Annotated in this window: 93 protein-coding genes and 1 riboswitch; of the genes, 73 read left to right on the forward strand and 20 right to left on the reverse strand. The window is 57.1% G+C overall.

The window, feature by feature from the left end:
- The 13 genes from ACUNV4_RS27315 to ACUNV4_RS27375 all read left to right on the forward strand — a co-directional run.
- The coding region (locus ACUNV4_RS27315; RefSeq protein ID WP_223268883.1) for an EF-Tu C-terminal domain-related protein at positions 1-76 on the forward strand (76 nt) is incomplete at its 5' end.
- Between the two features lie 6 nt (positions 77-82).
- Positions 83-397 (forward strand): 30S ribosomal protein S10, encoded by a 315-nt coding sequence (gene rpsJ / locus ACUNV4_RS27320; protein ID WP_430881838.1) that lies wholly within the window; start codon positions 83-85, stop codon positions 395-397.
- Positions 398-496: 99 nt separating this feature from the next.
- Entirely contained in the window at positions 497-1,438 is a 942-nt protein-coding gene (cbiB, locus tag ACUNV4_RS27325; protein WP_430881839.1) for an adenosylcobinamide-phosphate synthase CbiB, read from the forward strand.
- A 125-nt stretch (positions 1,439-1,563) separates the two neighbouring features.
- Positions 1,564-1,794: riboswitch (cobalamin riboswitch) on the forward strand.
- A 178-nt stretch (positions 1,795-1,972) separates the two neighbouring features.
- The gene (gene cobO / locus ACUNV4_RS27330; RefSeq protein WP_430881840.1) at positions 1,973-2,584 is read left to right on the forward strand and encodes a cob(I)yrinic acid a,c-diamide adenosyltransferase; all 612 of its coding nucleotides are present in this window, start codon (positions 1,973-1,975) and stop codon (positions 2,582-2,584) included.
- A gap of 304 nt (positions 2,585-2,888) precedes the next feature.
- On the forward strand, positions 2,889-3,662 hold the full coding sequence (locus ACUNV4_RS27335) for an ABC transporter substrate-binding protein (RefSeq protein WP_430881841.1): 774 nt from the start codon (positions 2,889-2,891) through the stop codon (positions 3,660-3,662).
- The gene (locus ACUNV4_RS27340; RefSeq protein WP_430881842.1) at positions 3,659-4,702 is read left to right on the forward strand and encodes a FecCD family ABC transporter permease; all 1,044 of its coding nucleotides are present in this window, start codon (positions 3,659-3,661) and stop codon (positions 4,700-4,702) included. The genes ACUNV4_RS27335 and ACUNV4_RS27340 overlap by 4 nt, the downstream gene beginning before the upstream one ends.
- On the forward strand, positions 4,699-5,577 hold the full coding sequence (locus ACUNV4_RS27345; protein WP_430881843.1) for an ABC transporter ATP-binding protein: 879 nt from the start codon (positions 4,699-4,701) through the stop codon (positions 5,575-5,577). Before ACUNV4_RS27340 ends, ACUNV4_RS27345 begins: the two co-directional genes overlap by 4 nt.
- Positions 5,574-6,017 carry a DUF1636 family protein gene (locus ACUNV4_RS27350; protein ID WP_430881844.1) on the forward strand — a complete coding sequence of 148 codons (444 nt, stop codon included), beginning with the start codon at positions 5,574-5,576 and terminating at the stop codon, positions 6,015-6,017. The genes ACUNV4_RS27345 and ACUNV4_RS27350 overlap by 4 nt, the downstream gene beginning before the upstream one ends.
- The gene (cobW, locus tag ACUNV4_RS27355; protein ID WP_430881845.1) at positions 6,010-7,143 is read left to right on the forward strand and encodes a cobalamin biosynthesis protein CobW; all 1,134 of its coding nucleotides are present in this window, start codon (positions 6,010-6,012) and stop codon (positions 7,141-7,143) included. Before ACUNV4_RS27350 ends, cobW begins: the two co-directional genes overlap by 8 nt.
- Positions 7,143-11,027 carry a cobaltochelatase subunit CobN gene (gene cobN / locus ACUNV4_RS27360; RefSeq protein WP_430881846.1) on the forward strand — a complete coding sequence of 1,295 codons (3,885 nt, stop codon included), beginning with the start codon at positions 7,143-7,145 and terminating at the stop codon, positions 11,025-11,027. The genes cobW and cobN overlap by 1 nt, the downstream gene beginning before the upstream one ends.
- Complete coding sequence (locus ACUNV4_RS27365; protein ID WP_430881847.1) at positions 11,024-12,301, forward strand: ATP-binding protein; 1,278 nt, start codon at positions 11,024-11,026, stop codon at positions 12,299-12,301. The genes cobN and ACUNV4_RS27365 overlap by 4 nt, the downstream gene beginning before the upstream one ends.
- Positions 12,301-12,996 carry a vWA domain-containing protein gene (locus tag ACUNV4_RS27370; protein ID WP_430881925.1) on the forward strand — a complete coding sequence of 232 codons (696 nt, stop codon included), beginning with the start codon at positions 12,301-12,303 and terminating at the stop codon, positions 12,994-12,996. The genes ACUNV4_RS27365 and ACUNV4_RS27370 overlap by 1 nt, the downstream gene beginning before the upstream one ends.
- 20 nt (positions 12,997-13,016) lie before the next feature.
- Complete coding sequence (locus ACUNV4_RS27375) at positions 13,017-13,700, forward strand: energy-coupling factor ABC transporter permease (RefSeq protein WP_430881848.1); 684 nt, start codon at positions 13,017-13,019, stop codon at positions 13,698-13,700.
- Between the two features lie 28 nt (positions 13,701-13,728).
- Here the strand turns inward: ACUNV4_RS27375 and ACUNV4_RS27380 are convergent, their stop codons facing one another.
- Positions 13,729-14,202 (reverse strand): thioredoxin family protein, encoded by a 474-nt coding sequence (locus tag ACUNV4_RS27380; RefSeq protein ID WP_430881849.1) that lies wholly within the window; start codon positions 14,200-14,202, stop codon positions 13,729-13,731.
- 185 nt (positions 14,203-14,387) lie between these two features.
- Between ACUNV4_RS27380 and ACUNV4_RS27385 the strand changes: the two genes are divergently transcribed.
- From ACUNV4_RS27385 to ACUNV4_RS27410, 6 genes are all read left to right on the forward strand, one after another.
- Positions 14,388-15,470 carry a dipeptidase gene (locus tag ACUNV4_RS27385; protein ID WP_430881850.1) on the forward strand — a complete coding sequence of 361 codons (1,083 nt, stop codon included), beginning with the start codon at positions 14,388-14,390 and terminating at the stop codon, positions 15,468-15,470.
- 49 nt (positions 15,471-15,519) lie between these two features.
- Positions 15,520-17,145, forward strand: a complete 1,626-nt coding sequence (locus ACUNV4_RS27390) for an ABC transporter substrate-binding protein (RefSeq protein WP_430881851.1) — start codon at positions 15,520-15,522, stop codon at positions 17,143-17,145.
- A 58-nt stretch (positions 17,146-17,203) separates the two neighbouring features.
- A complete protein-coding gene (locus tag ACUNV4_RS27395) occupies positions 17,204-18,292 on the forward strand; it encodes an ABC transporter permease (RefSeq protein ID WP_430881852.1) in 1,089 nt (362 codons plus the stop codon).
- Positions 18,289-19,197, forward strand: a complete 909-nt coding sequence (locus ACUNV4_RS27400; protein WP_430881853.1) for an ABC transporter permease — start codon at positions 18,289-18,291, stop codon at positions 19,195-19,197. The genes ACUNV4_RS27395 and ACUNV4_RS27400 overlap by 4 nt, the downstream gene beginning before the upstream one ends.
- Positions 19,194-20,045: an ABC transporter ATP-binding protein gene (locus ACUNV4_RS27405; RefSeq protein ID WP_430881854.1), complete on the forward strand. Its 852-nt coding sequence runs from the start codon at positions 19,194-19,196 to the stop codon at positions 20,043-20,045. The genes ACUNV4_RS27400 and ACUNV4_RS27405 overlap by 4 nt, the downstream gene beginning before the upstream one ends.
- A 70-nt stretch (positions 20,046-20,115) precedes the next feature.
- Positions 20,116-20,892 carry an ABC transporter ATP-binding protein gene (locus tag ACUNV4_RS27410; RefSeq protein ID WP_430881855.1) on the forward strand — a complete coding sequence of 259 codons (777 nt, stop codon included), beginning with the start codon at positions 20,116-20,118 and terminating at the stop codon, positions 20,890-20,892.
- A 39-nt stretch (positions 20,893-20,931) separates the two neighbouring features.
- On the opposite strand, the gene ACUNV4_RS27415 is transcribed toward ACUNV4_RS27410, so the two are convergent.
- Positions 20,932-21,663, reverse strand: coding sequence for a DUF1499 domain-containing protein (locus ACUNV4_RS27415; RefSeq protein WP_430881856.1), 732 nt, complete (start codon positions 21,661-21,663; stop codon positions 20,932-20,934).
- A gap of 136 nt (positions 21,664-21,799) precedes the next feature.
- The gene (locus tag ACUNV4_RS27420) at positions 21,800-22,408 is read right to left on the reverse strand and encodes a DNA-3-methyladenine glycosylase I (RefSeq protein ID WP_430881857.1); all 609 of its coding nucleotides are present in this window, start codon (positions 22,406-22,408) and stop codon (positions 21,800-21,802) included.
- 479 nt (positions 22,409-22,887) lie between these two features.
- Here ACUNV4_RS27420 and rplC point away from each other — a divergent pair, with 479 nt between their 5' ends.
- The 34 genes from rplC (at position 22,888) to ACUNV4_RS27590 (ending at position 46,289) form a co-directional block, all read left to right on the forward strand.
- On the forward strand, positions 22,888-23,541 hold the full coding sequence (rplC, locus tag ACUNV4_RS27425) for a 50S ribosomal protein L3 (RefSeq protein ID WP_430881858.1): 654 nt from the start codon (positions 22,888-22,890) through the stop codon (positions 23,539-23,541).
- A 4-nt stretch (positions 23,542-23,545) separates the two neighbouring features.
- Positions 23,546-24,148 (forward strand): 50S ribosomal protein L4, encoded by a 603-nt coding sequence (gene rplD, locus ACUNV4_RS27430; protein WP_430881859.1) that lies wholly within the window; start codon positions 23,546-23,548, stop codon positions 24,146-24,148.
- Positions 24,145-24,444, forward strand: coding sequence for a 50S ribosomal protein L23 (gene rplW, locus ACUNV4_RS27435; RefSeq protein WP_430881860.1), 300 nt, complete (start codon positions 24,145-24,147; stop codon positions 24,442-24,444). Before rplD ends, rplW begins: the two co-directional genes overlap by 4 nt.
- Positions 24,445-24,447: 3 nt before the next feature.
- Positions 24,448-25,275, forward strand: a complete 828-nt coding sequence (gene rplB / locus ACUNV4_RS27440; RefSeq protein ID WP_430881861.1) for a 50S ribosomal protein L2 — start codon at positions 24,448-24,450, stop codon at positions 25,273-25,275.
- A gap of 13 nt (positions 25,276-25,288) precedes the next feature.
- On the forward strand, positions 25,289-25,561 hold the full coding sequence (gene rpsS / locus ACUNV4_RS27445; protein WP_088917228.1) for a 30S ribosomal protein S19: 273 nt from the start codon (positions 25,289-25,291) through the stop codon (positions 25,559-25,561).
- Between the two features lie 2 nt (positions 25,562-25,563).
- On the forward strand, positions 25,564-25,902 hold the full coding sequence (gene rplV / locus ACUNV4_RS27450) for a 50S ribosomal protein L22 (protein WP_430881862.1): 339 nt from the start codon (positions 25,564-25,566) through the stop codon (positions 25,900-25,902).
- A 3-nt stretch (positions 25,903-25,905) separates the two neighbouring features.
- Positions 25,906-26,589 carry a 30S ribosomal protein S3 gene (gene rpsC, locus ACUNV4_RS27455; protein ID WP_430881863.1) on the forward strand — a complete coding sequence of 228 codons (684 nt, stop codon included), beginning with the start codon at positions 25,906-25,908 and terminating at the stop codon, positions 26,587-26,589.
- Positions 26,590-26,690: 101 nt separating this feature from the next.
- A complete protein-coding gene (gene rplP, locus ACUNV4_RS27460; protein WP_430881864.1) occupies positions 26,691-27,104 on the forward strand; it encodes a 50S ribosomal protein L16 in 414 nt (137 codons plus the stop codon).
- On the forward strand, positions 27,104-27,310 hold the full coding sequence (gene rpmC, locus ACUNV4_RS27465; RefSeq protein ID WP_430881865.1) for a 50S ribosomal protein L29: 207 nt from the start codon (positions 27,104-27,106) through the stop codon (positions 27,308-27,310). The genes rplP and rpmC overlap by 1 nt, the downstream gene beginning before the upstream one ends.
- A 2-nt stretch (positions 27,311-27,312) precedes the next feature.
- Positions 27,313-27,594, forward strand: a complete 282-nt coding sequence (gene rpsQ, locus ACUNV4_RS27470; protein WP_430881866.1) for a 30S ribosomal protein S17 — start codon at positions 27,313-27,315, stop codon at positions 27,592-27,594.
- Positions 27,595-27,649: 55 nt separating this feature from the next.
- Positions 27,650-28,018 (forward strand): 50S ribosomal protein L14, encoded by a 369-nt coding sequence (rplN, locus tag ACUNV4_RS27475; RefSeq protein ID WP_430881867.1) that lies wholly within the window; start codon positions 27,650-27,652, stop codon positions 28,016-28,018.
- 34 nt (positions 28,019-28,052) lie between these two features.
- Positions 28,053-28,367: a 50S ribosomal protein L24 gene (gene rplX, locus ACUNV4_RS27480; RefSeq protein ID WP_430881868.1), complete on the forward strand. Its 315-nt coding sequence runs from the start codon at positions 28,053-28,055 to the stop codon at positions 28,365-28,367.
- Positions 28,368-28,372: 5 nt separating this feature from the next.
- The gene (rplE, locus tag ACUNV4_RS27485) at positions 28,373-28,912 is read left to right on the forward strand and encodes a 50S ribosomal protein L5 (RefSeq protein ID WP_430881869.1); all 540 of its coding nucleotides are present in this window, start codon (positions 28,373-28,375) and stop codon (positions 28,910-28,912) included.
- A gap of 13 nt (positions 28,913-28,925) precedes the next feature.
- Complete coding sequence (rpsN, locus tag ACUNV4_RS27490) at positions 28,926-29,231, forward strand: 30S ribosomal protein S14 (protein ID WP_430881870.1); 306 nt, start codon at positions 28,926-28,928, stop codon at positions 29,229-29,231.
- Between the two features lie 12 nt (positions 29,232-29,243).
- Entirely contained in the window at positions 29,244-29,639 is a 396-nt protein-coding gene (rpsH, locus tag ACUNV4_RS27495; protein ID WP_430881871.1) for a 30S ribosomal protein S8, read from the forward strand.
- 23 nt (positions 29,640-29,662) lie between these two features.
- Complete coding sequence (gene rplF, locus ACUNV4_RS27500; RefSeq protein WP_430881872.1) at positions 29,663-30,196, forward strand: 50S ribosomal protein L6; 534 nt, start codon at positions 29,663-29,665, stop codon at positions 30,194-30,196.
- 24 nt (positions 30,197-30,220) lie between these two features.
- Positions 30,221-30,574, forward strand: coding sequence for a 50S ribosomal protein L18 (rplR, locus tag ACUNV4_RS27505; protein WP_430881873.1), 354 nt, complete (start codon positions 30,221-30,223; stop codon positions 30,572-30,574).
- A gap of 65 nt (positions 30,575-30,639) precedes the next feature.
- Positions 30,640-31,149, forward strand: coding sequence for a 30S ribosomal protein S5 (rpsE, locus tag ACUNV4_RS27510; RefSeq protein WP_430881874.1), 510 nt, complete (start codon positions 30,640-30,642; stop codon positions 31,147-31,149).
- Between the two features lies 1 nt (position 31,150).
- Complete coding sequence (gene rpmD / locus ACUNV4_RS27515; RefSeq protein WP_430881875.1) at positions 31,151-31,339, forward strand: 50S ribosomal protein L30; 189 nt, start codon at positions 31,151-31,153, stop codon at positions 31,337-31,339.
- Positions 31,340-31,420: 81 nt separating this feature from the next.
- On the forward strand, positions 31,421-31,876 hold the full coding sequence (gene rplO, locus ACUNV4_RS27520) for a 50S ribosomal protein L15 (RefSeq protein WP_430881876.1): 456 nt from the start codon (positions 31,421-31,423) through the stop codon (positions 31,874-31,876).
- Between the two features lie 4 nt (positions 31,877-31,880).
- Entirely contained in the window at positions 31,881-33,221 is a 1,341-nt protein-coding gene (secY, locus tag ACUNV4_RS27525) for a preprotein translocase subunit SecY (protein ID WP_430881877.1), read from the forward strand.
- 60 nt (positions 33,222-33,281) lie between these two features.
- The gene (gene rpmJ, locus ACUNV4_RS27530) at positions 33,282-33,395 is read left to right on the forward strand and encodes a 50S ribosomal protein L36 (protein WP_430881878.1); all 114 of its coding nucleotides are present in this window, start codon (positions 33,282-33,284) and stop codon (positions 33,393-33,395) included.
- A 26-nt stretch (positions 33,396-33,421) separates the two neighbouring features.
- Positions 33,422-33,778, forward strand: a complete 357-nt coding sequence (gene rpsM / locus ACUNV4_RS27535) for a 30S ribosomal protein S13 (protein ID WP_430881879.1) — start codon at positions 33,422-33,424, stop codon at positions 33,776-33,778.
- An 11-nt stretch (positions 33,779-33,789) separates the two neighbouring features.
- Positions 33,790-34,173: a 30S ribosomal protein S11 gene (rpsK, locus tag ACUNV4_RS27540; RefSeq protein WP_088917247.1), complete on the forward strand. Its 384-nt coding sequence runs from the start codon at positions 33,790-33,792 to the stop codon at positions 34,171-34,173.
- Between the two features lie 53 nt (positions 34,174-34,226).
- Entirely contained in the window at positions 34,227-34,847 is a 621-nt protein-coding gene (rpsD, locus tag ACUNV4_RS27545; protein WP_430881880.1) for a 30S ribosomal protein S4, read from the forward strand.
- A gap of 90 nt (positions 34,848-34,937) precedes the next feature.
- Positions 34,938-35,930: a DNA-directed RNA polymerase subunit alpha gene (locus ACUNV4_RS27550; RefSeq protein WP_430881881.1), complete on the forward strand. Its 993-nt coding sequence runs from the start codon at positions 34,938-34,940 to the stop codon at positions 35,928-35,930.
- Between the two features lie 15 nt (positions 35,931-35,945).
- Complete coding sequence (gene rplQ / locus ACUNV4_RS27555; RefSeq protein WP_430881882.1) at positions 35,946-36,311, forward strand: 50S ribosomal protein L17; 366 nt, start codon at positions 35,946-35,948, stop codon at positions 36,309-36,311.
- Between the two features lie 179 nt (positions 36,312-36,490).
- Entirely contained in the window at positions 36,491-37,561 is a 1,071-nt protein-coding gene (locus ACUNV4_RS27560) for an NAD(P)H-dependent glycerol-3-phosphate dehydrogenase (protein WP_430881883.1), read from the forward strand.
- 229 nt (positions 37,562-37,790) lie between these two features.
- A complete protein-coding gene (locus ACUNV4_RS27565) occupies positions 37,791-39,221 on the forward strand; it encodes a mannitol dehydrogenase family protein (protein WP_430881884.1) in 1,431 nt (476 codons plus the stop codon).
- A 178-nt stretch (positions 39,222-39,399) separates the two neighbouring features.
- Positions 39,400-40,473: a cytochrome-c peroxidase gene (locus ACUNV4_RS27570; protein ID WP_430881885.1), complete on the forward strand. Its 1,074-nt coding sequence runs from the start codon at positions 39,400-39,402 to the stop codon at positions 40,471-40,473.
- A 26-nt stretch (positions 40,474-40,499) separates the two neighbouring features.
- Entirely contained in the window at positions 40,500-42,743 is a 2,244-nt protein-coding gene (locus tag ACUNV4_RS27575; protein WP_430881886.1) for a methyl-accepting chemotaxis protein, read from the forward strand.
- A gap of 132 nt (positions 42,744-42,875) precedes the next feature.
- Positions 42,876-43,877: a spondin domain-containing protein gene (locus ACUNV4_RS27580; protein WP_430881887.1), complete on the forward strand. Its 1,002-nt coding sequence runs from the start codon at positions 42,876-42,878 to the stop codon at positions 43,875-43,877.
- A gap of 144 nt (positions 43,878-44,021) precedes the next feature.
- Complete coding sequence (locus ACUNV4_RS27585; RefSeq protein WP_430881888.1) at positions 44,022-44,717, forward strand: response regulator transcription factor; 696 nt, start codon at positions 44,022-44,024, stop codon at positions 44,715-44,717.
- Positions 44,718-44,720: 3 nt separating this feature from the next.
- Positions 44,721-46,289 (forward strand): sensor histidine kinase, encoded by a 1,569-nt coding sequence (locus tag ACUNV4_RS27590; RefSeq protein ID WP_430881889.1) that lies wholly within the window; start codon positions 44,721-44,723, stop codon positions 46,287-46,289.
- 105 nt (positions 46,290-46,394) lie between these two features.
- Here the strand turns inward: ACUNV4_RS27590 and ACUNV4_RS27595 are convergent, their stop codons facing one another.
- Both ACUNV4_RS27595 and uvrA read right to left on the reverse strand, forming a co-directional pair.
- A complete protein-coding gene (locus ACUNV4_RS27595; protein WP_430881890.1) occupies positions 46,395-47,516 on the reverse strand; it encodes an App1 family protein in 1,122 nt (373 codons plus the stop codon).
- Positions 47,513-50,338, reverse strand: a complete 2,826-nt coding sequence (gene uvrA, locus ACUNV4_RS27600) for an excinuclease ABC subunit UvrA (RefSeq protein WP_430881891.1) — start codon at positions 50,336-50,338, stop codon at positions 47,513-47,515. Before uvrA ends, ACUNV4_RS27595 begins: the two co-directional genes overlap by 4 nt.
- A gap of 133 nt (positions 50,339-50,471) precedes the next feature.
- Here uvrA and ACUNV4_RS27605 point away from each other — a divergent pair, with 133 nt between their 5' ends.
- The gene (locus tag ACUNV4_RS27605) at positions 50,472-51,821 is read left to right on the forward strand and encodes an MFS transporter (RefSeq protein WP_430881926.1); all 1,350 of its coding nucleotides are present in this window, start codon (positions 50,472-50,474) and stop codon (positions 51,819-51,821) included.
- Between the two features lie 200 nt (positions 51,822-52,021).
- On the opposite strand, the gene ACUNV4_RS27610 is transcribed toward ACUNV4_RS27605, so the two are convergent.
- The 3 genes from ACUNV4_RS27610 to ACUNV4_RS27620 are packed head-to-tail and all read right to left on the reverse strand — an operon-like array spanning position 52,022 to position 55,628.
- Positions 52,022-53,035, reverse strand: a complete 1,014-nt coding sequence (locus ACUNV4_RS27610; RefSeq protein ID WP_430881892.1) for a substrate-binding domain-containing protein — start codon at positions 53,033-53,035, stop codon at positions 52,022-52,024.
- A 47-nt stretch (positions 53,036-53,082) separates the two neighbouring features.
- On the reverse strand, positions 53,083-54,111 hold the full coding sequence (locus tag ACUNV4_RS27615) for an ABC transporter permease (RefSeq protein WP_430881893.1): 1,029 nt from the start codon (positions 54,109-54,111) through the stop codon (positions 53,083-53,085).
- Positions 54,108-55,628: a sugar ABC transporter ATP-binding protein gene (locus ACUNV4_RS27620; RefSeq protein ID WP_430881894.1), complete on the reverse strand. Its 1,521-nt coding sequence runs from the start codon at positions 55,626-55,628 to the stop codon at positions 54,108-54,110. Before ACUNV4_RS27620 ends, ACUNV4_RS27615 begins: the two co-directional genes overlap by 4 nt.
- A 128-nt stretch (positions 55,629-55,756) precedes the next feature.
- Here ACUNV4_RS27620 and mtnK point away from each other — a divergent pair, with 128 nt between their 5' ends.
- The 3 genes from mtnK to ACUNV4_RS27635 are packed head-to-tail and all read left to right on the forward strand — an operon-like array spanning position 55,757 to position 59,115.
- Positions 55,757-57,016, forward strand: coding sequence for an S-methyl-5-thioribose kinase (gene mtnK, locus ACUNV4_RS27625; RefSeq protein WP_430881895.1), 1,260 nt, complete (start codon positions 55,757-55,759; stop codon positions 57,014-57,016).
- The gene (mtnA, locus tag ACUNV4_RS27630) at positions 57,013-58,113 is read left to right on the forward strand and encodes an S-methyl-5-thioribose-1-phosphate isomerase (RefSeq protein WP_430881896.1); all 1,101 of its coding nucleotides are present in this window, start codon (positions 57,013-57,015) and stop codon (positions 58,111-58,113) included. The genes mtnK and mtnA overlap by 4 nt, the downstream gene beginning before the upstream one ends.
- 6 nt (positions 58,114-58,119) lie before the next feature.
- Positions 58,120-59,115, forward strand: coding sequence for a sugar-binding transcriptional regulator (locus ACUNV4_RS27635; protein ID WP_430881897.1), 996 nt, complete (start codon positions 58,120-58,122; stop codon positions 59,113-59,115).
- Between the two features lie 70 nt (positions 59,116-59,185).
- On the opposite strand, the gene ACUNV4_RS27640 is transcribed toward ACUNV4_RS27635, so the two are convergent.
- Positions 59,186-59,860 (reverse strand): class II aldolase/adducin family protein, encoded by a 675-nt coding sequence (locus ACUNV4_RS27640; protein WP_430881927.1) that lies wholly within the window; start codon positions 59,858-59,860, stop codon positions 59,186-59,188.
- A gap of 784 nt (positions 59,861-60,644) precedes the next feature.
- Between ACUNV4_RS27640 and ACUNV4_RS27645 the strand changes: the two genes are divergently transcribed.
- Together ACUNV4_RS27645 and ACUNV4_RS27650 are read left to right on the forward strand one after the other, a co-directional pair.
- Positions 60,645-61,649 carry a polysaccharide biosynthesis protein gene (locus tag ACUNV4_RS27645; protein WP_430881898.1) on the forward strand — a complete coding sequence of 335 codons (1,005 nt, stop codon included), beginning with the start codon at positions 60,645-60,647 and terminating at the stop codon, positions 61,647-61,649.
- 23 nt (positions 61,650-61,672) lie between these two features.
- Positions 61,673-62,797, forward strand: a complete 1,125-nt coding sequence (locus tag ACUNV4_RS27650; RefSeq protein ID WP_430881899.1) for a glycosyltransferase family 2 protein — start codon at positions 61,673-61,675, stop codon at positions 62,795-62,797.
- A 232-nt stretch (positions 62,798-63,029) separates the two neighbouring features.
- Here ACUNV4_RS27650 and nhaC read toward each other — a convergent pair whose 3' ends face one another.
- From nhaC to ACUNV4_RS27675, 5 genes are all read right to left on the reverse strand, one after another.
- Positions 63,030-64,514 (reverse strand): Na+/H+ antiporter NhaC, encoded by a 1,485-nt coding sequence (nhaC, locus tag ACUNV4_RS27655; RefSeq protein WP_430881900.1) that lies wholly within the window; start codon positions 64,512-64,514, stop codon positions 63,030-63,032.
- Positions 64,515-64,927: 413 nt separating this feature from the next.
- On the reverse strand, positions 64,928-66,556 hold the full coding sequence (locus ACUNV4_RS27660) for a sensor histidine kinase (RefSeq protein ID WP_430881901.1): 1,629 nt from the start codon (positions 66,554-66,556) through the stop codon (positions 64,928-64,930).
- 24 nt (positions 66,557-66,580) lie between these two features.
- Entirely contained in the window at positions 66,581-67,417 is an 837-nt protein-coding gene (locus tag ACUNV4_RS27665) for a PhnD/SsuA/transferrin family substrate-binding protein (protein WP_430881902.1), read from the reverse strand.
- Between the two features lie 72 nt (positions 67,418-67,489).
- Positions 67,490-69,187, reverse strand: coding sequence for an EAL domain-containing response regulator (locus ACUNV4_RS27670; protein ID WP_430881903.1), 1,698 nt, complete (start codon positions 69,185-69,187; stop codon positions 67,490-67,492).
- 291 nt (positions 69,188-69,478) lie between these two features.
- A complete protein-coding gene (locus tag ACUNV4_RS27675) occupies positions 69,479-71,932 on the reverse strand; it encodes a G8 domain-containing protein (RefSeq protein WP_430881904.1) in 2,454 nt (817 codons plus the stop codon).
- A 288-nt stretch (positions 71,933-72,220) separates the two neighbouring features.
- Between ACUNV4_RS27675 and ACUNV4_RS27680 the strand changes: the two genes are divergently transcribed.
- The 5 genes from ACUNV4_RS27680 to ACUNV4_RS27700 all read left to right on the forward strand — a co-directional run bounded on the left by ACUNV4_RS27680 (position 72,221) and on the right by ACUNV4_RS27700 (position 80,525).
- Entirely contained in the window at positions 72,221-73,711 is a 1,491-nt protein-coding gene (locus ACUNV4_RS27680; RefSeq protein ID WP_430881905.1) for a DUF3375 domain-containing protein, read from the forward strand.
- The gene (locus ACUNV4_RS27685) at positions 73,712-74,746 is read left to right on the forward strand and encodes a DUF4194 domain-containing protein (RefSeq protein WP_430881906.1); all 1,035 of its coding nucleotides are present in this window, start codon (positions 73,712-73,714) and stop codon (positions 74,744-74,746) included. It begins immediately after the preceding gene.
- On the forward strand, positions 74,743-78,126 hold the full coding sequence (locus ACUNV4_RS27690) for an ATP-binding protein (RefSeq protein WP_430881907.1): 3,384 nt from the start codon (positions 74,743-74,745) through the stop codon (positions 78,124-78,126). Before ACUNV4_RS27685 ends, ACUNV4_RS27690 begins: the two co-directional genes overlap by 4 nt.
- Before the next feature lie 11 nt (positions 78,127-78,137).
- Positions 78,138-79,292, forward strand: coding sequence for a Wadjet anti-phage system protein JetD domain-containing protein (locus tag ACUNV4_RS27695; RefSeq protein WP_430881908.1), 1,155 nt, complete (start codon positions 78,138-78,140; stop codon positions 79,290-79,292).
- Positions 79,293-79,541: 249 nt separating this feature from the next.
- Positions 79,542-80,525, forward strand: a complete 984-nt coding sequence (locus tag ACUNV4_RS27700) for a hypothetical protein (RefSeq protein WP_430881909.1) — start codon at positions 79,542-79,544, stop codon at positions 80,523-80,525.
- Positions 80,526-80,595: 70 nt separating this feature from the next.
- On the opposite strand, the gene ACUNV4_RS27705 is transcribed toward ACUNV4_RS27700, so the two are convergent.
- On the reverse strand, positions 80,596-80,994 hold the full coding sequence (locus ACUNV4_RS27705) for a DM13 domain-containing protein (RefSeq protein ID WP_430881910.1): 399 nt from the start codon (positions 80,992-80,994) through the stop codon (positions 80,596-80,598).
- 467 nt (positions 80,995-81,461) lie between these two features.
- Between ACUNV4_RS27705 and ACUNV4_RS27710 the strand changes: the two genes are divergently transcribed.
- On the forward strand, positions 81,462-82,862 hold the full coding sequence (locus tag ACUNV4_RS27710; RefSeq protein WP_430881911.1) for a selenium-binding protein SBP56-related protein: 1,401 nt from the start codon (positions 81,462-81,464) through the stop codon (positions 82,860-82,862).
- A 19-nt stretch (positions 82,863-82,881) separates the two neighbouring features.
- A complete protein-coding gene (locus ACUNV4_RS27715; protein WP_430881912.1) occupies positions 82,882-83,547 on the forward strand; it encodes a hypothetical protein in 666 nt (221 codons plus the stop codon).
- A 138-nt stretch (positions 83,548-83,685) separates the two neighbouring features.
- On the opposite strand, the gene ACUNV4_RS27720 is transcribed toward ACUNV4_RS27715, so the two are convergent.
- On the reverse strand, positions 83,686-84,546 hold the full coding sequence (locus ACUNV4_RS27720; protein ID WP_430881913.1) for an AraC family transcriptional regulator: 861 nt from the start codon (positions 84,544-84,546) through the stop codon (positions 83,686-83,688).
- Between the two features lie 136 nt (positions 84,547-84,682).
- Between ACUNV4_RS27720 and grxC the strand changes: the two genes are divergently transcribed.
- From grxC to ACUNV4_RS27740, 4 genes are all read left to right on the forward strand, one after another.
- Positions 84,683-84,955 carry a glutaredoxin 3 gene (gene grxC / locus ACUNV4_RS27725; RefSeq protein ID WP_430881914.1) on the forward strand — a complete coding sequence of 91 codons (273 nt, stop codon included), beginning with the start codon at positions 84,683-84,685 and terminating at the stop codon, positions 84,953-84,955.
- Between the two features lie 43 nt (positions 84,956-84,998).
- Positions 84,999-85,508, forward strand: coding sequence for a YkgB family protein (locus ACUNV4_RS27730; protein ID WP_430881915.1), 510 nt, complete (start codon positions 84,999-85,001; stop codon positions 85,506-85,508).
- A gap of 61 nt (positions 85,509-85,569) precedes the next feature.
- On the forward strand, positions 85,570-86,736 hold the full coding sequence (locus ACUNV4_RS27735) for a lipid A deacylase LpxR family protein (RefSeq protein ID WP_430881916.1): 1,167 nt from the start codon (positions 85,570-85,572) through the stop codon (positions 86,734-86,736).
- A gap of 188 nt (positions 86,737-86,924) precedes the next feature.
- Positions 86,925-88,367: an aspartate/glutamate racemase family protein gene (locus ACUNV4_RS27740; RefSeq protein WP_430881917.1), complete on the forward strand. Its 1,443-nt coding sequence runs from the start codon at positions 86,925-86,927 to the stop codon at positions 88,365-88,367.
- Positions 88,368-88,528: 161 nt separating this feature from the next.
- Here ACUNV4_RS27740 and nhaA read toward each other — a convergent pair whose 3' ends face one another.
- The 3 genes from nhaA to ACUNV4_RS27755 all read right to left on the reverse strand — a co-directional run bounded on the left by nhaA (position 88,529) and on the right by ACUNV4_RS27755 (position 93,070).
- Positions 88,529-90,355 (reverse strand): Na+/H+ antiporter NhaA, encoded by a 1,827-nt coding sequence (gene nhaA, locus ACUNV4_RS27745; RefSeq protein ID WP_430881918.1) that lies wholly within the window; start codon positions 90,353-90,355, stop codon positions 88,529-88,531.
- Between the two features lie 87 nt (positions 90,356-90,442).
- On the reverse strand, positions 90,443-92,056 hold the full coding sequence (locus ACUNV4_RS27750; protein WP_430881919.1) for an FAD-dependent oxidoreductase: 1,614 nt from the start codon (positions 92,054-92,056) through the stop codon (positions 90,443-90,445).
- Positions 92,057-92,389: 333 nt separating this feature from the next.
- On the reverse strand, positions 92,390-93,070 hold the full coding sequence (locus tag ACUNV4_RS27755) for a GntR family transcriptional regulator (protein ID WP_430881920.1): 681 nt from the start codon (positions 93,068-93,070) through the stop codon (positions 92,390-92,392).
- 217 nt (positions 93,071-93,287) lie between these two features.
- Between ACUNV4_RS27755 and ACUNV4_RS27760 the strand changes: the two genes are divergently transcribed.
- The 3 genes from ACUNV4_RS27760 to ACUNV4_RS27770 all read left to right on the forward strand — a co-directional run bounded on the left by ACUNV4_RS27760 (position 93,288) and on the right by ACUNV4_RS27770 (position 98,225).
- Positions 93,288-94,256 carry a TAXI family TRAP transporter solute-binding subunit gene (locus ACUNV4_RS27760; RefSeq protein WP_430881921.1) on the forward strand — a complete coding sequence of 323 codons (969 nt, stop codon included), beginning with the start codon at positions 93,288-93,290 and terminating at the stop codon, positions 94,254-94,256.
- A gap of 101 nt (positions 94,257-94,357) precedes the next feature.
- Entirely contained in the window at positions 94,358-95,296 is a 939-nt protein-coding gene (locus ACUNV4_RS27765; RefSeq protein WP_430881922.1) for an aminotransferase class IV, read from the forward strand.
- 187 nt (positions 95,297-95,483) lie between these two features.
- On the forward strand, positions 95,484-98,225 hold the full coding sequence (locus ACUNV4_RS27770) for a TRAP transporter permease (protein ID WP_430881923.1): 2,742 nt from the start codon (positions 95,484-95,486) through the stop codon (positions 98,223-98,225).
- Positions 98,226-98,316: 91 nt separating this feature from the next.
- Here ACUNV4_RS27770 and ACUNV4_RS27775 read toward each other — a convergent pair whose 3' ends face one another.
- Entirely contained in the window at positions 98,317-100,908 is a 2,592-nt protein-coding gene (locus tag ACUNV4_RS27775) for an FG-GAP-like repeat-containing protein (RefSeq protein ID WP_430881924.1), read from the reverse strand.
- Between the last annotated feature and the right edge of the window lie 153 nt (positions 100,909-101,061).

The raw sequence follows: 101,061 nt of genomic DNA on the forward strand, positions 1-101,061 counted from the left end.
AGACGGCTTGCGTTTCGCGATCCGCGAAGGTGGACGTACGGTTGGTGCCGGCGTCGTAGCCAAAATCATCGAGTAATTCATTATGGCAGCCAGTCAAACAATCCGTATTCGTCTCAAGGCTTTCGATCATCGTTTGATCGACCGTTCTGCGAAGGAAATTCTTGAAACCGCCAAGCGTACCGGCGCCCGAGTTCTGGGTCCGATTCCTTTGCCAACCAAGAAAGAGCGCTTCACTATCCTGGTTTCTCCACACGTCAACAAGGACGCGCGAGACCAGTACGAGCTGCGTACTCACAAGCGTCTGATGGATATCGTTGATCCAACAGAAAAGACGGTAGACGCCCTGATGAAGCTGGACCTGGCCGCCGGTGTGGACGTTCAGATCAAGTTGAACTAATCAGTCGGTAGTAAGGTAGTACCTTCCGGAAAGGCTCGCTCAGGCGGGCCTTTCCTGTTTTCGTGGCTCCGGAATGATCTGATCAGGGAAAGCTGACCGATGTTGATGCTGGCAGCATTGCTGCTCGAGTTGCTGCTGGGCTGGCCACGCTGGCTGTTTGCTCGTGTTCGTCACCCGGTCGTCTGGTTGGGGGCACTGATCAGCTTGCTGGAGCAACGCTTCAACAAGCCTTCAGCCAGCGATCGCCAACGCTACATTGCCGGCGCCCTGGGTTCGTTGCTGCTCATCGGGCTCAGTGCTGCAGTTGCCGGCTTGCTGGTTCGCCTGTTGCCGGACAATCCGTTCGGTTTTCTGCTGGAGGCCATGCTGGCTTCCAGTCTGCTGGCGGCAAGGAGTCTGTACCAGCATGTCGCGGCAGTATTGGCGCCCTTGCGTTGCCAGGATGTACCGGCAGCCCGGCAGGCCGTATCGATGATCGTTGGCCGGGATACACGAGAGCTGGAAGAATCCGGCATCTGCTCGGCAGCATTGGAGAGTCTGGCCGAGAATGCCTCGGATGGGGTCATTGCCCCGCTATTCTGGGGCGTTCTGTTGGGCTTGCCGGGAATGGCTGCCTACAAGGCCATCAACACCCTCGACTCGATGATCGGGCACAGGAGTGAGCAATACAAGGATTACGGCAGATTTGCGGCACGCCTGGACGACGTGGCCAATTTTCTGCCTGCCAGAGTCTGCGCGGCTCTTTTCTGGCTGGCCGCTGCCGGTCGCATTTCGTTTGCCGCCGTTGCCCGACAGGCCGATCACCACCGGTCACCCAACGCCGGCTGGCCGGAATCGGCCATGGCATTTGCGCTGGATGTGCGTCTGTCCGGTCCGCGTGTCTATCAACACACGATCAGTGACGAGCCGTGGTTGAATCCGACGGGTGCGGCACCTGGAGTGTCTGCGTTGCAGCAGGGGCTGCGACTGTATGCGACGGCGGTGATGCTGAGCGCGGCATTGCTGCTTGCCGCCCTGTTGGGGATGATGCTGCTGCGTTGATGTTGCTTGCCATCATGCCGCAGTGACCGATGCGTCTGCGTATGGGTGTATCTCTGCATCGACCTGCGCTGCGCTGCTCTGCGTCGCTCGAGGCAATCGAACATTGACGTACCTGCACTGAAATGCAACCATATCGGTGTTCGGGTTCTCTGGCGGAGTGTTCCTTGCCAGGGTGAAAAGGGAAGTCCGGTGACAATCGTTCGCGAGAATCGATTCATTCCGGCGCAGCCCCCGCTGCTGTAAGCCAGACGGTTACGTCTCATGCCACTGAGGTTCGCGATAGCGACTTGACTCGGGAAGGTGACGCAAACCGGAAGATGGTAAGCCAGAAGACCTGCCTGACACTGTGTTTCATCTGGTATCTGCTCCGGGGTGAGAGCATGACCGACGATCCGCTTCAGGCGTCGGGATGGTTGAATGATCGATTCTGTTTCAGGCAGCAGCGTTCAACTCTCCAACAACGATATCTGAGCTCTTTGTCCGTCAGTTCGTTCTCTTCCCCATGCAGATCGTTTGCGTCAGCGGGAGTCGGGAATGGAAGAGCAAGGCAAACAGAAGCATGCGGAACGCATGCAGCGGAAGAAAGCCGTTGTCGATGCCGGGATCGAAAAGGCACAGATCGAGCGCGGTATCGTCATTCTGATCACCGGTAATGGCAAGGGCAAGACGACATCCGGGTTCGGCACTCTCTACCGTGCACTGGGACATGGACACCGCTGTGGAGTCGTGCAGTTCATCAAGGGCACGCAGTCAACCGGCGAGGTGATATTCCTGCAGCAGCGGCTGGGGCTGGACAGTGTGCAATACCACGCCATGGCCACAGGCTTTACCTGGAACACACAGAACTGGGATGCGGACAAGGCCGCAGCCGATGAAGCCTGGGCGCATGCGGAGAGGATGCTGCAGGATGACAGCCTGAACCTGGTACTGCTCGATGAACTGACGTACATGCTCAAGTACCGTTTTCTGGAAACGGACGCCGTCATCGCTGCCATTAAGGCGCGTCCGGCGCATCAGACGGTAGTCGTGACCGGGCGTGCTGCCAAGCCCGAGCTGCATGATGTGGCGGATACGGTCAGCGAGATTGCCGACAGGAAACACGCCTTCAAGGCAGGGGTCAAGGCACAGGCCGGTATCGATTTCTGACGAGCCGACAGACGTGTCGGAAACAGAGGGAGCGGACCGGCCGATGCCAGGCAGAGGCCTGTCGTTGAGGCAGGCTTCAGTCTATCTGCCTGTCCTTGCGCAGTCGGGTCGGGGGCGCAGTGGCGGCAATTCTTCCGGGTGCCCTGCTCATTGCCAGTTTGTTGCCGGAGTTGCATTGTTGTGCATCACTGCCTTTAGCTCGATGGTAGAGGCGGGGAACGATGCCGCTGAAGAGGATTCTTCAGCAGCTGTCCTCAACTCGAACCCGTCGCCTGCCACTTCCGGCCACGCATTACCGCGCGTCATGTCGACCAATCTGTGCGCCGACATGCTGCTGTTGGGCCTGGCCGATGAGTCACAGATCACGTCGGTGTCGCAACAGGCTCAGGATCCGAGGCGGTCGTCGTTTTCCGCTGCGGCCTTGCGCTATCCGGCAAACCGCGCCAGTGCCGAAGAAGTCATCATGCAACAGCCCGACGTGGTGCTGGCGTCACGGCGCTGGCAGGCACAACATCAGTCCGATCTGTTTGCCAGGTTCGGTATCCGCGTTGTGAATGTTCCGTATCCGAATGACTGGCCGGGAATCTTCAGCAGTCTTCTGCAGGTGGGGGAGCTGATCGGCCGGCGTGATCGGGCCGAAGAGATATTGCGGCAGACAAGGGCAAGATTGCAGCGGATCCCGTCACCGCAGTCAGCTCTCAGCGTTCTGTACTTGCGTGGCAATGGCGGAACGGCAGCTGGCGGCACCTATATCGATGCGTTGCTGCAGGGGCTGAACGTCAGCAACAAGGCGGAAGACTATGGTCTGACGGGGTGGAGCCATGTGTCGCTGGAATCGATACTGCTGTCACCCCCTGATGCCTTTCTTGTCAGTCAGACGCGACATGATGTCGCACCGGGTGGTTCAGCCGTCACGCGCCACCCTCTGTTACGCCAACTGCTGGAGGATCGCCCGGTTCTCACCCTCAGCAGTCTGGATAGTGGTTGCAGCAACTGGGGGCAAGTGGACACCGTCGAGCAGCTTGCCGTGCGACTGGAGAGCCGTTCGCAGGCCGTTCCGGCTAGAGGCAGGCCATGAAGTTGCGCCAGGATCTGTGGCTCAATACCATCCTGCTGCTCAGTCTGGCTGGTCTGATGGTTCTGTCCCTGACTGTCGGTCCTCTGCAACTGTCGACGCAGGAGGTGCTGGCAGCGCTGTTCCACGCGGACTCGGCCAGTTCCTTGCCGGAATCCCTGGCCGGCATCGACAGAGCGTCTCGCCTTCATCTGATCGTGACCGAAATTCGGCTACCGCGGGTTCTGCTGGCCATCATTGTCGGTGCATCCCTGGGTGTCTCGGGTGCTGCCTTGCAGGGTCTGCTGCGCAACCCTCTGGCTGAACCGGGTCTGCTTGGTGTCAGTGCCAGTGCCAGTCTGGGAGCGGTGCTGTGCCTGTATTTCGGTCTGGCCGGTATCAGCGCCTGGTTGCTGCCGCTGTCGGCGATGGCCTGTGCTGCCCTGTCGACACTGATACTGGCCCTGTTCGCCCGGCGGGCGGTCGGTAACCTGACCCTGATTCTGGCCGGTATCGGCCTGTCCTCACTGGCTGCGGCCCTGATCTCCCTGGCCATCAATCTGGCGCCGACTCCGGCTGATGTACAGGATATCGTGCTGTGGCTGATGGGCTCCATAGCCGATCGCAGCTTTGATGACATACGCCTGTGCCTGCCGTTCGTTCTGGCGGGTACCGGTCTGCTGTTCTCCTGCGGCAGGGAGCTGGATGCCTTGACGCTTGGCGAGGAGGAGGCGTGCAGTCTGGGCGTCAGCCCATCTCGGCTTCGCCTGAAGGTCATCATCGGGACAGCCTTGTGTGTGGGAGCCAGTGTTGCAGTTGCGGGTGCCATCGGATTCATTGGCCTGGTGGTTCCCCACATGTTGCGTCGCGCCACGGGCTATCATCCGGCTCGGCTGTTGCCGGCCAGCGCTCTGGGTGGTGCATTGCTGTTGCTGTCTGCCGATATTGTTCTGCGCCTGGTCAGTCAGGACTTCGAACTGATGCTCGGTGTGGTGACCGCACTGATCGGGGCACCCTTTTTCCTGTTGCTTGTCATGCGCAGCCAGACGGAGATGCTGCGATGATTGATCTTGACCTGCAGAACATGACGGTGCAACGCAATGGGCGCTGTCTGGTGAATGACGTCAGTCTGCTGATCCCCGGTGGCTCCCTGTGTGGATTGACAGGACCCAACGGTGCCGGCAAGAGCAGCCTGTTGCGAGCAGTGGCTCAGCTGCTGCCCCATACCGGGCATTGCCGGCTGGGGGCGCAGTGGCTGGAGCAGAGCTCTGCAGACTGGCGTGCCCGAAGCCTGGCCTATCTGGCGCAGACCGGAGAGCTTGCCTGGCCCATGGCTGTCAGGGACTTCGTCTCCCTGGGTCGCCTGCCGCATCGACGACGCGGTGTGTTGCTCAGGCGACAGGCGGTCGATGACAAGTCGGGTTCGAGTCAAGTTCGAACAGACACGGAGGCGGTTGCGCTGGCGCTGGACCAAACCGGTCTCACAGAGCTGGCCACACGACCGCTGAATCAGCTTTCCGGTGGCGAACTGGCACGAGTGCGGCTGGCACGTGCACTGGCAGTGGATGCCGATGTCTTGCTGGCGGATGAGCCCTGCGCTTCGCTTGATCCCCATCATCAGCTCAAGGTGATGGAGTTGTTGCACGCGCAGAGTCGTCGCGGGCGGGTCGTGCTGGTTGTATTGCACGACCTGACCCTGGCCAGCCGATTCTGCGATCAGTTGCTGCTGCTGCATGAAGGGGTCGAAGTGGCCAGTGGGGAGCCACGTCGCGTGCTGACCCCTGACAATCTGCAAAGCGTCTATCAGTTGCAGGCCATCCACGGCGAGTTTCGCAATCAGTCCTATATCGTGCCTTGGCAAAGCTCTCATGCGGCGCCGCATGCTCATTCCATGAACCAGTCAGGTTGCGGCCTGCAAGAAGAGGTTTCCGTTCGATGATAACCGTCGTTGTGTGTACGACCTGCGGGCAGCAGGAGGACAGTGTCGATGGCCTGCGTCCGGGTGAACACTTTGCCAATCGCGTCGAAGAGGCATTGAAACAACATGCCCTTGCCGATGTCGGCGCACCGGTCGTGCAGTTGCAACGCACACGCTGCCTGATGTCATGCAAGCGCTCCTGTTCGGCAGCCCTGCACCAGAGTGGGAAATACAGCTACGTGTTCGGTGAGTTCAGTCCCGATGTCGACAGTGCCGAGGCCCTGCTGGATTTCACAGCCGGGTATCGGGTATCGGAAACGGGACAAGTGCCATTCAAGCAGTGGCCGCAGGGGATCAAGGGGCATTTCGTTGCACGTATACCACCCTTGCAGTTCTCCGAGGTGGCAGATCGCAGGGAATCATCAGACACCAATGACAACACCGAGGTATCCCATGGCTGACGTACGGAAAATTCCTGCCACGATCGTTACCGGTTTTCTGGGCAGTGGCAAGACCACCCTTGTTCGCAACATGCTCGAATCGGCTGCGGGACTGCGAATTGCGGTGATCGTCAATGAATTCGGCGAACTCGGTATCGACGGCGACATTCTGGAGCGCTGCAGTCTGGGTTGCGAGGAGGACGTTGCAGGCATGGAGACTTCCGGCAACGTCTACGAGCTGGCCAATGGCTGCCTGTGCTGCACCGTGCAGGAGGAATTCTACCCGGTCATGCGCCAGTTGCTGGAACGCAGCGATCGGATAGATCATGTCGTGATCGAGACCTCCGGCCTGGCTCTGCCGAAGCCATTGGTACAGGCATTCAACTGGCCCGAGATACGCAATGCCTTTACCGTTGATGCGGTTGTGACCGTGGTCGACACACCGGCAACGGCTGCGGGTCAGTTCGCCAGCAATCCACAGGCGGTTCAGCAGCAACGCCTGGCCGATCCGAATCTGGATCATCAGTCGGCTCTGCACGAATTGTTCGAGGATCAGTTGCTGGCCGCCGATCTGGTGGTCCTCTCCAAGACGGATCTGGTGGGCGAGCCGCAATGCCGGCAGGTCGAGGAGGTGGTGAGGCAGGAGCTGCCGGCACAGGTCAAGATCATCCGAAGCGAACAAGGCAAGGTGTCCAACAGCCTGTTGCTGGGCCTGGGGAGTGCCAGTGAGGAGACGATCGATCAGCGCAGGGGTCATCACGAGCACGACGAGGGTCATGAGCATGACCATGATCACGATCAGTTCGATTCCATGGTCGTGACGCTGCCGGTAGTGGATCGCAGTCGTCTGATGGAGGTGCTGGACAGACTGGTAGAGGAGCACACCCTGTTCCGGATAAAGGGATTCGTGGCAATCGACGGCAAACCGATGAGACTGGTGGTGCAAGGCGTGGGACGGCGCTTCGACAGTTATTACGATCGTCGCTGGCGCGACGCTGAAACTCCCCATACCCAGCTGGTGCTGATCGGGCAGCAACTCGACGAGAAATTGTTGCAGGATGCCCTGATGACGGCCAGCGTTCAGGGCAGCGAAGTGTCTGCCGTGGTCAGTAGTGGTGGACATGCCGGACAGGCCGAGCTCATCTGATGCATCTGCTGTCCTCACAACCCGGTGCCTACGTCGACGATGCATCGGTCATCACCCGGATTGATCAGGATCCGGGTGAGCTGGTCATCCTCAGTGCCGCAGACACGACGCTGGCCTTGTTGTCGGCAGCCCATCCGAGCCTCGGTGCAGAGGCCTCCGCGAACGCCTACCCGACTGTGCGCCTGACCAATCAGATGCACTTGCGACAACCGGCGTCGGTGGATCTGTACATCGAACAGATCCTGCAACATGCCCGAGTCATCATCATTGATCTGCTTGGCGGTGAGAGCTATTGGCCCTATGCCGTGGATCGCATTGTCGAATTGTGCGAGGCGCGCGGCATTCATCTGGTCATGTTTTCCGGTGACAATGCCGAGGACGGCAATCTGCTGATGAAAAGCACTGTCGAGGCCGAAGTTTGTCGGCAACTGTGGCGCTATCTTCGTGAAGGCGGGATGCATAATGCCCGCAATTTCTACCGTTTGCTCGGCGACAGATTCTTCGGGCTGCCGGCGCAGCTGGATGAACCTGAGCCACTGCCCGCCTTGAGCATCCTGCCGCCGACTGCCGGTGAAGAGAGCGACTGGCCGAGTCGCTGGCTGCCGGGAGCCCCTTGCGTTGCCGTGATCTTCTACCGGGCGCACCTGCAATCGGGTAATACCTCGGTGTTTCTGCAACTGTGCGACGCACTGCAGACTCAGCAACTCAACCCCCTGCCTCTGGCGGTGGCCTCATTGAAGGATCCGCATTGCATGAGTGGCATCCAGCTACTGTGTGACCGACATGGTGTGGACCTGATACTCAATACCACTGCCTTTTCACAATCATCCATGGAAGATCCTGGCGATCATGCATTGATGGGGGATATTCCCGTGATGCAGGTGATTCTCTCCGGCAGCAATCAGGATAGCTGGGAGTCCGACACGCAGGGGCTGACCCCGAGTGATATTGCCATGCACGTGGCCTTGCCGGAGGTCGATGGCCGAATCATCAGTCGGGCGGTCAGCTTCAAGGGACTGCAAAGGCGCTGTGAGTTGACGCAATGCGATATCGTGGGATATCAGGCTCATGGCGAACGCCTGCGGTTCGTCGCCGAGTTGACTCGACGCTGGTGCCGGTTACGCTCAATGAACAACGGCGACAAGCGATTGGCTCTGATTCTCGCGAATTATCCGACCCGTGAGGGGCGACTGGGCAATGGCGTGGGCCTGGATACGCCGGCTTCAGTCATCAACATACTGCGACGACTGAGCGATGAAGGCTATCGCACGCAGGATATTCCTGACGATGGCAATGCCCTGATGAAGGCCCTCAGGGAAGGCATAACCAACGATCCCTCGCAATGGCTGTTGCGCCCGGCTCGCCAGAGTCTGGACCTGTCGGATTATCTGAATTTCTTCTCTCGCTTGCCGGCATCCGTTCGCTGCGCCCTGGATGAGCGCTGGGGACCGGCGGATACTGACCCGATGCTGCGGCAGGGGCGCTTCATGATCGCCGGCTTGCGATGCGGTCAGGTCTTCGTCGGCATACAGCCTGCGCGGGGTTACGAGCTGGATCTGATGGCCAGCTATCACGATCCGGACCTCATCCCGCCGCATCATTATCTGGCTTTCCATGTCTGGTTGCGTGAGCAATGGCAGTCGGATGCCGTCGTGCATGTGGGCAAACATGGCAATCTGGAGTGGCTGCCAGGCAAGAGTATTGCCCTGAGCGGGGAATGCTGGCCGGATCTGGTTCTGGGGCCCATGCCACATCTTTATCCGTTCATCGTCAATGACCCCGGAGAAGGTTCACAAGCCAAGCGTCGGGCCCAGGCGGTCATCATCGACCACCTGATGCCTCCATTGACTCGTGCTGACAGCCATGGACCGCTACGTGATCTGGAACGGCAGATCGATGAATACTACGAGGCTCTGCTGCTGGATCGTCGCCGTGCCGATGTGCTGCGCCAGCAGATTCTGGGACATATCGTCGAGCACGATCTGCATCGCGATGTCAATCTGCCTGCTCCTGCCGATGCCGAACAGGAGCAGGCTCTGCTCAACAGCATCGATGCCTATCTGTGTGAATTGAAGGAGAGCCAGATCCGGGACGGCTTGCATGTATTCGGTGAGTCCCCGACCGGACGTCTGCGACGCGATACGTTGTTGGCCTTGGCACGTCACCCGGTCGGTAGCGGTGAGGCATCGGACAACAGTCTGATACGGGCCCTGTCGCAGGATCTGCAACTGGGTGGCTTCGACCCGCTCGTGATGGACGACTGGAGTGCCGAGTGGTCGGGCAATCGACCGTTCCTATTGCAAGCCTGCTCGTCCGAACCATGGCGAAATGTGGCTGATACCCGGGAACGGCTCGAGATTCTGGCCTTGCAGCTGATCGATCCGGACACACCGGATCAGGGCGACTCGGTTCTGAGGGGGCTGGATCCCGAGGCCGTGCAGCAGCACCTGGTCCAATGGCCGAAGACGCAGGCAGTCATGTCGCGGTTGCGACTGCAGCTGCGTCCGAGTCTGGATGCCTGCGGGGAGCAGGAGTTGTATCAGTTGACTCGCGGCCTGTGCGGTCGATTCGTGCCGGCGGGCCCGAGTGGCGCGCCTTCGCGCGGGCGACCGGATGTGTTGCCGACCGGCAGGAATTTCTATTCGGTGGATACCCGTTCCATACCGACCATGACCAGCTACGGCCTGGGCTCGCGCTCGGCCGAGCAACTGCTGGTTCGCTACATGCAGGAACACGGTGATTACCCGAAAAGCATTGGCCTGTCGGTCTGGGGAACATCCACCATGCGTACCGGCGGTGATGATATTTCGCAGGCCCTCGCCCTGATGGGTGTTCGTCCTCGATGGGCTGATGGCAGCCATCGCGTCAGCGGTTTCGAGATTCTTCCCATGTCGGTGGTGGATCGGCCTCGTGTGGACGTGACCCTGCGTGTATCGGGCTTTTTCCGTGACGCCTTTGCCTCGGTGATGCGCCTGTTCGATGCAGCCGTGCAGGCGGTTGCAGAGCTTGATGAACCGGAATCGCTGAATCCGATACGCGCCCGCATTCAGCGGGATGCGCAGCGTCTGCAGGCACAGGGTCTGTCGACAGAGGAAGCGCGTCGTCTGGCCGGTCATCGCGTGTTCGGATCAGCTCCCGGCAGTTACGGTGCCGGTCTGCAAGGGCTCATCGATCAGAAGCACTGGACAGATGACGGGGATCTCGCCACAGCCTATCTGAACTGGGGAGGATATGCCTATGGTCAGCATGACCATGGCACGGAAGCAAGGGAGCAGTTTTCAACCCGGCTGCAGAATCTGGATCTGGTCATGCAGAACCAGGACAATCGAGAGCACGATCTGCTCGATTCGGATGACTACTATCAGTTTCAGGGCGGCATGACAGCCGCAGCAAGGCATCTCAGTGGCAGGCAACCGAGTGTCATGTTCGGTGATCACAGCAATACACTGGCGCCAGCCATTCGTACGCTGGAAGAGGAGATCAGTCGAGTGGTACGTTCTCGAGTCACCAATCCCAAGTGGATTGCAGGTGTCATGCGCCATGGCTACAAGGGGGCGTTCGAGATGGCCGCAACGGTCGACTACCTGTTTGCCTATGACGCAACGGCTCATGTGGTTCGTGATGATCAATACGCGCGAGTCACTGATGCCTACGTCGAGGACGATGAGGTCCGGCAATTCCTGAAGGAGCACAACCCGGATGCCTTGCGAGAGATCTGCGAGCGCTTGCTGGAGGCCATGCAGCGGGGCCTCTGGCAGGAGCCCGGAGACTACCAGGCACGTATCGAAGCACAACTGCTGGCCATTGAGGAGTCGCTGGAGGGTGTCTCGCTCGGCGCTGGCAGAGCGTCCAGTCAAGTCGACGACAGTGGAGTCCCTGCATGAACAAGTCGAACCGACAGTCTGCATCGCTGAATACTGTGCCGGTTTATCCGTTTTCCGCCTTGCAGGGGCAGCCCAGGCTGCAATTGGCCCTGAAACTGGTGGCTGTCGATCCGCGTCTGGGAGGCGTGCTGATCGAGGGCGCGCGCGGGACGGCGAAAACAACCAGCGCGCGAGCACTGGCCGATATTCTGCCGGAGGGCGAGTTCGTCAACCTGCCGCTGGGAGCCAGTGAAGAGCAGCTGGTGGGGACGCTGGATCTCGAGCTGGTCCTGCAAGAGGGCAAGACGGCGTTCCAGCCGGGGCTGTTGTCACGGGCGCACCGCGGTGTGCTGTATGTGGACGAGGTCAATCTGTTGGCAGACAGCCTGGTTGATCTGTTGCTGGATGTCTGCAGCAGTGGGGTCAACCGCATGGAACGGGATGGCATCTCTCATCAGCATGCGGCCGATATCGTGCTGATCGGAACCATGAATCCGGAGGAAGGCGAATTGAGACCTCAGCTGCTGGATCGTTTCGGTCTGTATGTGGCAGTCGAGGATACGATGGATCTGAATCTGCGACAGACGATCGTGCGTTCGAGGCTGGCCTTTGATGACGAGCCGCTGGCCTTTCTGCAAGCACATGCACAGCGTCAGCAGGATCTGCTTGAGCAGCTGTTGCAGGCCAGACAGCGCAAGTCAGGTATCGCGTTCACTGACCAGGCTCATGATCTGGTATCCCGGCGCTGCCATGACGCCGGCGTCGACGGGGTGAGGGCCGACCTGGTGATGCTACGAGCCAGTCGTGCCATGGCTGCATTGCAGGGACGCACATCGATAGAGCCCAGCGATATCGAGACAGTCGCCGAATTGGTGTTGGCGCACCGGCGTCGCGCGGAGTCGGCGAGCGCGGGTCCCCGGGGGGCTGCGGAATCCGGCCGATCGGATCGCGATGCACAGCCAGGTGACGAGGCGAATTCACAGAAACAAGGCGAGTCGTCGTCGGCATCTCAGGACTCTACCTCGAACCCGGCACAAGGCAGCAGACCATCGATGAATTCCTTGCCTGAGGGGCAGGGCGACGGGGTCGAACCGGGTTCGACAGCACCGCATGAAGCCACGCCGGGGCAGTCGTTGGAGACTGAAATCAGTCAGGAGATGTTGCAGGCTCTGGCGACTTCCTCGACATCGACAAGCAGGGATGCCGGCGACCGGCAGTGGGGTGCCTTGCCTGCGCAGCCTGTGCCGGTGCTGCCGCTTCGGCATGCGGGAGATGCAATGCGAAAAAAGCCGTGATGCGTTCGGTGGCTGACGCGGAGTCAGTTGCCGGGCGCACCGACAGGCTACGATGGCAGCGTCACCAGGTGGAAGCAGAGACCCGTCGTATCCACTGGCCGAACACGCTGAAAGCGCGCCGCAATGCCCGGTTGCTGCATGAGCATCTGCGATTCAAGGCGGTGCGCAAGAGTATTTCCGAGTTGCATTGTGTGCTGCTGGATTGCTCGGCTTCGATGATGACTGCCGGGCAGCTGGCAGCGGCCAAAGGCGTTCTGCTGGACCTTGGCCAGCAGGCCTATCGCCGGCGAGATGCCCTGGCTGTCATCAGTTTCGCTGGAAACAAGGTGCAGGTGTTGCACGACCCGCACAAGGCCGGCGCGCATGCCCGTGCCTGGATTGAACCTATCAGCGGTGGTGGAGGCAGTCCCGTCCACCTCGCCATACAACGTGCCGAGCAGTTGATGTTGCATCAGCAGAAACGCTTCCCGGATCGACGTCGGGTGCTGTGGCTGCTCAGTGATGGGCGATACGAGCCGCTGCCTGCCTTGCCCCGCCACGTGCATGAATGCCATGTGGTGGATTTCGAATCCGGCTTCCTGACCTTGGGACGTATCAGGCAGCTGGCTGAACTCTGGCAGGCGACCTATACGCCAGCCAGTCATTGGGTCGGTGTCAGGGACAAGCAGTCTCCCGGCAATCGTACCTTCCGCTAGCCTTTCAGGAGTCAGCAAACATGCATATGGAACCGGGTATTGTCGAAGGATCAAAGATCCTTCTGAGTCATGCAACAGCGGCCACCGCCCTGGTGCTGGGTGTCAGCCACGTCAGGGACGCAATCAGACAGGCAGGCGTCTTGCCACTGGCGATACGTTCGATGGTTGCCAGTGTGCTGGTATTCCTGTTTTTCGAGGTGTTTCCCCATGTCGCCGTAGGTATATCCGAAGTCCATCTCATACTGGGTACGACCTTGCTCCTGCTGTTTGGCGTAGCGCCAGCGGCTATCGGACTGATGCTGGGTCTGTTGTCGCAGGGACTGCTGTTTGCACCGGCGGATCTGCCGCAATACGGCATGAACGTGACGACTCTGTTGTTGCCCCTGTTTGCCACCCATGCCATTGCACAACGAATCATTCCGGCCAATACGGCCTATGTCGATATCGGTTATGCCCAGGCTTTCAAGTTGTCGCTGGCGTATCAGGGAGGCATCGTTCTATGGGTCGGCTTCTGGGCGATTTACGGCAATGGTATTGGCGCGGAGAACATGGCTCAGGTCACCACGTTCGGATTGGCGTACATGACGGTGGTTCTGATAGAACCACTGATCGACCTGGCCGTACTGGCGGGAGCCAGGATGTTCAGGGGACGCCTGGCAAGTTCGTTGTTGCATCATCGTTTGCACGCGCCGCTGGCTGAATAGGGACACCGCAGGACGCTACTCACCCCGCTCAGGCGGCTGGTGGGTAGTGTCTGGCAAACAGCCTTTCCAGGTTCTCGCGCGATTGCGCTCCAACGACCGTATCCAGCAGGTTCCCCCTGCCATCGAACAGCAGCAGAGTGGTTTTCTGAACCCCGTATTGCCTTTGCAAGGCCTGTCCTTCGCCGGTTGCGATATCGGCTATCCGGAACCGGATGTGCGGATGATCCGCGATGACCTTGGTCGTGATGGACTTGAGGCTCCGGCAGATGGGGCAACTGGTATCGTGTACCTGCACGACCACCGGTTCGCCGGCACCGACGCTGGTCAGATCATGCAATTCACGTTGTCTGCTGTCGTAATCCGAGATGGCTCCGGCACCGATTCCCAGAATACCGAGGCCCACCGCTGACTTGAGCAGCAATCGACGTTTTCTCTCGGCCGGCAATCGGGCAAAGCGTTCCAGGGTGTTGCCACTGTGGCTGTTCTGCTTTTTTCTCTTCATGAACGCTGGGTGTGTTCTCAGGGTGTCTGGACGTGAGGCTGCGGCGGCGAATCCTGAGCGCTCGCATCACCGGATGGACAGTCAGTTCGATCAATCGTTCACCGGGCGGCTGCCGCGGCCGTTGTCGAGTTACGGATGCTATGCTCGTCACCTGTCTGTCCGGCGAACAATAGCGAGTACGGTTGATGAATACAGAGAAGGCTGAAGGCAATGCACGAGGGCGGGTATTCGATGGACATAACGACATACTCACGCGATTGATGCAGGCAGGTGGAGCTTCGGCGGCAGAGTTGTTTCTGCAATCCGGTGATTTTCATATAGATCGGCTAAAGGCCAGAGCCGGAAATTTTGGCGGTGGATTCTTCGCCATGTGGGTGTCCTCGCCGTCCAGTGGTGACTACCAGACCATGATGACGCAGGCCGAGTACGATGTTCCGCTGCCCGAGCTGGTTGATCGACGAAGCGCACTGGATGTGGTCATGCGCGAGGCGGCCATTCTGATCAGGTTGCAGGAGATGGGCGTGGCCGAGATCTGCACCACTGTGCCTGCATTGAAAAAGTGTTTCTCCAGTGATCGGCTGGCGACCATTCTTCACCTGGAAGGGTGCGAAGCCATCGACCCCGAATTCCATGCGCTGGATGTGCTTTACGAGGCCGGTCTGCGCTCACTGGGGCCGGTGTGGAGTCGTCCGACCATCTTCGGAGAAGGGGTTCCGTTTCGCTTCCCGGCAACGCCCGACATCGGTGCAGGTCTGACTGATCTGGGATTGGAGCTGGTACGTCGCTGTAATGAGAAAGGCATCCTGATCGATTTGTCGCACCTCAACCAGAAGGGGTTTGACGACGTTGCCCGCCATAGCCGACACCCTCTGGTAGCGACGCATTCCAATGCTCATGCATTGTGCAATCATGCACGTAATCTGACCGATGCGCAGCTGGAGCAGGTCAAGGCAAGTCGTGGCATGGTCGGTCTCAATTTTGCCTCGGCCTTTCTGCGTAGTGACGGTCGCATGCTGACCGATGTGCCGGTCGAGCAGATGCTGCGACACCTGGATTACCTGATTGAGTTTTTGGGCGAGGACAGTGTAGGCTTGGGGTCGGATTTTGATGGTGCCGAGATTCCCGATTTCATTGGCGATGTCAGTGGCCTGCCTCGATTGGTAGCGGCCATGCAAAGCCATGGCTACGGTGAACAGCTGATCGACAAGCTGTGTCACGGTAACTGGTTTCGGGTACTGGAAGAAACCTGGCACAGCAACGATTCATGACACAGGTCGACCGTCGGTCGACGTTTTCGAACACAGGAGATCATTCAAGATGACAGGAAATTCGAGCCGTTCACTGAAGCGGCGAGTATTCTTCAAACGCTCATTGGCCTCCCTGGCATTGGGTGCCGCGATAGGTCTGGGTGGTCTGGCGGAAGCCAGGACACCGGACAACATGCTGGTCATTGCGCACCGCATCGATGACATCACCACGCTCGACCCGGCTCAGTCCTTCGAATTCGCCGGTAGTGACGTCATCATGAATGTCTACCGCAAGCTGGTCAATTTCGACCCGCTGAATCTTGAAGCCGGATTCCAGCCCGATCTTGCCGAGAGCTGGGAGGTATCCGAAGACGGACTGTCGATCACGTTCACCATGCGAGAAGGCGTGACCTTCCACTCAGGCAATCCGGTCACGGCGGAAGACGCAGCTTTCTCCCTGCAGCGCGCGGTCAAGCTCAACAAGACTCCCTCGTTCATCCTTACGCAATTCGGTTTCACTCCCGAGAACGTCGAGGAAACCATCGTGGCCGACGGCAACACGCTGACCATCACCACCGACAAGAAATACGCGACTTCCTTCATACTGAACTGTCTGACAGCCACGATCGGCGGTATCGTGGACAAGACGCTGGTCCTGGAAAACGAGCAGGATGGCGATCTGGGAAATGCCTGGCTGGCAACCAATTCGGCGGGCTCCGGAGCCTACGAGATCGTCAGCTGGAAGCCGTCCGAGTCCTATACCCTGGCTGCCAATCCTGATTTCTATCTGGGTGCGCCAAGCATGAAGCGCGTTATCGTCCAGCACATTCAGGAGTCGGCCACACAGCGCCTGCTGCTCGAGAAAGGGGACGTTGACATCGCTCGCAATCTGAATCCCGAAGATATCGCCGGACTGGAAGGGCAGGAGAATCTCGCCGTCGACACGGACCAGAAGGGAAACCTGATGTACGTCTCCTTCAATCAGAAGCACCCGCAACTGTCGAATCCCAAGGTGGTGGAAGCGCTGAAATACCTGATTGACTACAAGGGCATGGAAGGCAGTTTTCTGAAGGGTCAGTGGCGTGAACACCAGAGTTTTCTGCCGGCAGGTTATCTGGGCGCCATCGACGACAAGCCGTACAGTTACAACCTCGAGAAAGCGAAGGAGCTGCTGGCAGAGGCAGGTGTCGAGAATCTCGAGTTCGAAGCAGGTGTCCGCGAAGCGCAGGAACGAATCGAAATCGCCCAGTCATTGCAGAACACCTTTGCGCAGGCCGGTGTCACGATGAACATCACGATCGGTACGGGCAAGCAGATTCTGACCCGTTATCGGGCGCGCGAACTGGACATGTATCTGGGTGCCTGGGGACCGGACTATCCCGATCCACAGACCAATGCGGGTACGTTCGCGTTCAATCCCGACAACTCCGATGAAGCCCAGGCCACCGGTCTGCTGGCCTATCGAAATGCCTGGGATCCGGGCCCGCTGACGGCAGCTGTTGAAGCCGCTGTCATCGAGGGTGATACCGACAAGCGTCGCGAGATGTATGAACAGATGCAGCGTGACTTTCAGGCGGTGGCACCCTTCGGCATCATGTTCCAGAAAACGGAACAGACTGCACGGCAGGCCTCCGTCAAGGATTTCACCATCGGTGGGGCTGTGACGGCCACGGCGTACTGGCCGGTCACCAAGTAATATTGCTTATGTGGATCAACCGCAGGTTGTCGCATCGCGCGACGAGGACAACGCGCCGATGAGTCAACCGGCGGCCGATCCATCGGCAACGCTGGCACATCGTCCACCACGTTCCCTGTGGTGGGCGAAGGCCGGCATCAGTGTGCTGCGCACACTGGGCATGATCGTCGTGACCATGCTGGGCCTGCTGTTCGTCACCTTCATCATCGGCCGAGTGATGCCCATCGATCCGGTCATCTCGGTTGTGGGGGAGCGGGCCAGCAAGGAGGTATACGATGCCGCCTTCATCAGCATGGGCCTGGACAAGCCGCTGCTGGTTCAGTTTCTGGTCTATCTCGGCGATGTCATTCAGGGGGATTTCGGGCAATCGCTGCTCAACTCGCGACCCGTCATCGACGATATCAAGCGCGTCTTCCCGGCCACGCTGGAGCTGGCCACGCTGGGCACTCTGGTTGGCGTGTTCATCGGCGTGCCGCTGGGTGTGATCAGTGCGGTCAAGCGCGATTCCTGGATCGATCAGATCACTCGGGTCATTGCTCTCGTCGGCTATTCGATGCCCATCTTCTGGCTCGGACTGGTCGGTTTGCTGGTGTTCTATGGCGTGCTGGGCTGGGTGGGTGGTCCGGGCAGGGTAGGCATCTTCTACGTGGATGTCGTGCCGGTGGTGACCGGCATGATTCTGGTGGACAGTGCTCTGGATGGCCAATGGGACGTGTTTCGCGATGCGCTGAGCCATATCGTCCTGCCAGCCGGAATTCTGGGATATTACAGCCTTGCCTACATCAGTCGCATGACGCGTTCGTTCATGCTGGAACAGCTCGGATCCGAGTACATCACCACGGCGCGCGTCAAGGGACTTTCGGAGTGGACCGTCATCACCCGGCATGCCTTCGGCAACATCAAGGTGCAGCTGATCACGGTGATAGCCCTGAGTTACGCCAGTCTGCTGGAAGGCTCGGTTCTCACCGAGATCATCTTTGCCTGGCCGGGCATCGGCAGTTACATCACGACAGCACTGTTGTCAGCTGACATGAACGCGGTTCTGGGCGGCACGGTCGTCATCGGTCTGGTCTTCGTCTGTCTCAATGTCTTTTCCGATTTGCTGTATGCCTTCTTTGATCCTCGGGCCCGGGACAATGCCTCGTGAGTAGTCTCAGAACGTGGCTCAACAGCGAAAGCCCCGAGTCGAGAATGCAGGCTCGGGCAGCAGCCATCTACCATGGCTGGCTGGAGTTTCGTACCAACCGATTGGCGCTGCTGGGCCTGTGGATTCTGATTCTTCTGGTACTCATTGCCATCTTCGCGCCGTGGCTCAGCCCGCATGACCCCTTCGAACAGAATCTTGCCAATCGCTTGCTGCCGCTGGGCACCGAGGGTCATCTGCTGGGCACCGATTCACTGGGTCGGGATATTCTCAGCCGCCTGATTCATGGTTCACGCATCACGCTGTACATCGTGGGACTGGTGGCCTTGATCGCGCCGGTGCTGGGTCTGTTCATCGGTACCGTGGCCGGTTATCTCGGTGGATGGACAGACACCGTGCTGATGCGCTTCACCGATATCTTTCTGGCCTTTCCCAGACTGGTTCTGGCGCTGGCATTCGTGGCGGCTCTGGGTGCTGGTATCGAAAATGCCGTACTCGCCATCGCACTGACTGCCTGGCCACCTTATGCACGCATTGCGCGTGCCGAGACATTGAGCATTCGACGCTCCGACTACATCAGCGCAGTGAAACTGCAAGGCGCGGGCGCCTTGCGGATCATCACCCGACATATCTGGCCGCTGTGCATTGCATCGCTGGTGGTACGGATCACACTGGACATGGCGGGCATCATTCTGGCAGCAGCCGGTCTCGGATTTCTTGGACTGGGCGCTCGCCCCCCATCACCGGAGTGGGGCGCCATGATCGCCGAGGGCCGACGCTTCATACTCGACTACTGGTGGGTGGCCACGATCCCCGGCATTGCCATCTTCATCGTCAGTCTGGCGTTCAATCTGCTGGGCGACGGCTTGCGTGATCTGCTGGATCCCAAGAGTGGTGGTAGCTCATGAATCTGCTGGAAGTGGAAGATCTGAAGGTCTCATTCCCGACGCGGACCGGCGTGTTCGAGGCCGTCCGGGGCGTGTCGTTCTCGCTGGGACAGGAACGGCTCGGCATTGTAGGTGAGTCCGGTTCCGGAAAGTCCCTGACCGGACGCGCCATCCTGCGCCTCATACGACCACCGGGTCGGGTTTCCGCCGGGCGCATGGCACTGGGTGACGAGGATCTGCTGGCAAAGAGCGACAGGCAGATGCGCGAAGTTCGTGGACAGCGTATTTCCATGGTGATGCAGGACCCGAAGTTCTCGCTGAACCCGGTCATGACGGTCGGGGAACAGATCATGGAAGCCTATGCGCAGAGCCGCCGTGGCAATCGACGGGAGCGTCGGCAGAAGACCATCGAGATGCTGGAAGCGGTTGCGATCCGTGACCCGGAGCGCGTGTTCAAGGCCTATCCGCATGAACTGTCGGGCGGCATGGGGCAGCGCATCATGATCGCCATGATGCTGATTCCGAACCCGAGCATTCTCATTGCCGATGAGCCGACCTCGGCGCTGGACGTAACCGTGCAGATGCAAGTCCTCAACATCATGGACAAGCTCGTATCCGAACGCGGCATGGGTCTGATCTTCATCAGTCATGATCTGAACCTCGTGTCATCGTTTTGCGATCGTGTTCTGATCATGTATGCCGGACGTGTTGTGGAATCGTGTCGTGCCGACGAGTTGTATCAGGCAAGGCATCCCTACACTCAAGGTCTGCTCGAGTCCATGCCCCGGCTGGATGCGCCCAGTGAGCGTTTGTCGGTGCTCGAACGGGATCCGGCGTGGCGAGAGACTGATCCGGATCAAGGCTCATGACTGATCTTTCCAACCCGGTACCGTCCGGGCTTTCCCTGGAGGCGTTTACCGTGCCGACGGCTTTCATTTCATGAAGCAGGGTATCGTTGTCGAAGGGCTTGACGTCTGGTTCGGTGAACATGCCGATCGAGTTCAGGCCGTCAGGGATGTCAGTCTTCAAGTGCCGGCCGGAGAGTCCGTGGGTCTGGTGGGGGAGAGTGGTTCGGGCAAGTCCACGATTCTGCGAGCATTGACAGGACTGGTCAGCTCCTGGTCCGGTCACATGGAAGTGGATGGCGAAACGCTCGGCAAGCGCCGAACCCGCGCCTTCTACGACAAGGTGCAGATGGTCTTTCAGGACCCCTATGCCTCATTGCATCCACGTCATTCCGTTGATCAGGTTCTCAGCGAGACACTGGCCCTGCACAAGCTCGGTGATGTCGATCGGCGTATCGTCAACCTGCTCGAGGATGTCGGTCTGGGTCGGCAGTTCCGCTTTCGCTACCCGCATCAGCTGTCCGGGGGGCAGCGACAACGAGTGGCGATAGCCAGGGCGCTGGCGGCAGAGCCGGCCATTCTGCTGCTGGACGAGCCGACGTCGGCGCTGGATGTCTCGGTACAGGCGGAGATTCTCAATCTGTTGAGTGATCTGCGAGAGCAGCGTCAACTGACGTATCTGATGGTGTCGCACAATCTGGCCGTCGTGGCCCACCTGTGCGAGTCGATTGCCGTCATGCAGAACGGGCGTCTGGTGGAAAACCTGAGTGTGCAGGATCTGCGTGCGATGCGGGCCAGCGAGCCGTATACGCAGCAACTGCTGAAGAGTTCACTGGGCTATGTCCGTTCAGACACCCCGGCTGACGACTGAGAGCCGATGTCAGCCGGGTTGCTGTCAAGCCCGGCTAGTTCAGAATGCCTCGATGAAGGCTCTGATACGCGCTGCATTGACGCCTCTGTCACTGCGCCCGATGCGTGACACGCTGCGTATGTCGACCCGGCTTGCGCCATCTTCAGGTGTCACGACGACAACGACATCGTCGGCGAATTGGAATACCGGGGTGCGTGCGGTCGCTTCGAATCGCAGATTGTCGTCATCCTGTGACACGATTTCCCATTTCATGGAGTGCGCAACGTCAAGCGCTCGGGCGAACGCGGCCTCGGCGGTTGATTGCGATTGTATGGGGGCGATATCCGGATAGGCGGATTGCTGTTGTGCTGCTATCTCCGGTCCGCCATGGACAAGGGTGTTGCGCGCGCCTTCTCGGCTGTCATCCAGTACCAGGAACCGGGGCGGGTTGTCGGTATCGGTCGTGATGTCATGGATGGGAGGTACAGGCGCCGGTGGTGAGATGCGGTCTTTCAACGTCGGGTAGAGCAAGGCCAGACCGAGAATGCACGCCAGACCGGTCTTGACGATACCCGCAGAGTTTCGTTTTACCAGCATGAAGAGCAGGCCGGCCAGGCTCAGTCCGCTGACTGCATAGGCCAGCGGAGCGGCATACTCGCGGTAGTAGCCGAAGCCGACAATGGGCTCCCAGAGACCCAGACGTGCTCCGAACATCATGATGGCGGTAGCCAGTGCGGCACATACGGCAATTATCAGTAGCAGGGTAGCTGTACGGGAAGATCTGGTGCTCATGGTCTGGTGTCCGGGATTGAGTCGGGATTGAGTCGGGATTGAGTCGGGATTGAGTCGGGATTGAGTCGCATTCTGCGACAGATGGATACCGCTGAGGTTCGACGTTCGGCGGCACAGTCATGATTGTCGGCAGTTGTCAGGTGCCGGGTCGAGTGAAAGCCTGACGAGCGCGTTGCACGGTCAGGCGTGCAGAGCAGCCGCTGACGTGGTCGTTGACCAGCCCCAACGCCTGCATCAGTGCGTACATGTTGGTCGGGCCAACGTAGGTCCAGCCGCGCTTTTTCAAGGCCCCGGCAAGTGCGCTTGACTCCGGCGTTGTCGGGTTGTCATTCAGCCAGCTGCAAGACATGCTGGCGGGTCGTGTGGCAGGGGCGGGCTCGTATTGCCAGAAGAAGGCAGCCAGACTGCCGTAGTCACGTTGCAGCTCCAGGGCACGGCGGGCATTGTTGATGGCCGAGCAGATCTTGCGCCGATTGCGAATGATGCCGGCATCCTGCATCAGTCTGTCGATATCAACGTCATCGAAGTCGGCAACGGCAGGAATATCGAAATCGGCAAAGGCGCGGCGCAGGGCAGCACGGCGATGCAGAATCGTGCGCCAGCTGAGCCCGGATTGAAATCCTTCAAGGCAGACCTTCTCATAGAAGGTCTGGTCGGAGTCTGTCGGAATGCCCCATTCGGTGTCGTGATAGGCCTTGTACAGGGCATCATCAGCAGGTATGGGGCAACGGTCGGTCTCGCACATGAGCCGATGTCTCTGAAGTGAGCTGATCGAGCAGTGATATCATCCAGTATGGCGCATCCGTCAGTGATTGCCGAATTGAAACCTGTGTTCGAATTTCACAAGTTACGTGGTCAAGCTCAAGTTTATCGACTGCATGGCCGAAAGAAGCCGGTCTGACTGCGGTTTGTCTGGTGTTTTCGCTGTGGTCAGAAGCGCCATGTACGACATTTCGTGACACCCGAATGAACAAAAACCCGTCGAAGGGGTAGCAATCGCAAGATTTGGGTGTTATTATGGTGCGCTAACCAACCCGGCGTGGATACCCCGTCGGGTTTTGTTTATTTCGGTTTTATTACTTCGTTCCGAGCTGCACTGCTCGGCTGCAAATCAACCTCCGATAAACAGTTCGCCGCCAAGCGTTCTGCACCACATGGGGGGATGGCAAGCGGTCCCACTGTGCGTGCTGTTCTGGGCGTGATTAGAGTGTGTGGGAGAAAACGATGACTCTTGGTGTAGTTGGCCGCAAACTGGGCATGACGCGCGTATTCGATGACGCGGGCGTTTCAACGCCTGTTACGGTTATCGAAGTAGCAAAGAACCGAATCACTGCCAGGAAGACCGTCGAACGTGACGGCTATGTCAGCGTCCAGGTCACAACTGGTGACAAGAAAACCAATCAATTGAGCAAGGCAGAGGCCGGGCATTTCGCCAAGGCGGGTGTCGGTGCTGGTCGTGGTCTGTGGGAATTCCGCCTCGAAGGTGAAGAAGGCAGCGATCTCGAGGTTGGTGGTGAATTCGGTATGGAAATGTTTGAAGCCGGCCAGAAGGTCGATGTCACCGGTACCAGTATCGGTAAGGGCTTCGCAGGTGGCGTGAAGCGTCACAACTTCCAGATGCAGGACGCGACTCACGGTAACTCTCTGTCCCACCGTGCGCCAGGTTCCATTGGTCAGAACCAGACGCCGGGACGAGTGTTCAAAGGCAAGAAAATGGCAGGTCACATGGGTGCTGTGAAGCGCACTACCCAGAACCTCCAGGTAGTTCGAATCGATGAGGGTCGCGAGGTCATTCTCATCAAGGGTGCAGTGCCCGGCGCCGATGGCAGCGACGTCATCATCAAGCCGGCCGTCAAGCAGAAGAACGCGAAGAGCTAAGACGATGGATTTGAAAACACACAGCGGCGGATCGGTATCCGTTGCAGATTCCGTATTCGGAGTCACTTATAACGAAGGTCTGGTTCACCAGATCGTGACTGCCTATCTGGCGGCGGCTCGTGCCGGTACTTCAGCGCAGAAGACGCGTTCGGAAGTGCGCGGTGGCGGTGCCAAGCCATGGCGGCAGAAAGGTACGGGCCGTGCGCGTGCCGGTACTTCACGCAGTCCAATCTGGACTGGTGGTGGTGTGACATTCGCTGCCAAGACTCGTGACTACTCACAGAAGGTCAACAAGAAGATGTACCGCGGAGCCATCCGTTCCATCCTGTCTCACGCAGCGGCCGAAGGTCGTCTGATCGTGGTTGACAGCCTGGAGCTGGACGCCCCCAAGACCAAGCTGATGAAGGCGAAGATGGCCGAGCTGGGTGTCGAGAAGGTGCTGTTCCTGATGGACGATGTCACCGAGTCTGTCTATCTGGCCAGCCGCAACATCCCTTACGTCCAGGTGCTGGATGTCGAAGGTGTTGATCCTGTCAGTCTGGTGCGATTTCCGCACATCGTCGCCACGGCTGCTGCCGTGAAGCAACTGGAGGAGCGCTTCGCATGAATGACCAACGTCTCTATCAGGTGATTCTGGCACCTCATATTTCCGAGAAGACTGCCACAGCCTCTGAAATGGAAGGTCGTCACACATTCCGTGTTGCCAATAACGCAACAAAGCTGGAAGTGCGCAAGGCGGTTGAAAAGCTGTTCGACGTTACCGTTCGCAGCGTGCAGATCGTCAACGTTCACGGCAAGACCAAGCGTTTCGGTCAGAGTGAAGGTAAGCGTTCCGATTGGAAAAAGGCCATCGTCCGCCTGGCTGAAGGGCAGGACATCGACTTCATGGGTATGGAGGGTTAGATCATGGCTCTGGTAAAGTCAAAACCGACATCGCCCGGAAAGCGATTTCAGGTCCGCGTAGTCAACAAGGAGCTTTCAAAGGAAGGCCCTTACGAGCCATTGGTCGAAAGCCTGTCCAAGTCCGGTGGTCGTAACAACAAGGGTCGCATCACGACTCGCCACGTAGGTGGTGGTCACAAGCGACGCTATCGTGTCATCGACTTCAAGCGCAACAAGGACGGCATTCCTGCCGTTGTCGAGCGCGTCGAATACGATCCGAACCGCACGGCACACATCGCACTGCTGAAATATGCAGACGGTGAGCGTCGTTACATCCTGGCGCCCAAGGGTGTCGCAGCCGGCGCTGCGTTGATGTCCGGTCGCGAATCGGCCATCAAGCCCGGCAACTGCCTGCCACTGGCCAACATTCCGGTGGGTTCGACAGTACACGCCATCGAGCTGAAGCCTGGTCGTGGTGCTCAGGTTGCACGAAGTGCCGGTGCTGCGGTACAGCTGGTTGCCCGTGAAGGCATGTATGCAACCCTGCGTCTGCGCTCTGGCGAGATGCGTCGGGTACAGAGCGATTGCCGCGCCACCATCGGTGAAGTCGGTAACGGTGAGCATTCCCTGCAGAAGCTCGGCAAGGCTGGTGCGAAGCGCTGGCGCGGTGTTCGTCCTACCGTTCGCGGTGTGGCCATGAACCCGGTCGATCATCCGCACGGTGGTGGTGAAGGTCGTACGTCGGGTGGTCGTCATCCGGTCAGTCCATGGGGTACCCCTACCAAGGGTTACAAGACTCGTTCAAACAAGCGCACCGATAACATGATCGTGCGTCGTCGCAGCAAGAAATAGGAGGTAGAGACTCGTGCCACGTTCCCTGAAAAAAGGCCCGTTCGTCGACTATCACCTCGTCAAGAAGGTCGATGAAGCTCGCGCCGCAAATAGCAAGCGTCCAATCAAGACATGGTCGCGTCGTTCAATGATCCTGCCGGACATGGTAGGTCTGACCATCGCCGTGCACAACGGTCGTGTACATGTGCCGGTGCTGGTTTCCGAAAACATGGTAGGGCACAAGCTGGGTGAGTTCGCGGCAACGCGTACTTACAAAGGCCACGTCGCTGACAAGAAATCGAGATAGTCATGCAAGTCGAATCAACATTGAAGATGGCCCGCATCTCTCCGCAGAAAGCGCGCCTGGTGGCTGATCAGATCCGTGGTCTGCCGGTTGAAGGTGCGCTGGAAGTCCTCACGTTCAGTGAGAAGAAAGCGGGTGCACTCATCAAGAAGCTGGTTGACAGTGCGATTGCCAACGCCGAGCACAATGAAGGCGCTGATATCGACGAGCTGAAGGTGTCGGCCGTTCAGGTCAATGCAGGACCGGTCATGAAGCGTCTGCGAGCCAGAGCCAAGGGCCGAGCCAACCGAATTCTCAAGCGTACAAGTCATATTACCGTGACCGTTTCGGACGGCAGGAGCTAAACGATGGGTCAAAAAGTACATCCGATTGGTATTCGTCTGGGTATCTCCCAGGACTGGAATTCAACCTGGTATGCCGGCAACGAAGACTATGCCGATTACCTGAATGACGATATCAAGATCCGTCAGTTCCTGAAGAAGGAGCTGTCTCACGCATCTGTCAGTCGTATCCAGATCCAGCGACCTGCCAAGTCCATCATCATCACGATTCACTCTGCACGTCCTGGTATCGTCATCGGCAAGAAGGGTGAAGATGTCGAGCGTCTGCGTCGCGCTCTGGCACCCATGCTGGGCATCAATATCAACAATGTGAAGATCAACATTGCCGAGATCCGCAAGCCGGAACTCGATGCTCAACTGGTCGCTGAAGGCGTTGCACAGCAGCTCGAGCGTCGTGTCATGTTCCGTCGTGCCATGAAGCGCGTGTTGACCAACACCATGCGTCTGGGCGCTCAGGGCGTGAAGATTGCGGTATCCGGTCGTCTCAATGGTGCAGAGATTGCCCGTCGCGAGTGGTACCACGACGGTCGTGTGCCATTGCACACCCTGCGTGCCGACATCGACTACGGTGTTGCCGAAGCTCATACAACCTACGGTGTCATCGGCATCAAGGTCTGGATCTGCCACGGCGAAGTGTTCGACCTCGAAGAAAAACGCTCCAAAAGCGTTGCTAACACCGCCAGCAAGTAAGGCTGACGAATTCAATCAAGAGACCTGGCTGAGATCGCATCCTCTGAAGGATGCGGGCTCTGCAAAACAACGAGTCTCGGCAGTAATCAGAGCAACGAGAAATGCTTCAACCAAAACGAACGAAATTCAGGAAACAGCACACGGGGCGTAACCGTGGTCTGGCCCAGAACGGCAACAAGGTGAGCTTCGGCGAGTACGGCCTGAAGGCAACCGGACGTGGCCGTCTGACTGCTCGCCAGATCGAATCCGCGCGTCGTGCCATGACACGTCACATCAAGCGTGGCGGCAAGATCTGGATCCGCATCTTCCCCGATACACCGGTCACCAAGAAGCCTATCGAAGTACGTATGGGTAAGGGTAAGGGTAATGTCGAGTACTGGGTAGCCAAGATCCAGCCCGGCAAGATGCTCTACGAGATGGAAGGTGTGACCGAAGAGATTGCGCGCGAAGCATTTGCTCTCGCTGCTGCCAAGTTGCCGATTGCCACTAGTTTTGTTGTGAGGACTGCAGCGTAATGGCTGATTCAAAAGCATCAGAGCTCAAGACCAAGTCGGTCGATGAGCTGAACACCGAGCTCAGCGGACTGTTCCGTGAACAATTCAACCTGCGTATGCAGCGTGGATCCGGCCAGGACGTGAAGCCACATAATTTCAAGCGTGTACGTCGCCAGATTGCGCGTATCAAGACCATCATCCACCAGAAGCAGTCTGCAGAGGCCTGATCATGAGTGAGCAGAACGAATCAGCCGCAGTAGGCACAAGTACACGTACCGTTACCGGTCGTGTTACCAGCAACAAGATGGAACAGACTGCAACTGTGCAGGTCGAGCGTCGCATCAAGCACCCCATCTACGGCAAGTACATGCGTCGTAGCAAGAAGTACCATGTGCATGATGAAAAGAACGAACTGAACGTTGGCGATACGGTTCAGATCAAGGAGTGCCGCCCGATGTCCAAGACCAAATCCTGGACTCTGGACAAGGTACTCGTCGAAGCGGCTGAATAAGGCCGTTGTCGACAATGAACATTAACAAGCGTGGCTGGAAAAAGAGTAGCGTCCGATGATTCAAATGCAAACTGTCCTGAATGTGGCAGATAACAGTGGCGCGCGCCGAGTACAGTGCATCAAGGTACTGGGCGGCTCGCACCGTCGATACGCTCGAGTAGGCGATGTCATCAAGGTCAGCGTGAAAGACGCGATTCCTCGAGGCAAGGTAAAGAAAGGCGAGGTCTACAACGCAGTGGTTGTTCGTACTGCCAAGGCCATTCGTCGCGGTGATGGTTCTGCCATTCGTTTCGACGCCAATGCGGCGGTCATTCTGAATGCAAAACTGGAGCCGGTAGGCACACGTATCTTTGGCCCCGTGACGCGTGAACTTCGCAACGAGAAGTTCATGAAGATCGTCTCCCTCGCACCAGAAGTGCTGTAGGGACCGGATAGCCAATCGGCGAATAGGCAAGAATATGCAACGTATCAAGCAAGGCGACGACGTCATCGTACTCGTCGGTAAAGACAAGGGTCGACGCGGCAAGGTGGAAACCGTGCTGGAAGATCGTGTGATTGTTGACGGTATCAACCTGGTCAAGAAGCACGCCAAGGGCAACCCTCAGATGGGCGATCCGGGCGGCATCCAGGAAAAGGAACTGTCGATTCACATTTCGAATGTTGCGCTGTTCAACCCGGCTAGCAAGAAGGGTGAGCGCATCGGTTTTCGCACAAACGACGAAGGTCAGAAGGAACGTTTTTTCCGTTCTGACGCTTCTTCAGTGGACGGTTGAAGGTCATGGCCAGGCTAATAGCAGAGTATCGCGAGAAAATCGTTCCTCAGATGATGGAGGAGCACAAGTACCAGAGCGTCATGCAGGTACCTCGCATCGAGAAGATCACCATCAACATGGGTCTCGGTGAGGCCATTGGTGACAAGAAGGTGCTGGAGCACGCTGTCAACGACATGACCGCCATCAGTGGTCAGAAGCCTGTCGTGACGGTTGCACGCAAGTCGATTGCGGGCTTCAAGATCCGTGACGGCTACCCGATCGGTGCCAAGGTGACACTGCGTCGCGAGCGCATGTACGAATTCCTGGATCGTCTCGTTGCGGTATCCATTCCGCGTATCCGTGACTTCCGTGGTATCAACGCTCGTTCATTCGACGGCCGTGGCAACTACAGCATGGGTGTGAAAGAACAGATCATCTTCCCGGAAATCGATTACGACAAGATCGACGCCGTGCGCGGTATGGACATCACCATCACCACCTCAGCGAAGACGGACGCAGAAGCCTTGTCACTGTTGAAGAAATTCAACTTTCCTTTCCGCCAATAGGAGCGCGACATTCATGGCAAAGAAATCAATGATTGCTCGCGAGACAAAGCGCAGCAAACTGGTAAAGCGACACGCTGACAAGCGTGCGGCACTGAAGAAGACCATTGCTTCGGAAGAAGTGGGCTTCGACGAGAAAATGGAAGCGGTCACCGCTTTGCAGAAACTGCCGCGTGATTCTTCACCGGCTCGTCAGCGTAACCGCTGCCGTATCACTGGTAGGCCTCATGGCTATTACCGTAAATTTGGCCTGAGCCGTAACAAGCTTCGTGAAGCAGCCATGCGCGGAGATGTTCCGGGCCTGGTCAAGGCGAGCTGGTAGGAGATCTAACACATGAGTATGTCTGACCCCATAGCCGACATGCTGACCCGTATTCGTAACGGTCAGCAGGCACGTAAGGTATCGGTATCCATGCCCGCAGCGAAGCTGAAGTCCAGCGTCGCGCAGGTATTGCAGGACGAAGGCTATATATCCGGCTTCAATACTGAAGTCGTCGATGGCAAGCCCACTCTGACCGTTACATTGAAGTATTTCGATGGCAAGCCCGTTATCGACAAGATCAAGCGCATCAGTCGCCCCGGTCTGCGTCAGTATTCGGGTGCCAACTCTATCCCTGAAGTACTCGGTGGGCTGGGTATTGCGGTGGTTTCCACGTCCCATGGTGTGATGACTGGCAAGCAGGCCAGTGCTCAGGGCTTTGGTGGCGAAATCATCTGCACCGTCAGTTAATCGGCGAGCCGGAGAATAAAACAATGTCACGCGTAGCAAAACAACCGATCGAGGTGCCCAAGGGCGTCGAGGTCACAATCAATGGTCAGGCGGTCAGTGCCAAGGGACCCAAGGGGCAAGAGTCACTGACTCTGCACGAGGACGTTACCGCTTCTCTGGAAGACGGTGTCCTGGGTGTCAAGTCCACCCGTACCGACCAGAAGTCCGTTGCCATGACCGGCACCATGCGTTCATTGCTGAACAACCTGGTAACAGGCGTCAGCACGGGTTTCCAGAAGAAGCTCGAATTGCGTGGAGTGGGTTATCGTGCGCAGGCTCAGGGCAGCAATCTGAACCTGACACTCGGTTTTTCACACCCGGTTGTTCACAAGGTGCCAGCCGGCATCACTGTTGAAACACCAAGTCAGACCGAGATCGTGGTCAGTGGTACCAACAAGCAGGTCGTTGGTCAGGTCGCCGCTGACATTCGTGGTTATCGTCCACCAGAGCCTTACAAGGGCAAGGGTGTGCGGTATGTCGACGAATACGTCGCCATGAAAGAAGCCAAGAAGAAGTAGAGCAGCGCAGAAGAGCAATCGAGAATGGATAAGAAAACTAGTCGTCTGCGTCGTGCCAAGCGCACACGCGCCAAGATCCGCGAGCTCAGCGTGCCTCGCCTGACGGTTCATCGCACACCTCGGCATATCTACGCCCAGGTCATCGATGCCGATGGCGGACGCGTACTGGCTTCTGCTTCATCAGTCGGCAAGGACCTGCGTGGTTCTCTGTCGAACGGTGGAAATGTCGATGCCGCAGTCACTGTCGGCAAGAGCATCGCCGAGAAAGCGACAGCAGCTGGCGTCAGCCAGGTCGCCTTCGACCGCGCTGGCTTCAAATACCATGGTCGTGTGAAAGCGCTGGCCGATGCAGCCCGTGAAAACGGTCTGAAATTCTGATTACGGCGCAGATTGCGGCAAGGCTGCCCTGGTGCAGCCAGAACCCCGGGACTCGGTAAAAAAGTATGGCACAGAACGATTACAATCAAAGCAGTGACGGCTACATCGAAAAGCTGGTCACCATCAACCGCGTGGCGAAGGTCGTCAAGGGCGGTCGTCAGTTCGGTTTCACCGCACTGACAGTTGTCGGCGACGGCAATGGAAGAGTCGGGCTTGGCTACGGCAAGGCACGAGAAGTACCTTTGGCTATCCAGAAGGCCATGGAGAAGGCCCGTCGTGACATGAAGACGGTTTCTCTGAACGACGGCACTCTGCAGTACCCCCTGAAAGGCCGACACGGCGCTGCCCGGGTTTACATGCAACCAGCTTCTGAAGGTACCGGAATCATCGCTGGCGGCGCCATGCGCGCCGTTTTCGAAGCGGTCGGTGTGCGTAATGTTCTGGCAAAGATCATCGGCACCAACAATCCGATCAACGTTGTTCGCGCCACCATCAATGGCCTGAGCACCATGCAAAGCCCTGAGACTGTTGCTGCAAAGCGTGGCAAGACAGTCGCAGAGATCAAGGGAGAGTAAGATGAGCGGCAAAACTCTCAAGGTCACGCTGGTCAAGAGCATGAACGGCCGCCTGAAGAATCATCAGGCAAGCGTTCGTGGTCTGGGACTGCGCCGTATGCACCAGACGGTCGAGGTCATCGATACGCCTGAAAACCGCGGCATGATCAACAAGGCGTACTACATGTTGCGCGTCGAAGAAACTGCATAAGGCAGTTCTTCATATCAATTTTCCGGCGGGGCGACCTGACGTCGCCTGGCCTTATCGAAATGACAGACAAGAGCTTACGTCATGAGTCTCAATAATCTGAAACCAGCGGCTGGCAGCCGCAAGGTCGGTAACCGTGTAGGTCGCGGCATCGGATCTGGAAGCGGCAAGACCTGTGGCCGTGGCCACAAGGGTCAGAAGTCACGTTCCGGCGGCTGGCACAAGGTCGGTTTTGAAGGTGGACAGATGCCTATCCAGCGTCGTCTGCCGAAGTTCGGCTTCACGTCTCGCATGGCTCGGCATTACGCCGAAGTTCGCCTGCACGAGCTCGACGGTATCGAAGGCGGCAACGTCAACGTCGAGACACTGATCGCCGCTGGCCTGGTGCCACAGCAGACCAAGACGGTAAAGATCATCCTGTCTGGTCAGGTCAACTCGGCTTGCACAGTGACTGGCTGCCGTGTAACGAAGGGTGCCAAGGCAGCAATCGAAGCTGCTGGCGGATCCGTCACGGAACCTGCTGCATCGGCTGCCAGCTAAGATCATGGCCGCTGACAAGAACAAGCCTGCGTTGTCCGGTCTCGGCGGTACTGCCGAACTGCGCTCGCGCCTGTTGTTCGTCCTGTTTGCGATGATTATCTTTCGCACTGGCTCGCACATCACCATTCCCGGTGTTGACCCGCGAGTCATGGCGGATCTGTTTGATCAGCAGAGTGGTGGCATTCTGGGCATGTTGAACATGTTCGGAGGTGGCGCCCTGTCGCGAATGTCATTGTTCGCGCTGGGTGTCATGCCCTACATCTCTGCCTCGATCATCATGCAATTGATGACTCATGTCATTCCCCAGCTGGAGCAGCTGCGCAAGGAAGGCGAGAGTGGTCGACGTGTCATTACCAAGTACACGCGTTACGGCACACTCGTGCTGGCATCCGTACAGGCGGTGGGAATCGCCATTGCCTTGCAGAACCAGGGAGCCAATGGTCAGAGTGTGGTATTCCTGACAGGACCCGGCTTTGTACTGACAGCTGCCATCACGCTGGTCACCGGCACCATGTTCCTGATGTGGCTGGGCGAGCAGATCACCGAGCGAGGCATTGGTAACGGAATATCCATCATCATCTTTACAGGCATTGTTGCAGGATTGCCGGCTGCCATTGGCGGAACCCTGCAGCTGGCCCGTACCGGTGAGCTGGGTTATTTCGTCGTCATCCTGTTGTTCACGATGGTCGTTGCAGTCACGGCATTCGTGGTGTTTGTCGAACGTGGACAGCGGCGCATCACTGTCAACTACGCCAAGCGACAGCAGGGTCGCAAGATGTTTGCAGCCCAGACAAGTCATCTGCCATTGAAATTGAACATGGCTGGGGTCATTCCTCCCATCTTTGCCTCGAGCATCATTCTGTTCCCGGCAACTCTGGGAGACATCGCCACCAGCAATTCGAATTCATTTCTCAACACCATCGTGTCGACGCTGCAGCCCGGTCAGCCGGTCTATATACTCTTGTATGCATCGGCAATAATCTTTTTCTGTTTTTTCTATACCGCCCTGGTGTTCAACGCCAAGGAAACAGCGGATAATCTGAAGAAATCGGGTGCGTTCATTCCCGGTATCCGCCCAGGCGAAAAAACAGCCCGATACATCGATGGTGTGCTGACAAGGTTGACCTTTTACGGTGCGTTGTATATAACGCTCGTTTGCCTGTTGCCCGAGTTCCTGATCCTGTTCTGGAATGTTCCCTTCTACTTTGGTGGGACGTCCTTGCTGATCATTGTCGTGGTGGTCATGGATTTTGTCGGGCAGGCACAAGCACACATGATGAGCCATCAGTACGAAGGCTTGATGAAGAAGCAAGGTACCAAGGGAGTTCCGAAAGGAGCACGCTGAGGCAGGCGTGCCCCTGTCAGCGTTATTCGGTCGGCATTTCCTTATCTGGAGAGAAGCACAATGAAAGTCAGAGCATCAGTGAAGAAGATCTGTCGCAACTGCAAGGTTGTCAAGCGCAAGGGCGTGATTCGCGTCATTTGCACTGACACCCGGCACAAGCAGCGTCAGGGTTAGTTAAAAATACTTAGGCGGAGATAAGCATGGCACGTATTGCCGGCATTAACATTCCGGTCCAGAAGCACACCTGGATCGCATTGACATCGATTTACGGTATCGGAAGAACACGAGCACGCCAGATCTGTGAGGCAGCGAGTGTGGCACCGGATGTCAAGGTTCGGAATCTCTCGGAAGTCGAGATCGAGAACCTGCGAACGGAAGTAGGAAAATTTACAGTCGAAGGCGACTTGCGTCGCGATGTTTCGATGAACATAAAGCGTCTGATGGACCTCGGTTGTTACCGTGGAATTCGCCATCGTCGGGGCTTACCCCTTCGCGGTCAACGTACGAAGACCAATGCGCGCACGCGCAAAGGTCCGCGTCGGCCGCTCAAGCGTTAATAGAGAAAGTTATGGCAGCTAGTAGCACCAAGAAGAAGGTTCGCCGTACCGTCACTGACGGTATCGCCCATATTCATGCATCGTTCAACAACACGATTGTCATGATCACCGATCGACAGGGCAACGCCCTGTCATGGGCCACTGCTGGTGGTTCAGGTTTTCGTGGTTCCCGCAAGAGCACACCCTTTGCCGCCCAGGTGGCAGCAGAGCGTGCTGGTGAAGCAGCCAAGGAATACGGTCTGAAGAACATCGACGTCCACGTCAAGGGCCCCGGTCCTGGTCGTGATTCAGCGGTTCGTTCGCTGAACAATGTCGGCTTCAAGATCAGCAGCATCCTTGATGTCACGCCAATCCCACACAACGGTTGCCGTCCGCCGAAAAAGCGCCGTGTGTGAGATGACTCGCGTAATCAACCGACAAGACTTGAAGAAATCCAGGAGTGTGAACCGTGGCTAGATATATAGGCCCCAAGTGCAAACTGAGCCGCCGAGAAGGCACCGACCTGTATTTGAAGTCGGGCATTCGTCCGCTTGAGTCCAAGTGCAACCTGGAGACTCCTCCAGGCATGCAAGGCGCCAAGCGTGGCCGTCCTTCAGACTACGCGATCCAGCTGCGTGAAAAGCAGAAAGTACGTCGCATGTATGGTGTGCTGGAAAAGCAATTCCGCAACTACTACAAATCTGCTGCAGCACGCAAGGGATCAACCGGTGAAAACCTGTTGTCACTGCTGGAACAGAGACTGGACAACGTCGTATACCGCATGGGTTTCGGTTCTACACGTGCTGAAGCTCGTCAGCTGGTGTCGCACAAGTCAGTCCTGGTAGACGGCAAGATCGTCAACATTGCTTCTTACCAGGTTCAACCGAATCAGGTTATCACGATCCGCGAGAAAGCCCGAAAGCAAGCCCGTATCGCCGATGCACTGCAACTGGCTCAGCAGCGAGGTCTGCCTGGCTGGATTGAAGTCGACGCGAAGAAATTCGAAGGCATGTTCAAGGCAGTCCCTGATCGTGCTGATCTGCCAGCCGAGATCAACGAATCTCTGGTTGTGGAGCTGTACTCGAAGTAAGCGATTGTCTGCTTGCTTGTTACAGCTTTAGGGTGGAGCAGCGATCTGGCTGCTCCACTAACATATAGGGGTTGAATTACGTTGAATGCCATGCAAACTGAATTCTTGAAGCCACGTATCGTCGATGTGTCGGCGTCCAACGCTAATCATGCGAAGGTCACGCTCGAGCCATTGGAACGTGGGTTCGGCCATACGCTGGGTAATGCGTTGCGCCGTATCCTGTTGTCATCCATGCCCGGTGCTGCCTTCTACGAGGCGGAAATCGAAGGTGTACTGCATGAGTACACCACCATGGAAGGCGTTCAGGAAGATGTACTCGATATCCTGCTGAACCTGAAAGGTGTATCCATCGTGATGCATGCCAAGGATGAAGCAAATCTGAAGTTGGTCAAGCAGGGACCTTGCGTGGTTACTGCTGGCGATATCACTCTGGATCACGACATCGAAATCATCAACCCGGATCACGTTATCTGTCATCTGACAGGTGATGTCAATCTGAACATGACACTTCGTGCGCGCGTCGGACGAGGCTATGAGCCCGCTTCACATCGTACTCTGGAGGAAGGCGAGAGCCGTCCCATCGGTACCTTGCAGATCGATTCCTCATTCAGCCCTGTTCACCGTGTTGCCTACAACGTGGAAAGTGCCCGTGTAGAGCAACGCACCGATCTGGACAAACTGATTGTCGATCTGGAAACCAACGGTACCATCGATCCTGAAGAAGCCATCCGCAAGGCGGCGACCATTCTGCAGGAGCAGCTTTCTGTCTTCGTTGACCTGAAAGCCGAGACCCAGACTCCGGAAGAGGAGCAGGCGTCGGATATCGATCCGATTCTGCTGCGTCCTGTAGACGATCTGGAACTGACCGTACGTTCAGCCAATTGCCTGAAGGCAGAAAACATCTATTACATAGGTGATCTGATTCAGCGCACTGAAGTTGAACTGTTGAAAACGCCAAATCTGGGCAAGAAATCCCTGACAGAAATCAAGGATGTGCTGGCTCAGCAGGCACTATCATTGGGCATGCGCCTGGAAAACTGGCCACCACCCGAGTTGCAGAAGCAACGCGAGATGGTCAAGTAGGAACGAGACAAGAACATGAGACATCGTAAGAGCGGGCGCAAGCTCAACCGTAATTCCAGCCATCGCAAGGCCATGTTTCGCAACATGGCAGCATCCCTGGTAGAGCACGAGTCGATCACGACTACCGTGCCCAAGGCCAAGGAGCTGCGCAAGGTCATCGAGCCGATGATCACCAGCGCCAAGCAGGACAATGTTGCAAAGCGTCGTCAGGCATTCGACCGTTTGCGTGACAAGGCTGCCGTTGGCAAGTTGTTCAGCGATCTGGGTCCTCGTTTTGCCAACCGTCCCGGCGGTTACACACGTATCCTCAAATGCGGCATGCGCCCGGGTGACAATGCACCCATGGCCATCATCGAATTTGTCGAGCGCGGCGAAGCGTAGTTTTTTGATGAAATGTACGGTCATCGGCAGATGACCGGCAGACAGGAAGGGTCCGTTGCTCGCAGAGCACGGGCCCTTTTTTCGTTGATGGCATGGGCAAAGGTACCAGGGCGTTCAACGGATTCGATGTACGATGAGGGCCGTAACGGTCAGCGACAGTGCAACCGCATGGTGATTTCATGAGCAAAGCAGCGTCAGAACGCGATGGACTCGAGAACGGGTCGTCGGCGGCCGCACAGCCACCCATTACCGTTATTGGTGCCGGTTCATGGGGAACAGCCCTGGCCATTCAGCTGGCCCGAGCTGGCAATGACGTCACCTTGTGGGGGCGCGACGAGTCATTGATGCATCAATTGCAACAGGATCGTTGTAATGAGCGCTATCTGCCCGGTAGCGTCCTGCCCGAGAACCTCACGGTTGAATCGGACTGGATTCGTGCGGCCGGTACGGCAGATCGCGTCCTGATTTCCGTTCCCAGTCATGCCTTTCGTCGTGTGCTGGAGCAATTGAAAACGGCACAGGGTGAGAAACTGAAGGATCTTGAACTGGCATGGGCAACGAAAGGGTTCGAGCTCAGTACCGGTCTGCTACCGCACCAGCTGGCCCACCAACTGTTACCGGAATGTGGCAATTACGCGGTGGTTTCCGGGCCTACCTTTGCCCTGGAGGTCGGCGCAGGCTTGCCGACAGCCATCACCGTTGCCGGGTCCAACCCCGGTTGGTCGGCGCGCATGGCCGCTGCCTTGCGGACCCGGAATTTCATTGCCTATACCTCGGAAGACATGGTCGGTGTGGAGATTGGGGGCGCGGTCAAGAATGCCCTGGCCATTGGTGCCGGTCTTTCAGACGGCCTCGGTTTCGGTGCCAATGCCCGCATTGCCTTGATCAACCGAGGGTTGCGTGAATTGTCTCGCCTGGGTCTGGCCATGGGGGCTCGAGCCGAAACCTTCGTCGGGTTGGCGGGTATGGGGGATCTGGTACTCACCTGTACGGACAACCAGTCCCGTAATCGTCGAATGGGACTCGCCTTGGCCTCCGGCAAGAGCATCGATGAAGCGGCCGAGGAGATTGGTCAGGTCGTGGAAGGGGTGGGAGCTGCTCGAGCTGTTTATGAGCAGGCACAACGGCTCGATGTGCGCATGCCGATCATCGAACAGATATACCGTGTGGTGGTTGACGGGGTCGATCCGAAGGATGCCGTCGAAGCACTGTTGAGTCGGGAGCTGGGGGCGGGGGGCGAGCACGGTTGAGCCGGGTGCCGGAAGCCGGAAGCTGGGTGCTGGGTGCTGGGTGCTGGGTGCTGGGTGCTGGGTGCTGGGTGCTGGGTGCTGGGAGCCGGGAGCCGGGAGCTGGGAGCTGGGAGCTGGGAGCTGGGAGCCGGGAGCTGGGAGCCGGGAGCTGGGAGCTGGGTGTCGGAGGCCGTGGGCCAGCACGGTTGAGGAACATGGAACCCGAGTGAGATTGGTGTAGTCTATCGACATGAGCCATATACCATCAGCATTGCCTGCCGAGCTCGCCATCGGCATCGTCCATCTCGGTCTTGGTGCCTTTCACCGCGCACACCAGGCGGTATATACCGAAGACGCCATCCAGCAGGCAGGTGGTGACTGGGGTATCTGCGCAGTCGCCATGCGTAGTCGAGAACTGGCAACCGTGATGTTGGAAAACAACGGTCGCTACTCGCTGATCGAGCAACAGGCAGATGGCCCTGAGCTGCGTGAGCTATCCGTCATACGTGAGGTACTCTGCCTGCCGGATTCACCGGGCATGGTGATCCAGCGCATCTCCGACCCTGCTGTTCATCTGGTGAGTGTCACGGTGACCGAAAAAGGCTACTGTTTCAGCGGTCCGGATCGGCACCTGAATACAGACGATCCACTGATCATGCATGATCTGGCGAATCCCTCTCAAGCCCGTTCGATGCCTGGCATTCTGGTGGCCGGTCTGCGCCAACGTCGCGAATCCGGTGGAACCGGACTGTCGATTCTTTCCTGTGACAACCTGCCCGCCAACGGCAAGTTGCTGCGCCAGATCGTGCTCTCCCATGCTGCGCTGCTGGATGCCGAACTGGCGCAGTGGATCGAGCAGAACTGTCGATTTCCGGACTCCATGGTGGACCGAATCACGCCAGCTGCCACGGTTGCCACCCTGACGCTGGCAAGCGATCTACTGGGGCGTGCGGATCCTGCTGCCATTGAAACCGAGCCCTTCAGACAGTGGGTCATCGAGGACGATTTTGCCGGACCACGCCCGGCGTGGGAGAAGGCCGGTGCTCAATTCGTTGCGGATGTTGCACCATTCGAAGACATGAAACTGCGCATGCTCAATGGCGCGCACTCGTTGATTGCCTATCTGGGCGCTGTGTCTGGTCTGCCGGCGGTTCGCGACGTCATGCAAGTGTCTGCCTACCGGACACTGCTCGATCACCATATGGCCATGGCGGCAGAGACGCTCGAAGGCATGGACAAAGAGGACGCCGCTGGCTATCGTGCGCAATTGCTGGAACGCTTCGAAAACCCCGCTATCGATCACCGGTGCCTGCAGATCGCGATGGACGGCAGTCAGAAGATGCCCCAGCGAATACTGACTCCTGCATCGATACGTCTGGCGCGCGGGATGACTGTCGATACCTATGCGCTCGCCACGGCCTTGTGGGTCCGCTATCTGATGGGTCGAGATGAGCAGGGCGCAGCAATCGACTGCAGTGACCCGCTGATTGGCCAGTTGCAGCTGATCTTCAATGCCAGCGATGCAATGAGTCAGCGTATAGCCGGTCTTGGCAGAATTCCGGGTGTTCCGCAAGATCTGTTCAATCAGGCGCACTGGGTCGACCAGGTAGCGGATCTGGTGAACGCATCCAATACACACGGTGTACGTGCCGTGGTGTCGGAACTGGTCGATTCCATTTGACCGGAAGCTGATTCGACGCGCAGAGGATCATCCTTTCCGGCCCGTGATTTCCTAACCTGTTACATCTCCAGTTATTTCGCCATTGCGTCGTTATGTCAGTGTAGCCGCAGGTATATCGCAGATCATTCACTGCGAAAACCGGTAATGCTCGACACACCGTCGATTGGAGATTGACACAATGACAAGCATGTTTGGTGTTGTCCGCAGAATCAGACGACGCCACGGCCGATGGCTTCATGTCATTGTTCTGCTGTCGTTGTCTGCCTGTGATCAGAATGATGACTGGCAGAAGTTCTCTCGTCTGGCTGCACAGCCGACAACGCTCAGTACCTTGCAGCGCGAGGCCATACCCCTGTCCGAGCCAGTCAGAGCATTACAGGCTCAGAATCCGGATTTCATCAATTCAGAGCTGGTGAGTCTGGGCAGGCAGCTCTTCCACGACAAACGGCTGTCGGGTGACGGGACGATCTCCTGTGCCTCTTGTCACAATGTCCAGGCTGGCGGCGACGATGGCCGGGCGACTTCCGTTGGCATGAAAGGGCAGATTGGCAATATCAATGCACCGACGGTGCTCAACAGTGGTCACAATTTTCGCCAGTTCTGGGACGGACGGGCGGATTCCCTTGTCGCACAGGCATTGGGGCCCGTCGTCAACCCGATTGAAATGGGGGCAAACTGGCCTGAAGTATTGGAGAAGCTGTCAACCGACAAGGTACTGCTCTCCCGATTCGAGACGGTGTTCAACACACGGGAACTGACGCCTGAATTGCTGGCGGAAGCCATTGCAGCTTATGAAAGAACGCTGATTACGCCATCGCCATTCGATGATTACCTGAATGGCAACACTCGCGCCATCAGCGCTCAGGCAGCTGCCGGCTATGAATTGTTCAAGGGCTATGGTTGCACTGCCTGTCATCAGGGAGTGAATCTCGGTGGCAATGTCATGCAGTACTTCGGTGCCTTTCATGCGGTCGATGTCGGCCATGGCCAAAGAGCAGGTAATGCCGACAAGGCTGGGACAATACCCGTGTACAAGGTGCCAACCTTGCGCAATGTGGCCATGACCTCACCCTATTTTCATACCGGTTCTGTCACCTTGTTGAGTGATGCCGTGAAAGTCATGGCCGCGGCTCAACTCGGCCGTACGATCGGCGATGAGGATGTCGAGCTGATCGTGGCGTTTCTCGAGTCGCTGACCGGCGAAGTGCCCACTCACGCAATGAAGCCAACGCAAGTCACCTTTGCAGAATGAAAACTTTCGAAGCTGGATCATCGTGGGTGAAGTGGGCGATAGGCGGGCTGATCTGCCTGCTACTGATTCTGGTCATTCTCAAACCGAGAGTGGAGAATGAATTCAATACCCGGTACCTGAACAACATCGCCGATATGCAGGCGCTGACAGGGCAGTTGCTGAGGGATCACCTGCTTGTCAGGCAGGGATTGGTCAAGCACTACGATTACCTGGAGGCCGATCTGGAGATGATGGAAAGAACTTCTCGTCTCGCCAGATATGTACCTGCCTATGTCGGTCAGGAATACCGGGAGAGAAGCAGTGCATTGCTGGATGACTATACTTCGGCCGTTGTTGAACTGCGCAAGCAGGTAGACAAGAGCAAGCGTGGTGTCGGACTTCTCGAGAACGCCAGGGCTGCGTTCAGACGCTATCTTGGCGAACTGGCCAGTGTCACCACCAACCATGCGAACCCGGTAGTGAACGGATTGATGAATGACCTGGTTTTCGATGTGGTCTATCAGGAACCCGATGAGCAATGGCTGGGCAAGCTCGAGCAACTGCAAGGCGAGCTGCCGGTGACTGCCTCCGTCATCAATCCCCTGAGTCTTCATGCACGAATGATCATCGAGCAGCGTCACCAACTGGCAAGCTCATCCACGCGCCTGTATGAAGAACTCGAAGAGCTCGACCAGCCATTGCAGCTCAAGGCTCTCTTTGTCGATCAGTATGTGGGCGTTGCCTCGTTTACAGCGGCACTACTGTGGGCCAGCTACGCCATTGTTGCAGCATTGCTGGTCTTGTGCGGAATTCTGACGGTCGGTAGTCGAAAGGCACAGGAGCAGGCTCAACGCCTGACGCTGGTAGCGCAGCAGGCGCAGGCAGGGTCGGAAAAGCGGGTACAGGAAACCCAGATTGCAGTATCCCAGTGCAACGAATTGCTCTCGAAGATTGCCGAGGGAGACTTCGGTAGTCGACTGCAGGGCCCGTTTGACGAAGAGCTCGAATTGTTGCGCACGGGTATCAATCAAACGGCAGACAGCGTCGAATTCACCATGTCCGAACTGACACGCGTCATGCTGGCCATACAGGAAGGACGCTTCGATGTGCGCCTGGATTCTCGAGTACAAGGTGATATCGGTCAGCAGGTTGATCAGACCATTACCGTGCTGGACACGACATTCGACACCATCTGCAGTGTCATGGACGATATGCGAGACGGTTGTTTCGGTGCGCGTGTCGATGTGCAGTGCCAGGGGCGCCTGGATGAGCTCAAGCAGTCCATAAACAGTTCCATGAGTGTCATGGAGGGGGCCATAGCGGCGGTCGTGGAAGTTGCCGAATATCAGTCGCAGGGAGATTTCAACCGGCAGATACGGACCGGTGGGAAGGGCCAGATCGAACTGTTGGCCAATTCGATCAATGCAACTTCGGCCAAGGTTCACGAGATGGTGCAGCAGATCAGGCAGGCGTCGAGCACCGTGGCGACTTCCTCGGACAGCATGCAAGTCAATTCCCGGCGTCTGCAGGAACACACGACCGTACACAGTGACGGTGTGTCTCAGCTGCTCGAGAAAGTGGATCTGGTCAGGCAATCGATTCAGACCAACCGCGATTCGGTCCAGCAGGCCACCAGACTGGTTGACCGTTCCAGACAGGCGGCAGACGAAGGCAGCAACATCGCCAGTCAGGCCATCGGATACATGGACGACATCAATGAAAAGAGTCGGGAAATTGCCAGCAATACCCAGGTGCTGGACACCATAGCGAAGCAGACCAATCTGCTGGCGTTGAATGCAGCGGTGGAGGCTGCGCGTGCCGGAACTCACGGCAGTGGTTTCTCGGTGGTGGCCAATGAAGTCAAGGAGCTGGCCAGACAATCGGCGCAGGCATCGACCCATATCACGGCACTGATCGCGGCGATCTCGAATGACATCCTGCAGGGAGCCGAATCAGTCTCGAATACCGGTCAGTCCCTGCAGGCGATCAACCAATCGATCAGCAATGTGGAGCAGGCGACTCGTATCATCGTGGACGAATCCCTGCTGCAGGAGAGGGAAATGGATACGATCGTGGACATTGTGGAAGATGCGCGACGGATGATGGTCTCTGATTCGCAATTGGCAGAGACCAATATGGCGACCTCGGTGTCCCTGGGCGAGCTAGCCCATCGAGTGTCGGAATTGCTGGCCTTCTTCAAGGCCGGAGACAGAGACCTGCCGGTTGGTCGAGAATCAGCTGCCGTCGCTTCTTCCAGTGAGGCGGACAGCAGCTACCGCAAGGTAGCCTGATTTTGTCAGGAAATCGTTATGATTTCGTGATAACTCCACGGCCTGAGGTGTGTCTACCTGTGCAGTTGCCATCGGGAATCGCCTTTTTGCGAATCCGACGGCACGCTATCCCAGCTGCTCAGGAGAATACTCATGCATTTCCCACATTTGACGGTAGCCGCCACCGCTGCCTTGCTTGCGGTTACCGCCACACCGATCCTCGCCGCCGATTACGAGGTCACCGTCACCAATCTGACTCGAGGTCAGCATTTCACACCATTGATCGCCGCTGCTCATGATTCAGGTACGAGGATGTTTCATGCCGGCGAGCAGGCATCCGCGGAACTGCAGGCTATGGCCGAAGGTGGCGATATCGGTCCCCTGATCGACCTGCTGAGCAGCCTCGGAGCCTCATTCAGTGCCGGTGAAGGTCTGCTGGCTCCCGGCATGAGCACGACTCTGCAGTTGACAGACGTTGCCAGCAGCAATTCTCTGTTGTCACTCAGCGGCATGTTGTTGCCGACCAATGATGGCTTTGTGGGGCTGGACTCAGTCAATCTGCCCGAGCAGCCCGGCAGCACTGTCACACTGTTCGCCCGCGGCTACGATGCCGGTACGGAAGCCAATGACGAGCTGCTGGGAGGAGGTGCGCCTGGAGTACCCGGATTTCCGGCACCACCGCCGGTCGTCGCAACTGGAACCGGAACCGGGGGAACTGGCATCAACACCGTGGCTGAAGGCTATGTACACGTACATCCGGGTGTTCTGGGCGATCTGGATGAGACGGGTGGTGTCAGCGACATCAACGCCGCGACTCATCGTTGGCAGAATCCCGTGGCTCGTGTTGTCATTACCCGAACAGGGGATGGCAGTGATACCGGCAATGGTGTCAGTGCCGTGAGCAATCTGTCCGGCGCTGTCTATTCGTCATCCGCTCTGGAGTTGTTCTGGGAGCCCGCTCAGGCAGCGAATTCCATTATTTCAGCGTATCGAGTAACGCGCGACGGTGTCACGCTCGACACCCTGGATGGTCTCAGCTTCTTCGATCAGAATCTCGCTGCAGGGACTCATTACACCTATACCGTCAGCGCGATCGACGCCAATGGATCAGAAGGTGAATCGCGTGATATCCAGCTGACAACCAATGCCCGTTGATGGGTACTGTTCAACGCTGTCGGTTTCGCGCCTGAATGTGAGCTGCAGCCGTGAACTTCAAAACGGGTTCCGGCTCCAAGTGGCATGAATCGACTTCCTGATCCGATACGTCCGGGCTCCCTGCCACAATCGGGGAGCCCGGGCATGCCTGTCAACAGACGTATTCTGCTGGTGGAAGATGATGCTGACATCGCAGCTCTGCTGGTGGTACACCTGTCCGATTACGGGGCCGAGATCGTGCATGTCACAGATGGTGTCGATGCTCTGACGTATGCGCTTCAGGAACAGTGGGACATGCTCATCCTCGATCTGGGTCTGCCGGGTATCGATGGCGTTGTCATTGCACGGCAGATCCGCCGTCTCGATTCTGCCATTCCGATCCTGATGGTCACTGCCCGTGGGACCGAGGCTGACAGAGTACAGGGCCTGGATGCCGGGGCGGACGACTATATCGTCAAACCCTTTTCCATGGCAGAACTGGTGGCACGTGTGCGGGCCTTGTTCCGACGCTCGGAGACCAGTCACAGAGGGCTCGAGCAACAGGCTCTGGTGGCTGGAGACCTGATTCTGGATGCCAACACCCGGACCGTGAGCGTGACCGGCGATACAGTTGAGCTGACTTGTCGCGAATTCGGGTTGCTGGCGGCGTTCATTGCACAGCCCGGCAAGACCTTCAGGCGGCGCGAGTTGCTGGAAAGCGTCTGGGGGACGCAGTACGAGGGTTACCAACATACCGTCAATACACATATCAATCGGTTAAGAGCCAAGATCGAACCGGACCCGGCAAACCCGAGATATATCCTGACGGTCTGGGGTGTCGGCTACCGATTCAATTGCTGACCGATGCTGTCCTCGCTGTTTGTTCGCCTGTGTCTGGTTTTCACGGCGATACTGCTTTGTCTGGGCCTGCTGACTCTGGCCATTGCCAATCGTAATCAGCAACGCTATTTCGAAGAATTCACGCAAGAGCTCAATCGTCCGGTGGCGATGTACATTGCCACACAGAAGCGGCTGTTCGTGGATGGTGAGCCGGATCATCAGGCTCTGCGTGAACTGGCCGCCCATGTCATGGTCATCAATCCCAGTCTGCAGGTCTACCTGCTGGATCGACAAGGGCGAGTACTGGACTCGCTCGCAGGCGAGCCTGATGCAGTGCAGCGACATGTGGACCTGGAACCGATTCAGCGATTCGTCGCAGGAACAGCGCACCTGCCTCTGTACGGAGACAATCCGGCGGTACCTGGTCAACAGCGCGTCTTCTCGGCTTATCCGGTCTCTGGTGGCCAGGCCGGGAACAGTGGCTGTGAGTCATGCGGCTATGTCTATGCGGTTCTCGGGGGAGAACGACACAGTTCACTCTGGCAGTCTCTGGCAGGCAGTTATGCATTGCGGGACAACGTGGCGATGTTCGCTGTCGTACTGGCACTTGCACTGGTAGCAGGCATGGCCCTTTTCTTCCTGATGACGCGTCCCTTGCGAGCGATGACGGCTTCACTCGGACAATGGCGGCTCGCAGCGGATCGGGCAGCCGATAGCTCCCCGGTCGTGGGCCGATCAACTGTCGTCAAGCGCGGCAACGAGCTGGAGGATCTGGAGAGCACCTGTCACGCCATGCTTGAGCGACTGGATCAGCAATATCAGTTTCTGGATAGCGCGGATCGGCGCCGACGGGAATTTCTGACCAGTGTCTCTCACGACCTGCGAACTCCGCTGACCAGTCTCAGTGGTGCCGTCGAGACCTTGTTGCTCAAGCACGATTCACTGAGTGATGAGGAGCGGCAACACTATCTGTTGCTGGCACAGCGTCAAGGGGGTCGTTTGTGGCGACTGATCGCTCAGGTTTTCGAGTTGGCTCGACTGGATTCCGGTGACATTGACGTGCATGTGGAAAGGATTCCTTTCTCGGAGCTGGTCTTTGACACGGCTCAGGATTTCGAGACACTGGCGCGGGAGCGTTCGATCACACTGCAGGTGAGCGTGCTGTGCAAGGACAAGTCACTGTGGGTGATGGCTGACATGGGCCTGTTGCAGCGAGTCATCGAAAACCTGTTGGCCAACGCCATTCGACACACCGCTCGTGGCGGCCAGGTGGCGATCAGACTTGATCGCAGCGGTGACTCGATGGTGCAATTCGAAATTGAAGACTCGGGCTGTGGTTTTTCCCGCCCGCTGGCCGGCTGTTCTCTCGCTGCCATCCGGGATGTCTCTGCTACGGCCGACAAGTCCGCCAATCATCGTGCGCCGAACATCGAGCGCGGAGGTTCTGATCCGGGTGGCAAGGTCATATTGCGAGGCAGTGGCCTGGGTCTGGGCATCGTGCAGCGCATTCTGACCTTGCATGACAGCGAAGCCCTTGTGTGGAGTCGACCGGGCGAAGGGTCGCGTGTGTGTTTCGAACTGGCTGCCGACTGAGCAGGCAGGGGCAGAGCAGGCTGTAGCGGCCGTCTGAACGATTATCGGTTTGCGCGGCAGTTTACGCGACTCGGCTATCTGCCGACAAAGTGGATGAGGGCCTGTTCAGGAGGGCTGAGTGCTGGCTTCGACAGCACGGGAAATGGACGCCAGCGAGTCTGACGGCAGAAGTTCAAGCGAATGCGCATGGGTGGCAGCCGCGAGCGTGTCGGGTACCAGCAACATGTCTATTTCGCGCTCACGCAGCTGACTGATCAGCTGCTGGATCGATGCGCGTTTCCAGGCATGGCCGACGTCACGAATATAGATGGCGCGAACCTGTTCCGGAAACTCTTCGGCAATGGTGGCATAGATGGATGGATCATCCTGACCACTGTCGCCGGCGAGAATGAACGGCAGTTCGGGGTAGAGAGACAGTACCGTGCGTATCTGTTGCAGTTTGTGATCGCCATGGGACCCGGCAATGAATTTGGTCTCATCGATGCCGAAGTCGCGCAGCATCAGCGGTCCCGGCACGATCTGGTTGATCCGCATGAAGTCGCTCAGGAATTCATACAGATTCCAGGGGCTGCTGGAAACATAGAAGAATGGGTTACGACCGGCATGCAGTGCCTGATAGAACTCGGCAACACCGGCAAAGGCCAGGCGACTACTGGGGGATTCCAGCAGTGTCAGTCTCATCATGTCGCGCAGGGACGTGGCCTTGGTCAGCAGCAATGTGTCATCGACATCGCTGATGACACCGAATCGGGCATCACGCGCGGGCAGGCTGATGACCGGGTCACCGTCTATCTGCACGCTGGAATAGCCGGGCAGGGAGAGCTCTACCGACTGGGTCAGCTCTGTTGGTCCGGTACTGCTGGTATCGAAGTTCAGCTGGAAGTAGCCTTCTTCATCGGTCGTGGTGCGTGCCATGAGTTCGCCGACCTGGCCCGTCACGCTGACTCCCGGCAATTCTCGTGTTCCAAAGCGTGCGTAGCTGGCGCGCAGGTTGTTCCACAGTTCGGATCGGCTCGGCAATGCGGGTTGCCGGTAGCGCAGAACTCGCCCCTGGAGACGGCCTCGCCAACCGTCGTCTGTCAGGACACCGAAGCCGCGATAGGCAATGATATGCATCGGTATTTCAGGGTGCAGCTTCTGACGGGCACGGCCGGACACGTATCCAAGCGCGTTTTCCGTTCGCATGCCCAGACGGTGAATCAGCGTTTTCCAGCGACTGTCTCTCATCGGCTTGCCTTCAGTCGTTTCAGGTAGGCTCCGGTGTAGGATGCCTCGCAGCGCATGATGTCTTCGGGTGGACCGGCAGCCACGACATTACCGCCTCCCTGTCCGCCTTCCGGTCCCATGTCGATGATCCAGTCAGCGGTCTTGATCACGTCCAGGTTGTGTTCGATGATGATCACGGTATTGCCGGCGTCACGCAGGCGTTGCAATACGCCAAGCAATGCCCTGACATCCTCGAAATGCAAGCCTGTGGTTGGCTCGTCCAGTATGTAGAGTGTATTGCCGGTGTCTCGTTTGGACAGTTCGCGAGCCAGCTTGATGCGTTGCGCCTCTCCTCCGGACAATGTCGTCGCGTTCTGACCGAGGGTGATGTAGGAAAGGCCCACATCCATCAGGGTGGCCAGTTTGCGATGCAGAACGGGGACCGCAGCGAAGAACTCATGCGCCTGCTCCACGGTCATGGACAGCACCTGGTGAATGTTCTGTCCCTTGTAGCGGATATCAAGCGTTTCCCGGCCATAGCGTTTGCCCTGGCAGACATCGCAGGCGACATAGACATCAGGCAGGAAGTGCATCTCGACCTTGATCAGACCGTCACCCTGGCAGGCCTCGCAGCGGCCCCCCTTGACATTGAAACTGAATCGCCCGGGCTTGTATCCACGAGACCGTGCTTCATGCGTACCGGCAAACAGGTCACGAATGGGAGAGAACAGGCCAGAGTAGGTGGCCGGGTTGCTGCGCGGGGTTCGGCCTATCGCACTCTGGTCGATGTCAACGATCTTGTCGAAGACCTTCAGGCCGCTGATGCTCTTGACCGGTGAAGGCGTATGACGTGCATGGTTGATCAGATTGGCGGCATGCTTGTACAGCGTGTCATTGATCAGCGTGGACTTGCCTGATCCCGAGACCCCGGTGATGACGGTGCAGAGGCCTGTCGGGATCTTCACATCGATATTCTTCAGATTGTTGCCGCGAGCCTGTCTGATGCTGATGAATTGCTTGCCGGGTTTTCGGCGTTCCGGGATGTCGATTTGCCGCTTGCCCGACAGGTACTGACCGGTAATGGAGGCTGCGCTCTTGACGATCTGTGCCGGGGTGCCGGATGCGACGATGGTGCCGCCGTGAACACCGGCGCCCGGGCCTATGTCCAGCACATGATCCGCAGCCCTGATGGCATCCTCGTCATGCTCCACCACAATCACGGTATTACCCAGATCACGCAGGTATTTCAGGGTACCCAGCAATTTGTCGTTGTCACGCTGATGCAGGCCGATGGAAGGCTCGTCCAGCACATACATGACGCCTTGCAGGCCGGCACCGATCTGGCTGGCCAGACGGATTCGCTGGGCCTCGCCTCCGGAAAGTGTATCGGCGCTGCGATCCAGCGACAGATAATCCAGGCCGACATTGACCAGAAAGTCGAGCCGCTGCAGGATCTCGTTGGTGATCTTGTCGGCAATCTCGCGGCGCTGGCCAGTCAGTGCCAGTGAGTCGATCAGTGTGCGGGTCTCGCCAATGGAATGTCTGACGATGTCGGGCAGGTTGTGTCCATCGACCAGCACATGGCGTGCGGCTTCATTGAGTCTGGCTCCCTTGCAGTCGGGGCAGATGCGAGAACTGAGCAGCTTGCCCAGTTCTTCACGCACGGCGTTGGATTCGGTGTCCTTGTACCGTCGATTCAGGTTCGGAATGATACCTTCGAAGGGGCGTTTCGATTCATAACTTGCCTGGCCTTTCTCGCTCTGGTAAGTGAAGGTGATCTCTTCACTGCCCGACCCGTTCATGATGATCTCTCGTATCGCCTCCGGCAATTCGTCAAACACCGTATCGACGTCGAAATCGTAATGACGTGCCAGCGACTTGATCATCTGGAAGTAGTAGGTGTTGCGCTTGTCCCAGCCGCGAATGGCGCCGCCGGCCAGGCTGACCGAGGCGTCGGCGATGATGGTGTCCGGATCGAAGAACTGGCTCAGGCCCAGCCCGTCGCAGCCGGGGCAGGCACCGTGAGGGCTGTTGAAGGAAAAGGCACGCGGCTCCAGCTCCGGCAGTGAGTAACCGCACTGGCTGCAGGCGAAGCGGGTCGAGAAGACCATATCTTCGCCTTCACCACTGAGCAGGGTCACGATCGCATTGCCTTCGCCCAGAGTCGTCGCCGTTTCGAAGGACTCTGCCAGCCGCAGGCGCAGATCATCCCGCACCTTGAAGCGGTCAACGACCACTTCGATCGTGTGCTTGCGTTTCGCCGGCAGGCTGATTTCACCTTCGAGTTCGGTAATCACGCCATCGATGCGGGCGCGCAGATAGCCCTGGGCACGCAGGCGTTCGATCAGCGGGGCGTGATCACCCTTGCGATCGCGGATCACCGGGGCCAGCAGGGCCAGTGCCGTGCCGGTGTTCATGCTCATGACCTGGTCCACCATCTGGCTCAGGGTCTGTGCTTCGAGTACCTCACCGTGCCGAGGGCAGGTAGGGGTGCCGGCCCGCGCATAGAGCAGGCGCAGATAATCGTAGATTTCCGTGATGGTACCCACTGTGGAGCGCGGATTGTGGGAGGTGGATTTCTGCTCGATGGAGATTGCCGGCGACAGACCGTCGATCAGGTCGACGTCAGGTTTGTCCATGACCGACAGGAATTGGCGGGCGTAGGCGGACAGCGACTCGACGTAACGACGCTGACCCTCGGCAAACAGGGTATCGAAGGCCAGCGAGGACTTGCCACTGCCGGACAGACCGGTGATGACGATCAGGGCATCCCGGGGCAGATCCACGTCGATGTTCTTGAGATTGTGGGTGCGAGCACCCCGGATACGGATGGTGTCCATCACTGGGTTTCTGTCGGGCTTGAGATTGGCGGTAGGGCAGCTGCCCGATTGACGTTGCGCCTGATACTATACATCGCTTGAAACGCTGCTCCTGCCGGGCCACTTGAACCAGACAAACTCTACATCCTCGTCGGCTTTGCTGCCCCGTGAGCGGCGGGCAACCTGGTCACTGTCACTGATCTACATGGTCAGAATGATCGGCCTGTTCATCGTTCTGCCGGTATTCAGCCTGTTTGGTGACCATTACAGCGGTAGCACCCCGCTGCTGATCGGTCTGGCCATCGGCATTTATGGACTGTTGCAGGCCTGCCTGCAGATTCCGTTCGGCATGCTCAGTGACCGGATCGGGCGCAAGAAGGTTATCACTCTGGGTCTGCTGCTGCTGGCCGCGGGCAGTATCGTGGCTGCCACTTCCGATTCCATTCATGGTGTCATCGTGGGGCGTGCCCTGCAAGGAGCCGGGGCCATTGCGGCGGCGTTGATGGCTCTGGCGGCGGATCTGACGCGCGATGAACAGCGCACCAAGGTCATGGCGAGCATGGGGGCCAGCATCGGCTTTGCCTTCATTCTGGCGCTGATTCTCGGTCCGGTACTGATTGGCTGGTTTTCCCTGGATGGTCTGTTCTGGCTCACGGCAGCCTCGGCTGTGCTGGCCATCATCATTCTGCACACGCTGGTACCCACACCCGAGCGATGCCAGTACAGTGCCGATACCGGAGCCAACCTGGCAACCATGAAGCGTTTGCTGGGTCACCGACAGCTGTTGCGGCTGGATATGAGCATTTTCATGCTGCACCTGATCATCACCGCCGTCTTCTTTGCCGTGCCACTGGGCTTGCGGGATGCAGGCATAGCTTCGGAGAAACAATGGCTGGTTTATCTGCCAGCGGTGCTCGTCGCTTTCGGTGTCATGATTCCATTGATCATCTGGGGGGAGCGCAAGGCCATGAGGGCGGTACTGCTGCTCTGTGTCGCAGGTTTGACGCTGACCCAGATGCTGTTCGCCGGTCCGCAGCTGCTCGGCTTCGATGCGGGGGCCGTCTGGCTGTTCATCGGCATCACCACTTTCTTCTGCTTCATGAATACACTGGAGGCCTTGTTGCCTTCACTGGTCTCACGCCTGGCGCCGGCTGCGGCCAAGGGCAGTGCCATGGGCATCTACAGTACCAGCCAGTTCCTGGGGGCGTTTGCAGGCGGCGCAGGTGCCGGCTGGTTGTATGGGCTGGTTGGACAGTCCGGACTGTTCGCTGTCGTGGCCTTGTTGTGTCTGGTATGGGGGCTGGTGTTACGCGGTTTTCAGCCACCCAGGAAAATGACGACCCATCGCCGCGCGCTGAGTACGGAGGAACGCAGCCGCGGCAAGGGCCTGATGGTCGAGCTGGAATCCATCCCCGGTGTGGAAGAAGTCGTGATTGCAGTGGACGAAGGTGTGGCCTACCTGAAGGTCGACAAAACGAGATTTCAGGAAGTCAGTTCCGGGGGCTGAAGTGGCAAGGAGCTGATCTACCGGTTCAGTTTTTCGCGACAGCGGCGCACGGCGATGCGAACTCGACCACCAGTCATCGGCGAACACTTTTGACGGCAGGATGCTGAATGCGTGTCGGACGATCTGACGAAAGAAAGGGTGATGCGCCTTCCGCTGGCGACACCCCCCTTCCTCTCATTCACTTGTTGGTCGCGAGGGAATCATCTGGCTGGCAATGGCATCCAGTCACTCATGGCCACGTCAGCATGGCGGAACTGAGGCATGTTTGCACCCAGTTCATCCATGTTGTTGATGTCATTGTCGTTCAGGAAATCCTGTGTGATCAGCGTGGGCGGCACGATGACACTCGCTCCCGGGTCCTCGCCAGCGAGCAACAGTGCCAGTGTTCGTACGGATACTTCCCCCACGACCGATGGGTTGGTGGCAACGGTCGCTACCCAGGCAGAGCCGGGCTCGCGCATGGCAGAGATGTCGGCGGTTGATACATCGGCAGAGTAGATGTCGATGTCATCTGTCAGACCTGCTTCATCCACGGCGATCTTCACGCCTTTGGCAAATTCGTCGTACGGTGCAAACACGACATTGATCATCGGGTTCGCCTGCAAGACCGAGCGCGCCTGATTTGCCACGGAATTCGCTATGGGGTTATCCAGTGTGCCAAATGCTGCAGCTTCCGTTATGCCGGGGTTGGCTTCCTTGGTTTCCTGCCAGGCTACATCCCGCCGATCAAGCGGTGCGATGCCGGGTACATAGACATAACCGGCGGTAAAGCTGTCGCCGTTATCCGCAATGGCTTGATCCAGTGCCATTTTTCCCAGCAGATAATCGGATTGTTCGATCTGTGGAATGGCCTCGTTCTCCACGTTGACATCAAAGGCCACCACCTTGATTCCTGCGTCCACGGCGCGCTGTGCGGCTTCCTTCATGGATTCGGTCAGTCCGTGCTGAATGATGATGCCATCGACACCCAGAGCAATGGCCTGGTCAACCATGTCAGCCTGTAGTGCAGCATCCTGACGACTGTCGAAGATTCGTAGGTCCAGACCGATGGCTGCTGCCTGGGTTTCGACGCCCGACAGGTAGGACTGGAAGAAGTCTCCAGTGGAAAGGTAGCGGACCAGCGCGATTTTCACGTCTCCGGCATTATCCAGTGGAGCTGGCATGTCGGCTGCCGACACGGTGCCTGACAGTCCAACGATCAGGCTGGTAGTCAACGCTGAATATTTGAGTAGTTTTCGTCGCAACATTGTCAAGATCCTCATCAAGTATTGTTATGAGATTTTCCACCCACGCTTTGGCGAGAGCTGAGGTAGAAGGTGAAAACAAGAGCTGCTACCAGAATGGCCCCTTTGACGAAATCCTGGGTGTAGTAGGGTGCATTCATCATGGTCAGGCCTTGCAGGAGAATGCCGACGAACAAGGCGCCGATGGCCGTACCAAATGCATTGGGCCGTGCTGCTCCGAGGACGGCGAAACCGATGAGTGCTGCTGCAACACTGTCCAGAAGCAGATTGTTGCCGCTGGCGATATCGCCTCGGCCGAGCCGTGCTGCCAGCAGAATTCCTCCTATGGAGGCGGTAACACCCGAGATCATGTAGGCCACGATCCTGTAGCGGTTGACGTTTGCTCCAACCAGCGATGCTGCTCGCTCATTGGAACCGATGGCATACATCAGTCGACCGTGTCGCGTGAAGCCGAGAAAGATCCAGATGCCCACGGCAATCAGCAGAAAAATGACGACCGGCACAGGTACAAGTCGCTCCAGAAACAGATCGAAGCGGTGTCGGCCAAGCCACAGAAAGGCGGCTGAAAATGTCCCTTCTGCGGTCGTGCCATCAGGCAATCGCATACCGGCAGAAATGGAATTGCCTTGTGTAGGTATCCGTTGCAGGCCTATGAGCAGAAACATCATGCCAAGCGTTGCCAGCAGATCCGGCACTCGAAACTTGACGATGAGCAATCCGTTGATCAAGCCAACCAGCGCTCCCATGCCAAGGCACAGCAGTACTGCAACCACAGCGGAGAGCTTCAGAATCACCATGGCGTAGGCCGACAGCATGAGAGCGGTGGTGGCAACTGAACCGATGGACAGATCGAAACCATCAACCACCAGCGTGCAGGTCACGCCCAGGGCCAGAATCCCGGTAATGGCGACCGATTGAAGGATGAAAGCCGCCGAACGTGGCGAGGCGAATCCTGTCGCTGCCACACTGAAATAGACGATGAGCAAAACCAGCAGTAGCAGGAATCCATAGCGGATTGCAAAGTCGAGAAAGCGATCGTTTTTCATGATGCTGCGGACATGGAGGCAGAATTCATCGCGCCGGATACCTGTGCGATCAAAGTGTTGAGGTTTATGTCGTTATTGATGTGTTCACCGACGATCTGGCTTTCGTGCAACACCACGATTCGATCCGCAATCTCGAGAGCTTCATCGATCTCGGCGACGAACACGATGGTCGCACGGCCGTTTGCCGATGCTCTGATATGTCTGCCTATGTCTCGCCGCGCGCCGATATCCACACCCTGAAAGGGTTCATCCAGCAATAGCAAGCGACACGGCTCGACCAGCCAGCGACCTATCATGACTTTTTGCTGATTTCCTCCCGAGAGGGTATTGATGCCATCTTTCGCCGACTGACAAACCACACCCATCTGACTGATCATTCGATCGGCGGTTTGTCGTTGTCTGTAACCGCGCAGCAAGCCCAGTTGGCAGAATGAACGCAGAAATGGCAGGCAAATGTTGTCAGTGATATTGAAGGTGGGAATGACGGCATTCAGTGATCGGTCCTTGGGTGACATGTGCACACCCGAATTGACTGCGTCGCTGGCATTGGCGGGAGCATAGGGTTCTCCGTCGATGAACATGTTGCCGCCGTGGGCAGGGCGCAAGCCAAACAGTATCTCGGCCAGGGCACTCTTGCCACTGCCGAGCAGCCCGGTCATGGCAATGACTTCACCGTCGTGTGCCACCAGATTGATGGGGGCGCTGTGCTTGCCCAGCTTGAGGCCGCGAATGTTCAGTACCGGCTTGATGCCGGTGACAGGGCTGATGTCTACATCGGTCATCGCATGCCCGAGCATCGACGTGACGGCACTGTCATAGTCCAGAGGCTGCTGATCGAATACTCCGGATATCGCACCATCACGCATGCAGACGATGCGATCGGCCACTCTGCGAATATCCGACATGCGGTGGGAAATGTAGAGTATGGCCACGCCCTTGGCGCGCAAGCTGTCCAGCAGAGTGAAGAGTCGGTCTGCTTCGGTGGCCGATAGCGATGAAGTGGGTTCATCGAGAATCAACACGTCAGGGGAGCGTGCCATGGCGCGAGCGATGGCGATCATCTGTCGGTCGGCGACTCCGAGGTCCGCTACCCGGGTGCGAACATCTGTCGTGATTCCCATGCTCTGTGCCACCCTGGCGGCTTGCTGTCTCAGTTGCCGATCCCTTGTCCACAGGCTCGCATCGGGTCGAGTCAGATGATCGAGCATCAGGTTGGTTGCTATGTCCAGATCCGGTACCACGCCATCGTCGATGGACTGGTGGACGGTCACGATTCCCGAGGCAATGGCAGCGGCCGGGTCCATCGGGCGGTAGTCTTTACCATTCAGTTCCATCGAGCCCGAGTCCAGCCGGTGGTAACCACAAATCAGCTTCACAAGCGTGGACTTGCCGGCACCGTTGGCCCCCATCAAGACGATGATTTCTCCGGCGATGAGATCCAGATCAATGCGACGCAATACATTGTTTGTACCGAAGGACTTGTTGATTCCTTTCAATCTGCAAACGGTCTTGCGCATGGTAATGAGTTTTGATCCGAGCGTTTCGAGTTTACTATTCGCCTAAAATGTACATTTGTCAAATGTAATGACTATTGACTAATTCTCTGACAAATCGGATAGTCGGTAGTGAGATTGGAGGAGCCTCTATGTCGAACCGTGTTGCTTATGAACCACTCACGCCGGAAACTCTGGCAGAACGTCTGGGGCAGCTGGAACCTGTGGTCAGCCATCTCGGACCCGACTACAGTCAATGGCAGGTGCAGGAGATTGGCGACGGCAATCTGAACCTGGTGTTCATCGTCACCGGTAGCACCGGCAGCGTCATCGTCAAGCAGGCCCTCCCCTATGTACGACTGGTCGGCGACAGTTGGCCGTTGCCGCTGTACCGGGCCTACTATGAGAACTGCGCACTGACACGTCAGGCGAATCGCAGCCATGGTTGCGTTCCTGAAGTCTTTCATTTTGACGATAGGCAGGCCTTGATTGTCATGGAGCATCTGACGCCACACGTGATCTTGCGGAACAAGCTGATAATGGGTGAGCGTGTGGAAGGGCTGGGCAGATTCGTCGGTGAGTTCTGTGCCAGAACTGCCTTTCGCGGTTCCGAACTGTGCATGAGCAGTGCTGCGAAGAAGGCCGATGTGGGGGTGTTCTCGGGCAATGTGGAAATACCTGCCATTACGGAATCGCTGGTTTTTACCGATCCCTACTTCAACGCCGAAATGAACAGTCATAACAGCCTGCTCGATCCGGTAGTTGCGTCACTGCGAGCCAACGTCGAACTGAAGTGCCGCGTACAGAGAATGTTGATGAAATTCGCATCCAATACCGAAACGTTGCTGCACGGTGACTTGCACTCGGGTTCCATCATGTCGACCGACCGTGAATCGAAGGTGATCGATCCCGAATTCGCGCAGTACGGTCCCATGAGCTTTGACCTGGGCATGGTGACGGCGAACTTTCTGATGGCCTATTTCAGCCAACCGGCTCATCGTGCCGAAGATCTTGTTGACTATCAGCAATGGATTCTGAGCGTCATTGGCGAGAGTCTGCAATCATTTCGCAGCGAATTCAGGCGATTGTGGGGCACGGAAAGAACGGGCATGCTGTTTCCGGCCGCGTTGTTCGAGCATCAGGGCCATGATTCGTCACCGGCATGCGAACAACTGCTGGAGGAAATCAACCGGGATGCAATGCGCTTCTGTGGTATTGAAATGCACCGGCGCTGTTTGTCCCTGGCGCATAATGCGGACTTCGAAGTCATTGAAGACGTGGAGGTACGAGCTTCTCTGGAAGCACGCAATCTGGAAATGGGGGCCCAACTGATTCTCGAGGCAGACAGGCTCCCTGACGAATTCGCGTTGATCAGCATGGCGGAAGACTACAACCAGAGGAACATCCTGTGAAGATTGGCAACCAGCATTTTCGCTCCTTGTGGTGGAACGAGCAGCACCAGGTTCTGCAGATCATTGACCAGCGTCTGCTGCCCCATGAATTCCGGATTCAGGATGTTGAAACCCTTCAGGATTACCTGAATGCCATTTCACAGATGCGAGTGCGCGGCGCACCACTGATTGGTGCAACTGCTGCTTATGGCATGGCACATGCCATGATGCAGGATCCGTCAGACAGCGGCATGGAGCTTGCCCGGCAGGCGTTGCATGACACGCGGCCCACGGCGGTGAACCTGCGTTGGGCGCTTGATCGTTGTCGACAAGTGCTGTTGCAGACTCCGATTTTTGATCGCGCAAGGGTTGCATTGCAGCTGGCGCATGAGCTGGCCGACGAGGACGTCGCCATCAACAAGCGTATCGGGGAACACGGTCTGACGTTGATACGTGAGATTGCCGCGCGCAAACCGACGGGCGAGCCGGTGCAGGTGCTGACTCATTGCAATGCCGGCTGGCTGGCAACAGTCGATTGGGGGACCGCAACCAGCCCCATGTATCACGCGCATGATGCAGGCATTGCCCTGCATGTCTGGGTGGATGAGACACGACCTCGCAACCAGGGGGCGCTAACCGCCTGGGAGTTGGGCAATCATGGCGTTCCGCATACCTATGTGACCGACAATGCCGGCGGCCATCTGATGCAGCATGGCGAAGTGGATCTGGTGATTACCGGTACGGACCGCACGACGCGCCGCGGTGATGTCTGCAACAAGATCGGTACTTACCTGAAAGCGCTTGCTGCCCGGGATAATCAGGTGCCATTCTACGTGGCTCTGCCATCACCGACCATAGACTGGAGCATCGATGATGGTGTGGCGGAGATTCCCATCGAGGAACGCGATGAGTCAGAGACTACCCACATACAGGGTACGGATGGCGACGGAATGATCCGAACTGTCCGGGTTTCACCGGAGACTACCCGTGGTGGTAATCCGGCCTTCGATGTCACGCCGAACAGGCTGGTGACAGGGCTCATCACCGAGCGAGGTATCTGTGCGGCCTCGGCAGAAGGGCTTGCAGAGCTGTTTCCGGAACACGCGCAAAACGAGTAGGCACGCATGAGCCCGACAACGTCAACCACTGCCAAGCCCGGAACCGATGCAGGCGGGCGCATGTCTCGTCAGGATGATGCCATTGTGGAGGCCGCGTGGTGCTACTACCATGAGGGTTTGAATCAGAGCGCAATCGCAACGAAGCTGGGTGTCAGTCGTGCCTCGGTGGTCAATTATCTCGCAGAATCCCGGCGGCGTGATTTCGTACGAGTGACGTTGGACAGCAATGTGTTCCTGTACAACCAGTTGGCTGCTGAATTGCGTCACGCCTTCGACCTGACTCAGGCCCTGGTAATACCAGCAGACGAAGCATCATCGCAGCGTTCCTTCGAAAGAGTGGTCAGGGCTGCTTCGGACTGGTTACCACAGCTGTTGGACAGTGGTGACATGTTGGGAGTAGCCTGGGGTGAGACGATATACCGTCTGTCCGAGATTGCACCCAGACTGACGCTGGAAGAACTCGTCATCGTTCAACTGGTGGGGTCTCGACCTTCGGCACTGGGGTTTGCTGCAGAAAATTGCTCTGCAACTCTGGCACAGCGCTTTGGCGCACAATGCATCAACCTGCACGTGCCACTGTTATTGTCCAACTCGGCGCTGTGCCGGCAACTGATCGCCGAGCCGGTGGTCGCAGAGCAGTTGCAACGGGTAGCAGACTGCTCAAAGGTCATATTCGCTGCAGGTACCTGTTTCGACGATAGTCATATCGTGCGAACGGGGATTATTTCACCGAAGGAGATCGCTGGATATCGGCGCAAGGGTGCGGTAGGCGTCATCTGTGGACGACTTATCGACATCGATGGCAACGCGATGGCCATACCCAGCGAAGACAGGATGATTGGTGTGACGCTGGAGCAGATGCGAGAAAAGGAGCTGGGTCTGCTGGTCTGCGCAGAGCCGGAGAGAGCATCCGCAGCTCGGGCCGCGATAGCCGGTGGCTACGTCACGCATTTTGCCTGCTGTTCAACCACGGCACGCCTGCTGCTGGAAGGGATAGCTTGATGAACTGCGAGCGAATTTTCGGTATTCGTCGACGCTCTGAATTTCATTCGGGTGTGAAGTTCCTGGCAGATTATCTTTCTTTCTGTCCGTAGTCTCTGAACTTGTCCATGACCTCGCTCATTTCGTCATCGGACAGCAAGGTCATGGTTCCAGCCAGTCGAGCGTAGTAGAACTGCTTCGCCAGAGTCTCCAGCTCGACCGCTGCCCACATGGCGTTGTTCAGATCCTTGCCAGCGGCGATCATGCCATGATTGGCCAGCAGGCAGGCGCTGCGTCCTTGCATGGCCTGCAGAACAGCTTCGGACAACTCCGGTGAGCCAAACGTTTGATAGTCTGCACATCGGACCGAGTTTCCTCCAAAGGCCGCAATCATGTAATGACAGGCGGGGATGCTCGAACGCGAAATGGATAGTACGGTCGCGAAGGTCGAGTGTGTGTGCACGACTGCATCGATTTCCGGTTTCTCCCTGAGTATGGCCTTGTGAAAGTGCCATTCCGACGAGGGTTTGAACGGCCCCTCCCAACGCAGGTCCGCATGTTCCAGCGATACGCGCGCGATATCGTCGGGTAGCAGCCTTTCGTAAGCAATGCCGCTGGGTGTGATCAGCATCGACGCCTTGTGACGTGCGCTGATATTGCCAGAGGTTCCCTGGTTCAGTCCGGAGGAGTTCATCTGCAGACACAGTTCGATGATCCTTTCGCGTTTCTGGTTTTCAGTCATTGATGTCTTGTCCGTAACCGGTATCTCAACGGAAGTCGGGCAATCGATGGATTCGATTTCTCTGTTCATGATAGCCGATACTGCGTGTTCCATTTCGAGTAAACGGGCGAGCCCTGACTGACGATCTCTGTTCGTTGGAATGCCTGACGGTGTCTTGCATCGTTCGCTGCTCCGAAACCGAATCCTGTTGTTGAAGAGGAATTCACACAGGTGTGTCATTGCCAGGTACGCTGATCAATATGCAGCCATGGCACTGATGGCCGGTCTCGAATCGTGTGCAAGGCTGTAGTCTGCGGATCGTTGAAGGTTCGTTGGAATCCTTGTCAAGTTCAGAGCAGGGAGCGAAGTTCCATGGCTCGATATCCGCGGACAAAACGCAGTGCAAATGTGTTGCAATCTGGTAATACGTGGGAGCGGTAATGGCCTGCACGGGGTTCGCTTTCATCGTTGGATACAGGTTCCGGAGAGAGTAGGGCGGTTGACGCTGTGCACACCACTCCGTCTGGAAACGGGGGAATACGCGTAATGGGGCGGAGAGATTGATGTTTACAGGGTCATCGGGTGCAATCCACTGTTGTATTGTCCAGTAGTAAAACAGACTTTTTACATCGGTTGAATCAGTGGGGATTGTCAATCGACAGGAATCACTTTTCGAGAATATTCACGATCTTTCACTGAATGCTGCGCTGCAGCATGGTCGGTTCGATTTTATCGTGTTCATTCGACGGAATTACGGTATTGCAGTGACATGGCGTTCTCGTGGATATTCATGTAACAGGCATGAAACGCGAATACAGGAGGCCGATTGATGTCCGACAGCACAGTTTCCGATTACCGACGCAAGGTACTCATCACCGGTGGTTCAGGCACGGTCGGTCAGGCATTCATCAAGCAGTACCGAGACGAGTTCCAGTTCTTCAATGTCAGTCGCAATGAGTCCTATATCGAAAAGCTCAAGAACGTCTTTCCCGACGTTCATTCTTACGTATCCGACATTCAGGACCTGGATCACCTGACCACGATCTTCCTGAAGGTGAAACCCGATATCGTCATACATGCGGCGGCCCTGAAGCATGTGAACTTTGCCGAGCTGAATCCTTCTCGTACAACTGAAATCAACATATCGGGCAGCTTGAACATCATCAAGGCGAGTGTGCGTGCCGAGGTGCCTATCGTGGTCGGTATCAGCACCGACAAGGCCTGTCAGCCTGAGAACATCTATGGATATTCAAAGAAGATCATGGAGCAGATGTTTCTTGAACACTACAATGAGAAAACCCGGTTTGTCTGCACACGATTTGCCAATGTCGCCTGTTCAAATGGATCAGTCATACCGTTCTGGATCGACAGCGCCCGGAAAGGTGAATCGCTGAAACTGACCGATTCACGCATGAATCGACTGATGTTCACCAGTGACGAAGCAGCGCTTCTCATTCGTCAGAGTATCGATCACGCTGAAAATTCCACTCGTCCCTTCGTGCTCTGCAGTCGCATGAAATCGGTAGGTATGCTCGACCTTGCCATCCAGTTGTCTGCTGAATTCGGGGATGGAGGTAAGCCCGAGATCGTCGGTATGCGACCCGGTGAGAGACTCTTCGAGATACTGGTCAGTCAACAGGAACTGCCTCATGCATTCTATTCCGATGATGGGCGCTATATCGTTCTGCATTCCGATGAGTTCGGCAATGAACACGTATCGGAACCCTTGTCGTCTCTGACTGCCGATTACATGAGCGAATCGGAAATGCGTTCCCTGTACAGTGAGTACACGAAACTCAGCGAATACTCCCTGAAACTGGCATCCAGCCGTTAGGCAGACGTGGCGCAGATATTCTCATGACCATTCTGTTTCTGGTTTCCGCCTTGTTTGTCGTATACACGTATGCGCTATTCCCGCTTTTTCTACATCTGAGGGCAAAGGGGAAGTCACTGCCGTCGATAGTCACGCCGACTGACTGGCCAACCGTCAGTATCGTGATCGCGGCACACAATGAAGCGAAGAACCTTCCGACCAAGCTGACCAGCCTGGAGGCGCTGGATTATCCAGCCGAGCTGGTGGAGTGGATCATCGTTTCCGATGGTTCGACAGATGGTACTCATGCGCTACTGCAGGAGGCATTCGACGGCCATCCGAGACGACATGTCAGACATCTGGAATCAGCGCTCGGAAAATGTGGTGCTCTGAACGCAGGTGTGTCCATGGCCAGTCATGACATCATCCTGTTCATGGATGCCCGTCAACCCGTGTCGGAAAATGCCATCAGGAAGCTGGTTCCCTACTTTTCGCATGAGCAGATTGGTGCCGTCAGTGGCGAACTGGTTCTGTCGGAAGACGGTAGTCTGGAAGCGGCAAACTTCGGACTGTACTGGCGATATGAAAAATGGATTCGGGATAACGAGAGTCGCCTGTTTTCCACCACGGGTGCCACCGGTGCCCTGTACGCCGTTCGTCGGGCAGACTTCACGCCCAATGCGGTGGGAACTCTGCTGGATGATTTCAATACGCCGGTAGAGCAGTTGAAAAAGGGCAAGAGGACGCTGTTCGTACCGGGTGCCTACGCCTTCGACGAGGCGGCAGATGATATCAAGCAGGAGTTTCGGCGAAAGGTCAGAAATCTGGCGGGCAACTGGCAATCATTCCAGACTCATTCATGGCTTTTCAACCCTGCGCGCAATCCGGTGTGGTGGCAATTTCTGTCTCACAAGTTTTTCCGACTGCTGGTGCCCTATGCGTTGATCATCGCCTTCTTGTCGGCATGGTTCGGAGATGGGCTGTTTCTGGAGCTGATGTTCTACAGTCAGTTGGCATTCTATGCAGCTGCTGCCGCAAGCTTTGCTGACCTGCCAGGCACGGGCAATAAAGTCTTCACCATGATCAAGATATTCACCCAACTCAATCTGGCGGCGTTCATTGCAACGGCTCGCTTTTTCCTGAGCGGTAAGGCCATCAGCTGGCGCTGAATCGCTGAATCCACGATAAGCCGGAGGTCCGGGCTCCATCAGTCTGACGAACCCCGGGGCTCCGGAAGGCGCCGCTTCTACATCGCTGTCATTGCATGTCAATTACAGCCATGCTTTAGCGAATGTGGCTTTCCGGTACATCATCGGGGCATCGGTGTGCTGGCACTGTATCTTCAAGAACAGGAAAGGTCAGGACGTCGTGCAGGCCGACCGTGGGTCGGCCTGACGCTGACTACACCGGTTCCGCCACCTTCGGTTTCTCCGAGGGAACGGTGGATGTGCTGGAAACCGCTTCGGCAGTCAGTTCGTTGACTGGCGTGACGGAGGGCTCCTCGAGTGGCTTGATGGTCCAGCCCGTATAGCCGAACAATATCGTGACCAGAGGTGAGATCCAGCAGAAAACGGCGAAGGGAGCATACAGAATGGTGGGGACTCCCAGAGTGGCCGATTGATAGGCGCCACCTGAACCCCATGGCACGAGAGGATCGACAACTGTGCCAGCATCCTCGGTGACACGCGACAGGTTCTCGGGGGCAAGACCTTGATCACGGTAGGCTGTTCCGTACATTCTTCCTGTCATGACCAATGACATGTATTGGTCACACAACAGGAAATTGGAGCCGATTGCCGTGAGTGCGGTTGTCAGAATCAACGATCCGGTGGAACGCGCATATGACAGGATCGCGTTTGCAATGACCTGAATCTGTCCGGTGGCCTGCATGACGCCGCCAAACATCATGGCCACGATTATCAGGCTGACCGTGTATGTCATTGATTCCAGCCCGCCACGACTGAGCAGGGAATCAACATCGGCATTGCCTGTTTCGGCAACGTAGCCGGACATGGCGGCGCTCATGGTGGTTGCATAGTCGGCGCCTTGAACCATCATGGCGCAGACGAGTCCCGCGATGGCGCCAATGGCGATGCCTGGTACTGCCGGAATCTTGCGGAAACTCAGGATCATGACGAGAAACGGCGGGACGAGCAGCAATGGGTGTATGACGAACGTCGATTGCAGCATGTCCAGTATGCTGTTTATGCGTGATGTATCCGTGGTTTCCGGAGTGTAGATCATGCCCACCACGGCATAGATGATCAGAGAGATAGCGAATGCCAGGCCCGTTGTGCTGGCCATGTGACGAATATGGACATAGAGGTCGACCCCTACCATTGCAGGCGCCATGTTGGTCGTATCGGATAATGGTGACATCTTGTCACCGAAATAGGCTCCGGAAAGGACAGCTCCTGCCACCCAGGGAAGCGGTATTCCCAGTCCGGCACCGACTCCCATCAGGGCGACGCCGATGGTGCCGGTTGTGCCCCAGCTCGTGCCGGTTGCGGAAGAGGCGATAGCACAGATGACGGCACAGACCAGCAGAAATACCGATGGTGAAAATATCTGCAGACCATAATAAACCAGCGTTGGCACGACCCCACCCAGTATCCAGGTGCCGATGAGAATGCCGACCAGCAAGAGAATGATGATGGATCCCAGCGCGTGGGTGATCCCGGTAATCATGCCGTTCTGAATGGCATTCCAGTTGTAGCCGCAATACAGTGCCACTATGCTGGCAACGGTGACCCCGAACAGCATGGGTAAGTGAGGGGCGAGACCGAAAATGGCAATCGATATGCCAATACCGATGATCAACGAAAACAGCGAAATCAGTGCCAGTCGAAGACTGGGAGGATTTCCCTGACGTTCATGACTGCTCATGCAAATCTCCTTTTTGAATGGGTTCAGGCCCTGAGAATGGCAATGAGCTCGAACGACTCAGGATCCGGTGGTTATCAGATCACTGTATCAATAATAAATCAATACTTCTGGCGTAATGATTTCGACCCTGTTCAGGATGGCTGTTTCTGAATGACCGGCAAGGAGAGTCATCGGTTTGATCCAGCATTCGACAATGCAAGCACGTGCAGTCGATAATGCAACAAAGTGGGGCGGTTGGTTCTTTCATGGTGCGACGCTGCCACGTGACGACGTAGCTGCTGGATCGCGCACAGCACCGTTGCAGAAACGCTGATCATCAGCAGCCCCGGCGTTCGAATCCCTGCTTGTACAGGCAATGGCGACGGTTCGTCACCAGGTGGAGGGTGTTTGCGTCAGTGATCGTTCATGGGCAATCAGGCCGCTTCAGCCGCTGGATCGGATTTCAGTATCGGCAGGTATATTTTGAATGTGCTGCCTTGTCCCGGATTGCTCTCGACGACAATTGTCCCATCGTGATCGGTGATGATGCCGTAGGAAATGGAAAGACCCAGCCCCGTACCTTCCCCGACAGGCTTGGTAGTGTAGAAGGGGTCGAACAGCTTGCCGATGTTTTCGGGTTCAATGCCCCGGCCGTTGTCCGTGATGGAGAGTACTACCTGTTCATCCAGAACGTCTGTGCTCACCAGAACCTCACCGAAATCGCTCATTGACTGTCCCGCATTGACCAGCAGATTCATGATGACCTGATTCAGTTCTCCACGATTGGCAAGAACCGGCGGAATCGGCTTGAATGCTGTTCGGACCTCGCAACGGGTTTTCAATTCGGCGGTAAGAATCCGCAGTGTGGATTCGGTACATTCGATGACATCACAGGGCATTTTCGTGTCGTGATTGGTATGCGAGAAATCACGCAGTCCCTTGACGATCTCCTGTACTCTCACGGCCCCTTCAATCGTATCGGTAATCAGTGTGTCAATGTCTTCGGTCACGAAGTCGATATCCTCGGCAGCCTCGAATGCGGCAATGCGGTCCCTGATCGCTGCTGCCGCTTCAGTATCTGCCATGGATACGCTTCGGTACATGGCCAGCAATTTCTGATAGACGGCGATGTACTTCGCCAAGGAGTGTGCATTGCTGTTGACGAAGGAAATGGGATTGTTTATTTCATGCGCGATACCGGCTGACAATTGACCAATGGACGCCAGCTTTTCTGCCTGCAGCAGTTTGGCTTGTGCGTCGGCCAGTTGTTGATGCGCGATTTTCAGCTCTTCATATTGCGCATTGATCTGCTCGGTCCTTCTGAGGACACGCTGTTCCAGTGTCTGATTGAGCTCCACAAGCTCACTCTCATAGCGGTCCCTGGTCTGGCGGGATTCCTTCAGGACGCTTGCCATCTGATTGAAGGCCAGGGCGACATCACCGACCTCATCGCCGCTATCGACTTTCGGGATCAGAGAATAGTCGCCTCGCGATACTCTTCGCGCCGCCTGACGCAGCACTTTCAACTGGCGTGTCAGATAAGTCCCGAGTGCGAAGGAGAAGATGGCGACCAATACCATTTCGACCACGGCAATCAGCGTGGACAATTGCCTCGATTCGGCCAGGCTGTCTTCAATGCTGGCAATGTCGAAGCCGATCTCGACGCGACCGTATTCGACGCCACTGACTGCAATCGGTGCCGAGACGTCATACACGCCGTCAACCACGGACTCCAGACCATGATCCTCGATGAACGGCTCGTCCACGGTTGCCGAGTCACCTGCACTCGCCAACAGGAAGCCGTCAGGACTTCGTGTGCGAACATGGACGATATCGACATTACCTGCAAGCTCCGCACTGAAGGTCTCCAGGGAGGCCAGATCATAGGCCAGTACTGGATCCTTTGCCGTGGATGAAAACAGCATCGCAGTGGTATCGGCGCGCTTGATCAATGCCTCTTCCAGATTCTCGTGCATGTATTTCATTGTCGTGTAGACAAGTAATGCAAGCAGTATCGCCTCTATGAGCGCTACGCCGAGAACCGTTTTCAGCCGGATGGACATGGCAATGGGTGAGCACTTGGGCCCTTACTGATCCTGTTCGGCAAGTTTGTCATTGTGCGATTCGAGTTTCCGAATGCCGAGATCTCGAACATCATTCCAACTGTTGTCCTCTGCCAACTGAATACCGGCGAAGCCCATGTCAGCCAGCAGGCGAGCACCGTCCTCCGTATTGGCGAAATCAACGAGTGCTCTGGTGAGTTTTTCCCTTTCGGTGATTGCGACGTCAGGATGCGCTGCGAAGGCGTGAGGCGTGTAGCCTGCGGACGTCCAGAGTATTCTCAATGATGCCTTGATGGCAGGATCCGTGTTGTTGAAGGTTCTGACGATTCCACCTCCCGCAGGCAACAGGCCTCGTGAGACTGCCATGTAGACCGAATCGTGCGAAGAGACATATCGAGGTTCGATGCTCATGCCGATCTTCTCCATGTTGGCGATGGGAAGTATGGTTGCTGCAAAGGCAGCCGGCGAGGGGAAAGCCAGCGTCTGTCCATCCAGGTCTGTCAGTTCCCGGATGTCACTGTCTTTCCGAACGACGACGATGCCCTTGATACGCTTGTCACTCTGGTGAGCCATCGCAACGTAGCCCGGCGCCTCGTTGAACACCGTGAAGTGATAGGGGTTCATGTAGGCAAAATCGTACTCACCGGCTGCGAGTCGCTGCTCGAAAGTCGGAATATCCTTGGCCGTTGCAAAGCGTATGTCCATGCCGGTCTGTTGACTGAGTTTCTGCAGTATTGGTGTCCACAGTTGAGCCAGTTTTGTCGAAGACTGCTGTGGCACGATTCCGAAGGTGTACTCGGTCGCAAGTACCGGAGAGATGCTGCCGAGGAAAATCAGCAGTAGTGCAAGGAATCGTGTCATTGTAGTGATCTCCTGGTTGTCATTGCCAAGCGCCACAACAGGCTCTTCGGTAGCAGCCCGGAGGTAGTCTGGCTATCCTGAGTTGACAGACAATCGGCGTTCGCCGATTGTCAACGGTGTGGTAAGCGCACTGGTTTTTTCGATGAATTCGGCAGTCGACACAGGTGGGCTGAAATAGTAGCCCTGTATCAGATCGCACTCGAACTCCCTGAGTACCGTCAACTGCTCACCGGTCTCGACACCTTCAGCCACCAGTTGCATACCCAGATCGTGTCCAAGCCTGATCAGGTTTCTGACCAGCGTTCGCTTTTCTGTTGATTCCAGCATGGGCAGAATGAAGGCGCGGTCTATCTTGACTGTGTCGACAGGTAGCCGGCTCAGGTAGCTCAGCGATGAATAGCCAGTACCGAAGTCGTCAATCGACAATCTGACGCCGAGTTTGCGGATTTGCGTGAGAATCTCGATCACTTTGTGCATGTCATCCAGCATCATGCTTTCGGTGATCTCAAGCTCGAGGTTTGACGGTTGAAACCGATGGGTGTCAAGTGTGTGCATAAGTCGTTGTAGAAAATTGGTGTCATTCAATTGTCTGGGCGAGACATTCACGGAAATGACCGGACTGGTCATGGTGTCAGGAAACCACTCGCGCCATTGACGAACAGCTTCATTGATCACCCATTCGCCGATTTCGGTAATCAATCCGCTACGCTCTGCCAACGGGATGAATTCGGTTGGTGAAACGACACCCAGACTCTCGCTGTGCCAGCGCAGAAGTGCCTCCGCGCCGCGCATTTCGTGGGTCGATGTTTCGATCTTTGGCTGGTAATGCAGAGAGAGTTCCTGACGGCTCAATGCCGAATTCAGGCTGATCTCCAGTCTTGACTTTCTGCCATGGGTTGCCAGCATGCGCCTGTCGTAGACGACGATGGAATCGGAGCGAGCAGTCTTTGCGTTCTGCATGGCAAGTTGCGCTTTTCGAAGGAGCGCTGCACCCTCAAGGTCGTCAGGCTCCACTTCTGCAAAGGCCACATCGTATTCGACGCGATGTTTCTGTTCATGTACGACCGCGTTGACAGGCAATTCACTCAATAGTGACTGCACCGCTGATGGCATGTCCTGGTCAGAATCTGCAAGATCGAGAAAGGCGCAGAAGTGTCGATCATCCGTCAAACCCAGTAGCCGGGTTGTGGACGGGATAGTACCAACCACGGGCAGCGCGCCCAACATTCGAAGCAGATCCTCGGCACTCAGATGCTCCTCCATGCTCTCCAGATTTCTGACAGCGATCAGAGCCATTGCCGAGCGTGGTGGCCTGTCACGCGACAGGATGGAATCCAGGTGCTGAAGCAGTGGTGCCTGTTTGAACAGTGCCTTGCCCGGGTCCCAATAGACTCTGGACTCCCAGATTGCCACCGCAGCGCCAATTTCACTGATCAGGAGCTCGTCATTCCAGGGCTTTGTCAGGAATCTCGAGACAGCGCCCTGATTGATCGCATCAATGGTCGCTTTCTGGTCATTGTTGCCACTGAGAATCATGCGAACCGTGTCGGGACTGATTTCGCGAATGATGCCCAGCAATTCTGCACCGCTTGTCTCGGGCATGCAGTAGTCTGACACGAGGACGGCAACGGTCGATGCTCGCAGAATCTCCAATGCCTCGGTCGGGCTCTCGGCCGTCAGAACTTGCAGAGGTGATTGACGGAAGGTGCGCACGATCGCCCTTAGAATCGCGGGTTCATCGTCGACGAAAAGCACGATCGGTTCAATCATTGGGTACCGTCCGGGTGTTCCGAGTAACTCGGGGCGACCTGTTTGACCTCTTCAAGTATTGGCGACATCCCTCTCTATCGACTTCGGCACTTGCCGACTTGAAGAGCACACCCGGTAATGGCGAGTCTGTCGCCTGCCGAGAGCAAGACCGAGACCGAGACCGAGACCGAGCTCGGGCCAGGCTGATACCTGGCCCGTCATCCGGATGAATATCGGGCCTGGAGCGAGACCATTACAGCCCTGGATTCGACTGATTGCCGTGGATGATTGGCCAGTACGCCATCCCTCGCATTACCACACGATGCTCATGTAGTCACTGGCCTCCCAGCTTTTGCCTTCAGCCTGCATCTTCACGAACAGAGAGTCGGCAATACGAATGTAACGTTTGCCCGGACCCTGACGCAGATCGGCAAGACTGGCGGCCAGCGTGTAGTCGCGATCCAGAATGGTTGCGGATGCCGGCATGGACTTCAGCTCCAGTGTGACCGTGTCTCCTTGGTGCAGATAGGCCAGCAAGATGTTGAGTCTGCCAATGTCGAACAGTTTCTGATCGAATTCGTAGCCGTAGTAGTGCCTGTCGTGGTTGACCGACACCACGCTCTGGTAGCTCGAACGAGGTTCCAGCGGGTTCACGGTGAAACGCAATCCGTCACTACGAGTGTGTTTGATGGGTGGAAGTCTTGTTGTTTTTCGAAAATCCAGGCGGACCCAGCCGTAGCGATTGTCACACAAGCGGCCCGTGCCGATAGGCGCAGTACAGGTGTCATCGACCATCATGGGGTGGTCGGCCACAAGTGCGGTGTTCGGAGCAAGGCCCAGGCTACCGTCCAGATCATGTATCACGGCTCCCCATTGCGAGGGGCGCAATTCATCGATCGACTTGCGACGATCATACAGATTGAAGCTGTTGTCGTAGCTCACACCACTGACTCGACCACTGGTAAGACGATTGGCAGCATCGCGTGCGCCGAACAGATAGCTGGGACCATAGTCATCGTTGTAGTTCACGAAGTGCACGTTTTCGAAGATGACTCCGAAATCATAGATGCCAATGGCGCTGCGTTGTCGGCCGATGCCTTCGGCCGAGAGGCTGCTATTGGCCACGAACAGGGAGTCGCGGATGGTTACGGGCCGAGGCGCCACGAAGGCAGCTTTCCTGGCATGACCACTGTCGGTCAATACAAGATTGGTAAACAGCTGGTTGCCCTTGCATGGCCAGACAGCGCCGTCACCGCCGGTGAACACGGTGAGATTTTCGATATGTGCCTGGTTCGGCGGCAGATAGCCTTCCGCTCCCTGGCCGGCTTCACAGGAGCTGAACCCCATGTTGCTCGAATGCACACGGTTGTCACTGAACTTGCCAAACGGCGAGGTCAGTGGCGAGACGTTTGCGTAGCGCGCCAGTGAAGCGGATGCGCCGGTTACCTGCTCGTCGGTGTCATACCAGAATCCCAGTCCATCACTGCCGGCAGCGGCATTGCCGGTAAAGACGTTGTCACCATTGCTGATCCAGAACGTGGAGGGGCCACGGGCCGCCTGGCCTGTCTCGATATCGCTGGGTATCAGAGCCATATCTCTGGCCGGTTTGCGAGTCAGCAGACCTAGATTGTGGTCGAAGACATTGCCGGTTTCGCCACCATCTTCCAGAAAGTAGCCATGGCCGATGTGGTCCATGCAGACATTGTCCTGCACCAGAGCGTTATGCGATCCATGCACTGTCACGCAGCGATTGTAGCTGCGCCGAATGCTGGAATGGCGTATGTACTGTCCACCGACATCACCTGCCAGGTGCCAGTGAAACGGATAGCGTCCGAGAATGCCTTCCTGCCCCATGCGATTCATTTCCACCCCGGAGAACAGGCCTTCGGAACCCTGCATGATCATGACATGGCCACCGAAGCGCGTCGATTCGGATTGCTCGTCTCCCTGAATACGTATATTGCGACTCAGCAGTGCCACTTCGGCACGTGTATCGGCAGTCCAGGTTCGTTGACCATTGCTGAATGTCTGGATCTCACCGAAGTGCGTATGGAACAGTCCCTTGTTCAATACAAGGTGTCGTCCATCGATGGTGGTAATCTGGCGAACCTCGGCTTCCTCCATGTCATCACCGGTAGCCGTGATGACGATCCAGTCACCGACACGCCAGTCCGGCGCCTGTTCAAGTACCAGTGTGTCACTTCCCGGTCGTACGGTTTCATCCAGCATCAGCCAGGAGGTACGCGCTTCTCCATGCAACCAGATACGCCCGCCACCCATCGCCGACAGCATCTTGGTTCCCATGCCCATGACCGATGCCGTTCGATCATTGCCATTCAGAGTGATGTCGAGCTGGTGGGTGTACGGTGCATCCGGTGTACCGCAGACGAAGTTGCCATGCACCATGATCCAGTCCGCGCTGATATTCAGGTCCTGCGAGGCACATTCAACCTGGCCGTTGATGGTCAGTGAGTCCACTGCGAGGTTCTGGTCCAGAAGCAGTATCTGATCGCGTTCAACGACGATGTCTCCGCTGCTCGGCGCTTTTCCACTCTGCAACTGGTCGTCAGACCAGGCGTTGGTATCCGACCAGTGCAACCGCTTGTTCGTGCTGGCTTGCAACTCGGCGGAGAACTCGGCAGCCTGCGAGTGACTCTGGTGGGCAAGTGCGTCGCTGTCAGTGACATCCGAGGGGGATGACGCCGAGCAGGCAGACAATGCGATCAGGGTCAGTATCGGCAGGATTCCTGCCGCTGACCGGCGCATTGCCTTCACCGGTTGTTCGAGTGCGCCGGTCAAGGAGGCCGGAGAAGCTGATGATCGCGGAATTCGTGATACAGATGGCAGAGTGATTGACATGTGAGCATGTTCTTGTAATTGTCTGGCGAGAATTATCCGCCGGCAGACGAGGCTCATCTGTGCAGTGATGCGGGAAACGATCGTGATTTGATGCCGGTTTTGCCCGAAAAGCGGAAAAATGTGATTGTGGTCGGAAATCGCTACCTGAACGGCAAGTTGCGCCGCTTGGGTGCTTGATCCGTTATCATCCAGCGTGTGAGCCAAGACCGCACCCACGTCTACATTACTGCCCGAACTCAGCATCCTGCCTGGGTGCTGTTGGCGTCTCGGCGAGCACCGCTGGTCATCGCCTGTCTGCAATCGATCTTCGAGGAAGCCCATGACGGTGTGCTCATGGACGATGCCTTGCACTCCCTTGCAGCCATGCTGGCACCCTATGCCAATGATGAGCACTACGAGATCGATCCGGCTCGTCTGCCACAGCTTGCGGGGAGGGAGCTGCGTCAGTGGATTCGCCGTTCGTTGATCATCGAGCGTGGTGGCCGCATTTACGCTACCGATGCCTTGCAGGCTGCCATCAATTTCGTGGAAGGCCTGGATAACCGAATGATGACGTCCACCGCGTCACGACTGTCTGTGGTGCAGAGGGAAATCGAACGCCTGGAGTCGGGGCTCAACCCCGATGCCGGACAACGAGTGGCAAGTCTGGAACGTCGTATTGCCGAACTGCAACGCGAGCTTGTCGCTGCCCAGGCGGGCGATGTGCCGGTACTGGACGATGTCGAAGCGATGGAGCGCATTCGAGAAATCTACACTCTGGCCACAGGCTTGCGTGCGGATTTCCGTCGAGTCGAGGATTCGTGGCGTGAGGCCGACAAGGTGCTCAGGCACAACATCATCAATGAGCAGCGGCATCGCGGCAATATTGTCGATCAATTGCTTGACGGACATGAAGCGTTGCTCGATACCGCCGAAGGGCGGGTGTTCGAGAATTTTCAGGCGCAGCTTCGTCAATCCACCGATCTGGACCTGATGCGTGAGCGATTGCGCGACATACTCTTGCACGAAGTCAGTGAAAGGGCGTTGACGCAGCAGCAGCAGAACGATCTGCGGTTTCTGGTTGGTCGTCTGGTCAAGGAATCGGAGGTAGTCTTTCAGGCTCGTGCGCGCAGTGAACGCGATGTAAAGGGTTTTCTGAAAACCGGTCTGGCCGCCGAGCATCATCGCGTCGGTCAACTGCTTGCCGAAATATTCCAGGAAATGCTGCAGCTTGATTGGCAGCAGGCGGCCACGCGCCGAACGGCATCGCCTCTGCCGCCCGTGGCGATTCCCATCGCCGGTATACCGCTGATTGAACGGTTGCGCTACAAATCGCTGGATAGTGATACCGCTGCCGAGCTGGATCTCTCGCAGGCCAACGCAGAGGCCGCTGCCCTGGATACGGAATTCTGGGTAGACTTCGATGGTCTGGATCGCGAAGTGGTCATTGCCGAAACGCTGGCACTGCTCAAGGAACAGGGGCGGCCACTGTCGCTGGCCGAGTTGGCGGCGGCGCTACCGCCAAGTCATGATCTGGAGACCTTCGCCCTGTGGATCACCATGGCACGAGAAGCGGGAATCGAAATCATCACGAACCAGCGCGAGTCGGTCGACTTGACTGATGAAGAATCCGGAACCTGGCGGTTTTCACTACCGCTGACAAGACTTGACGAACTGTCAGTCTCGGCCATCGAGTGGGATATCTGAATGCCAGGAACCTTTGACGAACTGACTGGAACCGCACAGCGGCCAGACGAGAACCGTGCTGCGGACCCGGCGGGCAACGTCAGGGACGATGCTGATGCCAGCTCGATCCTGCTGGCTGCCGATACGTCCTCAACAGATTCGGACGATACGCGGACCCCGCGTCAGGTCCGTGAAGTGGCAAAGGAGCTCACGCGTTACGGACTTATCGAAGCGGCAAGGAAGCCCAATCTCTATCGCGTACTGCAGAACCAGCAGCAGGCCCTGGCCACGATACTCGAACCTCTGGATCTGGCTCTCGCCATCGATGACATTCGCGGCCTTGCGTTCGTCACGGTTCGTACCGATGCTGCCGATGATGGGCAATCCTCGGACGTGGAGGAGGATCCGGACGACTGGTCGCATCCTCTGGTGAGACGGCAGCGTCTCACGTTGGAGCAATCGCTGCTCGTTGCCATTCTGCGGCAACATTTCGTGGCGCATGAACAGGAAGCGGGTATCGGCGCAGATGATGCGCGTGTCGCCATCGATGAGCTGATTCCGCAGTTCCAGATCTATCTCGGTGATCCCGGCAGTGAAGCCAGGGAGCGTACCCGCATGCTGACGCTTCTCGATCAGCTCAAGGGGCAGGGACTCGTTTCCGAACCGGATACACACGAACGCGTGACCATCAGGCCCATCATTGCGCACCTGGCAAGCCCCGAGAATCTGCAACATCTGTTGAGCTGGTTGCGGCAGCGTCGGACGGGTTCCGGCGCAGAGGCTGAGAAGGCCACCCGCGCCAGCGAAACGAAGGTCGCCGTGCGTGTCGAGGCAGGATCGGATCGTCCCGCAGAAGCGTCGAAGGCAATCGATGTGCCGTCTGGCAAGAACGCTGGAAAGCGGCAAGAGGCTGACGCCGTGTCAGCCTCGGAGACTGTCCGGACGCCCGCATCGCCAGCCAGAGAGACCAATGACACACAGGCAGGTAGCGCCGGTGTCGGACGCACCGGCGAGCTCTTCGGTGAACCTGGTGATATGGGCGACAGCGGACAATGAACAGGCAGGCCGACTTTGCCGCGCTTGCGGACCCTTTGATTCTCACCACCATCGAGCTGTACAACTGGGGCGGTTTCAACGGTCGTCACAGAGCGGACATGGATCCGGACGGCACGGCCATTGTCGGTGCTACGGGCAGTGGCAAGACGACATTGGTCGATGCCTTGATGACACTGCTTTGTGCCAATCCGCGTTACAACCTTGCTTCCACGGGAGGACACGAGAGTGATCGCGATCTGAGCTCCTATGTCCGCGGTGTATCGGGACCGGGTGATGGCGGCAGTGAACAGAATCACATTGCGCGCAAGGGGCGTACGGTCACCGGCATTGCAGCCCGTTTCGAGAATGCCGAACACAGTCTGCGTATCGGCGCGTTGCTGTGGTTTGACGGAAGTGGTGCATCAGCCGCAGACATGAAGAAGCTCTGGCTCTACGCAGACGATCCCGAGCAAACGCTCGATCACTGGTTGGAAATCCATCATGCCGGAGGCATGCGGGCTCTTCGGCAGCTGGACAAGCAGCGCACGGGTATCTGGACCTACCCCAGCAAGAAGGCTTTTCTTGCGCGCCTGCGTGATCGATTCGATGTCGGGGAAAATGCCTTCACGCTACTCAATCGCGCCGCCGGACTGAAGCAGCTCAACAGCATCGACGAGATCTTCCGCGAGCTTGTTCTTGACGACCAGTCCGCTTTCGATCGAGCACAGGAGGTGGCAAACAGTTTTGATGATCTTACCGACATTCGCGAGGAACTGGAGATTGCCCGCGAACAGCAGCGCAAGCTTCTGCCTGTTGCAAAGCTCTGGAAGACGTTCGAAAAGGTAAATGAAGACCTGGAACGGCAGTTCACGCTACGCCAGGTATTGCCCATCTGGTACGCCGAACAGGCGTCCAGGCTCTGGCAGTCGTCGGCCGAGCGCACGACGGATCTGCTTGAAACGGGGAGACAGACAGCGAACGTCCTGGAAGCGGATCGCGATCGGCAGCGCGATGTCAGCGATGCTCATCGCGAAGCCTATCTGGGGGCCGGTGGTACCAACATCGAGCAGCTCGAACTCCGGATTCGGGACAATCAGCTGGAGCAGGAGCGTCGACGACAGGATGCCGATCAGTATCAGAAGCTGACAACGGCACTGGCACTTGATGGGGCGCTGAATGCGGTGTCGGTGGAGAACAATCAGCGTGTGGCAGAAGTGCGCATGGCAGCACTGAAAACGGACATCGAGCAGGCTGACAGTCGAAGTCTGGATATTCGCAGTGCCGAACGTGATGCCGAGCTCCGGCGTTCCGAACTCGGCCGTGAACTCGATGAAGTGCGCCGGCGACCGGATTCGAACCTGCCGTCCGCGTTTCAGCATTTTCGCAGTGCTCTGGCAGAGGTTCTCGGTCTGACGGAGGCGGCGTTGCCATTTGTCGCCGAACTCGTGCAGGTCAAGAATGATGAGCAGCGCTGGCGCGGCGCCATCGAACGTGCCATCGGCTCGCATCGATTGCGCATTCTGGTACCGCCAGAGCACATTGATGCGGCACTGCGCTGGATCAACAGCCGCGATAATCGCCTGCATGTTCGCCTCTTCGAAGCGAAAGAGACGGTGAAGTCCACGACATTCTTCGAAGACGGTTTTACCCGCAAGCTGGAATTTCGTGCTCATCCGGCGCGAGAAGCCTTGAAGTCACTGCTCGCCGGGATCGATCGACACTGTGTGGACAGTCCCGAAGCGTTGCGTCATACAACACATGGGATGACCGCTGAAGGGCTCATGTCTGGCCAGTCACGGCAATTCGACAAGCAGGATCAGAAGCGCCTTGATGCCGACTGGATGACAGGCTTTGACAATCGTGACCGGCTGGCCTGGCTTGAGCAGGCGGTCAAGGAAGCCGAATCGGAACTGGCGACAAGAGCCGAGCAGTCCAGCGAGGCGCGCAAGGCGTTGCAGGTGCTGCAGCAGGAGAGCCTCATGCTAGAGCGCCTGGGTGACATTCGCTTCGAACGCATCGATGTCGAAGGTATGGAGAGACTGCTGAATGATCTTGGCAAGCAACTCGCCGCGCTTGTGGACCCCGCATCCGATACAGCCAGACTCAAGGAACAATGGGACCAGGCACTGACTGAACTGAACAGGCTTGAAGCGGAGTCAAAGGCCGCGGACAAGGCCGTCATGCGGCTGGAGCAACAACTGGAACTGGCGGAGCGCGAACTTGCCAGTGCGCGAACGCGCATCATCGACGGATTGGACGACAGACAACGCGCCCTGGCCGAAGCGCATTTCACGACCATCACCGAGTCGAACCTGCCCGACATCGTCAACCTCGAACGAGCACAGAGCGGTGTACTGCAGACGCAGATCGACACCCTTGTCTCGCGTCGTACCGATGTGCTCACCCAGTTGTCCCAACGCATGTCCGATGCCAAGAGTGTCGATCGTGGCGCGCTCTCGGAGGCGGGCCGCGAACTGGAAGATGTACCGGTCTATCTGGAGCGGCTCAGGGTACTGGAGGAAGAGGCGCTGCCTGAAAAACGTCGACGATTCCTCCAGTATCTCAACCAGTCTTCGGACGAAGGGGTGACGCAATTGTTGAGTCATGTCGACAACGAAGTGTCGATGATCGAAGAACGTATCGAGGATTTGAATGGCACCTTGAAACGCGTGGACTTTCAACGTGATCGCTATCTGAGACTCGTGTCCGGCAAGGTCGTGCACGAAAGCCTGCGCACCCTGCAGCGTGCGCAGAAGGAACTGAATGCCGCGCGTTTCAAGGACGATGATGGCGAAAGTCAGTACCGTGCGCTGCGTCATCTGGTGGCTCTGTTGCGCGATGCCTGCGAACGGCGTCGTACGGTGGGTGCTCGCGCGCTGCTCGATCCGCGATACCGGCTGGAATTCGCGGTTTCCGTGATCAGTCGTGAAGACGATTCTCTCGTGGAAACCCGCACCAGCTCTCAGGGTGGCAGTGGCGGAGAAAAGGAAATCATCGCCTCCTATGTGCTGACGGCTTCCTTGAGCTATGCGCTTTGTCCCGCCGGTGCCAGTCTGCCATTGTTCGGTACCATCGTGCTCGATGAAGCCTTCTCAAGAAGCTCCCAGGTTGTTGCGGGTCGTATCATCGCTGCTCTCAGGGAGTTCGGTTTGCACGCGGTCTTTGTCACGCCGAACAAGGAGATGCGGTTGCTTCGCAATCACACGCGCTCGGCGATCATCGTGCATCGACGCGGCCAGTCATCGAGCCTCGTTTCGATGAGCTGGCAGGCACTGGAGAATGAACGCCATCGTCCGGATGGGTCTGCAGGCATGGCCCGGCGCATTGCCTCGGTCGCGGCTCCGGAGGATCCAGCGGCGCTCTCTGCCTCTGGAGATCCTGCTGTTACCGGCGAGCGCTGACAAGACACGACGTGAAATCGCCGCAGGACATTGCCGCACGCATGCAACGTCAATGGCAGCGCAGGCAGTTCCGGCTGGAATTGCTGACCACTGCCACGGCCTGGCCGCAGAGCTACCCCATCGGATTGCCGGCTGCGGGTGATCTGACAACCCGGCCGGCGGTGATACGCCAGCATGTCATGCAATGGCAGAAGATGGCGGTGGGACAGGTCATGTGGCGCGAGGTGAATTTCCGAGCGAGTGCCGAGCCAATCCGGTTGCCATCGCACTGGATTCTGGAGCGTCCGTCCGACTGGGTGCGCGCTGCGGCTGATCGCCAGACGGCTGACGACTTCGGCATGCTTGAATACCTGATCCGCCATGCCGACCCTGTGTTGCGCGACGCACTGATCAGTCATCTCAAGCTGCTACGGGGTCGTTCTCGAGAGGAGCTTCTGGCTGCGGTGAATCTCGCTGCCAGGCTGAAACAAGGAGAAGCGCAAGGGCGTCCCTTGCGACTGCTTGCCGGGCATGGCGTTGACACCAAGTTCTTCGAGCGCAATCGCCAGTTGCTCATCCGACTGCTTGATGCGCGTTTTGCAGGGATCGTCAGCGAACAGGGCTTGCACGGCTTTCTGGACGCCAGTGCCGACGGAGACCATTGGCTACTGCTGGTGCCTCTGCAGCGTGGACTGTTGCCGTTCACGATACAGCAGGTGCGTACGCAGGAACTTGCGACACTGGCAGCGGACTCGATTCGGGCAAGGCGCATTCTTGTCATCGAGAATCGTCAGTGCTGGCATCTGCTTCCCGAGCTTGATGACACCATCGCCATTCTCGGCAGTGGCCTGGATCTCGATTGGCTCAGGGCTGCATGGCTGGACGGCAAGGACATCGTGTATTGGGGCGATATCGATACCTGGGGCCTGAGCATGCTGGCGCAGGCGCGGCAACACCGTCCACTGACGAAGGCGATATTGATGGACCGTGACACTTTCAAGCGGCATGCCGCCGTCAATGCGGTGGCTGAACCAGTGGCAGCGGGGGAGGTGCCACCTGGTGCACTTACAGCAGATGAGCAAGAACTCTATTGTTGGCTGATGATGCAAGAGAAGGGACGTCTGGAACAGGAATATCTGCCAGCCGAACGTGTGCATGAGGCATTGCAGGACTTGTCGTCTCGATAAGACCGAGTTCCATTGACGTCATGGTCTGCCTCGATTGCCATGACTCTCCTTGAACCGTGTTTGCCTGAGTGATTCTCTGACAGCACACCTGCTTTCACGTCTGTCGGCAAGTCGAGCATGGCTTTCCGCGAAGTCAATGGTCGTATTCAACGTCACTGTTCTGCGCGGAAATAAAACATTGAAATGGTAAAATAAACATTATAAAGTCACTAAATGCATATTTAACCATTATGAACAAGGAGTCCAGTCATGATGAGATTGTCAGCAATCAGCCTGAAACATCGCTTCCACCTGTTCCGACCCGGCCTGACTCTGCTTCTGTCTTCCGTTCTGTTGCTGGGACTCTCTGCCTGCAGTAGTGATGACGATGATGATTCGGGCATGCTGGATGATGCTGCAACCCTGCGCCATGAACTGGCGGCGGATCCCAATGGCATATGGTGGGATGCTCGGGAAGCCACACTCTATGCGACGGACAATGACAGCAATCAGATTCTGCAATTCGCAGAAGATGGCAGTCTGACGCCTTTTGCCAGTCTGGGACCAGTGCCAGAGGCAGGGGCCGATGTCAGTCAATTGTTTCGTGACGCTGACGGCAGCTTCTGGACTCCCCGTTTCGGATTCGGTACCGCAGGAACGGTGCTACAGATCAAGCCTGACAGATCAGTGGTGGCGTACTCCGAGCTGGATGCAGAGAGACGTCGAATTGGTCTGACCCGGACTACGGAAGGCGAGTGGCTGGTCAGTTGGTTCGTGCGTGGAGGTACTGGCGGCGTGAGCCGCCTGATACCGGACACGGTTGCCGGCACAGCGGTCGAGATCGATCTGATCGTCGGATTCTACAAACCCACAGGCATTGCAGTTGTGGGCCGAACGCTTTACGTGAATGATCAAGGACCGGGAGAGTTGCGCAGTTTCGATCTGGATGCCGTTCTGGGCGCGCCCACCACTGTTGAAAGTGGTACGGTTCTGACGAAGTTCACCGAAGACGAATCGACTGATCTGATGATCAGCGACGGTGACGCCAATCTGTACTTCGGCTCGCGAGCGGGCAAGCTGTTCCAGGTTGCTCTCGACGGTATGGTGACACCCTTGATGTCCGGTTTGAAGCAGATTCGAGGCGTCGCTCTCGACTCGGCAGGACGGCGACTACTGGCTGTCGAGCACAGTCCGGACACCGAGACCGAAGGCCCGCATGGCATCGTCATTGTGCCGCTGGGTGAAGAGCCCTGATCATGGACTATCGAGAGTGAGCGGAAAATGTCGACACATTTCCGCCACACCTTGAGAATGTGAATCGAGACTATTTCAGGCTGGCAACGCCCAGGCCTACCGAATACTTCTCGCACCAGATGTAGACTTCATTGTAGTCGGATACATCTATGGACTCGGGTACGACATAGGACTGCGCACCGGAGTTGCTTTTCAGCAATCGAATGAGTGTGCCGGGGTCGTATTTTCCATCCTTGCCCAAGGCTATCTTCGGGTCGGGTGCTCCATCGAACGAGAAATCCTCCCCCAGTTCGATGACATGACCAGCCTCGGTCTGCACGACGGTCACCGAGCCACTGGTGTCATGGTTGCTAAGGCCCCTGAAAGAACCTGATCGCGACGTACTGTCTGCGATGGCTGTTGAAACGAAGGCGGACAGCGTCAGCGTGAGAGTAACGATGACGCTGAGTAATAATCTGTTGTATTGCATGGGTTGGTATTCACGAGTTGCGACCGAGTGAGGACAGGGCGGTCCATCGCACCTCGGACGATGAATGCGCTGGACAATTCGTAGACTGACATGTTGGCGGCTGGTTCCTTGTCACCATGGCTCAGTGACATCGGAGATACGAGGAAATGACCTGTTACCGGTTCATTCCGTGCGGCAATGCACGCAATTCACGACGCTACATTGACAAGCGGTGTCACGTTCGGAAGCGCTGCAAGTAGCGAAGTGCAGGCAGGTTCTGGTATCAGGTGCATGCATCCTGAAGGGCTTGATGATGGCATTCGGCTGTCTGCCCTGGGAGTGCAAATGGCAACAGGGATGTTGCGGCATCGCGGTAGAGTTGACAGTCGCCGCTCCGACTGCGCATTATGCTATTGCCTCAAGTAGATTCAGGCACACCACTGCACTGAACAGGCACGAATAGAGGTAATACTGCACAGGAGGAATCGATGAGTATCAGACCAGATCCCACATTTCATGCCACCGCAAGATTGGCCATGCAGGCACCGGTGGAGAAGTACGGTTTTACAGTGATGCTGAGTCCGGATGGCTCACAACCCGATGGCATTGCCGTCGTGGACCTGGACGAGAGTTCGGCAAGCCATGGAGAAATCGTTCACCAGATAGTCATGCCAAATACCGGCGACGAGTTTCACCATTTCGGCTGGAATGCGTGTTCGTCTTCCTTGTCCCCGCTGAGCGGCCATGCCTTTCTGGAGCGACGTTACCTCATCGTGCCGGGTATTCGCAGTTCTCGCATCTACATCATCGATGTGAAAGATCCGTTGCAGGCGAAGATCCACAAGATCATCGAGCCCGAGGAGGTGTTTGCCAAGACCGGGTATTCCAGACCTCATACCATTCACTGCGGTCCGGAAGGCATTTATGTCTCCACTCTGGGCGGTGGCGGCAAGGACGGTACCGACGGACCTCCCGGTATCTTCATCATGGACTGCGAAACGTTCGAGATAATCGGACAGTATGAAATGGACCGCGGGGTGCAGGACAAGCATTATGACTTCTGGTGGAACCTGCCACAGGATTACATGGTCAGTTCCGAGTGGGGGTTGCCCCCGCAGTTTGAAAACGGCATCGTGGCCGAGGATCTGCTTGCCAACAAGTACGGCCATTCCATTCATTTCTGGGATCTGCGCAGACGCAAGAATGTTCAGACAATAGACTTGGGTGAGAACCATCAGATGGCGCTGGAAATTCGTCCGGCACATGATCCCAAGAAAACCTATGGCTTCTGCGGAGTCGTGGTCGACACCACGAACCTTCAGGGGGCCATCTTTACCTGGTGGCGTGATGACAATGGTCAGTGGCAGGCAAGGAAAACCATCACCATTGATCCGCATCCAGCCAACCCGGACGATTTGCCCGAACTGCTCAAGGGGTTCTCTGCGGTTCCCCCGCTGGTGACCGATATCGATCTGAGTCTTGACGATCGTTTTCTGTATGTCGCCTGTTGGGGCACGGGCGAGATGCACCAGTATGATGTCTCCGATCCGATGAATCCGGTATTGGCCGGCAAGGTCGAAGTCGGTGGTATCGTCAGGAACTCCCGACATCCGAATGGCAAGGAGTTCGCATTCGGCCCCCAGATGGTGGAAATCAGCCGAGATGGCAAACGGGTCTACTGGACGAACTCCCTGTACTCGACCTGGGATGACCAGTTCTATCCGAACGGCAAGGGTGGGCAGATGGTCATGGCCAGGGTGGGTGACAATGGTGGACTGGAACTCGACAAGGATTTCTACGTGGACTTTCCGGAAGGCTATCGCGCCCATCAGATTCGCCTTGAAGGTGGAGATTGTTCAACGGACAGCTTCTGTTATCCCAATGTCTGATTGAGTTCGACGCTTCGAAGTGGATGCAAGCAATCTGACGGCCCTGTGGTGGGCCGTCGCACTGTCTGGGGTATATCACGGGATCAATCCGGGCATGGGGTGGCCACTGGCGGTCTCCGCGGGGCTCATGCAGGGCAATCGACGCAGCCTGGTCATGGCGCTTGGCATGCTTGCCCTGGGCCATCTACTGGCCATGCTGGTGATACTTCTGCCATTTTCCGTCATGTCCAGTCTGGTTGTCTGGGAGACAGAGCTGCGTATGGGAGCCGGGATACTCGTCATGCTCATGGGGCTCTATCTGCTGGTCAATCGCAGACACCCGCGGTTTCTGGCGAGAGTGCCACCAACACGGTTGGCACTGTGGTCTTTCCTGGCTGCCATGGCGCATGGCGCAGGTCTCATGCTGGTTCCCATCTACTTGAGTATCTGTGGCGTCGATATGGGTGATGCCGGACATCAGGCGGCTCAACTGTTGCTGGGCAGGAATCTGGCGAGTGCGCTGTCGGTCGCCTTCGTGCATACGATGGCGATGACGCTGGCAGGTGGATTCATCGCCGCCCTCATCTACTTCTGGCTGGGCCTGCGGTTTCTGTCAAGAACCTGGTTCAATCTCGACGTTGTCTGGGCACTCAGCCTGATTCTGGTCGGGGCGTTGGGAATCTACGGTGCCAGGTTTCCGCACTGAAGCAGCCAGTTTGTACATTGCCGCTGATCACCGGCCGCCTCACCAGTCATTCGGCCAGAGCGATTGACCGGTTCTGCCGGTTCGGGTTGATGGTCGAATCTGTCGAGACGACAAGGATGCGATGTTCCCGCCTCCATGTCAGGTCGCTTGTTTCCGATAGGTGGTCGGAGTGGTGCCGAGTCTTTTTTTGAATGTCCGTGTAAACGCAAGATCGGATTCGTAACCGACGCGGCTGGCGACTTCATGTAGTGGCAACTCGGTTTCTGCCAGCAGCTGACAGGCCAGTTGCATGCGCAGTTGTGTCAGGTAATCGAACATGGGCTGTCCCACCAGGGTCTTGAAACGCTTTGCGAAAGCCGCTCGGGACAGTCCGACGTTCGATGCGAGTACCTCCAGCGACCACGAGCTGTCAGGATGCTGGTGCAACTGCTGCAAGGCCTTGCTGATGTATCTGTCGGCAAGTGCCTTGATCAGGGGCGCCTCACCTTGCTGCCCGAAATTCATGCGAACAAGTTCGACGATCAGAACCTCCGTCATGCGGTTTACAACAATCTCCGTGCCCGGTTGCATGGAGAGGTATTCACGGCTGAGCTGATCGAGGATAGCCTTCAACCAACCGTGCGATTGCAGCTGTTGTTCCCGAATGACGATGACATCCGGGAACAACTCGGAAAGCGGGGTGCCAACGCTGTTGTCGAAGGTGCAATAGCCGCACAGCAGCAGAGTGTCGGCATTGAGTGCGGAATCCTCAGTGGCAGTGGGTTCACTGCTGAGCAGATGAGCTCGCCCGGGTGCCAGAAATACCAGATCTCCCGGTCCCAGGTGTTCCACCAGACCATTGGATTCGAGGCGGCAACTTCCTCTTCGTATCTGATGGAAGCTGGCCCCATCCTCGCCAGAGAACTGCTTTTGCCATGGAGGAGGCAGTTGATCACAGAAATACACAGTCCCTGTCGCGCGCAGGCTGCGCAGCACATCACTCAATACGTCAGTAGACATTTTTTTCGAAATCTCGCCAGGAAGTAGACGATCAGTATATCCAAAGTGGATTATCACATACTGTTGGAGTCGACCCGATTCCATATCATTACACCCACTGAAGCACATCCGATACATCTCCAGTGAGGACACGACCATGAACAACATCGACATCTATACCAAGACCTATTGCCCGTTCTGCAAACGCGCCAAAGCCCTGCTGGATGCCAAGGGCGTCAGCTATCGAGAGCTGGAAGTATCCACCGACCAGGCTCTGCAGCAGCAGATGCGAGAACGCAGTGGCCGCCGAACCGTTCCACAGATATTCATCAACAACCACCACATAGGTGGCAGCGATGATCTGATCGATGCCAACAACAGCGGCTTGCTGGATGAACTGCTTGGTCAGCAAACCAGTTTGAACGCATAAACCTTCCCACCTTCATTTCACACAGACAAAGAGACAACTCATCATGAGCACAACCGTACAAGGAATTCAGGCCAATCTTTCAGCCACTGCCGCCAACGACAGCACCATCAGTCAGCAGATCACGCGACTGGGCGAGCATGCCGTACTGGCATCGACAGTCACCGTTCTGGCCTGGATCGGGGCCATGAAATTCACCGCCTATGAAGCCGGTGCCATCGAAGGGCTGGTCGCTTCAAGTCCACTGACCGCGTGGCTCTACTCGGTGTTCAGCCTGCAAGGAGCTTCCAATCTGATCGGATCTGTCGAGATTGCCACGGCATTGGTCCTGCTGATCGGCATTCGCTACAGACCAGCCGCCATTGTCGGTGCGCTGGCTGCCATCGCCACCTTCGCGGTTACCCTGAGTTTTCTCTTCACGGCCCCTGGCTGGGAGGCCAGTCTGGGCGGATTCCCTGCATTGTCCGTTGTGCCCGGTCAGTTCCTGCTGAAAGACGCCGTACTGCTTGCTGCAGCCATCTCGCTGCTGGGAAAAGCATTGTCAAGACAGCACTAGAGGCCCGGAGCCTGTACGTTCGATTCGATACTCACCCACCGCAATTTCAGGAGTCAGGCCAATGAACCGCACACGAACCAGTCATGGCAGAAGGGCTTCATCACCTTGCTTGCCGGTCGTTCTCGGTGCGGTTTGTCTGCTGATACCAGTGCTCACATCGATCGATACGGTGCAGGCCGCAGAACTCGAGTCCGGCAATGCCCCAAGTCAGAACGAGGACAGCCTGTCTGTCCTCGATGGCCAGGAAGCCGATTATGGTGGCTGGTCATTGAATATCGACAATGATCTGTTCTCCGGTGGAGATCTTGATCGTGACTATACCGGCGGTGTCGCAATTGCAGTAACCGGTGCCAGGACACGTGAATGGCCGGTATCGCTGGACAAGACTCGAGCGGCACTCGCACGTTTGAGCCGCTTCGATCGCCTGTACAGCGATACAGCCGTGCTGTCGCGGCATTCCATCGAGTTCGGCTTCACTCTTTTCACGCCCAACGATATTACCGTGGCAGAACCGATCAAGGATGATCACCCTTATGCCAGTCTGTTCTTCATCGCCAGCGCAGCGCAGCATGTGGTGCCCGAGCGCAAATTGTCCTATCAGACTGTCTTGACAGTTGGCGCGCTCGGCCTGCCTTTGGCGGATACCGTCCAGAGCGGCATCCACCGTGCGATCGGCAGCGAACAACCCCAAGGCTGGGATAACCAGATCTCCCATGGCGGAGAACCCACCGCCCGATACTCCGTCGGCTTGCAGAAAACGCTCATCGAAGGTGGCGGCCCCGGACTGAGTACGCAGTTCTCCGTCAACTCGGAAGCCACCGTCGGCTTCACTACCGATGCCAGCGTTGGTTTCGGCATTCGCTGGGGCAGGCTGGAACGCCCCTGGTACACATTCAACCCACACCCGGCGGAATACATCAGTGTGGGTACACCACCTGAAGCGAGTGATCGGACCACTGGCCGGCGTGAAATCTACCTGTACGCCGGTGCCAATATCAAGTACCGCCTTTACAATGCCATACTGCAAGGTCAGTTCAGGGATAGCAGGGTGTCCTTTGATCATGACCAGCTCAATCCGGTCATCCTGGAAGGATGGGCAGGGTTTCTGGCGGAAGTGGCCGCGAACTATCGTCTCGGCATGTTTCTCCGTGCCAGAACGGCCGAACTGGACAAGGCAGAATCCCGCAATCCGGTGTGGGGCGGCATTCTGATCAGTCGCTCTCTTTGACAGGGTGGCGAGGTTATCGTGTGCCACCGCTAGGGTTATGCCCCTTGTTACCGCCATGAGGAGGTAGGCTATCAGGTATAGACGCACATCAGAAAATGTCTGTTGATGTGGCGCAGGGGATTGTCGAATGATTGCGTCGGAGTACACTGGCAGGTCATGTGACACACTACTGAATCAGGAGCAATCCCGTGAGAAAAGCACAGTCGCTTCGGCTTGGCATCGTCGGTGGCCTGGGTGCGCTTGCAGGCGCCGATCTGCTCTATCGAATCGTCCGGGAGACACCCATTCAGTCAGAGGGCGATCACCGAGAGCTGGTTTTCGAACAGAAGCCGATGCGTGAGCCTGTATCACCGATGGATCGAAACTACAGCCCGACGCATCGCAAGCTCCACGTATTCGATACATTGTCACGCATGGAGAGAGAAGGCTGTAGTGCGGCGTTGCTGCCCTGTTTCATCACGCATTGCTTTCTGTCGGAGCTGCAAGATGAGCTGAGTCTCACGCTGATCAGCATGACGGACGCCATACGGCAAGTGCTAGACAAGCTTGACCCTCAGCATACAACGATCGGTGTAGTCACCACGCCTTATGTCCGTGGAAGCGAACTGTTCCAGTCGCTCTTTGGTGAAGACAGGCGTGTTGTCTTTCCGTCGGATGCGATGGAATCCGCAGTCATGCATGCCATCTACGGAAAAAACGGATTCAAGTCCGGCAATCGTGGACCGGCAGTTCTGGAGCCCATCAACGCGGCGCTATCCTACCTGTCCGAACGGGGGGCCACAGTGTTCGTGCCGGGCTTGACCGAGCTGCCCTTGTTGTTCGATCAACTCGATTTTCCTGCGTCGATGACAGCAGTCAATACCGCAACGGTCTATGCAAGACATGCGCTTGCTCTGACCGAGGCGGGCAACAGGCGCAGATTCAAGGTAGGCATTGTCGGCGGAGTCGGACCCGCTGCGACAGTCGACTTCATGTCCAAACTGGTCAAGGGTACGGACGCTGCTCGTGATCAGGACCATATCAAGGTGCTCGTTGAACAGAACCCGCAGATTCCCGATCGCACCGAAAACCTGACAGGTGGTGGCACCGATCCCACTGTCGCCCTCTATTCGACCTGCAAGAAACTCGAGCGAGGCGGTGCGGACATTCTCGCCATTCCCTGCAACACGGCACATGCCTATGTCGACCGCATTCAACGGCATCTTGATGTGCCTATCATCAGCATTCTCTCGGCGACCACCGATACCATCAGAGCGATGTCACCGCGCGTTGATAAGGTTGGAATCCTGGCCACCAACGGCACCATTCACAGTGGCCTGTATCAGGACGCATTGGGAGAGGCGAAGCTGGAATATCTGATTCCGGACGATGCCCATCAGGTGCTGGTCATGGATTCCATCTATGGTCGTGAGGGAGTGAAAGCAGGCTTCACTCAGGGACTCTGTCAGCAGCAGATTCTGCAGGCTGTCGCTCACCTGGTGGAAAACGGTGCAGAGGCGATCATCCTGGGATGCACGGAACTTCCGTTGATTGTCTCCGGGACGCGCGAAACTCTGGGTGCAGTCCCCATCGATCCGACTGATGTTCTGGCAAGGAAGTGCGTGCAGCTTGCCCGTGAATACGGGAAGTAGTTGGTAGATTCAGGAGTCCTCCGGACTTTGTCATACGTTCTGCAAGTGGTTGGTGATGAAACCTGTGTGGACATCAGGACATCAGGTTGCAAGTGATTGCGATTCCCTTTGGATCGCGGCGGCTACAATACAGGTCCGCCTGAGTATTCCCGCCTGTCCCGTCATGTCGATGATTGGCTCTGATTGCCTGCGCTCAGTAGGAACACGAATCCACAGAGTGCTGCCAGGGTCGAGGCGCCCAGGATACCAATGGTAGCGGCTTCAACATCGAGGCTCGTCGCAAAGGCTTGCCCGGCAATGAATATCGACATGGTGAATCCGATTCCTGCCAGACATCCTGCTCCTGCGAGCTGCAGCCAGGAATACTCGGCAGGCTTTGTGGCAATGCCTAGCCAGACAACCAGAGCCGCTGCCAGTGCAATTCCCAGAGGCTTTCCGAGCACGAGCCCCGCGCCAATGGCAAGCATCAGTGGACCGTGCCCTTCGAATACCGCAGCAGAGAACGGAACTCCCGCATTGGCCAGTGCGAACAGCGGCAGAATGAAGTAGCTCGATCTCGCTGCCGCTATGCGCAGCAGACGGTCGGCCGGGGATTCCAATCTGTCCTGAATGCTTTCAAGCACTCTCAGGGTCGGCAGAGAAGGTCCGTGTCGCAGGACTTCGCCTTCCCGTTCGGCCTCGGCGGCGATCAATGTCTTTGCCTGCGTCATGAGAACATCTATGTTCACAGGGGGGCGGGTCGGGATGAAAAGGGCAAGCAGAACACCTGCCAGAGTCGGATGCAATCCGCTGCCGAGAACGAATACCCACAAGCTGAAGCCGGCAAGAACGTAAGGGGTCACGGTATAGACCCGCGCTCGATTGAGTGCATACAGAGTGATAACCGCTCCGCCTGCCGCGGCCATGTAGACCAGGCTGATCTGCTCGGAATAGAACAGTGCAACGACGAGGATCGCACCGATATCATCGACAATGGCGGCGGCGGTGAGGAAAACGCGCAGTTCGATAGGCACACGCTCTCCCATCGCCACGATCAAGGCGATGGCGAAAGCAGTATCGGTGGCCATGGTGATGCCCCATCCTCCGCTCCAGTCCCCGCGGGGAATCAGCAAGAGGTAGAGGATGGCAGGCACAATCATCCCGCCCAGCGCTCCGGTGATCGGTAATGCTGCCGCTTTCGGATCGGCAAGCTTGCCCACCGTGAACTCTCGCTTGATTTCGAGTCCGACGACCAGAAAGAATATGGTCAGCAGTCCGTCGTTCACCAGGTGGTGGAGCGACAGGTCGAATGTGTTTTCCCCGATTGTCACGCCGACGTGCGTTTCCCAGAAAGCCTGGACACTCGCATGCAGACCCACATTGCTCAGTACCAGTGCCATCAACACCGCGGCAAGAAGAAGGACGCCGGAAGAAGGCCCCCAGGCGGCAAAGTCCAGCGCCGCTGAGCGGACGCGGTAGCCGAGCGTGCCTTCCATTGCATCGATGAATGCGCTTTCGTCCCAGGGGCCATCGTAGCGCTGACCATTGATGAAGAAGGTTGGAGTGACCATCGCGCCGCTGGCTTTTGCACTTGCCGTGTCGGCCTCTACCTTGTGCGCCGCCCGGTCTCTGGAGGTCTCTGAGCCTTCGTGTTTTTTCGACAGATGTGTCGCCGCCGCATCGAGATCCTCTTCGGTCAGTGAATGCGACCGGGTCATCAGCTCGATATGAGTCTTCCAGAAGCTCTCATCATCCGGTGCGCTCTCCGCGAGTTCTGCCGCCTGAACCGACAGTTCATTGCTGCTCAGAGGAAGATGGCGAAAAACGTATCGCAGACGGTCGCCGAACCTGTCGCGTATCTCGGCGATACGTCCGTTTGCTGCGCGACAGTGAGGGCAGGCATAGCTGCCGTATTCGACCAGGGTGATCGGAGCGGACTGAGGTCCGAGTACATGATCGACGGAGGCGTCGACCGGACGATCCAGGTGACCTACCGAAGGGGTGCTCATGGCCATGATCCCGTGATTGTTGAACTGCCCCAGAGAGTTGCCATGCCGGAGCGTCGCGTTGCGATGACCCGGCCTGCAGTCCTTGCATCAGACATTGTTGACATGATTCCACACGGCGCTCATAACGACCGAGCCTTCGCCGACTGAAGAGGCTACGCGCTTCACGGATCCGGCCCGCACATCTCCCACGGCGAAGATGCCGTGAGTGGAAGTTTCGAACTGCGATCGTCCACCGTTTTCCGCGCCCGTGAGTACGAAGCCGTGATCGTCGAGTGCGGCGTGTCCCTCGAGCCAATCGGTGTTGGGAGCGGCGCCTACCATGATGAAAAGCGCACGGCTGTCGATGTGCATCCTGTTGTTCGCAAGCGTGTTACGCACGGTCACGCCATCGAGGTGAGTATCCCCGTCAAGGCTTTCGATTTCGGTGTTGAAATGCACTGATATACGCGGATCGGCGTCGAGCCGGGCAGACAGATAACTCGACATCGACGCGGCAAGGCTATCGGATCGGACTAGCAGGTGGACACGACGTGCCGAGCGGCTGAGGAACATGGCGGCCTGGCCGGCTGAATTTCCACCGCCGACCACGACAGCATCGGTCGCGTGACAGAAGCGCGACTCCATCTCGGTGGCGGCGTAATATATCCCGGCTCCCTCGAATGCATCGCGTCGTTCCAGCGGCAGCTTTCGGTACTGCACACCTGTCGCCACGATGACTGTCCTTGCGCAGACCTCCCGGCCGTTCGAGAGGGAAGCGCAGAACAAGTCATCCCGTTGATCGAGTGCCTCGACCCGGATCGGCATCGCGAAGCGCGTGCCGAATTTCATCGCTTGCACCTCGCCACGCCAGATCAGATCGCCGCCGGAGATTCCTGTCGGAAAGCCCATGTAGTTTTCGATCCGGCTGGACGTGCCGGCCTGGCCACCGATGGCAAGGTCCTCCACCACGACCGCAGACAGTCCTTCTGCACCCGCATAGACGCCCGCAGCGACACCGGCAGGACCACCACCGACGATCAGCACGTCCAGCACCTCTTCCTTGTCCAGGTTCAGCTCCAACCCAAGAGCGCGGGCAAGTTTCTGCGGCGTGGGGTTTTCGATAGCCTTGCCAGCGAAAATCACAGCGGGATGACATCCTTGCAGATCGCAGCTTGCCCGTTCCGTCTCAGCCTCCGGACTCTGGAGATCGATCAGTTGTGCGGCTATCCGGTTGCGTGAGGCGAATTGCGCGATTTTCTGGATAGCCGGATCCACATCGGCGCCGATCAGCTTGAGGACCGTCTGACTCCGCTCGACATTTCCCCGTCGTCGTGCGGCGAATACCGTCAGAACGATATCGCTCATCTCCGGAATCCGGGACATCAGTTCCACAAGTGCGGCTATTTTCACGACGATGACCTGAGTCTCGGCACAGGCCCGCATCTGGAACATGGAGACAGCGCCGGATAGCATACCGATCTCTCCTGTGAACTGCGACGGGCCCATCGTGGCATCGATCATCCGTTCGCCCGTGGATGAATTCACGACTTCGATCTCACCGCTTTCGATGAAAAGAAACTCGGTCATCGGCTCGCCGGCGCGAATCACGATGTCGCCGTCGGCATATGTACGAGGCACTCCGACCATGCGCAGGGCGGAGACATGGTCGGCATGCAGAGCCGTACGTTGCATCTGGGCGAGATCAGCCGCGAAACTTTCCATGGTGGGGCGCCTGTTCCTGATTATCACGTGAAAAGCAAGTCTACGCTGTTGTAGCCCGAGATTGCCCCTCGATTGCCGACATCAGAATTCGCCTTTTCACCATGATCCCATGCATCAGCTCAGGTCAGGCCCGCAAGGTTCAGAGGTGCCGCGCGCCTGTGATTGCCTCTGAGCCCCACCATGCATATTCCTCATTGCGATTCACGACAACATTGCAAGTTTGTTCCTTTGCTCTGTGGTCGCAGCACGGACGTAGCGTCATTTGATGCAAAAACGACAGTGAGGTGGGAAGCTTGAGAAGAAGTCAGGCAGGCGAATGCTGATACGAACAGGTCAGGACGACAGATTGCTGCCGAGAGTGGTCAGGGTTGTTGCCAGTCCCTGGCGCATGTGCTCGGTCAGATGTTCCAGCATGTCATCCAGAGAATCGCCGTGGGCGAGTTCCACATAACGATCGTGAGACTCGCGCAATGGACCGCAGCGACCATGAGCACGTTGATGCAGGGAAAAATACAGATTGAGGTTGGGGCGCATTGATTCCCAGCTGCGTTGCAAAAGACGGTGATCACTGAGCTCATAACACCAGGCATGCAGTTGCAGTTCCAGTGCGATGGCCTGCAGACCATCATTGCCAGCGTCAATCACACGCACCAGGTCCGCATTGCGCTGAGCAAGGTTGGCTAGTGAGTCAGCGCTTCGCCTCGACCAGCAGCGTTCGAAGGCGAATCGTTCGAGTGTTGTTCTCAACGAGTACAGTTCCTCGAGATCACGTCGGGTCACCGAGCGAACGTACAAGCCCTTGTACGGCACGCTGACAAGCAAGCCTGTTTCTGCCAGCTCTCGAATGGCTTCCCGCAATGGGCCTCGACTGACTTTCAGCGAGCTGGCCAGTTCCAGCTCGGTCAGCCGTTGCCCGGGCTGGAAATTGCCGGCGACGATGTGCTTGGTCAGTTGCTGGGCAATACGATGGCGAATGGTCGTATCGTCGACTGGTTGTAGAACCCTGTTGTCCACATGACTCCTTTGGTGCAGGCCGGATGCCACGCACTTTCAAGGTGCAGTATGGAGCAAGGTGACCCCCTCGGACAACCAGCATTTGCAGGATTGTTGACAATCATACAACCCTGTATCAGTATGTAGCTGAAGCTCACGCATTGCCCGTCGCCTGACGACTGAAAGTGGCCGTGTCGTGCGTGGACCATTGGCCATCCATTCGACCAGAGGTATTTCCATGTCATTCAAACGTCATTTCTCCGCTCTTGCCGGTATCACCCTGGCGGCGCTGCTTCCTGCCAGCGGACAGGCTCAGGAATTCATCACGATCGGAACGGCCGGTCAGACGGGGGTCTACTACGTCGTTGGTCAGTCGGTCTGTCAATTGGTGAATCGAGGTACGGCGGAGCACAATCTGCGATGCACGGCGCCGGCCACGGGTGGCTCCATTGCCAATCTGAACGGCATTCGTGCCGGGGATTTCAACTTCGGCGTGGTTCAGTCTGATTGGCAGTATCACGCGTTCAATGGCAGTAGTACTTTCGAAGAGGCAGGGCCCAACGAAAACCTGCGTTCCATTCTTTCGGCTCATGCAGACATCGTCACCATCGTGGCAAGAGCGGACTCAGGGATCACGGAACTGGCAGATTTGCGTGGAAGCAAGGTGAATATCGGCAATCCAGGCTCGGGTTCCAGGGCCACCGCAGAAGTCTTGCTGGAAACCATCGGCATTGGGGTGGATGAGCTGGCGCTGGCCTCCGAGCTGAAGTCGGCAGAACAATCGGCGGCCCTGTGTGACAACAAGATCGAGGCAATGATGTTTTCAGCTGGTCACCCGGTAGGCAATATCAAGGAAGCCACAGTTGCCTGCGACACGGTGTTTCTGCAGGTAGAAGGGGAGGGTATCGATCAGCTGGTTGAGGATACGATCTACTATTCCAAGGCTGAAATCCCTGCGGGCATGTACCGCGGGCAACCAGAGACCATCCACTCCTATGGTCCTCTGGCCACACTGGTTTCCTCCACGGATACCAGTGAAGAAGCCGTTTATCAGGTCGTCAAGGCCATATTCGACAATTTCGATCGTTTCAAATCCCTGCATCCTGCGTTTGCCAATCTGAATGAAAAGGACATGATTTCCAATGGCACGATTGCTCCCTTGCACGACGGTGCAGTTCGTTATTACAAGGAAAAAGGCTGGATGTAGTACAAGCCTGAGTACCAGCAGGTAGAGCCTGCTGCCGACAGCTTTCCTGCTGCCGGCAGCAGTCAGTGATTCATTCGAACTGATCGGACACAGACTGACAGATGCAAAGCAATACAATCAGCCACAGCACGCACGATGCCAGCGAAGATGATCGCAACAGGGACATAAAGATCTATGTCAATGGCGAGATCGTTCATCGAGACGAGGCCAAGGTATCCGTTTACGACTCCGGTTTCATGCTGGGCGATGGCATGTGGGAAGGTATGCGACTGTACAACGGAAAGTGGGCATTCTTTGATGAGCACATGGACCGTTTCTTCAACTCCTGCAAGGCAGTTTCGATCGATGTCGGCATGGACAAGGCAGGCATTCTGGATGCCTTGACGCGCACAGCAGCGGCCAACAACATGACGCACGATGTACATTGTCGGCTGATGTTGACGCGCGGTATCAAGGACAAACCATTTCAGCATCCCAGGCTCAGTCGCAGCGGGCCGACTCTGGTCATCATCATGGAGCACTCCAAGCCGGCAGTCAGCCTGCAGAGTGCCGGAATCACTCTGGCCACGGTGCCCCAGGTGCGCGGTTTGCCGATGAGTCAGGATGCCAAGTTCAACAGCCACTCGAAGTTGAATTGCGTCATTGCCTGCTTGCAGGCGGAACAGGCAGGCGCCGATGAGGGGCTGATGCTGGATCCCCATGGTTTTGTCAACACGACCAATGCCTGCAATTTTTTCATCGTCAGGCGCGGGGAAGTCTGGACGTCAAAACCCGACTATTGCATGAACGGGGTTACCCGGCAAAAGGTGATCGACCTGTGTCGACAGAACGATATTCCTGTCTTCGAGAAGAATTATTCCCTGTATGAAGCCTACGGTGCAGACGAGGCATTTCTGACCGGCACCTTCGGTGCGCAAACGCCGGTAGCTTCCATTGACGGTAAAGTCATTGGCAAAAGCGGCGAGCGTCCGATGATTGCCCGTATACAGAGCTTGTACAAATCCCTGATCAGTGAGAATACCGGCAGCTCGCAGCCGTAGGTCCACTGGGTATTCGATGACGTCGCTCATTGCCTCAACCCGAGTTGATTGCTGCTGAATCCCGGCTGGATTTGCAGTCGGTTTCGGGGCCGGGGTCGTGATTGCAGTTGCGCATGAGGAGCAGGCCTCGATTCGACTACCAGGTGTTGCCGTATCTCACAGTCCGCTCAATCGGTGAAACAACAAGATGGATCAGAAAAAGCAACTGGAAGCCGCTGGTGTCGAGAATGAGGCAGCGGGTCATGGGAGCCTGAGCCAGGTCGCACTGGATGAGCTGGTAGCGTCGTCCGATACGGGCGCGAGAACACCGGCGGGTCTTGCCAGTAAACTGATTCTTGGCGTGGCGCTCGTCTGGTCACTGTTTCAGCTATGGATTGCCTCCCCCCTGCCTTATATGCTGGGTGTTGGAATACTCAATGACACGCAGGCCCGATCCTTTCATCTGGCCTTTGCCCTGTTTCTGGGCTTCGCAGCCTATCCGGCGGCTCGTTCACGGCTGGACCTGGCGATCGGTCTGAGCGTGCCGGCATTACTGGTGGTGCTGTTCATGATTGGCGCCAAGGAGGGCGTCAATACCTGGTGGATTCCGGTGTTTGGTTTGTGTGTCATGGCTGCCATTCTGGCGGGATCCCCCAAACACCGAGTACCGTCCTGGGAGTGGGCCATGGCCTTGCTCGCGGCCGGTTCCGCCTTTTATACCTATCTGTTCTACGAAAGTATCTCTCAGCGTGTCGGAGCACCGATAACACAGGATTTCGTGGTTGCCGTGCTGGGGATCATGCTGTTGCTGGAGGCGGCTCGACGTTCTCTGGGGCCGGCATTGATGGTTGTTGCAACACTGTTCCTCGTCTACACCTTTCTGGGTCCATTGATGCCGGCCATCGTATCCCACAAGGGGAATGCCTTGTCCGAGGTTGTCAATCATCAGTGGATTACCACAGAGGGGGTCTTCGGTATTGCTCTGGGGGTGTCGACGTCCTTCGTGTTTCTGTTCGTATTGTTCGGTTCCTTGCTGGACAAGGCGGGCGCCGGTAATTATTTCATCCAGGTGGCCTTCAGTCTGATGGGGCATCTGCGTGGTGGTCCGGCCAAAGCCGCGGTGGTGTCCTCAGCGATGACCGGTCTCATCTCCGGATCCTCCATTGCCAATGTAGTCACTACCGGCACATTTACCATTCCTTTGATGCGCAAGGTGGGGTTCTCGGCGGAAAAGGCGGGTGCCATCGAAGTGGCAAGCTCGGTCAATGGCCAGATCATGCCTCCAGTCATGGGAGCTGCAGCTTTCCTGATGGTGGAGTATGTCGGCTTGTCCTATTTCGAGGTCGTCAAGCACGCCTTTCTTCCGGCACTCATCAGCTACATCGCCCTGGTGTATATCGTGCACCTGGAAGCCATGAAGTCAAACCTTCAGGCATTGCCACGGTCGTATGAACCCGGCCCCTTGATGCAGCGCCTGGTAGGTCTGGCATTCGCGATTGTTGCCATCTGCGTACTCAGTTTCCTGGTGTACTACGGCATGGGCTGGATTCGGCCAACCTTTGGTAACAAGGCAGGCTTTGTCGTTTTCGCACTACTGGTACTCGTCTATCTTGGTCTGCTCGTAGTGGCATCAAGAGAGGAGGCGCTCAAGCTGGATGATCCCAATGAGCCTACGACATCACTGCCGGTTCCCGGACCGACAGCAAGAGCAGGCTTGCATTACATTCTCCCGGTAGTAGTGCTGGTCTGGTCACTCATGGTCGATCGTCTGAGTCCTGGCTTGTCCGCGTTCTGGGCATCCGCCTTCATGATCTTCATACTACTCACTCAGAGACCGCTGATGGCCATGTTGCGGGGTGAAGGTGCTCTGCTGGCCAGGGTGTCCGAAGGTTTTTCGGATCTCCTTGACGGTCTGGTGTCCGGTGCGAGAAACATGATCGGGATAGGTATCGCCACGGCAACCGCCGGTATCATCGTCGGGGCAGTCAGTCAGACAGGAGTAGGCTCGGCTCTGGCCGATGTGGTTGAAGTGCTGTCTGGTGGTCATCTGATGGCGATTCTGTTCCTGACCGCGGTGCTGTCTCTCATCCTGGGTATGGGGCTGCCAACGACAGCCAACTATATTGTGGTGTCAGCGCTGCTGGCACCTGTCATCGTTACCCTGGGTCAACAGAATGGACTCATTGTTCCCCTGATTGCGGTGCATCTCTTCGTCTTCTATTTCGGCATCATGGCAGACGTGACACCGCCGGTCGGGTTGGCCTCGTTTGCCGCAGCGGCTGTCTCCGGTGGCGATCCGGTCAAGACCGGTGTGGTGGCCTTCTTCTACAGTCTGCGTACAGCTGCGCTACCATTCCTGTTCATATTCAATACGGAATTGTTGCTGATCGACGTCACCTGGCTGCAAGGGGTGTTCGTGTTCCTCATTGCGACTGCTGCCATGTTGTTGTTTGCTGCCGCGACGCAAGGCTGGTTTCTGACCAGAAACCGAGTTCATGAAAGTCTGTTGTTGCTGCTGATAGCTTTCAGCCTGTTCCGTCCCGGCTTCTGGATGGACAGGATTGTGCCCCCGTTTCAGAGTGTAGCGCCTGCCACAATCGAGGATGCGGTCATGCAAGTCGAGCCAGGCGAGGAAATCCGCTTGACAGTGGACGGTCTGGATCAATTGGGAGACCCGGTCAGTTTTGTTGGCGTCTTGCCGGTGGCGGCGGGTGAAACGGGAGTCGATCGTCTGGTTGGTTCAGGGTTGCAGTATGTCGTTGAAGGCGAAACGGTGAGAATCGACAATGTCACGTATGACAGTCCGGCTCAGGAAGCCGGCTTTGATTGGGATCAGATTGTCACCAATGTGTCGATACCGAACGCACAACCGTCCAAGTACTGGATGTTCATTCCAGCCTTGATGCTGCTTGGGCTGGTGGTATTGTTGCAGCGGCGGCGAAGCTCCTGACGGTCACAGCTGAAGGCTTCATGCGCGACCGCTGGCCAGGTTTTCCGCCGAGAAGCGATTCAGCTCGGATAATCCTGATCAGCTTGACAGCTCATTCCACCCAATAATTGACTACCTGAAACGGCTTTTCCTGATCGCTCGAACGCGCCTGGTAGGCCAGAATTCCGAAGCTGTATTCATTGTCCGATGTGCCTTGATTCGGTGAGATATCACCGACGGTACCACTGAAGACAACGGATGTGCCGACGTTGACTCCCAGGCTGGCTGTCGTTTCCTGACCGACGCTGAATCCACGCATGCTCTTGCCGGCTGTTGTCTTGACGGTGGTTTCGTAGGACAGGGTCATGGCCGCCCTGAACCCGGCGACAAGCGACTCCGATATTTCAGCGGCCTGGCTGCCGCCGCTGAGCCCGACATCGAACGGACCGAATGACGTAACGCCAAATCCCTGTATGTCACCACGACCCGGGTAGGAAGTCGGGTCTCCGATGTCATGAGCGAATACCGAATCGTCAATGCTCACGCCGCCACTGGCGAGACTGGCATTGTAAAAGTCACGCTCGATCTGAATCGTTCGTGGTCGCCGAGGCAAGGAGACCACGATTTCCTCGCCAACCAACTCGGGATAAACCGGATGCGCCAGCACACGATAGGTGTACTGGTCGTAAGGCATGACCGTCGCAATGACCGTGTCTTCCATCGGTCCAGTGGTATAAGTGTGTGTACGCGTCAGCTCATAGCCAAGGCTCGCCTCTGCGGTCAAGGCGACTCCGACGCTCTGCTCGAGCTCCACACCGACATCGCCTACTACCGGAAGACTGACGCCGGCTTCCACGCCGACATGATAATTGCTGCTGATGGTATGGGAAATCGACGCATCCACCCCTGCCGAATTGCCTGTTCCCCAGCCAGTTCGGCATTCATCGGTATTTTGCACGCCAGTGTCCCAGCAAGGTGGGGCCGCCAGTGCTGCATGAACGATCGGCTCGCTGAAGACCAGCTGGTGCGAGTTCGCTACCGACTGCAGCACTGTGCTGTCATCATCGACGTTGACTGCCAGCAGAACCACAGAACTGCCCCTGCGCTCGCTCGCCAGCGTGTCCAGTTGCTCGATATGTTTCAGGGTGAATTCATCGTCGTTTTCAGCAATGCTCCAGATACTGACAGCCGGCTCATTGACATCGGTGGTGATGTTGCCGCTGGTTCGGGTACCGACCTTGATGCGTCCAGGGCGATAGATGATGAGATCATCGCGTCCATCGGATGTCACATCGCCGACGCTCATCATCAGGTTGTCGCGACGCACCTGAAGCCGCCCATTGTTGGAGCTGGTATTGAAGGTATATTCCGTCGGCACCTCTGCGAGCAGCGACCAGGCCCCGCTACCATCGACAAGATCTTCATAGATGACACCATTGACGTGCATCTCGCCCCGCTGATCACCGTCGATATCCAGGATGCCGGCCCACAAATGCTCGGTATGCCCGTTGTTGCCTCCCACCTCACAGCTCGAGATATCCGCCTCACCGATGATGGCACCGAGTTCTGTCCCTCCGGCATCCAGATCGTCGAACAGCAGCTGGAGTGCTGTCACATCATCGCAAACCACTGAAAAACGGTCGAGGGCTGCTACCAGTATTTCGTCGACTCCATCGCCATCGACATCACCCAGCGCGACGGTTCCGGTAACGCCCAGATAGGCACTGTTATCCACCACACCGCTGATTCGTTCGCCAATGCGTTCAATGAACCCGGCATTCTGATCATCGTAGATGTAATAAAAACTGGTACCGTCACCTGGAGACTGGTTTCGGCCTGAGCCGAATGTCTCATTGATGACAACTGCCATTTCCTGGCCTGCATCCCGATCAAGCTGACCGCTGGCCAGCTCGATTCCCATTCTGCTGCCGGGGGTCGCCGCGTTCCAGGTCCTGGCACCTTCGTCTGCAATGACATAACTGGTCTGGATGCTGCCTTCGAGAAAATACAGATTGATCGAGCCTGATACGTCGTCATCAATGGCAATGGCAATGGCAATCTGGTCTGCACCATCACCATTGAAATCACCGGTAGTCAGTGACATCCACGATGGATCGCCAGTCAATAGAGTGCTTTCGCTCGACGTGATGTAGTCGTCAGATTTGTCCTCGATGACCTTGAGCCGGATGGCGGTGGTAACAGGATCATGCCAGGCGATCACGACTTCATCGAACCCGTCACCGTCTACATCACCACCGGCAGCGGCATGCACCTCGGCTTCTGCCCAGGCGGTTTCCAGAGAAGCCCCGGTCAGCTCCGCCATGTTGCCACCACCGGAGGTATCAGGGACGTAGGTCAACAAGTTGACGATGTCCTCCTGATCCGTCCGCGCTGGACCTGCCATGAAGAGTTCGCTGCGCTTGTCCAGCGTCTTGCTTGCCCCCAGTGGTACGTAGTCGTCCGGAAGAGGCTCGCCGGATGCATCGGTTCTGGGAGATGCATTCGTGTCTACATTCAGGCGATCCAGAGTGGTCTGGACTTCATCGTCCCCCGACGAACCATCGGTTGATCCGCCAGTATCGCCACCAGTATCTCCTCCATCCGTTCCCCCGCCACCGCCACCGCCGCAAGCTGTCAGACCAAGACAGGCACTCAGTACCAGCATTCGAATCGGTGAGGTGAGAGCGTATGGGCTTACAAACATACTGGTGCTCCTGGCTGTTGATCATGCCGGAGGGCAAACCCAACAGCACGATTCCCTGTATCGAGAAAGACTATTCGGGTCTACGCGGATTCGTGTGGGCCATTTTCAGTAACAAATTGCTGAAAGTATCTACGTAGGCAGTGTTTTCGTAGA

This window comes from Granulosicoccus sp. 3-233 (genome assembly GCF_052681095.1).

Excerpts from the sequence above, each read along its gene's own strand:
- ACUNV4_RS27735 (WP_430881916.1), top strand. The coding sequence starts at position 85,570 with ATGAACCGCACACGAACCAGTCATGGCAGAAGGGCTTCATCACCTTGC.
- ACUNV4_RS27700 (WP_430881909.1), top strand. The coding sequence starts at position 79,542 with ATGATGAGATTGTCAGCAATCAGCCTGAAACATCGCTTCCACCTGTTC.
- ACUNV4_RS27420 (WP_430881857.1), bottom strand. The coding sequence starts at position 22,408 with ATGTGCGAGACCGACCGTTGCCCCATACCTGCTGATGATGCCCTGTAC.
- ACUNV4_RS27365 (WP_430881847.1), top strand. The coding sequence starts at position 11,024 with ATGAACAAGTCGAACCGACAGTCTGCATCGCTGAATACTGTGCCGGTT.
- ACUNV4_RS27345 (WP_430881843.1), top strand. The coding sequence starts at position 4,699 with ATGATTGATCTTGACCTGCAGAACATGACGGTGCAACGCAATGGGCGC.
- ACUNV4_RS27645 (WP_430881898.1), top strand. The coding sequence starts at position 60,645 with ATGTCCGACAGCACAGTTTCCGATTACCGACGCAAGGTACTCATCACC.
- grxC (WP_430881914.1), top strand. The coding sequence starts at position 84,683 with ATGAACAACATCGACATCTATACCAAGACCTATTGCCCGTTCTGCAAA.
- ACUNV4_RS27405 (WP_430881854.1), top strand. The coding sequence starts at position 19,194 with ATGAATCTGCTGGAAGTGGAAGATCTGAAGGTCTCATTCCCGACGCGG.
- ACUNV4_RS27395 (WP_430881852.1), top strand. The coding sequence starts at position 17,204 with ATGAGTCAACCGGCGGCCGATCCATCGGCAACGCTGGCACATCGTCCA.
- cobO (WP_430881840.1), top strand. The coding sequence starts at position 1,973 with ATGGAAGAGCAAGGCAAACAGAAGCATGCGGAACGCATGCAGCGGAAG.
- secY (WP_430881877.1), top strand. The coding sequence starts at position 31,881 with ATGGCCGCTGACAAGAACAAGCCTGCGTTGTCCGGTCTCGGCGGTACT.
- mtnK (WP_430881895.1), top strand. The coding sequence starts at position 55,757 with ATGTCGAACCGTGTTGCTTATGAACCACTCACGCCGGAAACTCTGGCA.
- ACUNV4_RS27380 (WP_430881849.1), bottom strand. The coding sequence starts at position 14,202 with ATGAAGAGAAAAAAGCAGAACAGCCACAGTGGCAACACCCTGGAACGC.
- cobW (WP_430881845.1), top strand. The coding sequence starts at position 6,010 with ATGGCTGACGTACGGAAAATTCCTGCCACGATCGTTACCGGTTTTCTG.
- ACUNV4_RS27590 (WP_430881889.1), top strand. The coding sequence starts at position 44,721 with ATGCTGTCCTCGCTGTTTGTTCGCCTGTGTCTGGTTTTCACGGCGATA.
- ACUNV4_RS27775 (WP_430881924.1), bottom strand. The coding sequence starts at position 100,908 with ATGTTTGTAAGCCCATACGCTCTCACCTCACCGATTCGAATGCTGGTA.
- rplB (WP_430881861.1), top strand. The coding sequence starts at position 24,448 with ATGGCTCTGGTAAAGTCAAAACCGACATCGCCCGGAAAGCGATTTCAG.
- ACUNV4_RS27580 (WP_430881887.1), top strand. The coding sequence starts at position 42,876 with ATGCATTTCCCACATTTGACGGTAGCCGCCACCGCTGCCTTGCTTGCG.
- ACUNV4_RS27665 (WP_430881902.1), bottom strand. The coding sequence starts at position 67,417 with ATGACACGATTCCTTGCACTACTGCTGATTTTCCTCGGCAGCATCTCT.
- ACUNV4_RS27550 (WP_430881881.1), top strand. The coding sequence starts at position 34,938 with ATGCAAACTGAATTCTTGAAGCCACGTATCGTCGATGTGTCGGCGTCC.
- ACUNV4_RS27560 (WP_430881883.1), top strand. The coding sequence starts at position 36,491 with ATGAGCAAAGCAGCGTCAGAACGCGATGGACTCGAGAACGGGTCGTCG.
- rpsE (WP_430881874.1), top strand. The coding sequence starts at position 30,640 with ATGGCACAGAACGATTACAATCAAAGCAGTGACGGCTACATCGAAAAG.
- rpsK (WP_088917247.1), top strand. The coding sequence starts at position 33,790 with ATGGCAGCTAGTAGCACCAAGAAGAAGGTTCGCCGTACCGTCACTGAC.
- cbiB (WP_430881839.1), top strand. The coding sequence starts at position 497 with ATGTTGATGCTGGCAGCATTGCTGCTCGAGTTGCTGCTGGGCTGGCCA.
- rplX (WP_430881868.1), top strand. The coding sequence starts at position 28,053 with ATGCAACGTATCAAGCAAGGCGACGACGTCATCGTACTCGTCGGTAAA.
- rplP (WP_430881864.1), top strand. The coding sequence starts at position 26,691 with ATGCTTCAACCAAAACGAACGAAATTCAGGAAACAGCACACGGGGCGT.
- nhaC (WP_430881900.1), bottom strand. The coding sequence starts at position 64,514 with ATGAGCAGTCATGAACGTCAGGGAAATCCTCCCAGTCTTCGACTGGCA.
- rplV (WP_430881862.1), top strand. The coding sequence starts at position 25,564 with ATGCAAGTCGAATCAACATTGAAGATGGCCCGCATCTCTCCGCAGAAA.
- ACUNV4_RS27770 (WP_430881923.1), top strand. The coding sequence starts at position 95,484 with ATGGATCAGAAAAAGCAACTGGAAGCCGCTGGTGTCGAGAATGAGGCA.
- ACUNV4_RS27340 (WP_430881842.1), top strand. The coding sequence starts at position 3,659 with ATGAAGTTGCGCCAGGATCTGTGGCTCAATACCATCCTGCTGCTCAGT.
- ACUNV4_RS27760 (WP_430881921.1), top strand. The coding sequence starts at position 93,288 with ATGTCATTCAAACGTCATTTCTCCGCTCTTGCCGGTATCACCCTGGCG.
- rplD (WP_430881859.1), top strand. The coding sequence starts at position 23,546 with ATGGATTTGAAAACACACAGCGGCGGATCGGTATCCGTTGCAGATTCC.
- rplF (WP_430881872.1), top strand. The coding sequence starts at position 29,663 with ATGTCACGCGTAGCAAAACAACCGATCGAGGTGCCCAAGGGCGTCGAG.
- rplW (WP_430881860.1), top strand. The coding sequence starts at position 24,145 with ATGAATGACCAACGTCTCTATCAGGTGATTCTGGCACCTCATATTTCC.
- ACUNV4_RS27375 (WP_430881848.1), top strand. The coding sequence starts at position 13,017 with ATGCATATGGAACCGGGTATTGTCGAAGGATCAAAGATCCTTCTGAGT.
- ACUNV4_RS27690 (WP_430881907.1), top strand. The coding sequence starts at position 74,743 with ATGAACAGGCAGGCCGACTTTGCCGCGCTTGCGGACCCTTTGATTCTC.
- ACUNV4_RS27350 (WP_430881844.1), top strand. The coding sequence starts at position 5,574 with ATGATAACCGTCGTTGTGTGTACGACCTGCGGGCAGCAGGAGGACAGT.
- ACUNV4_RS27620 (WP_430881894.1), bottom strand. The coding sequence starts at position 55,628 with ATGCGCAAGACCGTTTGCAGATTGAAAGGAATCAACAAGTCCTTCGGT.
- cobN (WP_430881846.1), top strand. The coding sequence starts at position 7,143 with ATGCATCTGCTGTCCTCACAACCCGGTGCCTACGTCGACGATGCATCG.
- rpsM (WP_430881879.1), top strand. The coding sequence starts at position 33,422 with ATGGCACGTATTGCCGGCATTAACATTCCGGTCCAGAAGCACACCTGG.
- rpsH (WP_430881871.1), top strand. The coding sequence starts at position 29,244 with ATGAGTATGTCTGACCCCATAGCCGACATGCTGACCCGTATTCGTAAC.
- rpmJ (WP_430881878.1), top strand. The coding sequence starts at position 33,282 with ATGAAAGTCAGAGCATCAGTGAAGAAGATCTGTCGCAACTGCAAGGTT.
- ACUNV4_RS27705 (WP_430881910.1), bottom strand. The coding sequence starts at position 80,994 with ATGCAATACAACAGATTATTACTCAGCGTCATCGTTACTCTCACGCTG.
- ACUNV4_RS27570 (WP_430881885.1), top strand. The coding sequence starts at position 39,400 with ATGACAAGCATGTTTGGTGTTGTCCGCAGAATCAGACGACGCCACGGC.
- ACUNV4_RS27660 (WP_430881901.1), bottom strand. The coding sequence starts at position 66,556 with ATGTCCATCCGGCTGAAAACGGTTCTCGGCGTAGCGCTCATAGAGGCG.
- rplE (WP_430881869.1), top strand. The coding sequence starts at position 28,373 with ATGGCCAGGCTAATAGCAGAGTATCGCGAGAAAATCGTTCCTCAGATG.
- rplO (WP_430881876.1), top strand. The coding sequence starts at position 31,421 with ATGAGTCTCAATAATCTGAAACCAGCGGCTGGCAGCCGCAAGGTCGGT.
- ACUNV4_RS27595 (WP_430881890.1), bottom strand. The coding sequence starts at position 47,516 with ATGAGAGACAGTCGCTGGAAAACGCTGATTCACCGTCTGGGCATGCGA.
- ACUNV4_RS27410 (WP_430881855.1), top strand. The coding sequence starts at position 20,116 with ATGAAGCAGGGTATCGTTGTCGAAGGGCTTGACGTCTGGTTCGGTGAA.
- ACUNV4_RS27370 (WP_430881925.1), top strand. The coding sequence starts at position 12,301 with ATGCGTTCGGTGGCTGACGCGGAGTCAGTTGCCGGGCGCACCGACAGG.
- ACUNV4_RS27710 (WP_430881911.1), top strand. The coding sequence starts at position 81,462 with ATGAGTATCAGACCAGATCCCACATTTCATGCCACCGCAAGATTGGCC.
- rplQ (WP_430881882.1), top strand. The coding sequence starts at position 35,946 with ATGAGACATCGTAAGAGCGGGCGCAAGCTCAACCGTAATTCCAGCCAT.
- rplN (WP_430881867.1), top strand. The coding sequence starts at position 27,650 with ATGATTCAAATGCAAACTGTCCTGAATGTGGCAGATAACAGTGGCGCG.
- ACUNV4_RS27615 (WP_430881893.1), bottom strand. The coding sequence starts at position 54,111 with ATGAAAAACGATCGCTTTCTCGACTTTGCAATCCGCTATGGATTCCTG.
- ACUNV4_RS27730 (WP_430881915.1), top strand. The coding sequence starts at position 84,999 with ATGAGCACAACCGTACAAGGAATTCAGGCCAATCTTTCAGCCACTGCC.
- ACUNV4_RS27675 (WP_430881904.1), bottom strand. The coding sequence starts at position 71,932 with ATGCGCCGGTCAGCGGCAGGAATCCTGCCGATACTGACCCTGATCGCA.
- rplR (WP_430881873.1), top strand. The coding sequence starts at position 30,221 with ATGGATAAGAAAACTAGTCGTCTGCGTCGTGCCAAGCGCACACGCGCC.
- ACUNV4_RS27635 (WP_430881897.1), top strand. The coding sequence starts at position 58,120 with ATGAGCCCGACAACGTCAACCACTGCCAAGCCCGGAACCGATGCAGGC.
- rpmD (WP_430881875.1), top strand. The coding sequence starts at position 31,151 with ATGAGCGGCAAAACTCTCAAGGTCACGCTGGTCAAGAGCATGAACGGC.
- ACUNV4_RS27565 (WP_430881884.1), top strand. The coding sequence starts at position 37,791 with ATGAGCCATATACCATCAGCATTGCCTGCCGAGCTCGCCATCGGCATC.
- ACUNV4_RS27335 (WP_430881841.1), top strand. The coding sequence starts at position 2,889 with ATGTCGACCAATCTGTGCGCCGACATGCTGCTGTTGGGCCTGGCCGAT.
- ACUNV4_RS27585 (WP_430881888.1), top strand. The coding sequence starts at position 44,022 with ATGCCTGTCAACAGACGTATTCTGCTGGTGGAAGATGATGCTGACATC.
- ACUNV4_RS27685 (WP_430881906.1), top strand. The coding sequence starts at position 73,712 with ATGCCAGGAACCTTTGACGAACTGACTGGAACCGCACAGCGGCCAGAC.
- rpsQ (WP_430881866.1), top strand. The coding sequence starts at position 27,313 with ATGAGTGAGCAGAACGAATCAGCCGCAGTAGGCACAAGTACACGTACC.
- rplC (WP_430881858.1), top strand. The coding sequence starts at position 22,888 with ATGACTCTTGGTGTAGTTGGCCGCAAACTGGGCATGACGCGCGTATTC.
- rpmC (WP_430881865.1), top strand. The coding sequence starts at position 27,104 with ATGGCTGATTCAAAAGCATCAGAGCTCAAGACCAAGTCGGTCGATGAG.
- ACUNV4_RS27720 (WP_430881913.1), bottom strand. The coding sequence starts at position 84,546 with ATGTCTACTGACGTATTGAGTGATGTGCTGCGCAGCCTGCGCGCGACA.
- ACUNV4_RS27385 (WP_430881850.1), top strand. The coding sequence starts at position 14,388 with ATGAATACAGAGAAGGCTGAAGGCAATGCACGAGGGCGGGTATTCGAT.
- ACUNV4_RS27390 (WP_430881851.1), top strand. The coding sequence starts at position 15,520 with ATGACAGGAAATTCGAGCCGTTCACTGAAGCGGCGAGTATTCTTCAAA.
- rpsC (WP_430881863.1), top strand. The coding sequence starts at position 25,906 with ATGGGTCAAAAAGTACATCCGATTGGTATTCGTCTGGGTATCTCCCAG.
- ACUNV4_RS27670 (WP_430881903.1), bottom strand. The coding sequence starts at position 69,187 with ATGATTGAACCGATCGTGCTTTTCGTCGACGATGAACCCGCGATTCTA.
- rpsN (WP_430881870.1), top strand. The coding sequence starts at position 28,926 with ATGGCAAAGAAATCAATGATTGCTCGCGAGACAAAGCGCAGCAAACTG.
- ACUNV4_RS27650 (WP_430881899.1), top strand. The coding sequence starts at position 61,673 with ATGACCATTCTGTTTCTGGTTTCCGCCTTGTTTGTCGTATACACGTAT.
- ACUNV4_RS27415 (WP_430881856.1), bottom strand. The coding sequence starts at position 21,663 with ATGAGCACCAGATCTTCCCGTACAGCTACCCTGCTACTGATAATTGCC.
- rpsJ (WP_430881838.1), top strand. The coding sequence starts at position 83 with ATGGCAGCCAGTCAAACAATCCGTATTCGTCTCAAGGCTTTCGATCAT.
- nhaA (WP_430881918.1), bottom strand. The coding sequence starts at position 90,355 with ATGAGCACCCCTTCGGTAGGTCACCTGGATCGTCCGGTCGACGCCTCC.
- ACUNV4_RS27765 (WP_430881922.1), top strand. The coding sequence starts at position 94,358 with ATGCAAAGCAATACAATCAGCCACAGCACGCACGATGCCAGCGAAGAT.
- ACUNV4_RS27750 (WP_430881919.1), bottom strand. The coding sequence starts at position 92,056 with ATGGAAAGTTTCGCGGCTGATCTCGCCCAGATGCAACGTACGGCTCTG.